Consider the following 115,343-nt stretch of genomic DNA (forward strand, 5'->3'; position numbering starts at 1 on the left):
GAATAAATTCAATAAAGGTATCTTTTAATTTATCAAAGCTACCACCATAGGTATCCATGTGATCCGCATCGACATTGGTAATAATAGCTGCCATTGGCTGTAAAAACAAAAATGAAGCGTCAGATTCATCTGCTTCAGCCACAATATAACGGCTCGCACCCAATGCGGCATTTACACCTGTACGGTTTAGTAAACCACCAATCACATAGGTTGGATCAAGATTTTCTTCTGCCAACATGGTGGTCAGCAAACTGGTCGTCGTGGTTTTACCATGCGTTCCTGCAACCGCAATCCCATGACGATAACGCATTAACTCACCCAGCATTTCTGCACGACGCACCACTGGAATACGTTTTTCAAGTGCTGCTTTAACTTCAGGGTTTTCATGGTCAATTGCAGTGGATACCACCAAGACATTGGCATCTTGCACATTTTCAGCCGCATGCCCAATATAGACCTGAATGCCTTTTGCTTCTAAATGCGCTGTAGTTTTAGACGCTTTAATGTCTGAACCAGAAACACAGTAACCTTGGTTTTTTAAAACTTCAGCGATACCACACATCCCTGCACCACCAATTCCCACAAAATGAATGTGTTTGATACGGCGCATTTCAGGCACTTTGATAAGTTTGTTGACTTGATCTACTGGGGTTGTCGATGACATACGATGCTCTAACTATAATGCTTGGATTAAATCCACCACATGTTGTGTGGCTTCTGGTTGTGCGTGTTGACGCGCTTTGGTTGCCATTTCAGAGAGCAACTGGCGATTCATCAGCGGAGTCAATAATTGCTGTAAACTTTCAGGAGTCATTGTGCTTTGTGGGCAGATTTTTGCTGCACCAATGCCCTCAAGAAAACGGGCATTTGCAGTTTGGTGATCATCTACCGCACTTGGCAGTGGAATAAAGACTGCGGCAACGCCTGCAGTTGCCACTTCGGTCACCGTCAGCGCTCCTGCCCGACAAATAATGAGATCGGCATCGCTATAAGCTTTTGCCATATCTTCAATAAACGGAACCACTTGCACTTGTAACTGCTGCGGCGCATTGGCATAACGAGTTTGCGTTTCAGCAAGTTGTTTTTGCCCACACTGATGAATAATACACAGTTCAACATTGAGTTGTTTAAATGCTTCTGGCAATTTTTCATTCAGTGCTTGTGCACCAAGTGAACCACCGACCACCAAAATATTCAGTGGTTGATGCGCCTGTTCACGGGTTTCGTAACGCCATTTCGGTGTTAATGTATCGGTAATTTCTTTACGTACAGGGTTGCCTGTCGTCACAACTTTGTTGGATGCAGGAAACGTATTTGGAAATGCCTGACAAATTTTACTTGCCACACGTGCCAATTGTACATTGGTAAAGCCTGCAACGGCATTTTGTTCATGAATCAGCACAGGAATACCCAGTGCACGCGCAGCCAAACCACCTGGACCTGCAACATAACCACCGAAACCTGCAACCACATCGACCTGTTGCTGTTTCATAAAGCGCATAGCAGCTAAAGTTGCGCCCAAAATTTTAAATGGTGCAACCAGTTTACGAAGTAAACCATTACCACGCACACCCTGAATATCAATCTGATAAATCGGAATGTTTTGGTTTTTTAACAAACGGTTTTCCATGCCTGTTGGGGTTGCTAGCCAAGAGACACGATGACCTTGTTGTTGTAATAATTTTGCCACGGCTAATGCAGGGAAAACATGTCCACCCGTACCCGCAGCCATCATCATGACATGTTTAGGTTTTTGTAATTGAGAATTGGTCACGGTCAAATACTTCAGCTGTGCAAGTTACATAAATTTCTTGGCTTATTTTAATCATAAAGTCTTATTGGCGTGAATGATTTTCACGTCATTTAAACAAATATTGATTAATTAAAGTGATACTGATCTTGTTATCTTACATTCTTGCCAAATCTTCCTTAAGCTGATTGTTCAAATCGCTACAACTTTTAGTATTTTTGCTCCCACAATAAGCATACAAATCAAGTCAATCGACACACGATTCTTCAGTAGACCGTTTTATTAAAATCATGGGAAATCAATATATTTGAATTATATTCAATATTTTATTAATGCTAATATTAAAAACTGATGAGCGTATACCTGATACGCTCATGTTATCGGATTTTGAATATTTTTACTGAAAACAGCTCACAGGGGTAAATTAACGTCCCTGCTCTAACACATCAAATAACGTGTCAGCAATCGAAGTACCAAACTGAGCATCGATTTCACGGATACAGGTTGGACTGGTGACATTAATTTCAGTGACATAATTACCAATCACATCGAGCCCCACAAACACCAAACCTTTTTCGCGCAAGAATGGACCGACTTTTTCAGCAATTTTCTGATCATTTTCACTTAATGGTCGAGCCTGCCCTAAACCTCCCGCGGCCAAGTTGCCACGCACTTCACCATTTTGTGGAATCCGTGCCAAACAGTAAGGAATCGGTTCACCATTAACCATCAGAATACGCTTATCCCCTTCTACAATTTCAGGAATATAGCGCTGTGCCATAATTGGCTGCTGACCATTTTGGGTTAGAAGTTCTAAGGTTGAGCCAATGTTGACCCCATCTTGAAATAAACGAAAAATGCCCATACCACCCATCCCATCGAGTGGTTTGACAATCACGTCGCCATGTTCAGTAATAAACTCACGCATCAAACTTTCTTGTGATGTAACCAGAGTTGGAACTTGAAGCTCAGGGAACTGGGTTGCAAATAGTTTTTCATTGCAGTCACGCAATGACTGTGGTTTGTTGATAATCCACGCACCTTCGCGTTCTGCCTGCTCCAGAATATAAGTGGTATAGACAAAATTCATGTCAAACGGTGGATCTTTACGCATCAGAATCACATCATAATCCGCCAGTGATTGTTTTTGTTTTTCACCCAGTTCGTAATAGTGCTGATAATCTTCAAAAACTTTCAGTGGTGCAATCAAGCCGAAGGCTTTACCCTGATCAATATATAAATCTTGTTGTAAAACATACCCCAAGTCATGTCCACGGCGACTTGCAGCCCATAGCATTGCCATGGTGGAATCTTTTTTCAGATTGACATTTTCAATGGGATCCATCACAACCAATACACGCATGATTTTTTACTCTAGCTATTTTTTGATGAGAAAAAGTATAGCGGAGATTGTGGCGGTCTTTTTCTGAATTTCAGTAAAGCCTCATATATTATTTGCAAGAAAATAAAGGATGAACTCATGCAACAGGCGATTATTGGTTTTCATTTAGATGAAGAGCAGCACTGGGTTGCAGATTTGGCCTGTGGGCATACGCAGCATGTACGGCATACGCCACCTTGGCAAAACCGCCCTTGGGTCATGACTGAACAAGGTCGCAAAGAAAAAATCGGGGTGATGCTGGAGTGTAAAAAGTGTGATGTGGAAAATTTCGAATAAGTAATTTTATTGGCAAAAGATAAGAGATTTACTTCATAAAACGCCAATTTGTTTCAGAATCGGCATTTTTATGGTTTTTGGATTTTTTAAAATTAATCAAACTATTGATTTATATTATATTAATTAATGAATTTTGCATAACGAACATTATGTTAAATAAGAAAATAGATTGGTGAGATATTCTTTAAATTTTTATGTGAAATAAGATACTTGAACAGTGCCAAAAAAGACATGGATGTTTTATCCATGTCTTTGTTACTCATTTTTATAGTATAAGTTTAATCGTTAGGCCCACTAGAGCAGAACCGATGATGACTCGGAGCACACTCTGATTAAATTTAAATAATGCAGCTACAGCCAAAATTGCAATGATGGCAGAGATATAATCAAAATTTCCTTCAACCCCCCCCTGACCAAAGCACGTGATAACATAAAAAAAGTGCCAAGTTTAAAATCACCCCTACCACGGCAGCGGTAATGGCTGTTAAAGGTGCTGTGAACTTAATCTGATTGTGTGTGGACTCTATAACAGGTGCTCCTGCTAAGATAAAGAAAAATGAGAAAATAAAAGTGAACCATGTGACGATAATTGCACCTAATGCACCAGCAATAAATTGATGTTCAGCACCCAACAGTGAGTGGTTATAAGCAGCCAAAAAACCGACAAAAGCCACCACAATGATCAATGGGCCGGGAGTACTTTCACCTAGAGCTAAACCATCGATCATTTGAGTTGGGGTGAGCCAGTGATAAAAACCTACAGCGCCCTGATATACATAAGGTAGAACCGCGTAGGCACCACCAAATGTGAGTAGTGCAGCTTTAGTAAAGAACCATGCTAGTTGAGTATAAGAGTGGCTCCATCCAAAAATCATTGTTAAAGAGACCAGTGGAATTGCCCATAAAAGTGCTGAAATTACCGCTATTTTGATCAGATGATGCCATTTAAAAATAGCATGTTCAGGTGTAGGGGTATCATCATCAATAATTGCACGTCCATAAGATTTTTGAGTAACCTTATGTGCATTTACCGTAAACAAATCAGGATATTTTTTACTGACCAGATAACCTGATATTGCTGCACATAAAACAATGAAGGGGAAAGGAATATTAAAAATAAATATCGCGAGGAAAGCGACAACTGCAATCGCCCATAGAAATTTATTCTTTAATGAACGACTGCCAATACGATAAGTTGCATGAAATACAATTGCCGCAACCGCTGGCTTAATCCCGTAAAACAACCCCGCAATGATCGGAACGTTGCCATATTTCACATAGACCCAAGACAGTCCAATCAGGATAAAAAGAGAAGGTAGAACAAAGCAAATTCCTGCAATTATGCCACCTTTGGTTTTATGCATTAACCAGCCAATATAAGTTGCAAGCTGTTGAGCTTCTGGGCCAGGTAAGAGCATGCAAAAATTCAAGGCTGCATAAAACGCTTCTCCGAAATCCATTTTTTTTCTTCAACTAGCTCCTGATGCATAACAGCGATTTGCCCAGCAGGACCACCAAAACTAATAAACCCAAGCTTTAACCAAAATTTAAATGCTTGCCAAAAGCTGATAGATTGAATTTCTGTTTCATCTACTAAGGACGATCTATTATTCATGTTAGATTCCTTTGAAAGTCAGCATATAAACCATCAAAAATATGATTTGAAAGATAAAGTAATTGATCATCATTTGTGATCGTGCTTCTGAGACCTTGTAAAATCTTTTCAATTCCTAGTGCTTCGGCAGGCTCATCTCCCCCAACATCTAAAAAATGAACAATTTCAGCAATTTTATTTAAAGCAGGATCCTGTAATTCAAAGCTATGCATTAATACTTCAAAGGTAACTAGATTATTGATATGGGTAAATTGGGCATGATCAAAATCAAAACCTAAGGCATCATTGGGGCAATCATTGGGATGCTCTAACCAAATAAATTTTGCCTGATGGTCTACAAATTTTTGAATGATCCATGCTGATGCCAAACGGTCAACCCAAGGACGCTTTCTGGTTGCCCAAATTTTATTTTGAAAATCCTGTTTGAATAGAACGTTTAATTGCTGTTCAAAATTATTAGGTTCATCATATTCACCTAATCGAGCAATCGCATGTTCTAATCGAGTAAGTTCATTTAATGTTTTGCTTTGATGAGTATTGGGGAAAAAATCTATTTCTATCAGTGAATTGAGGGTTTTTCTTAATTTTCGAATCTGTTTGAGATATTCCTTTTTTTTGTTTTCCTCGAGTGTATTTTGTATTTGTAAAATTTCGGCTCTTAGTTCTTCATACTCTCCTTTCCTATCAAAAAGTTGAGCAAGGTTTAAAGTTGTAGGAGCTTCAGTCTGAAAGATATAGGCTTGACCATGTTCATTAAGATGATCATTAACAATAGAGTCGAATTTTTCAGAATGTATTACTGGTAATAGGTAGACTCCATCCCTCAAAGTTGCTGCACCATTTGACTTTAAAGAACGCCAAATTCTCATTCTTGCAGTTGTACTTTGACTGGGTAGAGATGAAATAAGCAATGATAATTTCATGTTATAAACTCAACATATTTTGTTTAATTTATAACAATTTTTTAAAATTTAAAATGATTTTTATTGAATAATAGTAGGTGTAAAAGTCATAAAGATTTTCTACTCAATATTGATTTTTTATAAATAAATTAGGATTAGTAATATTAGTTCTTCTAAAATTAACGTAAACAGCTTATACGAAATTCTTAAAATTTCTTATTAGGCATCAATACCTTAATCAAAGCCGATCCAGGGTTCAGCACACTGCAATGGATTTTTCACGTTTCACGACTATTATTTAATCAATGTTTTATCGTTTTAATTAAATCTACTCAACAATTTACTTAAATGATCAATAAAAAAGGAAGCCCATGCTTCCTTTTTTCAACCAGTTAAAAATCAGATACCATATTTCTCACGATACGCCTGCATATTGGCTAAGGCTTCTTTCTCACCTTTGGCATCTAGATAATCCATCAAATCTTTCATGGTAATCAATGCATGTACAGGAATCTCAAGTTCTTTTTGTACTTCTTGGATTGCAGACAATTCACCTTGACCACGTTCTTGACGATCTAGCGCAACCAACACGCCAGCAATACTTGCACCTGCATTTTTCAAAACAGTCACCACTTCGCGAATCGCCGTGCCTGCGGTAATTACATCATCAATAATCCAGACTTTTTTACCTTCAACAGCAGCACCCACCAAAACACCACCTTCGCCATGATCTTTAGCTTCTTTACGGTTAAAACCCCAAGGCACGCTTTTGCCATGAATTTGTGATAATGCCACAGCCGTTGCAGCAACAAATGGAATACCTTTATATGCAGGCCCAAAAATAACTTCAACATTGTCACACTGAATTAGTTGATCCGCATAACCTTGTGCAAGTAATGATAATGCTTCACCATCGTTGAGTAAGCCTGCATTAAAAAAATAAGGGCTAACACGACCCGATTTTAAAGTAAACTCACCAAACTTCAGCACACCTCGTGATAAGGCAAGGTCAATAAAAGCCTGTGGGTTAAATTGAGATGGCGTTGTCATGAGGGCTCCAAATTTAGATATTAAGGTAAGACTTGAGCATGATACCAAAGGATCACTATCCAAGTGAGGCAAAAATTCTACGCGTAGTCTCGATTAACGTAAATGGGCTACGTTCTTCTGTGACCAAAGGTCTGCTGGACTGGCTAGAACAGTCCGATGCTGATGTGGTCTGCATTCAGGAAAGCCGCATTACTCACGCACAATGGACGGACAAATTTAAACCAGAAGGCTGGCATACGCATCTCTTTCCAGCAGAACGTGCAGGCTATGCAGGCACTGCAATCTACAGTCGTCTCCCTTTTCTCTCGGTTCGAGATGGTTTGGGCTTTGAACTGGCAGATTCGCAAGGGCGTTTTATTTGTGCCGAATTTGATTTAGGGCTAGAGCAACCTGTACATATTGCATCGTTGTACTTACCTTCGGGTTCTTCAGGTGAAGACGCTCAAATACGTAAAGATCTGTTTTTAGATGAATACAAAAAAATCCTGAAACAATGGCGCGATGAAAATAAATCCATCATTGTCTGTGGCGACTACAACATCGTACATAAGCGCATTGATATTAAAAACTGGTCAGGCAATCAAAAAGCTTCTGGCTGCCTCCCTCATGAGCGCGCATGGCTTGACCATATTTATGATGAACTGGGTTATGTCGATACCTTTCGTGTGGTGCGTCCCGAAGCTGAACTGTATTCTTGGTGGTCAAATCGAGGGCAAGCCCGTGCGAAAAATGTCGGTTGGCGAATCGACTATCAAGCCTGTTCACCCGACTGGAAAACGCGAACAATAAACGCATGGGTCTACAAAGATCAATGGTTTAGTGACCACGCACCTGTTATTATTGATTATCAACTTTAGTAGTTTTGTGAACACATGTTCACAAAACTACTAAAAATAACTTACATTCATTGTCGCCTGAAATGCTTTTTTCTGACATCACTTTGTAGCAATATAGCCGCACGGCACAGGGACATGTCAGGATGACAGCAAAAGGACAGGACGCCGTAGGATGAAGTAAAAATAAACTAAGTTACTTAGCTTATTTTTCAAGGATGTGACATCGGACGTTGTAAATGAGACCCGCATAATCAGGATGATCTAATGCGGGTTTTCTCTATTTGGAATACCAGTTTTTCCATCAAGATAAGCATAGCCGAAAACAAATTTTTTGGTTAAGCTCATTTGTCATATTGATAGATGAGTAATGAATATGCTGAAAATTTATGGCATTAAGAACTGTAATTCCATGAAGAAAGCCTTCGATTTGCTGAGCGAATTAGGTTTAAGCTACGAGTTTCATGACTATAAAAAGCAAAGTATTGACACAACAACTGTCAAACAATGGCTAGATGCCTGTGGGCAAGACCTGATCTTAAATAAAAAAGGTACCACATGGCGTAAGCTCAGTGAAACTGAGCAACAGCAAGCCCTTGCGAACGAAGAAAATCTGATTCAGGCACTGATCACACATACCAGTTTAATTAAACGCCCTGTACTGCAAACTGCTCAAGGTTTCGTTGTCGGCTTTGATGAAGCAGCGTATCGCAACTTAGTCTAAAAATAAAAAAGCCTAGAACAGTCTAGGCTTTGCTTTTATCACAATACATATTAGTGAACACGATTCCAAGTCTGATTACGTCCAAGCGCAGAAAAACCCAAATACCCACGAATTTTAAGCTGCTTGCCTCCGTTAATTAACTGACCTTTTAGGCTATAAGTTTTGCCATTTTTCGGATCAAGGATTGAACCATTATCGTACTGATTACCGCCCACATTTTTCAGACCACGTACAATAGTCACACCATGTAATGGTTTATTTTTGTAGGGACCTTCGCAGTTGGTACAGCTATTCTCTTCCCCAGGAGTCAGTACTTTTTGAATACTTGCAGACAATGTACCGTTTTTTTGCTCGGTAAAGACAACGATCGCTTTAGGCTTTTTGGTTTCATCATCAATTGTTTGCCAAACTGTTCCATTGAGCTGATCTGCTGCATGTGCAGCCATCGCGGCACCAAATAGTCCAAACGCAAGTAACATTTTTTTCATTATTTCTTCCCTAATCATCTGTTGTAGTATTGCCAATCTTCAGTATTCAAAATACATTGCCAATTTGCAATTTCTCAGTGTGACCGTTTAGTGTTGCCTTGTAACAATATTTACAAGATCATCCTATATTGTGCTGTTCTCTTGCAAGAGAAAATGTCAAGCAAGACCACATCAGATCAAAAGCCTGATAGACCTTAGCCTTCAAAATAAAGCATCAGGAATTATATAACGTCGCTTTTTATCGCATCCCCAGCTCAGCGCAAGCAATAAATGGGTTATTTGCACGCCAATCACTGCCTTTTTTGCGTAAGTTGCTGCAAACGCTGAAGCAGTCCAACCATTTTAAATTCACCTGTTAAACGCAAACCGCGTAGTTCCCGATGTTGGGTATCTAAAAACAAATAAGTTGGTGGGCCCAAAATATCCCATTGACTCAATAACGCCTGATGCGAAGCATCATACTGACTCAAATCCAGCTTGATCAGATAAAATGGCGCAAGTGCCTGTTGTACCTGCGATTGTGGCAAAATCTGATGCTCAATAGGCTGACATGCCACACACCAGTTAGCATAGACATCGACCACAATGGCTTGCCCTTGAGGTGCTTGTGCTAGCAAGGTCTGAAATTCGGCTGCCGTCTTGGCAACATTCCATTGCACCTGAGTAGAGGTTCCAACGGTATTTTGACCTTGCCACCACTGGTATTGCTGGTAAGCATATGCAGGTACTAAACTCAGCAGTAAAACTGCATATAGCCATTTTAAACCACGCACATGCTTGATTACGCCATAGAGCAAATAAACAACAAAACTCATTAGCAGCAATACATTCAGGAGTTGCCATGCACTGCTATTCAAGACAGGACGAATAAAATACAGTGCCAACCCCAACATAATAAATGCAAAGACCACTTTAACCTGCATCATCCATAACCCAGCTTTGGGCAAAGCTCTGGAACCCAGTGAACTGACCAGCAACATTGGCACACCCATGCCCATGCCTAGACTAAACAGCAAAATTGCACCATGCCATGGGCTTTGAGTCTGAGAAATAAACAATAACGCTCCTGCAAGAGGAGCTGTCATACACGGTCCCACCAGCAAGGCAGAAATCATTCCCATCACTGCCGCACCAAGCAGAGAGCCACCTTTTTGCATAGACTGTGCTTGATCTAAACGGTGTGTCCATGTCTGAGGTAACTTGATTTCAAATAGACCAAACAGGTTCAGGGCAAATAGCACAAATAGCACACTAAATGCCATTAAAATGCTCGGCTGCTGTAACCAGCGCTGGAAACTCAAACCAAATGAAGATGCCACCACGCCTAAAACTGCATAAACCGATGCCATGCTACAAACAAAGACCAAAGCAATACTCCACGCCTTTAAGCCCTTATGCTCCCGAATTAACAGCGAAGTCAAAATTGGAATCATGGGTAAAGAACATGGGGTAAAAGCAAGTAAAATTCCTAAGCCTAAAAACAACAGTAATCCATAAGCAAAAGAATGCTGACTGAGGCGCTGTGACCAGACTTCATCATCGGCGGTTAAAACAGTGGCGGGCTGGGGAGTATTTTTCGTCGTTACCGCGGCGGCTGTGGTATTTAAAGGATTGGAATCTAGCGATGTGGATTGCTGCTGTGAAAGTTCAAGCAAACCAGACTGCGGACGTACCTGATCCTGCATACTGATCAAGCCATCAGCATCGGTACGAATTGTGATTTTTTGTGGTGGATAACACAAACGGTCTTTGGCACACCCCTGCCACGTCACTTGATAGCTCTGATTCGGCTGTGTTGGAATGCTAAAAGCCACCTGGTCAAAATACACCAGGCTTTGCCCAAAATTATCATCATGCTGAGACACGGCTTGCGGGAATTTAACTGTTAGTTGCTGCTGCCCTTGCTGTACCGTAAATTTTTGTTGATACAAATAATAATGTGGCTGGATTTTCCAAGACAGTTGCGCCTGATGATCGGAGAGAGATTCCGCGGAAAATTGAAATGCCTGTTCAACAGGCAACAATTCATCAGCATGACTGAATACAGGAAAACATACAATCAATAATAGGCAATATTGTAGGGCTAACCACAATATTGCTGTTTTTTTGACATGCAACAGCATGGGCAGATCTGCTCATTGAATTTAGAACAGGTAGGATACGCCAAAACCACCACTATAGTCAGGTACATCACCACCCAAACCTACACCAATACTGGCATCGAATTGTGTGCGATTGTTAAGTTTGTAAACTAAGCCTGTTGCCAGTGAAGTCTGCTCACGCTGGCTTTCTTGCTTACGATAGACAAATTGGGAAAAACCTAACCATTTATTAGCGATCGTATACTTTAAAGTCGGAATAGCCGTCCATGACCAGCGACCATCCTGCATTTCATAGAACATGGTAATACTGGTGTTCAGCAATTCATTTTGCTGATAAGCCACTGTTGATCCCAAAGTATAGGTATCTTGATTTTCTCTAAAACCCCGATTACCTGTCGCAAAGGAGACTTTACCCAAGACGGCCATAGTCATTTGATCATCTTGTAAATCAATGGCTTTTTTCACCCCGACAGATACATCTCCCAGACCATTATCATTGATTTTTTGACCTGCATGGCGGATTTGTGTCCACGCAGGACCTTCCCAACCCAACTGCAATTCCATGCTGTCAGTCAGACCTGTACGAAACAGCATATCCGTCTGAATTGTTGTAGTTTTCTCATAACCGTCAGCCGTGCCCTGCTTGGTATAAAACACACTCGGCAAGCTTTGTTCCCATGCCAGTTGTCCGACTGGGGTAATACTTGTACCAAAGCCAGAACCTGGACGGTCAAAAGAAAAATCGGTCGCTAGACTATGCATGCTCACTGTTGAAGCCAGTGCGAATGCCGTGGTTTGCCATAGTTTCATAGATATTCTCAAGGATTAAGCGTTAGTTAATTCTTTTGTCATTTTTGCACCATGCTCACGAAGCAATTGCAAAGTTTGCTTTTGCTCTGGCAAAGTCAGTGCCCAATCAATTTCATCATAATCACATTCAAAAAATAACTGGCTAATTGATGATAACACGGTTAAATCTTCATCATCTAACGTATTTGGGTTGACTTTTTCATCCAGCAAACGCTGCACTGCAGGAACACATGCTGCGCTGGCGGCATCCCAAAGCGGTCCATAAAATTCTTCCGCATCCCACAAATGCACATTCGCTTTGGCTTGAATCAAAGCATCTAGAATTTCAAGATGTGGCTGTAGTAGCTGCTGTTTTTGTTGTTCTGACAAAGGTTCTCCTTCCTCACAAGCATCACACAGCGTTTCCCACCACTGGAACAAGCCATCGCAGACCACGGTAACTGGCAAGCCTTTTTCAGGATCCATAAAGTTAGGATCAAGCCCTTGAGATAACAGGTCTTGTACTTTAGCAGGGTCAAGTTGTTCAATGGCATCAATCAAGGCATGTTGTGATGTCGTTAGCATGATGGGTTCTCAATGGCAATGTGCTCAAGCCAGTTTAACAAGAAATCTAATATCAAAGACAATAAAAAAAGCTCCCGAAGGAGCTTTTCTAGAAAAAGCAGCTACTTAAGCTTCATCTTCTTCTTCAATTTCAAGAGGTTTAGCACGAGGATTATCTTTTTTCTCGATCACATGCTCTAGACTGCGTTTTAGACGTTCGATTGCCCCATGAACTGCAGCATCTACATTACCTGCTTTATGTGATACAGCAATCGGTTTCAATCCTGCTAGACGTGCTTCAATCATGCAACGTAGGTCGTCATCTCCGCCTTTGTCTCCATTTTCATCACTCAAATGTACTGAAAAGTGAGTAATACGTTCACTGTGACGTTGAAATTCATTCGTAAGTTCTGCACGTATATAGCCAATTAGACGTTCACTATTTTGGATATTTTTATCTGTACGGATTTCAATATTCATAATTCATCCTCTCTTATTTCATCGATCTGCGCTGTGCAAAACAAAACAACCATCCATGTAAATGCACCTAAAACCTAGTCATACACGATGGTAAAAACACTTAAATTTATAAGCTTTCACTCTTACTAAACAGAAGATGTTGTCACCATTTTTGCATATTGTTTCGGTGTCCTTATGCTTTAAATATCAGGCTATACTCGAAAATATGCAAGCATATTTTGCAAAAAACGATCAAAAGGAAACCAACCGTGACAACTTCTTACTTGCGTGGTCAGGCACTCATCGATTGTATTCGCTCTACCCCCTATTCTCGTGACCTGATTGGCTATCATGGGTCTCCCCCTCACGCTCACTGGCCACATCAAGCCAAAATTGCGGTGCAATTCGTGCTGAATTATGAGGAGGGATCGGAAAATCATATTGAGCATGGTGATGCAGGCTCAGAGCAATTTTTATCAGACATTATTGGCGCGGCAAGTTTTCCTGCCAAACACATGTCGATGGACTCCATGTACGAATATGGTTCACGCGCAGGTTTCTGGCGTATCCATGAAGAGTTTCAACGGCGTCATTTACCCATGACCATTTTTGGTGTCGGTATGGCTCTCATTCGTAACCCATATGTGGTCGAGGCTATCAAGTCGGCGGGCTACGATGTCGCTTCACATGGGCAACGCTGGATTCCTTATCAAGACATGCCGATTGAAACTGAACGGCAATATATGGATCAGGCGATCAGCGTACTTGAAACCCTTTTGGGTAACACCCCTATTGGCTGGTACACAGGGCGCGATAGCCCGAACACACGCCAGCTTCTAGCTGAATTTCCAAAAATTCAATATGATAGCGATCATTATGGTGATGACCTCCCGTTTTGGACAACCCTGACCAACACAGCAGGTGAAAGCCGCCTGCATCTCATTATTCCTTATAGCTTAGAATCCAATGATATGAAATTTTGTTCGCCAGGTGGTTTCAACAGCGGCGAGCAGTTTTATCAGTATTTAAAAGATGCCTTTGATGTGCTGTATGCTGAAGGCGATACTGCACCGAAAATGTTATCCATTGGGATGCACTGTCGTATTTTAGGTAAACCTGGGCGCTTTAAGGCATTACAACGCTTTTTGGATTATATTCAGTCACATGAACGGGTATGGATTTGTCGCCGTCAGGATATTACCGAGCATTGGTATCAACATCATTATCCCAACCTAAGTTCGAGATAAAATACGTAGAAATTATAGAACATATGAAAACGTCAACTGCATGTTTCAGATCAGAGTTATATTTTCAATATATTGAGTAAAAACTTTCACAAAATTCAGGTTAGCCAAGTAAAAAAACCTGTTTGGCTCTTGCTTTTTAGACCACGATTGCACATGTTTAAATGATTAAAAGCAACAATAAACTGGACATTATTATGCAACTCTCAGAATTCAACCAACTATCCGAGACACAGGCGCAAGAATTTTTAAAACACTGTGTCCATATTTCCTCTTGGGTAAGAACACTTTCTGAACAACGCCCCTATCCAAGCAAGCACACCCTGATAAATACAGCCGAAATGCAAACTGAAACATGGACATGGTCAGATATTCAAGCGGCGTTAGATGCTCATCCACGGATTGGGGAACAGCAGGCCAAGCAAGCACTGTCAGCACAAGAGCAGGCTTTTTCACAAAAAGAACAGGCTCTCATTTATCAGGATGTCTCCACCACCGATGCCTTGTATGAAGCCAATCTGACCTATGAACAAAAATTTGGCTTTATCTTTTTAATTAAAGCGGTCGGACTGACTCATATGGATATTTTTGAAGCCTTGCAGCAGCGTTTACAAAATGACTTGGACACAGAGAAACAAGTCGTTCATGAGCAGCTTGCGGGGATTGCTCTGCATCGTCTAGAACTGGGAATTGAAAGTGATTAGTACCCATATTTTAGATACGCACTTAGGCAAACCTGCTGCGGCTGTAACCGTGAAGTTATTTGAGGCAGCCAACCATAAATTACTTGGGCAAGGGCAAACCGATGCCGATGGTCGCCTGAAAGATTTTGGCTTAACGGCCATCACTGCAGGCGAATATCAGCTTGAATATGAGATTGCACCGTACTTCGCCGCTAAACAGCTTAAGACCTTTTTCCCCAAAGTCTGTATCCAGTTTTATGTAGAAAAGCCACAAGAGCACTATCATGTGCCTTTACTGATTAGCCCATTTGCCTACTCTACCTATCGAGGGAGTTAAGCACGAAATTGCTGACGACAAGGTATAATTCTGCCAAGTTGCAGGATTATGCCAATCAGACCAAATGGTCAAAACTAATTCATTTTTTGCACTAAATCCAAGCAGGATGCCATGTAAAACCCTAGTTTTTGCCGTGAGTTTTTTCATGGCGTTTTATAGATCAATTATTAAAAAATACATCACATCTCTATATTTCCTCACGCTTTCTCGGCTTTTCTGCCGTTTTTCTCAACGATCTACTGCCAATTGCTCCAATCAATGACTACATCCAACCAAAATTTGTTTAAAATTGGTCAAATTTTTGCATCTTGCTTGTAAACCAGTTTATTTTCGTGGGGACGTCTACAATGAGCAACATTCGCCTTAAAAAAGCGCTTCTATTATGTGGTATCAGCAGCTTATGTTCTTCAGTTTTTGCATTGCCATTATCTAGCGATGACGCTTGTAAAGCGGCGAATGTCAGCGATTTTTCACACATGTTTAGTTGTGGTACGGTTGAAGGCAGTCTTCGTTTAGCGTCATACTCAACACACAATGCCTATTTTAGTAACAGCAGCCAAGACACCACCTCTGCGGGTGGCTATGTAAATTACAAAACCGCACGTTACAATGGCTTCCAGGCAGTTGTCGGGATTGAAGGTCAAAATCGTCTTTCACATGGCTCTCATGATATCTCAGAATTGTCTGATGGCACCTTTGGCATTGGTGAAGCTTACTTAAACTGGACACAAGACAAATTCTCAGTGACAGTGGGTAATCAAAAACTTGACCTACCATTTATGGGTGATTACTCGTTCTATCGTGTTCAACCGTTCTTATATCAGGGCGTTGACATGAAGTACGGTGATGCCGATAACTTCGTTCGTGCTACCTATATCAATAAATACAAAAGCTACGGTGACGACAACTTTGCACACCGTGACCGTTATAACGACGACCCATATTCACTTGCTCAAAAAACACGTCTTGATCACGTCACCAGCTTCGGTCTGGGTAAAAAATTCAACTTGGATGATAAATACTTAAAAACTCAGGCATGGGTCGAAAGTTATGAAGATTCATTCAATTTGTATTATGGCGAAGCCAATCTTGGTTTTAACAAAGTTAAATGGACGCCTGAAGTTAGCGTGCAAGCCGCTTATGCCAATGATATTGGTGATGCACAATTCGGTAAAGTTGACAGCACATCGCTCGGTGCTCAACTAAAATTTAAGCCAACCGACAAATTGACTTGGCGTATTGGCTATGACCATGTATTTAAGAAGAATAATGCTTGGGGATATGGCACATTACCAACACCGTATGCTCATAACACATCTTCTGATCCGTACTTTGCACAGCCATTCTTCACCAGTACTCAAGACTTAGGTCCAGGTAACTTTTACACTACTGAGCTTTCTTCGCCATTTGGTCAAAATGCCTTTGTCGGTAGCCGTGTGACTTATACCGATATTACCAGTACCAAAGCCAATAAAGACATGTATGAAGTAATGTTCTATGGTTTCTATAATTTCACAGGCTCTCTCAAAGGCTTGAGCCTGTCTGAATTTATCGGTTTCCAAAAACAACAAGGTGATGCTAACGCATTCTTGCAAAACCGTTTTGGAATCACTTACAACTTCTAAGTGTCTTGGTGTAACTACCTTTTCGGTGGTAGCACTACCTGATCAAGTTGTTAAAAAAGATGCCTCAAGGCATCTTTTTTTATGGTTTGCTTTTATTGTTTTAAATCAGGCTTAATCCAGTACATTTCCCACGATATTGTGAATAATCCCCTGCATAATGTGCGGCCCTTGTTCTTGACGCAGTTCGCTGTACCACGTTTGTGTGGTTGCTTCATCTTTCATGTGGATCACATCACAGCGCTTGCGAGCACGTAACACCATTTCCTTGGTACGTTCATTCCGTTTTTCTTGATAGCGTGACAAGGCATCTTCAACACCCAAAGTATTGATCTGTAAAGCACGCGCCAAATAAATCGCGTCTTCCATCGCCTGACAACCGCCTTGCCCAATATCAGGAGTGGTACTATGCGCGGCATCGCCCACCAGCACCACACGACCTTTATAAAACTGTAAAAAAGGTTCAATGTCGTGAATTTCCACCCGATTGGTTTTTTGTGGATCCAGTCGCTCTATTAGCGTTTGCACTTGTGGACACCAGTTTTTAAAATATTGTTTTAACTGGCTTTGATACTGGCTGCGGTCATTCTCCAGACCCACAGGTAATGGCACATCCAAAAAGAAATAAAAACGCTGATCCGCCACAGGCATTAAAGAAGCACGCTTCCCCTCACCGACATAAGTTGTCCACTGTTCGGCAGGCGCTAAATCTTCAGAGATGTCCACTAGCCCATTCCAGTTGACATAACCTGCATAACGGCGCTGTACCTGCTCGCCAAGTACGTAAGCACGCGTTAATGAGTGTGTTCCATCCGCGCCAATCAATAACTCGGTTTCAACCTCACTTCCATCGGCAAATTGAATCTTTACTCGCTGTTCTTGTTGTTCTAAAGCCAGCATGCGTGTGCCTAAATGAATGTCTTCGCGACCGAATTCATCCATCAGCATATTTTGTAAGTCAGCACGTGAGACAGGATATGGACGCTGCCCAACTTCCTGAATGAGCGGCTGCAAGCTGAACTGGGTCATGGTTTCCCCTGTCAAACCATCAACATAAGCCAAATTATTCATTTGCCCGCCCAGTTTGGCGATTTTTTCTGATAATCCCAGATAGTTCAGACATTTAACCCCATTTGACCATAACGAAATGGCTGCACCGACGGGAAGAATTTTTTCTGTTTGTTCATAGATGGTTACTTTATGTCCGAACTTTTTTAGTGCAATTCCTGTGGTCAATCCTCCCATACCCGCACCGATAATCACAATTTCCATCTATAGCTCCTTTATATTTATAGCATTTGTTTTATGTTTGATGCCAAAAGCGTGCCATACCCGATATTTTGCGCTGAAGTTGTTCAGTTACCGTAAAAACTGCCACATTTTTGCCAGTCTTCCCTAAATAGACAACGATGCTAGTATAAGTAAAGAACTTCATTTCACTGACTAATAAAATAACACCATACAGGAACCCTACATGGCAACCTTACTCGCCCCTGCTTTTGAACTTCCTACACATCTGACGCATTTAACCAACCTTGCCGATACACGTATTGGTGCCAAAATCATGGACTGTTCCGATGAGTTCTTTGCAGAAGCGAAACGTATGCTCAATGCGGATGCCCCGATTTTTGTCGAAGACAAGTTTGATGATCACGGCAAATGGATGGATGGTTGGGAAACTCGCCGTAAACGTCATGCAGGCTACGACTGGTGTATTGTCAAACTGGGGGTGGCGGGCAAGATTTATGGGTTAGATATCGACACCACGTTCTTTACAGGCAACTATCCTGCCTCGGCTGCACTGGAAGCCTGCTACGCAACCGATGATAATCTTGATCAAGCCGAATGGCATAATCTATTGCCAAACAGTATCTTAGGTTCAAGCCAGCACCACATCTTTGATATTTCCTCGGATCAGGTATTTAGTCATATTCGCCTGAACATTTTTCCAGATGGTGGCGTAGCGCGTTTACGTGTCTATGGTGAAGTGCAAATTCAGCTCAAAGACAGCAACCAAACTCTTGATTTATTGGCGCTGGAAAATGGCGGACGGGTGATTGCCTATAGCGATGCTCACTATGGTCATCCGCGCAATCTCATCAACCCAGGACGTGGCATCAACATGGGTGATGGCTGGGAAACCAAACGCCGCCGTGTCCCTGGGTTTGACTGGTGTGTGCTGGCTTTGGGACAAGCAGGAACGATTGAAAAAATCGAGATTGATACCGCGCACTTTAAAGGTAATTTCCCTGCTCAAGTGTCGATTCAGGCAGTGTATGTGCAAGATGCCACCGATCCGCAACTGATTCCGCAAAGCATGTTCTGGCCATTTTTACTGGAAGCACAAGACATGCAAATGGATCATGTGCATAGCTATATCAATGAGGTCTTGGCACACGAAAAAATCTCGCACATTCGCGTCAATATGATTCCAGATGGTGGCATTAGCCGCATTCGTTTATGGGGTAAAGTCACAGGATGAGCCAACTCAGCATTCAGCTTGAACTATTAACCATCGAAAACTTCGCCGAATTCGGTGAAGTAATCGGCTGTGCAGGGCATGATTTCTTTCATATTAATGAGGCACATACCGAACGCTATCATGCCTTGGTACACACTGAAACCGATGTAACAGGCAAGATCGGCATCAGTATTTTTCGTAATATCAAGACCACAACTTTGCCGTTGCAGATTGATATGCTGGAACGTCATCCAATCGGTTCGCAGGCATTTATTCCGATGCAGGGACAAAAATTCCTGATTGTGGTTGCACCGAATTTAAATGCCGAGCAGCCCCATCTACAGCGTATTCGCGCCTTTATATCAGATGGTACACAAGGGGTGAATTATCGTGCAGGGACATGGCATCACCCACTGCTGACCTTAGAAAGCCCAAGCGACTTTGCTGTGATTGATCGACTCGGTACAGGACACAACTGTGATGTGTTCGAGTTTGCTGAGCCTGTACTGATTCAAGAATAAAACTCTGAACAGGCTGTTTCGGCAGCCTGTTGCTAAATAACTGGAAAACATCAATTCTTTTGCTTTATGATCTTGAAATAACACAACATGACACTAGATCAAACATGGCAAAATTCTTAAATACCAGTGCAACCAATTTCTTCCTTGAAGAACTGATTAAAAATGCCAAAGAGCGTTTAATTCTGATTAGCCCTTATTTACGTTTGAATGATCGTATTAAAGAATTATTGGAAGATAAAAACCGTCTTAAAATCGACATTCGTATTGTCTACGGCAAAAGTGATTTACATCCCGACGAAATTAAATGGATGCAGCGCCTCGACTATATTCGGGTCAGCTTCTGCAAAAATCTGCATGCAAAATGCTATATGAATGAAAATACCTGCATTATCAGTAGCTTGAATTTATATGAATTTAGCCAGATCAATAATAACGAAATGGGGATTCTGATTGAGAAACAGCATGATGCAACTGTGTTTCAAGATGCTTATGAAGAAGCTCAACGGATTATTCGGATCAGCGAAGAAGTCCGTATTTCACTGGATGAAGTTTGTAATCAAACTCAAGAAGCAGAAGCCACAAATCAGGACAATGATGATGCACAGCAGAAACTAACGTCATCCAAACTGGCTGCAAAATACAAGTTAAAAACCCAAGATTTGCTGGATCGCTTTGTGGATAAAGGCTTCCTGATTTTAAATGATCGTGGCAAGCATCAACTGACTGAACAGGGAAAATCTGTAGGCGGTGAATTTAAAACAAACCAGTACGGTGGCTATTTCCTTTGGCAGACCGATATGCCGATTGAATAACATGTTTCTACATTTTCCCTACTTAGTCTTTGCAAAAGCATAAAACTTCTGCAATCTCGATTGGCTATAGTAGAAAACTTGTTTAGTGTTCCAACTTTTGTCCATACCATGATGAAAAAATTGATTTTACTGAGCCTAGCTACCACAACGGCATTTTTAGCAGCCTGTAGCAGTAACCCTTCGGAAAAACAACTGACGATGGCAAACCCTGCCAGTAAGTACTGCCTAGAACAAGGCGGTAAACTGCGCCATCTGAAAGATGCCTTTGGCAATGAATCGTCCAACTGCAAATTACCCAATGGACAAGAGCAAGACGAATGGGATTTGTACCGACAAACCCATTCATAAAAAAGAGGGCAACTGCCCTCTTTTTTATTCGCTCAATTAAACCACCAAATCGGCTAAATTACCTTTTTGCTCCAGCCAGTGCTTCCGATCTGCAGAGCGTTTTTTGGCAAGCAACTTGTCCAGCAAACTTGCCGTGAACTGCACATCATCCAGATCTAACTGCACCAAACGGCGAGTATTGGGATCCATCGTGGTTTCACGCAGCTGACCCGCATTCATTTCCCCCAAACCTTTAAAGCGGGTAATTTGCGGGTTCTTGGTTTTAATCTTGGCTAAGATGCTTTCCAGCTCATTATCATCCAGCGCATAAAATACATCTTTGCCCGCATCGACACGGAACAATGGCGGCATAGCAACAAACAAATGCCCTTCTTCCACTAAGGCAGGAAAGTGCTTCACAAACAAGGCGCACAGCAAAGTTGCAATATGTAAGCCGTCCGAGTCAGCATCGGCAAGAATACAAATTTTGCCATAACGCAGTTCCGATAAATCATCACTGCCAGGATCAACACCAATCGCAATGGCAATATCATGCACTTCTTGCGATGCCAAAACTTCATCGGAAGAGACTTCCCATGTGTTTAGAATTTTTCCACGAATCGGCATAATTGCTTGGAAGTTCTTGTCACGGGCTTGCTTGGCACTGCCCCCCGCAGAATCCCCTTCCACAATAAACAGTTCACTGTCTTCACGCGTCTGCCCAACACAGTCTGCCAGTTTCCCAGGCAGTGCTGGCCCTGCTACGATGCGTTTACGCTCTACTTTTTTGGCTGCTTTTAGACGTCGACCAGCTTTGGCGATTGCCATTTCCGCCAGTTGGGTGGCAGTTTCCGCATTTTGGTTAAACCACAGTGCAAAAGCATCTTTGGCAATATTTTGCACAATGCCCGAAGCTTCACGGCTCGACAGGCGCTCTTTGGTTTGTCCTGAAAATTGTGGTTCTTGCAGCTTGAGTGACAAAATATAGTTCACTCCGTCCCAGACATCTTCTGCTGAGAGTTTCATGTTACGTGGCAACAAATTGCGTAGTTCACAAAACTCGCGCAGCGCATCGGTCACGCCTGCACGTAAACCATTCACATGCGTACCGCCTTGCGCAGTCGGAATCAGGTTGACATAACTTTCCTGAATCTGCTCACCACCTTCGACATTCCAGCAAACTGCAAACTCACAACTGGCACGCTCAGCATCGCCGCGCGATACAAAGGCAGGTTGTGGCAAAATCTCGCGATCTTGCAGTTCATCCATCAAATAGTCGACCAGACCATTTTCAAACTGCCATTCGATTTTTTCGTTATTAATCTTGTCGATATAGCAAATTTTTAAGCCTGCCGCCAAAACGGCTTTGGCTTTCAGGTTATGTTTTAAGGCTTTTAAGGCAAATTTTGGGCTATCAAAATATTTACTGTCTGGCCAAAAGTGTACCAGTGTCCCTGTAGCACGTTTCGGGGCTTTACCTTCAAGCACTTCAAGCGGCGCAACAGGCTCGCCATGCTCAAATGCCATTTGGTATAAGTTACCCTGGCGCTGTACTTCAACCTCAACACGATTTGACAGTGCATTGACCACCGAAATACCAACCCCATGCAATCCCCCAGAAAACTGATAGTTGTCGGTACTGAATTTGCCACCTGCATGCAGTTTGGTCAGAATAATTTCAATACCACTTTGTCCGTATTCAGGGTGAATATCGACAGGCATTCCGCGCCCATTATCCTGAACGGATAAAGAACCATCCTCATAGACCATGACACTAATCTGGTTAGCATGCCCTGCCAAAGCCTCATCCACCGCATTGTCGATTACTTCTTGCGCAAGATGGTTTGGACGCGTGGTATCGGTATACATTCCCGGACGGCGACGTACAGGATCTAGACCAGATAAAACTTCAAGGGATTGAGCCGTATATTGTGACACGTGATTATTTTTCCTTTGTAATCGATAAGGCTAAAAAGGTCAGTAACATGGGAATTTTATCAGCAAAATTTTCCATGGCATGATTCCCCCCCATTTCGGTCATGATCATGCTGGGGGTTTGCGCCTGATTATAATAGCGTTGTGCTTCCCGATAATCCAAGACTTCATCACCTTGTTGCAATAACACCAACAATTTGCTGGCATCTTGAGCAATAGGCACATCCATCGCTGCCAGTTGCTGCAACTGAATGGTATCGAGTGTCCAGTCAGGCGTGACCTGTAGCGGAATCTGCCCATGACCAAACAACCGTATAAACAAGGCATAAGGATGTACTGCAGGGTTGATCAACACCGCAGGACAAGCATACTGCAATGCCAGATGAGTTGCGTAAAATCCTCCCAGACTGCTCCCCACCAGCACTACATTTTCAAGTGCCTGAATATAACCTGCAACCTGTGCCAGCGCTTCCAGTGGCGGCATGTTCAGATCAGGCAAGTGTACACTATAGCTTGGGCAATAGGCTTGGCAGTATCGTTTCAGTTGCTGCCCTTTGACCGAATAAGCATTACTGCGAAAACCATGTAAATAAATAATATTCATACAAATCACCCATCAATTTTGTATTAAATCTACGTCATTCAATGCATGACTCCCCTGTGATGATTTAAACTGGTCTTGTCAGACAAAAGTACGCTCAGCCTACGTAAAAATTGCGTATGGTAAGCGGAGCAAAACCATAAACTATTGCCGTAGTACCAGACAATACTTGGTTAGCACAGTTATAGAGAGATCAAAGACTATGCCAAGTTTAACGCCACTACATGAAACTTATTGTCGCTGGGACGATACGCCACCAAGTCAAGCAGACTTGCTGGAAGGTTTTGCGCAACTACTGACGACACCCAAACAAAACATCTATGGTTTAATGCATGACATTCAGACTGAGCTGTTGTCGAGTATTTTGGGTTTAAGCGAACAACATGTCCAACGTCTGCAACAGACATGTCTGATTAAACAGTTTAACCATACTGTTTACGATGTCATGCAACAATCAGGTCATCGTATTGTTGCACCTTCTTTACGAAAAATTCTGCAACATTACCCACAGCTTCGTCAAAAATCCCTTAGCCCTATCGCACAAGAAGTCCTCTCCGTACTCAACGGTATTGCAGGAGATTATTTCTTGCTCCAGCAAAACCCGCTAGCGCTGCCCATGGTGCTCTATGATCACTATGGTGCGATACAACGAGGCGATGTCGGTGGACGGGTGGTGATTTTTGTGCATGGTTTATGTACGAGTCACCGCTACTGGTCAAATCATCGTTATGAAGGTATTGGCGAACGCCTACTGGCACAGCGTGATTACAACACTATGTTGTATCTCAACTATAATACCGGACGGCGAATTTCTGCCAATGGTCGCAGTTTATCCAATTTGCTTGAAGACCTGATTGAGCGCAATCCACGAATTCAATCCATTGATTTAATTGGACATAGTATGGGCGGTTTGGTCTGCCGTAGCGCGCTATTTTATGGCAAGCAAGAGCAAAAACACTGGTTTCACCGCACCCAAAACTTGGTGTGTATTGGTTCACCACATCATGGCGCAGCATTGGAACGCTTTGGCTTTCGTTTACAAGAAAGTCTAGGGCGTTTTCCTCTGGTTAAAATTGCCCGCCGTGTCGTGAATCTGCGCAGTAATGGCATTTTAGATTTGCGCTACGGCAGCGTGCGCGATGATGACTGGGAACACATGCCTGCCCGTATCGGTTCCATGAATGACAGTCGCAAACCTGCACCACTCCCCTCACATATCAACACCTTTTTTATTGCAGGCACCATGGAGTTTAAAAAAATAAAAACCAAAACCATGGCTGTGATTGGCGATTATCTGGTGAGTGTAAAAAGTGCGCTAGGCGAACACCCAAATCCGCGCTTTAACCTAAATGTACCAGACTCGCACAAGGCCGTATTTTATGGCTTAAACCATTTTAACATTCAGTATCATTCGAGTGTTGCCGAGCAGATTACCCGCTGGCTATATCCAAATCCTGAGTTGCCTGAGCAAAACTTCTTGCATCGTCATGTGGTGGATTTGGGGATTTATGAACTCGATACCTTACTTGAAATGCAAAGTGAAGATTAGACTGAACGCACCTGACTTGGCGCATTTTTCTTTTGCGCCAGTGCAATCCCGCACAAAATCATCACACCACCCAATGTATGATACATCGTCCACTGTTCATGCAACCAGATCAACGCAATAATCGCAGTAAACACAGGCATCAGATTCATAAAAATACTGGTGCGATTCGGCCCTAAATGCTGCACGGCCAGCATCCATAAAATTGGGGCACATAGTGATGGAAAAATTCCTGCATACAGCACGCTCAAAGCATTTTGACTGTTCAAGGTATCCAATCCCAAATAAACAATAAACGGCAGATGAAACAGCAAAGCAAAGGCAATCTGGATATACACACTGACCATGAGTGGCAGATTTAAATGCCATTTCTTTAAAAATACACCATAAAATGCATAGAAAAATACGGCAACCACCATCAGCGCATCGCCAAAATGATGTCCTGTAGTCAGTAAGGCTGCAAAATTGCCTTGTCCAATCACATATAACAACCCAAAAAATGACAATGTACTGCCAATCAAGGCAAAGCGGTTGGGCGTATCTCGAAGCAGCAACATTGACACAAAAATAGTGAACACGGGAATAAAGGCATTAATAATGCCCATATTGGTCGCCGAGGTGTAATGCGATGCGGTATAGGCAATCCCCTGATACAGCACCATGCCAAATGCCCCCAAAACCGCCAGTTGACCAATATGCTGACGGATCTGTTGGCGTGCCTGCCACACCCGATGCAGCATAAATGGTGTGAGCAATACAAAAGCAATCAGCCAGCGGTAAAAGCTGATACTGACAGGTGAAATGAAGTCAGAAACATAACGGGTCACGACAATATTCAATGACCAGATCAGCACGGCTAATAAAGGCAAAGCCAATGCCCACCACGGTGTTTTCTGATGCTGTTGCATAGCATTCTCTTGATCATGGATTCAAAGGGATATTGTGACCATCGGCGGATTAAATTGAAATCCTGAAAATCCGACATGAATATGGTAAAGACGACACCTGAACCTAAAACAAATCCCAAACCCGCATGGCATGTTCAATCACTTTATGCAGTTGTTCCTGTGTTGCACCATCACGTGCTTGTAAGGTTAACCCCTGAATCACCGTAGTATAAAAATCAGTCATTTCTTCAATCGGTGTGGTTGGTGCCAAATCGCCATCAACTATGCCCTGCTGCAAACGCTGCAACAGTTTTTGTTTTTCTTTTAAACGTTTTTCCAGAACTTTTTGCTGTACATCATGCGTCTGTTCGGAGCAGTTGACTGCGGCAACAATCAGCATACAGCCCGCAGGCTTATTGGGCTGGAGTAAGCGTTGAATATGGTTATACAGATAAATTTCAAATGCGACTTTTGCTGTTTTCGCCTGCTCAAAAATCGGAATGATCGGACAGGCTTCATGCTCCAAATAATAGTCAATACAACGATAAAACAATGAAGCTTTATCCCCAAAACAGCTATATAAACTTGGTGCGGTAATTTGTAAAGCATGGGTTAAATCATTGATTGATGTTGCTTCATAACCATGTTCCCAAAACAGCAGCATGGCTTTTTCCAAAGCCTGTTGTTCATCAAAACACTTTGGGCGCCCACGCTTCTTTTTCATTGGCATATCTGCCTGTTGCACTGCCAAATCTGTTGTGGGTTTTGTCATACAGGGACAACCATTTTTATAGCAATCGCTAATAAATTAATTGACGAGCGCTTTTTATTCAACTATTTTATTTTATAGTGATCACTACATAATTAATTTTTACTTTAAAAACAGGATGCCTTTATGCCCACTTCCGTGGTCTCAGAACATCAATCTCCCTCAACTCAAGGCAGTTGGCTTGCCATTTTGACAGTTGCAATTGCTGCCTTTGTACTGGTCACCAGTGAATTTTTACCTGTAGGCGTACTCAATAATGTCGCCAGTGATTTACAGATTTCAACGGGTACAGCGGGTTTGGTCATTACTTTACCTGGCGTCATGGCAGCGCTGGCAGCACCGCTATTGCCTGTTTGGTTTAAGCGACTCGATCGACGTTATGTGCTCATTGTATTGACTGCGATTATGGTAATAGCCAACAGCATTACCGCATTTGCCAGCAATTTTCATATTTTGCTGCTCAGCCGTCTGATTTTAGGTATTGCGATTGGCGGATTCTGGGCAACGGCGATTGCCTTGAGTGGCAAACTTGCACCCGCCCAACTCCCGATTGCCAAAGCCACTGCCGTGGTCATGACAGGCGTGACTTTTGCAACCGTGCTAGGTGTACCGATTGGTACATGGCTCAGTGGTTTATATGGCTGGCGCAGTGCGTTTGCCATCAATGCAGGGATCGGTTTTTTGGTGCTAATTTTACAAATGCTGTGCTTGCCCAAACTGTTGCCCGAATCCGCGATTCGTTTTACTGACTTGCCCGCGCTGCTACGTGTCAGTAAGGCGCGTCGCGGGATTGTGATTATTCTATTAATCGGTCTGGCACATTTTTGTGCTTATAGCTATCTGGCACCATTTTTTAAACACATTGCAGGTTTTAACAGTGCGACGATTGGCAGCCTACTACTGCTATACGGCATTGCAGGGATTTTTGGCAATGCTTTTGCAGGCTATAGTGGCAACCTCAATATTCGCTATACCCTCGCCTTTGTAGGTTTGTGTTTTGCCATCGTATTTTTTAGTTTTCCTGTATTTGCCGTGCATCTGTCTGGCGCGTTGGTCTTGACCGCACTCTGGGGCTTTGCTTTTGGAGCATTTCCGACGACAGCCAATATCTGGATGTTCTTGCATGCAGGCGATGCGGTAGAAAAAGGTATGCCGTTATTTGTTGGCATGTTTCAGGTCATGATTGCCGTGGGTTCATTATTTGGCGGAATGGTGGTTGACCACTATAATGAAACTACGCTGATTTATAGTGTCCTGAGTTTCATTGTCTTGGCACTAATTGCCTTATTTACCCTCACTCGAGGCCTGAATAATCCTAAAATGACCTGCGAATCCTAAAATATTGCTATGAACAATGCATCAAATCTCATTCAACTCAATGACATGGTTGAAATCCATGAGTTTTTCTTCCAAGCGAATGACCAGATTTCGATGCATTGCTGTTTATGGGGTGACTTTAACTTTAGCCTCGATGGTATTTTGCAACTCCAGATTGGTGATGCGCTGTATTTAGCACCCCCGAATTACGGTTTGTGGCTTCCACCACAGACCGAGCATAGCTCTATTGCGATTGACCAACAGGTTACCCATTTTATTTGTATCCGAATTCATCCCTATTTAGCCAATAAGCTCAGCCCGCAAACTCAAACTTTGGTCACTCGACCTTTTTTTCATGCATTAGTAAAAGAAGCCTTACGAATTCAACATAGCCATCCACAGCAGTATCAGCATTTATTGCAAGTCATTTATGACCAGATCTGCATGGCAGACTGTTATGATCATTATCTGCCACAAACCAGTCATCCTGTATTGCAACCGATTCTGGCACAGTTAAGTGATTCAGCACATTTTCAGCACTCTATTCAGAAAATCCTTACTGAATTTCGTATGAGCGAACGGCATCTGTTACGTCTGAGTCAACAAGAACTTAAACTGCCCATTTCCGAATGGCGCAACCGCGCCAAGATTGTTCATGCTGTATCTTTACTGAAACAAGGGCTTGCGATTAAACAAATCGCCTACCTACTGGGGTTTCGGCATAGTTCTAGTTTTATTACGTTTTTTAAGCGTTATTTAGGCAAAACACCTGTGGAAATGCGCCTTGAACATTAGTCACGCAAATCTACTTGTCTTTCATAAAAAATCATTTTAAAACATAACTCTACTTTTTAAGGATATGATGATGAGCCAGTCAATTTTGGATATTCCTGTAAACACTATTACAGGTGAAGAAACTACGCTTGCAACCTACCAAGGCAAGGTACTTTTAGTGGTCAATGTCGCTTCAAAATGCGGCTTAACCCCACAATATGAAGGTCTGGAAAAACTGTATCAGGCAAAAAAAGCTAAAGGTTTAGAAATTTTAGGTTTCCCAGCCAACAACTTTTTGGCACAAGAGCCAGGCAGCAACGAAGAAATTCAAAAATTCTGTTCCCTGAACTACCATGTCGACTTTCCACTGTTTGCCAAAATTTCAGTTGCAGGTGAAGATAAGCATCCATTGTATCAAGCACTAATTTCGGCACAGCCTGAGCGTATTGGCGAAGGCCCTTGGTGGAAAGATTTGGTCGACTACGGCTTAACACCAAACCCAAAACCTGAAATTTTATGGAACTTTGAAAAATTCCTAATTGGCAAAAATGGTGACGTTATCGCACGTTTCGCTCCAGACATTACTGCGGATGACCCACGTATTGTCAGTGCTATTGAAGCTGAACTTGCCAAATAAGCATTCGGATGGAGTAAACTCTTCACGGGTTTACTCTACTTTTTACTGATTTATGTTTTCATAAATACTAAGCAATTTATCTAAGTTTACATTTCGCAGGCAAGTTTTCATGGTCTGTTCATGGTTTTAAAACTGTTCCAACAAAATCTTCATTCGCGCCTACCACAAATCTGTTTAAATAAAATGGTCGAAACAACAGCAATAACAAGTGGAGAATTTTATGAAACGTTTAGTTCAAGGAATCATTTTATCTTTATCTGCAACCTTAGCTGCAGGGTCAGTGTTTGCTCATCCAGATGACCCTCACTATGTCAAACAAACCGTTACAACAACTGAATGGCGAGTTGGTCATGCTGTACCGCCAGAGCATTTCAGACGTGCACATGCTGTAGATTACCGTCACTATAAAAGATTACATCACCCTGCACGCCATCAACAATGGTATCAAGTGAACCCACATAAATACGTTTTGGTAAACACTGACAACCATCGCGTGATTAAAGTGGTTCATCGTTAATTTCAGGCACAAAAAAGAGGGCATCTGCCCTCTTTTTATTGCTTCTGATTTATAAAGCTAAATCAATCACAATACGCCCATCAATCTTGCCATGTTCCATCCGCTCAAAAATATCATTAATATTTTCAAGTGGTTCAACGCTAATATGTGCTTTGACCTTGCCGCGTGCTGCAATATCTAGCGCCTCTTTTAAGTCCAAACGCGTTCCCACAATCGAACCGCGCACGGTAATTCCCTCCAGTACCATATCAAAAATCGACAGATCAAATTTACCTGGTGGCAGACCGTTCAAGACCATTGTGCCACCACGACGCACAATCGAAACTGCCTGTTCAAAGGCTTTTGGAGAAACTGCCGTTACCAGCACACCATGACACCCCTCCCCTGAAGCTTTTAGAACTTCCTCTTTGACATTCACTTTCAGGGCATTAATCCCCACATCTGCACCCAGTTCTTTTGCCAATGCAAGTTTTGAATCATCTACATCAATCGCAATAACATTGAAGCCCATGGTTTTGGCATATTGAATCGCAACATGCCCCAAGCCACCAATCCCTGAAATGGCAACCCAGTCTCCTGTTTTGGCTTCGGTCATTTTCAAACCTTTGTACACGGTCACACCTGCACACAAAATTGGCGCAATTTCAAACAGATCGACACCTTCAGGAATCACGCCGACATAATCACCATCGGCAAGGCAGTATTCTGCAAAACTGCCATTTACCGAATAACCTGAATTTTGCTGTTTCTTACACAAGGTTTCCCAACCTGCATAACAATGATCACAATGCCCACAAGCCGAATACAGCCACGGAATTCCTACTTTATCACCCACTTTCAAATGAGTAATGCCTTCCCCGACTTCCACAACCTCTCCTACACCTTCATGCCCAGGAATAAACGGAACCGTCGGTTTGATCGGCCAGTCGCCATGCATAGCATGCAGATCAGTATGGCAAACACCCGTCGCAATAACTTTGACCAAGACTTTACCTGCGCTCACTTTCGGAATCGCGACCTCTTGAATTTCTAAGGGTTGATTAAATGCTGTCACCACAGCGGCTTTCATTGTGCTTCCCATGTTATTCTCCTTATTATTTCTATTGATGAAAATGACTATTATGAGCTAAATTTAAGAATCATTCTCATCTATAAAATAAAATGACATAGGTAGGTACTTGGTAGGTTTTATGTAATGTAAAATTGTGTTTTTTAGAATTGATCTAAACAACGAAAGTCCTTTTTAAATAGTCAGTTAGAAGATCATTGATAATAATCATGGCTCTGATCTCCTCATACCTAACATGTAAATCATATATGCAACTTATTCTTTTTATTGGTATTCAGGCTGCTGGAAAGTCTACATTTTATCAACAATATTTTTATCATACGCATTTGCGCATTAATCTGGACATGCTCAAAACCCGTCATCGGGAAAATATCATTTTTGAAGCTTGTCTTGCCTCAAAAACCAAATGTGTGGTTGATAACACCAACGTCAGCATCGAAGATCGTGCCCGTTATATTCAACGCGCACAGCAGGCAGGGTTTCAGATTTTGGCTTATTACTTTGAAACAGCACTGAGTCACGCCTTAGAACGCAATGCCCAGCGACAAGGCAAAGCCAGAATACCCGACCAAGGCGTACATGCTACACATCGACGTTTACAAATCCCACAGCTTAGTGAAGGATTTGATGAAATTTATAAGGTGAAAATCAGCACACAAGGGCAATTTTCCATTCAATTGATAGCTGATCAATCGCAAGTTTAATCGGGCTTTTGTGCTTCGCGCCATTGTTTAAATGCAGCAAACATCGCTGCCGCTTCTGCGGCTGTCGCTTCATGCTGTTGCATAAAAGAAAAATCACCCCGAAAAACTGCTGCAATAACCTGCTTAGCTAACTCAACAATACTGTCACGCCCCTGCCGTTGATAAGCTTCGATCTGCTGTGCAGTTAAATGCAGATCCCAATTATAAGTTACAGCGCTATTATCCACGCTCACGCTCAAATACAGTTGTTGTTGGTCTTGGTATAATTCCCAAAAATGCGGTTCTATTTCAATGAGTTTCATAAAGTTCTACCTGACAGCGCTCATTTCTTTTATAACATAAAAAAGAGCAGATACAGGCACGACCTTGGCATAGCATCGGATGAATCGAAATGAGTATTTAAAGCATGACCAACAGAGCATTAGCATGCAATTTAACGAATGAAATACGCATGACACTACAATAAAACTGTCCATGCTTTACTTAAATTTCCATAAAAAAAGCCACTCTTTCGAGTGGCTTTTTCAATCTCAAACCGTCTCTTATTGAGCGCGGTTTTTGATTTTACGGATAGTTTCAAGCTGAGCCGCAGTTTCTGCAAGTGCAGCCAATGCAGCAGCCGAGTCCAAATCACTTTTTTGGTTGGCAAGCAATTGTTCAGCGTTTTTACGCGCTTCCATAATTGCAGCTTCATCCAAGTTGTCAGCACGGATTGCAGTATCTGCAAGAACCGTAATGACATGCGGTTGAACTTCTAACACACCACCTGATACATAGACAATTTCTTCTGTACCATTTTCCAACTGAACACGAATCGGTCCTGGTTGAAGCAAAGTTACAAGTGGAGCATGACCAGGCATAATACCCAATTCACCACCTGCACCTTTCGCGATAAGCATAGTCACAGCGCCAGAGTAAATAGACTCTTTAACACTTACGACATCACATTGCATAGTCGCCATGAGATGATCTCCTTAAATTAGAGTTTCTCGGCTTTCGCAATCACTTCGTCAATACCACCAACCATATAGAACGCTTGTTCTGGAATGTGGTCGTATTCACCAGCTAGAAGACCTTTAAAGCCACGAATTGTTTCTTTAAGCGGTACAAGTTTACCAGGAGCACCAGTAAACACTTCAGCTACGTGGAACGGTTGAGAGAAGAAACGTTGGATTTTACGCGCACGGTAAACAACCAATTTATCTTCTTCAGCCAATTCGTCCATACCCAAAATCGCGATGATGTCTTTAAGCTCTTTATAACGTTGCAATACGTTCTGTACAGAACGTGCAATTTCATAATGCTCAGCACCAACAACCAATGGGTCTAGCTGACGAGAAGTTGAGTCTAGTGGATCGATCGCTGGGTAAATACCAGAAGATGCAATGTCACGGCTCAATACTACAGTTGCGTCTAAGTGAGCAAATGTTGTTGCAGGCGATGGATCTGTTAAGTCATCGGCAGGTACATAAACTGCTTGGATCGAAGTGATCGAACCAGATTTAGTCGATGTAATACGCTCTTGAAGAACACCCATTTCTTCTGCAAGTGTAGGTTGGTAACCTACCGCAGATGGCATACGACCTAGAAGTGCAGACACTTCGGTACCAGCCAATGTGTAACGGTAAATGTTGTCAACGAACAACAATACGTCACGGCCTTTACCGTTTTCATCTTTCTCGTCACGGAAGTATTCAGCCATGGTCAAACCAGTCAACGCTACGCGTAAACGGTTACCTGGTGGCTCGTTCATCTGACCGTAGACCATCGCTACTTTATCAAGAACGTTAGAATCTTTCATTTCGTGATAGAAGTCATTCCCTTCACGAGTACGCTCACCAACACCAGCAAACACAGACAAACCTGAGTGAGCTTTCGCGATGTTGTTGATCAATTCCATCATGTTTACGGTTTTACCAACACCCGCACCACCGAACAGACCAACTTTACCACCTTTAGCGAACGGGCAAAGTAAGTCAATGACTTTAATACCAGTTTCTAAAAGGTCAGTAGAAGCTGCTTGTTCAGCATAAGAAGGAGCTTGACGATGAATCGGCAAACGCGCTTCTGTTGCAACTGGACCAGCTTCATCAATTGGGCGACCAAGAACGTCCATGATACGGCCAAGAGTGGCAGTACCTACTGGTACAGAGATTGGTGCACCAGAGTTAATTACGTTAAGGCCACGTTTAAGACCTTCGGTAGAACCCATTGCGATGGTACGAACTACGCCATCACCAAGTTGTTGCTGAACTTCCAAAGTAGTTTCAGTACCGTCAACTTGGAGAGCGTCATAGATCTTAGGAACGCTATTACGTTCAAACTCGACGTCGATAACCGCGCCGATGATCTGAATGATACGACCGCTACTCATTGCTGTCTCCTCAATTCAAACTAATAATGTTAAACGGCAGCGGCACCACCAACGATCTCAGAAATTTCCTGAGTAATCGCGGCTTGACGCAGCTTGTTATAAATAAGTTGTAGGCTCTTGATAAGGTCACCCGCATTGTCGGTTGCAGCTTTCATTGCGACCATACGTGCAGATTGCTCACAAGCAATGTTTTCAATCACGCCTTGATAAACCATAGACTCGATATAGCGAACCAATAAACCATTTAACAGCTCTTCAGCTTCTGGTTCATAAATATAGTCCCAACCGTATTGACGGTTCAGGCTCTCGTCCGTATCAGCCGCAGCCAAAGGAACAAGTTGTTCAACTTTTTGATTTTGAGTCATGGCATTGACAAAGCCGTTGGATACGAGATAAATACGATCTAATTCGCCTTTATCAAACGCATCTAACATCACTTGTACAGAACCAGATAACTGCTCAAGACTTGGCGCATCGCCTACGTTCGTAGTTGCACCAAGCACTTTACCGCCGTAGTTTTTAAAAAACGAAACCGCTTTTTGACCAATTAAAGCAAATTGAACTTCAATTGACTGCTCTTGTTGTTGTTGTACGTGTTTAACAACTTTTTTGAACAAGTTAATGTTCAAACCACCTGCCAAACCACGATCTGAAGACACAATGATATAGCCAACGCGTTTTACTGGACGTTCAACCATATAACGGTGTTTATATTCAGGATTCGCTTGTACCAAATGAGCAATTACACGGTGCATATTTTCGGCATACGGACGGCCTTGAGCCATGCGCTCTTGCGCACGACGCATCTTAGAAGCTGCTACCATTTGCATCGCGCGAGTAATCTTTTGCGTGCTCTTGATACTAGCTACTTTGGCGCGAATTTCTTTTAAATTTGCCATACGCTTAACCTAGTATTCGAAAGCTCTTTCGAGCTTCCGAAGGTTGATCCGTGAACCAAACCTAACTAAGACTGAACTTAGTAAGTTTGAGTCGCTTTAAAGCTTTCAATACCTGCTTTGATTGCAGCTTCGATGTCTTTGTTATAATCACCAGTTTCATCGATTTTTTGCATTAACGCAGCATTTTCTGAACGGAAGTAAGCAATAAGCGCAGCATCAAATGCAACGATTTTCTTCACTTCAACATCAGCCATATAGCCTTCGTTAGATGCATAAATTGAAACAGCTTGGTCAGCGATTGAGTAAGGAGCATATTGTTTTTGCTTCATTAACTCAGTTACACGTTGACCATGTTCAAGTTGCTTACGAGTTGCTTCGTCAAGATCAGAAGCGAACTGAGCAAATGCTGCCAATTCACGGTATTGCGCCAAAGCAGTACGGATACCACCAGACAATTTTTTGATGATCTTAGTTTGAGCAGAACCACCAACACGCGATACAGAAATACCCGCGTTCACCGCAGGACGAATACCTGCGTTGAATAATGAAGTTTCTAAGAAGATCTGACCATCTGTAATCGAAATTACGTTGGTTGGTACGAATGCAGATACGTCACCGGCTTGAGTTTCAATAATCGGCAATGCAGTTAATGAACCAGTTTGGCCTTTAACTTCACCGTTAGTGAATTTCTCAACGTAGTCAGCAGATACACGTGAAGCACGTTCAAGAAGACGTGAGTGTAAATAGAATACGTCACCAGGATATGCTTCACGACCTGGTGGGCGACGTAAAAGCAATGAAATTTGACGATACGCAACAGCTTGTTTAGACAAGTCATCATAAATGATCAACGCATCTTCACCGCGGTCACGGAAATATTCGCCCATTGTACAACCAGAATATGGAGCCAAATACAACATTGCTGCTGGATCGGCTGCCGCAGCTGCGACAACAGTGGTGTACGCCATAGCACCAGTTTCTTCAAGCTTGCGTACAACGTTAGCGATAGTCGATTGTTTTTGACCAATTGCTACGTATACACACTTAATGCCAGAATTTTTCTGAGCGATGATCGCATCGATCGCCATTGCTGTTTTACCAGTTTGACGGTCACCAATGATCAACTCACGTTGACCACGACCCACAGGGATCATTGTATCTACTGATTTATAACCAGTTTGTACAGGTTGATCCACTGATTGACGCCAAATTACACCTGGTGCTACTTTTTCAACAGCATCAGTTAATTTTGCATCAATTGGGCCTTTACCATCAATTGGGTTACCCAAAGCATCTACGACACGACCTAAAAGTTCTGGACCAACCGGAACTTCTAATACACGGCCTGTACAACGAGCTTTTTGACCTTCTTGAAGGCTTAAGTAGTTACCTAAAACAACGACGCCCACTGAATCCTGTTCTAGGTTCAGTGCCATACCAAATAAGCCGCCGTCGAATTCGATCATTTCACCGTACATTGCATCAGCAAGGCCGTGAATACGCACAATACCGTCGGATACCATAACAATGGTACCTTCGTTTTTAGCGGTCGCGCTGGTGTCCAGATCGCCGATACGCTGTTTAATGAGCGCACTGATCTCGGATGGATTCAGTTGTTGCATTGCGCTATACCTCAATCTTTAATTAGTTCAGTCTTCTATGCAATTAAGCAAGAAGACGTGTCCGCATTTTTTCAAGCTTGTTAAGCGCAGAATCATCTATCACTTGGTCGCCTGCACGAATAACCACACCCGCAATTAACGCAGGGTTAACTTCTACAGTTACATCTACTGCAGCTTCAAAGCGTTTTTCTAACGCATGAGCAAGTAATTGTTCTTGTACAGAAGTCAATGGGAATGCTGATTCAATCACAACATCCACAGTATTGTTATTCTGTGATTTGAGTTGTTCGTATTCTGCAGCAATTTCAGGAAGCAAAGCCAAACGGCTGTTTTCAGCCAGCAATGTCAGAAAGTTTGACACTGCCGCTGTTTGGTCTTCACCTAAAATTTTTGCAAAAAGACTAACCTGCTCAGCAGGTGTAAGCTCAGGGCGATTTAAGTAAGCTGAAAATGCTTCATCTTGCACCGCAGCACTGAGCAAGTTTAATGCATTTGACCAATTGTCAGTTGCACTTTGCTCAGAAGCGTAAGCAAATGCTGCTTTAGCGTATGGGCGTGCTAACGTCAAGAATTCAGCCATAATCTGCCTCTCTTAAAGTTTAGCAGCCAGCTGAGTCAGCATGGCATTGTGAGCTTCTGCGTCAACTTGCTGGTTCAGGATTTTTTCTGCACCAGTAACTGCAAGAGCAGCAACTTGTTGACGTAATTCTTCGCGCGCAGAATTGATTTCTGTATCAACAGCTTCTTTTGCCTGTTGACGAATACGCTCACCTTCAGCAGATGCTTGAATACGCGCTTCTTCGACCAATTGTGCTGCACGACGGTTCGCTTGTTCGATCAATTGAGCCGCTTGTGCTTTTGCTGCGTCTAACTCTTGCTTTACTTGTGCTTGCGCATCAGCAAGGTCAGCTTTCGCTTTTTCTGCAGCATTTAAGCCATCAGCGATTTTACGCTGACGCTCACTAATCGCATTGATTAGTGGTGGCCATACAAATTTCATGCAGAATGCGACAAACATCGCAAATGCAATTGCTTGACCAATCAATGTGAGGTTGATATTCATTGCTATTCCTCAATAGTTTAATTTAGGAATTAAGCTGATTAACCTACAAATGGATTAGCGAAGATGAAGAACAAGCCAATACCAACACCGATCATAGGCACAGCATCAAGAAGACCCGCGATTAAGAACATACGAGTTTGAAGTTGTGGAGCCAATTCTGGTTGACGAGCAACAGCTTCCAAGAAGCGACCGCCTAAAAGACCAAAACCAATTGCAGTACCCAAAGCACCAAAAGCGATCAAAATAGCAGCAGCAATTGCAACTAAACCTGGAACGATAGACATGAAAAATTCCTCAGAGGTTAGGTTTATACCAATTAAATTAAAAAATTTTATGCCTAACCACCCATTGGATAGTTAGGCGTTACCATTAATGTTTTTCGCTTGCCATGCTCAAGTAAACGATTGTTAGCATCATAAAGATAAATGCTTGCAATGTAATTACAAGAATGTGGAAGATAGCCCAAGGCACAGCCAACGCCCATTGGATCCAGAACGGTAATAATGCGATAAGGATAAAGATTAATTCACCCGCATACATGTTACCGAATAGTCGTAGAGCCAATGAAACTGGTCGTGCAAGGAAGGTTACTAATTCCAAGATTAAGTTAACAGGAATTAGACACGCTTTTGCAATTGGATTACTTGGGTTAAATGGGTTAAGCGCCAATTCGCCAACAAAACCACCAATGCCTTTCTCACGAATGCTATAGAACAAGATCAGCACAAATACAGACAATGACATACCTAGGGTAATATTCGGGTCTGTAGAAGGAACGATCTTGAAGTAAACGTGATGAGGGTCCATGCCAAATACGCTTGCACCAATGTGTTGAGCCAAATATGGAATCCAGTCAACAGGAATCAAGTCCATTAAGTTCATGAGGAAAATCCACACGAAAATGGTCAGTGAAAGTGGTGCGATTAAACGAGATTTACCATGGAAGGTATCGCGAACGCTTGAGTCAACAAACTCGATCACCATTTCAATTGCTGCTTGGAATTTTGTAGGCACACCAGAATTGGCAGCTTTCGCAACACACCAAAAAAGCAAACAGAAAATCAGACCTAAGCCGATTGACCAACCCATTGAGTCCAAGTGAATAGCAGAAAAACCCATTTCATGAGCTTCTTTCGCATTCTCAGCCAATTTCCATGTACCGTCCGGCATTTTGCCATAGGCCAAATTGGTCAAGTGATGCTTAATATACTCTGTCGAAGTAAGGGCATGTTCTTCAGCAGCCATAAATCACACCTGGTCAATGTCAATTAATAAAAAGAGAGATGAATATCGCACGCTGCTAGATATCTCATCTTGCTCTATATATTCAATTTTTTATGCGCCTATACTCGTTTTTGTTGACGTGATACCCACCAAGGAGCAACCCACGACATGGCTTGAACGAGAATAAAACCACAAAACAATGCCACCGATGACAACGGCTTAACATTGCTTAAAATCAAAATCAGTCCAACGATCACAATAGCAAACTTGCCCATCATGCCTCGATACATATTTGAAAGCACTTGCTTTGAAGCACGCGCTCCCGCAACCCGAAAAGATTGCCAGGCAAAGTAACAATGTGCCAGCCAACAAACCAGTCCGCCCAAGGCGACGCTTTTGGCTACCACGATGTCTTTAAGCACCCAAGCAATCAAAGTTGCAACAGGTATCGTCAATGCTTGCAAGAAGACCAAAGCTTTCGCCAATCGTCGGTCAATCATGCGACTTGGTCGGCTCATTATTATCCACTCACAGCATAAAAGCTTGACAAGTTAAGCTGATGATCGTTTTTAATCGGAGGCATTATAGAGTCCCCCCCCTAAACATGCAATCTTTTCCCGACTTAAGACGTATGATTTTCAAATAATCTATATATTTTTAATTTCCTATTAAGATTCTCTTAATTTGATTATTTTCGTATGTTTCTTGCGCAATTTTGAATATTTTTTGCTAAATCCGTCCAACCCTGAATAAAGTCATTTTCTGCACTCATACTTTCGTCTACTGCCTGAAAACGCACAGGCTGCAAAATTTGATATTGGCTATTTGCCTGCCCTTCTGCCAACAAGCACATTTGTGGATACGGACGATGATCATTGAGATACTTAATTTGAGTGACCGTAGCAGGAATGTGCGGGTCGGTACTTAAAGCACCCGCAAGATGTAAATTGAGTGCATGTTCCAGATACTGATAAGCATCATGATATGACCAATAGTCAACCGTATTTTTATAACTACCAGCTTGCTTACTTTTCACCAATAGCTGCCGAGCAAAGGTTTTTGCATTCGCCCAATATTGAGCTTTATGTTCAGGGTGCTGCTTAGAACGTAATGCCGCAATAAAAAAACCAATTCGAACTGCATTATTTGGATCTAACCAAACATGAGTATCAACGGTATTTACAATCGGTTTTCCCTGCACATCTCGCACTGGCAAAGTCGCTAAAATCCTAGAATTGAGCAACGAAATTGCTCGGGGATTCTGTCCCAGTAGCTTCTCTAATGGCGCTTCATGTGCTTTGCCCAACCAGATCACCAATTCTGCATCTTGAACCGCTTTTCGATTGGCGGGTGTCAGTTGTACATCATGCCCAGATTGATTGCCCAATAATAGAGTTGGCGTTTCAACACCTTTGGTCACTTCTTTAGCGATTAAGTATAAAGGGTGAATGGATACCACCAAGCCCTGTGCCCATAAACTGCCACTCATGCACAGCAAGACACACACTGCAAAAAAACGCGCCATCATGTTCAAACGATCTCTATATATCATCACTTGGGATTTAATGTTACACTATAACACTAAAATTAATGATATTGTTATAAAAGAGTTAACTTATCTGTTTTGGTGCACCATAGGTGAGATATTTATGAGTTCATGTTCGCATTCACATGCCAATAGCTTACACGAGGTACATGATCACGGCGATATTCAAGCTCGCCTAGAGCAGGCAGAAGCGCTGTGCCTAACTTCTGGTGCACGCCTTACACCTTTGCGTCGAGAAGTTTTGCATTTAATTTTGAATGCATCAGGACCGATTGGTGCATATGATATTCTGGCAAAAATAAAAAATACATCAGATAAACCTGCTGCGCCACCAACCGTTTACCGCAGTTTGGACTTTTTACTGGATAAAGGCTTAATTCATCGTCTAAGTTCAATTAATGCCTTTATTCCTTGCTGTCACCCTCGTGAAGGTCATCAGGCAGCATTTTTAATCTGTGTAAGCTGTAAAGCGGTTAAAGAAGCTTCTGCCGATGCCTTGATGGCACATCTCAATGCATTAGCACATTCGGATGAATTTAATATTCATCACACCATTATTGAAATTTCAGGAAAATGCCAACAGTGCACACAACGTCACTAACGCCTGCGCTCATTTCATTACAGAAAATTTATGTCCGAATTGATGAACGCGAGATTCTTAAACAGGTCGACTTTGAGTTACATCCCAATGAAATTGTGACACTGATTGGCCCAAATGGCGCTGGAAAATCTACGCTCATTAAAGTCCTTTTAGGCATTGTCAAACCTACGTCTGGTAAAATTCTAAAAGATCGCAGTTTAAAATTTGCTTATGTTCCGCAGAAGTTTAACCCCTCTCACAGTTTGCCGTTACGTGTCCGAGATTTATTGGCGTTAGAGGCGTGTGATACGATAATCAAACAACAGATTATTGCGGAAACTGGCATTGAAAAACTTCAAGATGCCAAAGTACAGCAACTTTCTGGTGGTGAACGCCAGCGAGTACTTTTGGCGCGGGCATTACTGCGCAAACCACAAGTTTTGGTGCTTGATGAACCGATGCAAGGGCTGGATATTCAGTCTGAAGCCGAGCTATACGAATATGTACGTAGTTTGCCTGAGCGTTATGGCTGTGCGGTACTCATGGTTTCGCATGACCTGCAATGGGTGATGCAAGGAACGCATCGAGTGGTTTGCCTGAACAAACATATCTGCTGTAGCGGGTCTCCAGAAAATGTCCAGCAACATCCTGAGTACCAAGCTATTTTTGGCACACAGCGAGCGTTTTACCAGCATCATCACGATCATTGTGCACATGGCGACAGCCCAACTGCAAGCTGCGAACATGACACTCGCCCTCACATTCACCCAGAACCGGAAGCTTAGCGCATGATGGAATGGTTTCAACTTTTGCTCCCAGCATGGGTTATGGGTGCTTTACTGATCATTTTAACTGCACCATTGGGCTGCCTTATGCTTTGGCGCCGTATGTCATTTTTTGCAGATACCATGTCCCATGGCACGTTACTCGGCGTAGCGGTTGCAGGGGTTTTACAGTTGCCTATGTGGGTCGGCGTCGCAAGCTTAGCGATTTTACTGGTCTGTATTTTATGGATTTTGCATGATCGGCGTTTGCCCAACGACGCACTACTGGCGCTGTGTGCAGCCACCCTGCTCTGTTCAGGTCTGATACTGATTCAGAACCTTCCTGCTCTACGTCCTGAATTACTCAGTTACTTATTTGGGGATTTACTCACCATTAGTTGGTCAGACCTTCCTATTTTTGCAGTCATTATTATCGTTTCTATCAGTATTTTATGGAAATTTTGGTCAGCACAAATTCAGATTGCAATTGACCCAGATATTGCAATTAGTGAAGGTGTAAATGCCAAATTGCAGCGTTTTATCTTCATGCTGCTTTTGGCATTATTTACCGTATTGGCACTACGCGCAGTCGGTTCACTGTTGATGGGTGCTCTCTTGGTGATTCCAGCATTAGCAGCACGTCTCTTGGCAGACTCTCCTAAACAAATGGTGTTGTATGCTTTTATCATTGGTCAAATTGCTTTGGGTATTGGCTTATGGGCCAGTGCCTTACTCAACATTGCCAGTGGTTTAAGTATTGTACTGACCATGTCGAGTATTTTCTTTACGTTATTTTGCTGGCAAAAAATTCGTAGCACTTTATAAAAACGGATTTTCAACTTCCTGCTCGGGTTGATGTGCAATCTTCTCGGGCAAGTTTTCCTGTTGTTCTAACACTTCAACTACCTGATTAATCAAGCTTTGCAGCGCTTTTGCAGCTGCAAGCCCCTGCTGATCTTTGGTAATTTGCAGATTGCCATACAGATTGATGCAATCTAGCTGATTTTCTAAAGTTAAGTCATAAATTGCAGAGGATGACTGGTCTTCAGCAAATGGTTTAAACATAATTCAGCTCCCTGAAACGGGGTTAAGATTTAAACAACTTTAATAAAAATTCCAACACACTATCAAGCAATGCTTTCAATAACTTTTTTATAAAGTTATCTTTCTCTTGATTCACAGTTTTTTCAATATCTTGCGTTGCTTGTTGCACAGCATTGCCAAAAGATTGCTGTAATGAACGAATGTCCGATGATGCTGATGGCGTAGCACATTGACTATTTTGATCCGTTCCAATCTGCGCAGGAACACGACCTGCCTGAACATCACTGGTGGTGAGTGGCAAATCGTAAATTTTGCGTTTAGTTTCTACTGAAAGCTGTGGAAATAAATTTAAGCCTGTTTGCTGTTCAATCTGACAAACACTGACAACTTGCACCTGTTGAGAGTTATTATTTGGAGCATAGTAAGCACCGATCACGCCTGTCTTGGGCATATATACCGCTTTAAACACAACACTCGGAACAATCACTTTGCCCTTCCCTATGGTTTTTAGGCGTTGACCTGTAAAGATCGGCCCAGTCACCAGATAGGCATCCTGTTTTTGTTTTTTTACCAAGCTACGAGTGGCTTCTTCAAGCTTCCGCCAGACTTCCTGATTATTTTTTGGGGCTTGTGGCACCATATTGGCTAAAGAAAAGCTGTCATGTTGTGAAGCTTTGTCTGGCATGTCCGCATTCGGAGACATATGTCCGCGGTCATAACCTGAAGCACGATAATCTGCCAGCGTGGAACGAAACTGCTCTGGAATTTGTTCTTCTTCATGAAACTGGTCTTCACGTTTAATTTTCTGACTTAAACGTTCCGCGGTGAGATGCTCAGCACTCCATAAAGGTGTTTTAGATACGCCAGAATAAACCAGACCAAAACCATTAAAACATAAAGGAAAAGTATTTTTATTTAAACTTTGCTTAACCAGCGCTGGTGGAGTCTGCTGATAAAATTGAGATAAGCATGAGTCTTGCGCAAAAACAGTGCCTGTTGTGGCAGTTGCGCATAACAAAACTAGTCCTTGAATACTATAGTTAAGTTTCTGAGTCATATTGGTTATCCCTTGAGCAGTAAAAACAGCTTAACAAGCTCATTTTAGAAAGTATATGTGGTTTCTTTCAAATGGCTAATCCTTGTACTCATCGGATTTTCTCTCACTCTTTACGTAACAGTTTGTTGTGGTTATGCCACACTTATACCCTTAATTTATTGATATTCCGTATACTTAGTTGCGGGTAATCCCAATCTATGGGATTGTTAATTCAGATTAAAACTCACACAATTTTTAGTATTGGAGTTCAGGTATGCGTAATATTTTCGTTAGCGTTGGGTTATTCATGGGAATGTTCACAGCAACTGCTGCGTTTGCGGAACCTGCTGTACAACCAGGTGAGACTCTAGAAAGCCTGTCTCAGGTTAAAATCAATACAACTGTAAATGGTCAACCAGGATCGTTAACAGACTTAATGAGCAGTGGTAAATATACACCTGTTCCCACGCCGCAACCAGCAGATCACAGCCATAGCCCTGTAGCGACACCTGATACACCAGCACCTATGCCAGCCCCATAAGTGAGTTAAACAATTAAAAAAACCAAGGCTTGAACCTTGGTTTTTTATTGTTAAATTTCGATTTGACCACCCAACTCAACGACACGGTTGGTTGGAATTTGATAAAAATCACTGACTGGACTGGTATTACGCTGCATAGAAATAAACAGCTTTTCTCGCCAAGGAGACATACCATCTCCAACTTTATGTACCACACGATCTCGCGAAATAAAGAAGCTAATCTGCATGAGGTCGTACTCAAAGTCGAGTTCTTCATAGGCTTGTTTCAAATCACGTGGTACATTTGGCTCGTCTTTAAAACCATAGAAAACTTGAATACGGTAAAAATGCTCAGTTAGAGTTTCAACTAAAATTCGTTCTTTTTGTGCAACATATGGGACATCCTGAACAATTACAGTGATCAGAATGTTACGTTCATGCAGTACTTTATTGTGCTTAATATTATGCAGCATGGCATGCGGCACAACATTTGGCGTTCCAGTCAGGAATACGGCATCGCCTTGTACCCAATGCACAGTATCTGAACCAATACTTTTAACAAATAAATCAATCGGCAAAGTGTCGTGTTCAAGTTTGGCAAACATCAATTCACGACCGCGCTTCCAAGTCATCAAGATGCCAAAGGCAATGCCACCAATCAATAACGGCACCCAACCACCTGATACAATTTTCAGCGAAGTTGCAGCGACCAGCACTATATCCAAAGCCAAAAATGGTGTGATCAGCAACAGTATTTTCGGTGCACTCCATTTCCATGCATAAAAAATAAATACACCAATCAATAAGGTATCGCACAGCATGGTCAGGGTCACTGCCAAGCCATAAGCACTTGCCAAATTAGAACTGGTTTTAAAAATCAGAATCAGAATAATGATTGCTGCAAGTAACAACCAGTTCAGAAAAGGCACATAAATTTGCCCTTCTTCTGATTCAGAAGTGTGCTTAATACCAAACCGTGGTAAATACCCCAGTTGCACAGCCTGGCGCGCCAAAGAAAACACACCTGAAATCACGGCTTGTGAAGCAATGACAGCTGCGATCGCTGCCAAGATAATCGTTGGGTATAACGCCCACGAAGGAACAAGCAAGAAAAATGGGTTCTCAATTGCACTTGGATTACGCAGCAATAATGCCCCTTGACCTGCATAGTTCAACACCAAACAGGGTAAAACTACACCAAACCATGCGAAGCGAATTGGCGTACGGCCAAAGTGCCCCATATCTGCATATAAGGCTTCGCCACCCGTAACCGTCAATACCACTGCACCCATAACAAAAAAAGACATCACGGGGTTGGTAAAAATGAATTCAACTGCCCAATGTGGACTAAACATTCCCAAGACAAGTGGTGTTTTGGCAATACTCATGATCCCAAAAATACCAATCGCCAGAAACCAAATCAGAGTGAGTGGTCCAAAAAGTTTACCAACAAATGCCGTACCGTGTTTTTGTACTAAAAACAGGATCACCACAATCACAATTGCAATTGGCATAATATAGGGGTCAAAAACATCGGTTGCGATGGATAAACCCTCTACTGCCGAAAGCACTGAAATGGCGGGGGTAATAATTCCATCACCAAAAAATAGGGATGCTCCAACAAAACCAATTGCAATGAGATAGATTTTTTTATTGTCAGCAATTTTTGCTTTACGTAGGTTCAAAGCAAGCAATGCCATAATGCCGCCTTCACCATTGTTGTCGACGCGCATGACGATCGCTACATATTTAATGCTAATAATCAGCGTTAAACACCAAAAAATGATCGACAAAATACCTAAGACATTTGCAGGATTAATGCCAAGTCCATGTGCCTCATGAAAAGATTCTTTTAGGGCATAGAGTGGGCTGGTACCAATATCACCAAAGACGACTCCAAGCGCTGCGAGAGCCATCGCAGGCAATCTTGCCTTTTGGGTCATAGTTTGCATTGCATAATTAAACCAAGATGATTTTTGATGCAATCTTAGCATTTAAATAAAATTTTTTCTGTAAAGCGGTGATTAAATCTTGGCAGCCTGCTTTTTTTTAGTTACTATCGCACGCCTTGGTGAGGTGTCCGAGTGGCTTAAGGAGCACGCCTGGAAAGTGTGTATACGTTTGCGCGTATCGAGGGTTCGAATCCCTCTCTCACCGCCAGATTTTATTCCTGCAATGTCCTGTAGGGTCTCAAAAGGCTTAAATCTAAAGGGTTTAAGCCTTTTTTCATGTTTCGTAGAATCCTGCCGCATCCAAAGCAATCCCCCATAAATAGGGGGACAATTGGGGGACAAATTAGTTATACTATTTTTCGTCCCCCAATTTGTACGGATTCAGCTCAAAATGCTTACAGATGCTCAAGTCAGAAAAATAAAACCACTTGAAAAGAAAAAGCGTTATTCCGATGAAAAAGGGTTATACCTAGAGGTTACACCTGCTGGTGGAAGGTTCTGGCGCTTAAAGTATCGATTTAATGGTCGAGAAAGTACTTTAACAATTGGAAGCTACCCCGAAATTTCACTCGCTCAGGCTCGCCGTACTCGCGATGAAGCTCGAATTCAGCTATATAAGAATATTGATCCAAACGCGGTAAAAAATGAACGCTTACAACAAACAGATGAAAGTATTCTTTTCAAATCACTCGCTATGGAATGGATGGAAGATCGTAAAGCTGTCATTAAAGAAACGACTTATTTACGAGATTTATCTGTATTTGAAAAAGACCTATTCCCTGCTTTGGGCGAAATGCCTATTGATCAAATCAAAGGTAAGGACATACTTACCTGTGCCAAAAAAATTGAAGAACGTGGCGCACAAGAAATGGCAAAACGCTCAATTCCTTTAGCAGGTCGAATTTTTCGTTTCGCTATCCGTAAGGGCATTATTGAAAATGATCCAACACCTCACCTTCAAGAAGCTTTAAAACCTCGAAAAGTAAAGCATATGGCTCGTTTGGATATTTCAGAATTTCCTCCATTTCTTGAACGCATGGATCGCTATCATGGCAATCCAATGATTAAAACAGCAATTCAATTAATGACATTAACTTTTGTACGAACCGCTGAACTTAGAATGATGGAATGGGACGAAATCGATTTTGAAACTAAATTATGGCGTATTCCTGCTGAAAAAATGAAAATGGCTCAACCCCATATTGTTCCATTATCAAAACAAGCAATTGAATTGATTGAAGGATTACGACCTCTGACTGGCAACAAGCAGTATGTTTTTTATAATCACAGTACAGCAAAACCGATGAGCAGCAATGCGCTACTCTGTGTCATTCGTACAATGGGCTATAATGGTAAAATGACTGGTCATGGGTTCCGTGGGCTTGCCTCAACCACACTTCATGAACAAGGCTATATGCATGATGCGATTGAAATTCAGTTAGCACACCGCGTTGGGAATGCCGTATCTCAAGCTTATAACCATGCTCAACACTTAGAATATCGCATCAAAATGATGCAAGACTGGTCTGATTTTATTGATAGCTTGAGAAATAAAATTGTACTATTTCCTAAACTTAAAGCAATTTAGTTTTTATTTAAGTTCACAAAATGTTTTCTTGAGCATTACCAAAAATTACGTAATATTTTAAAAAAGTTTAACTTATATAAAAATGAATTATTTAACACATGTATTTATATAAGCATAGTTTTTTGCTTATCTTTTATTCATGCAATTATCTTGCAGTTTTATATATAACCAAAAATAAATGAATTATCGTATGATGATGCTCTTAGATAAACTTTCAGTAAACAATGTTTGTTTTTAATGATGGAATGATATGTCAAGCTCAGAAAATAATCTCGAAGATGCGCTGATTGAAAAGCTGCTCGAGTTAAAATACACCCATAAAAACATTAATGACATAGATTCACTGAATTCAAATTTTCGAAATAAATTCAATGAATTAAATCAAGTACAACTTACTGATAATGAATTTCAACGCCTATTAGAAGAAAATATTAGTACCGATGTATTTGCATGTGCACATCGGTTACGTGAACAACATGTTTTTGATCGGGAAGATGGTACTCCTTTATATTACACATTAGTCAATACCAAAGACTGGTGTAAAAATGACTTTGAGGTCATTCGACAATTTCGTCTAAATACAAAAAACAGCCACCATCGTTACGATGTAATTATTCTAATTAATGGTTTACCTTTGGTTCAGATCGAGCTAAAAACTCTCGATATTTCCCCACGCCGAGCTATGCAACAAATCATTGATTATAAAAATGATATTGGCAATGGTTACACCAATACGCTCTTTGCATTTATGCAGTTATTTATCGTTACAAATCAAAGAGAAACCATGTATTTCAGTAACAACCAGCCTCAACATTTTAACTTTAATGCTGATGAGCAGTTTTTACCTATCTACCATTGGGCTGATGATGATAATAAAAAAGTAAATAATTTACATAAGTTTGCTGATAAATTTTTAAATAAATGCAAACTAGGTAAGATGATCAGTCGCTACATGGTTCTCGTTGCAACAGAACAGAAAATACTGATTATGAGACCGTATCAGATTTATGCAGTCGAAGCGATTATTGAAAGTATTAAGCAGAACCGTGGGAATGGCTATATCTGGCATACCACAGGTAGTGGAAAAACGCTAACTTCTTTTAAAGCATCTACCCTACTTAAAGATAATCCTGATATTGAAAAATGCCTATTTGTGGTTGACCGTAAAGATTTAGATCGTCAAACCCGTGAAGAATTCAATAAATTCCAAGATGGTTGTGTTGAGGAAAATACCAATACAGTATCTTTAGTACGTCGATTACTCTCTACAAACCATAGTAATAAAGTCATTGTTACTACGATTCAGAAACTAGCATTAGCTTTAAGTGACTCACCAGCAAGTGACAAATCGAAAACAAATAAAAATACACGTTCAAAATATCCGAGCTTCAAGGAACAACTTAAGCCTCTGCAAGATAAACGTATTGCAATTATTTTTGATGAATGCCATCGATCACAGTTCGGTGAAAACCATCAAGCTATTAAAAACTTTTTCCCGAACTCCCAACTTTTTGGTTTTACTGGAACGCCTATTTTTAAAGATAATGCGACTGTACAACGTATAGATGGGCAAGAAGCAAGTTATGCTGAAACAAAAGACATTTTTCAGCAAAGATTACACGCCTATACCATTACACATGCCATTGAAGATCAAAATGTCTTAAAGTTTAATATTGAATATTTCCGAGCAACTCAGGTCGATCAAGATAAACCTATTACAGCTCGTGTAGGTGATCCAACGACACAAGCAAAAATTGTTGATGCAATTTTAAATAAACATCATCATGCAACTCATGAGCGTAAATTTAATGCAATTTTCGCTACAAGTTCAATTAATGATGCGATTAGTTACTATCATTTATTTAAAGCAAAGCAAGCTGAGTTATTAGAAAGTAATTCAGACTATCCAATACTCAGTATTGCATGTGTATTTTCTCCGCCTGCTGACGGTGATGCCGATGTCAAACAACTATCGGAAGACCTACCAAATGAGCAAGCAGATAACAAAGAAAAACCCAATGAGAAAAAACAGGCTTTAACAGCCATCATCAGTGACTACAACACGCAGTTTGGCACAAATCATAGTTTGGCTCAGTTTGATAACTATTATCAGGATGTTCAACAACGTATCAAAGATCAAAAGTATCCAAACAGTAATGCTATGCCTCAATCAAAAAAAATCGACATTACGATTGTGGTCGATATGCTTTTAACTGGATTCGATTCAAAATATTTGAATACCCTATATGTTGATAAAAATCTTAAATATCATGGTTTAATTCAGGCTTTTTCACGTACTAATCGAGTCTTAAATGATTCAAAACCGTATGGAACTATAATTGATTTTCGTGGCTTAGAATCCGCAGTGAATGAGGCGGTGAAATTATTTTCAGATCTCAATGAAGATGATGATGCTAAAGAAATATGGTTGGTTGAGTCTGCATCACAAGTTATTGCAAAATTAGCTGTAGCAAAACAACATTTAGATAATTTTATGCAATCTAAAGGTTTAGCTCCTCTACCTGAAGAAGTTATTAATCTTCAAGGTGATACAGCAAAAGCTGAGTTTATCAATAAATTTAAAGAAATACAGAGACTGCAAACTCAATTAAGCCAATATACAGATTTAAGTGAGCAACAAGCAGAATCTATTCAAGCGATTATGCCTAAGGATGAGTTACGTAGTTTCCAATCAGTTTATTTGGAAACTGCCAAGCATTTTAAAGCACAGCAAGAAAAGCCCGATAATCAACAAAATGATGAAATCCAACAAGTTGATTTTGAGTTTGTCTTATTTAACTCTGCAATGATTGATTATGACTACATTATGAAACTGATCAGTGATTACAGTCATGCAACCCCTGAACAGCAGAACATGACACGTGAAGAACTGATTAATCTTATTCGAAGTGATGCCAAATTTGTTGATGATGCAGATGACATTGCCGACTATGTTTATAGTTTAAAAATGGGGAAAGGTTTAAACGAAGCTGACATCAAACAGGGTTATGAAAAGTTTAAACTTGAAAAAATTGATCATGAAATTGATGAAATCGCTGAAAAATATGGTTTAGAAATTGAGGCATTAAAATTGTTTGTAGATGCTACACTTGCACGCATGATTTTAGATAATGATTTGTTGCATGAGCTACTTTCTCCACTAGAATTAGGCTGGAAAGAGCGTAGTAAGACTCGTAAAGCCTTAATTCAAGATTTAACAGAACCGATGCAAAAACGTGCCAATGGGCGTGAAATATCTGGATGGGACGCACATGTCAAATAATCAAATAATTGAAAGTGATGAAGTAAAAAATGTGCCGAAATTACGTTTTACTGAATTTGACAATGATGAAGAATGGGAAATAAAACCATTTAACTCGTTGTATGAGTTTAAAACTACCAACACTTTTTCAAGAGATTTTTTAAACTATGAAACAGGTAGTGTCAAAAATATACACTATGGGGATATTCATACTAAATTTTCAACGTTATTCAATTTAGAAAAAGAGAACGTCCCTTTTGTTAATCAAAGTGTCAATTTAAAAAGAATTTCTGATGAGAATTACTGTAAAGAAGGAGACCTAGTTTTTGCAGATGCCTCGGAAGATTTAAAAGATGTTGGAAAACATATTGAAATCATTAATCTGAACAATGAAAAAGTTTTATCTGGTACTCATACCTTATTAGCTCGAAAAATTAAGCACGAGATAATTACTGGTTTTGCAGGTTTTTTATTTAACTCCACAAGCATTCGAGAACAAATTCAAAAAGAAGCTCAAGGAACTAAAGTATTGGGTATTTCTGGCACTAGATTAGCAAATATCCAAATTTACTTTCCCAAATCAAAAGCCGAACAACAGAAAATCGCAGCCTGCTTATCATCACTAGATGAATTGATACAAAATGAATCAAGTAAACTTGAAGCCTATAAGCAACATAAAAATGGCTTATTACAACAACTCTTTCCAAAAAATGGAGAGAGTTTACCAACATTAAGATTTAATGAGTTTAATAAGGATTGGGAAAGCATAGAGCTATCAAAAATAGCCCAGCCTGTTAAGAAAAAAAATACTGACCAAGATAAAATATTGATCTTATCACTATCTAATCAATATGGTTTAGTTTCACAAGTAGATTATTTCCAGAAAAAAATAGCTGGAGATAATACGGATAAATATATTGTTTTACAAAAAAATGATTTTGTATATAACGATAGAATTACTAAGAGTTCAACCTACGGGACTATTAAACGACTTTCTCTTTATAATGAAGGAATTGTCTCGCCTATCTATAAATGTTTCCGCTTTGAGAAAAACCAAAATCCTATTTTTTGGGAATACTTTTTCGAATCTAAAAGTCATGAGAATGAAATTAGACAAATTATAAATGAAGGCGCTAGAGCTGGTCGTTATAACATTTCGACTGATAGTTTCTTATCTATCAATGTAATGCTTCCATCACACTTAGAACAAGAAAAAATTGCTTCATGTTTAACACATTTAGATGAAGTGATTTCCAATCAAAATAATTATATTGAGTACCTTAAAGAACACAAAAAAGGCTTAATGCAACAGCTATTTCCTGTGCTTGAGGACGTTTCTGCATGAGTTCGACTAGAAATATTAGAAAATTTACAACATTAAGCAGATTAGTTACCTGTTTAAGAGATGACTTAAATGGTGGGGCAAATAACTTTTTACTCATTTATGCCTATAACGGTACGGGTAAAACTCGCTTATCCATGGAGTTTAAACAAAAAGGTAAAACTCAACGTCGAGGAGATAATACAACCACAAGTCGTGACACTCTGTATTTTAATGCTTTTACTGAAGATTTATTCCGCTGGGATAATGATTTGGCTAGCGATACAAGTCGTAAATTACATCTAAACAGCGATTCAAGATTTTTTTCAGGTTTTCAAGAGCTTGCATTAGAAGAAAAAATTTATACACATTTGGAAAAATATGCAGATTTTGACTTTCGTATAGATTATCAAAATTGGGCAGTATCATTTTCCAGAGTTGAAACAGTCAGACTTAGAGGACAAACAGAACCGACAACTCGAACAATCGATGACATTAAAGTCTCTCGAGGTGAAGAAAATTTATTTATTTGGTGCACATTCTTAGCAATCTGTGAACTAGCCATTGATCAACAGGAAGCATATAACTGGGTAAAATATATTTATATTGATGATCCTATTTCCTCACTCGATGAAAACAATGTAATTGCTTTAGCGAGTGACCTCGCAAAAATACTCCGTACTTGTGAAGACAAAATTAAAGTCGTGATTTCAACACATCATGGTTTATTTTTTAACATCATGAATAATGAACTTAAAAAACATGATCATAAATGCTATTTTTTATATAAAAACAAACATACCAACGAGTATCAATTACAGAGTACAGGCGATACACCATTTTTTTATCATGTCGCAATGCTCAAAGAGTTAAAAGATGCTTCAGATGCAAATCCTTGCAGACTCTATACATACCATTTCAATATTTTGCGTAGCATTATGGAAAAAACAGCTTCTTTCTTTGGCTTTGAAGATTTCTCAAGCTGCGTTAATGGTATTGAAAACGAAGCTCTTTTTTCTCGCGCACTAAATTTACTCAGCCATGGTAAGTATTCAGCGTATGAACCTCAAGTAATGGGTTTAGATAACCAACAGTTATTTAAAAATATTTTAGATGCGTTTTTACAACGCTATCCATTTCAGTTACCAAATATTGGTGAAGTTATTCAACCAACTACTTCTACATCTCCTCAAACAGATATACCACAGGAAATTCAAACATGACCGAACAGGAACAGCAAAAACTTGGCGCCTTGCTTTGGGATATTGCGAACCAACTTCGTGGTTCAATGAATGCCGATGATTTTCGGGATTACATGTTATCTTTTCTATTTTTACGCTATTTGTCATCAAATTATGAAGAATCCGTAGCAAAAGAACTTGGTTCAGATTATCCAAAACCAATCAAGAATGATAATGGAACAATTAAGCAAACTGCTTTAAGCATTTGGTACGTGGACAATCCTAATGATATCGACGACTTTGAAAATGCGATGAGAAGTCTAATCCATTATGTGATTAAACCTGAATTTCTCTGGAGCAATATTGCTGAACTTGCTCGTACACAACATAACGATTTACTTAAAACACTAAACTCTGGTTTTAAATATATTGAGGAACAATCTTTCGCCCGTAATTTTAATGGTTTGTTTTCTGAAATTAACCTCAATTCAGAAAAACTGGGCAAAGAATATAAAAATCGTAATGACAAGCTCTGCTCAATTATTAGTAGTATTGAAGAAAAACTCATAGGTTTTTCAACCAATAATGATACTTTGGGTGACGCTTATGAATATCTCATTGCACAATTTGCTTCAGGTTCAGGCAAAAAAGCTGGTGAGTTTTATACACCACAGCCGATATCAACGATCTTATCTCGTATAGTGACACTAGATAGCCAAGACCCAAGCACAGGTTATAAGAAAACATTAGAACGAATTATGGACTTTGCATGTGGTTCAGGTTCATTATTGCTCAATGTACGCCAGCAAGCAAAAGAGCATGGCGGTAAGATTGGTAAAATTTACGGTCAAGAAAAAAATATCACAACCTACAACTTAGCGCGCATGAACATGTTGTTGCATGGTGTAAAGGATACTGAATTTGAAATTTTTCATGGTGATACTTTAACCAATGAATGGGACATATTAAGCGAACTAAACCCATCTAAAAAAATTACTTTTAACGCAATTGTGGCAAATCCCCCATTCAGCTTAAAGTGGAATACAACTGAAGCTCTTGCAAAAGACTTTCGCTTTAAAGATTATGGCTTAGCTCCAAAATCTGCTGCTGATTTTGCATTTTTGCTTCATGGGTTTCACTTTTTGGCAGAAGATGGTGTAATGGCAATTATTTTGCCGCATGGTGTGTTATTCCGTGGCGGTGCCGAAAAGCAAATTCGACAAAAATTGCTCGATGATGGGCATATTGATACTGTAATTGGGCTACCAGCCAATCTATTTTTTTCTACTGGTATTCCTGTATGTATCCTAGTTTTAAAGCGTTGTAAAAAATTTGATGATGTTTTATTCATCAATGCTGCTGATTACTTCGAACCAAGCAAAAAACAAAATCGCCTGCGTGATGAAGATATTCAGAAAATTGTCGATACTTATCAATATCGTAAAGAAGAAGAGCGTTACGCTAGACGTGTGAGCTTAGATGAAATTAGGAATAAGAATGATTACAATCTAAACATTTCTAGATATATCAGTACTTCAGAACCAGAAGAGCAAATTGATCTACAGATGACAAATCAAGAATTACTGTTACTTGCTAAGCAAATCAAACAGTCTAAAGATGAGCATAATACATTTTTAAGAGAACTTGGATTACCTGAACTTCCTTAAATCTACTTTCTTTGGTGACTTAATATATGGCGTCTACTAAAAAGTGATTTAGACGCCATACTTGATATTATCCATTCAAATCACAGGACAAACAGACTTCTGTATATGCTGCACAAAATCACCTCCTGAATTAACTTTAGTTTTCAATTCAGATTGCATACACTCAGCTTCAGCTACTTCATCCGTATAAAACTCCTCTACAACCTGCATCCCATCGTCGCCTTCATCCCGATCAAACACGGCATTGGCATAGCCTTGCCGCGCTACCTGATCTAGCAACTCCTGTTGGAAGCCACAGGCTTGGGCTTCCTGTTGTAGCTGTTTAGCAGCAATGATGGCTTGCTGTAAGCTGATGCCTTCTCTGAGTGTTAGATCAACATAGTAGATCGGTGTACCATAGCTTTGGCTGGTGCTTTTGCCTCGGAGGATCAACTGTAACGGTAAGCAGGACAGCAAACCATTCACCGCAGCATGGTAATAACGCAGCCGTGCGGTTAAGGTGCGAATGCTGTTAAAGCCTGAGGTTCGCAGCACAAAGCTACCGAGTTCATCCTGCTCATCCAGATTGACGTATAAACGCGCATACGGCTTGCACTGCCCACCTTGTGCCAGTGGACACAGATCAGGCGATGGACAGGGATGCTGTTCAACCCCATTGCCTGTTCGACGCTGACAAGTTTCACCATCGCCAATACACACAGGTCGTCCTGTCTGACGGTCAAACAGGGTGTATTCAGCCCGTAGATTAAGATCAGGGTCATCAAATAGCATTCGTACTGGAATGCTTCGAAGTTTCTGATTCGGGACTTTAGCTCTAAGCTGCTCATCTAAAGGATGTTTCACCCAGCCCTCTTTACTGTGAATCTGACTGGTAATGGTAAATTGATCATCTTTTTCAGGCAGGCGCTTGCCATTCTTTTCGACTACCTTGCCGATGCTGATCCGACCGAGCACTGGTGGGGTAATAATTAAACCTTTGATCATATTGATATCCTCTTTATTTAAGTGAATGTGAATGCAATAAAAAATCCCATGGGATAAGCATGGGATTCATTGAGATTGTGGAATATGGGAGTAGTTTGTAAACAGGTCGGTTCAATCGTGATAAATCTGGAAACGTCGATTTCCCTGCTTGTTCTGCGGAAACTGCTGTAGATATTCAGGATGTTGTTTCAGTAAGGCTTTGCTATCCAGACTGATGGAGTCCTTAGAACGCTTCCACGTCACAGAACCACTTTGAAACACTGCGCGTTCCGCATCCTGCATCTTGGCTTGCAGTTGATGCTTGAGTAGATCAAATTGCTCCTGATGCTTCTCGATGTGCTGACGGGTTTGAATCAGTTGCTCAAACTGTTGATTAGCCTCAGTATCTTCAGATAAATCCGTGGTACTCAGGGGTACATGTTCTGGATAAAGTAATTGCAGCGCTTTGGCAGCCGAAGCGCTAGCATCCACGGAAGGTGGAATATCCTGCTCGACACAATCCCAGAATTGACGCTCGGCTTGAATGATGTGACGAATCACTGATTCACTACGGGTGACTTTAAAAATCTTGGTTTCATGCCCACACAGCAACACACAAACATGTGCTGCCTGTTTGCCTGTCACCGCCAGTTGATGCTGTACCTGACATAAAACGTAGAGTGGAACCCCATCACGCCACAGTTTTGCCCCATGTTCGCCTGCGGTTTTACATTCCAGAATCTGTACTTCAGGAGTACCGACCACGGCATAATCCAAATTGGCAAGCATAAAATGCTTATCTGGATCAGGATGCTGCAATACCGCATTCACGCGTCTGACTTTATGTTGGGTATGCAGGCTATAGTATTCCGCTACCAGTGGCTCTAGCTGTTTGCCCCAGTACAAAGGTGCATGTCCTTGATGTTCATCTTCGAGGTTTTGTTGAATCCGTCCAGTTTTAATCATCCATAGTTCTAGCATTGACATGTAAGGATTCAGCCCACAGGCGGCAGCACAGTCGCTGCTGCCAATGCCTTGCCGACGCACTTCTAGCCATTCAGCTTGGCTAAGCTTTTTGGTATCCACAAAGCGTTTGGCAGTAAACAGTTTCGGACGTTGCTTATTTAGGGTGGCTTGAGTTGATGCAGATGGATTTAAAATTGCTGTATTCATAAGAATTTCCTGTCATTGTTAAATTTTGGGCATAAAAAAAGCCGTGTCCGAAGACACAGCTTTGAATGCAATTTCATGTATAAAAGAGGTTAAAGATCAGGGTTAAAGTACTTGTACGCTAACTTGAGCGGTCACTTGTACGGTGGGCAGCGATCAAGCTTAAGCAATCAAACGTAAGGCTTGTTCTAATCCCCGTTGTTTGAGTGCTGCCCCTGCACCGAACCATGCTGAATCCAGACGATGATCCTGACTCATGGCACGACGCTCATGGTCGGCAAATTCGGTGATACTGCACAGCAAGCCATAGGCGCTGTCTTTGGCTGAGCTGAGTTCAGCACCCCGTCCCTGACCGTTAAACATGCTCATGACTTTGGACATGGCTCGTCCATTCGGTTCGGTTTTCGTCTCGGCTTTGCCTGTTGGGTGACTTTGCGCTTGAGTTGCCACATTACGATAGAACTGAATAATGCTGTCATCCTGATCAGCAATGCTCAGACTGGTGTTGTTAAACACCGCATCAAAATAGGCTGCGGCTTCAGCTTGGCTGACTTTCCGTTGGCTAAGCTGTTTCATTTCATACATGTGTTCATCCCATGCACGGACTGAAATGCCCAGTTGTTGCTTGACCTTCTCGGCATCGAACTTGGTACTATGTGGGACTTTGACTACGCCTGCACTACTGCTTTGTCCTTTCAGGGCAATCGCCAAGGTGTTGTTACACACCACGCGAATGGAAGTAAATTGCGCGGTGGTAGCTAAGGTGCCATCACACGCGGTTGCCAGCAAGATATAGCCATTGCTGACATCCTTACCTTTCAGCGCTGAGGTTTGTCCCGTTTTTGCCAAAGCCCAGAACTTTTTACCGCCTTTGAGTACCCCTGCGGTTTCCAATTCAAAGCCTGCCTGTTCGGTTAAGTCACGATAGAACTCTAGAATCTCTAAAGGCTGAACTTCCTGATAACGCTGACTCACGACGGATAAGGGTGCATGAGTATCCGAACGATATAAGACGCGTTGTTCCTCGAATGGCAAGATCAGACTCTGCCCACGTTGATTCTGTGCCATATAGCTGACATTGGAAGATTCAATCCGCCAGTCCATGCCCGCTTGTTGTGCCCAGACTTCAATCGGCTGATTGGGTGTGAGTGGATTGCCTAAACCATGCCAAGGGGTTGCACCAACATACGCCATATTTTCAATCAGATGTGCCATAAAATAATTCCTATAAAAAGTGTGTTTTCATCCAAGTGAATGGATGAACCGTAAAGGGTTCAATACTAAAAAGATGAATTGCGAATACTTGGACTGAAATCGCGATCACAGTCGTTGCAGTAGTAATGTTGAATCGAAATCGGTGATGTACTTCTTTGTACATCATCTTCAGTCATCAACATCCAGACGCCACCAATCAGTACACCGACCAATGCTCCTGCAATCGGAGGAAGGTTCAGGCTTTTGGAAATGCTGACGCCTAAAGCTGCCAGTGCCATCGGAGACATGGCTGAGTTGCTGTTTGAATTGGATAATGGGTTAGTTGGGAAATAATGTGGGGATTGCAGCAGTACCGTATCGCGGGACTGACAATAAGGGCATGACAAACTCATCTGAATTTTTCCTATAGTTAAATGAGCTGAATAAAAAAAGCCTGCTTTGGGGGAAAGCAGGCAAAACCTAAATTCGGGTATTGGATATGGCTGATGTGAAATCAGCTATATCTCTCATTCAGATGATATGTATCTGTAATTTTTTAGAATGTGCTGTTTCTAAGCACTATGACGATAAATTTTAATGGCTTGATACTGGGATGAATTGACCTGTTTTTTATCAACGATTATCATGCAAGGGCTGACCTACATTGTCAGTCGGTTTTAGCAGACCGCAGATCCAGCACGGTATATAAAATCCTTTTTATATGTCGTGGAACCCTCGTGTCCCCTTCTCGTTGAGGTAGGACGGGAGGGGGACGCCTCGTGCGTGCTGGTTCCTTGGATCCCAGTCTGCTAACCCCTTCTCGTTCTGCCACCATTATTTAGCAGTAATTTGGTAGAGCTTCTTATAATTCCAAGGAGTCAATCATGACGCAATTTACTGTGCTTTCTTCTCTTGCACCACCGCTGCAACCTTTTATTCCTATTCCATCATTGTGTTCTCACACTGTGCATTAATTGATTTTAAGGCATGGATCAACCACTGAGTTGCTGATTCAGGGGGAGCTTTGTGCTGGAACAACATCATGAAATTGATTGCACAGCTCATCTTAATTGTCATCGTTGTGGTGGCTTTAGGACCGGGCTTTATTCTACTGCTCGGTGCATTATGGCTACTGATTTATCTCGCAGGCTGGCATAAATAAAACCATCCACATGATTTGAAAACAATAGATAACAATGAATTGGAATACCTATGAAATATCAATCTTGCTTTGTGGTGATTGCCTTTGCACTCACCAGCACCTTACTGCTGGGCTGCGAAAGTAAAGTCAAACGAGACTTTAAAGCAGGCTGTCAGGCAGGTGGTTTAGATCGTTCAACCTGCTCCTGCATTTATGACAAAGTTGAAGAACATTACTCGCCTGAATTTATGGAAAAAATGAGTGATGTCACCGTTCGAGAAACCATGCAACCGCCTGAAGGCTTCAATGTGGTGATGGCAAATGCCATACAGCAATGTCAGAAATAAGTAGAGGAAAGTATTATGAAAAATTATTTAATCATCGGGTATATTGTCATTGCTTTCATTTGCTCGGTCTATTTCAAGAATTGCAGTAGTACCGCACATTTAAGCTATGCCTACAATCTGGGTAAAGCCGTTGTTTGGCCAGTCACTATTTTTAGAAAATAAATAAGAGAACACTTCCATGAAAAAATTTATCCTCACATGCAGCCTCAGTCTGCTTTGTGGTTCAGTCTTTGCCCAGCCGAATTCCGCCAGCGTCATCGTCAAAAAGATCGAAGGCTTTAGCGAATCAGGTGATGCGTTTAGCTTTAAAACCACATCAGGTAAACGCTATCAAGTCTATAATGCAGGTGGAGCAAGTCCGATTCATGGCGAAGAATTGATTTCTAGCTCAGCGAAAACCAAGAAAACCATTTGCTTACGCCTTGATGTAGATAAAACTGAACCTCGTCTGGTTCAGTCTGTTCGTCAAGGGAAATGTAAATAGCCCACTTTTATAACTCGACGGCACAACAATAATATCTACTGACATGGATGCAAGGTAAAACTCCATCCATGTCAGCATAAAAATCGATCAGAGAAATTCAGCCATGAAGCTGATTCAACCATATTTTTATCCAGTTCATTTCTATTCAGTTTAACGACATGTAGCCCACATCAGGAAAAGCCTCAAGCAGCCGACACAATCGTAGCACCAAGTCCGAGTGCATCTGAGCAACAAGCGCAAGCCATGAGTACAGATACCGATACGAAATTTACGGATGATATTGATCAAGGTGATACCAATACTGAAACAGTTCAAACTGTTCAGGATCAATTTGAAGTTCATATTCGTCATGAACCTTCGCAAAGTACCATGACAGGCTATGTTGGTAAGTTGGATATTATTTCACTCAATAATGACCTCACCACATTAACAGGGGTTCTCATCAATCGGAGAAACAGTCGAACCAAAGGTTTTTATGATTTTAAGAATATGCGCTATGGTTCTGTAACACAGGTCTATTTAGGTTGTGCTGCTGAGTATGTTCGCGAGGTGACCATCAGTACAAATAGTGGCTTGTACTATACCCATAATTTTTAGGCATTCAAAACACCAAATTCTGATGTGTTTGTTAACTTAAAATTTGACGTTATGCTGGGCAAAGCTGCTGACCTATTCGAATCAGCAGTGTGGTCAATTTGATGCTAAAAACCGCAATTTTGCTAGCTTGGGCTAGTGCAAAGATTAGTCCTTATCTTAGAAAAATAATGTTTTTTGGCGTTTAGCTTATTTTTCTAAATTTTTCAGTAAATCTTTATACTGTAAGCTAATCGTTGAATTTAAGATCATAAATTCAACGCATTTTGTTCGTTCAGAATTTCCACTTACTGGCGTATAAGCCGAACATAACAATACCTTTGTTTCTTTTTCACTATCACGTTTAAGTATTTTGTCTGTTACGCTAAATTTAATATCTAGATCATATCTACTACGATCATTCATTTTTTTTAATCGCTCACATATTTCTTGTAAGAATGCTAGGGGTTTCATATCCGTTTTTTCTTGATTAACCAGCAAATCAACTTCAGCAAATAGAGTTGCTTTAGTAGGTCTTTTATCTGGATCTACACTTTCCAGCTTAGCTAATTTCTTTTTAAGAAGCTCTTGATGCTTTCTTTGTTTGTTTTCTTTATTTATCTCATACAACCACAATGCAATCAAATCCGTTTGTACTGAAGCCTTTTTATCATAATGATGCTCCACATTAGATATCATATCTAATGATTGTAAAATTTTATTGATCTCTTGTAATTCCTCAATCTTGATTGCCTTTTGCATATCATCCACATTTGCAACATCATGATAAAACCAAACACGATATGCAATGTATTGCAGGAAAAATGTTGTCATGCTATCAGCAATATTTTCAGTTGGTTCATAAATTCTTAGGTTATAGCTTAAATAATCGTACCTTAACGATCCTTTTTGCACTTCATTGTATTCAACAAATGAAGTTGTGAATTTTGGTGAGAAAAAACGTAAATAGCGATTTAGTGGCTTAAACATTTTTGCGACATCAAGTGGGTTACTTAATTCTGTTTGATATTCGCCATCAGCACTGTATTGATATTTTTGAATGAGCAGTTGAAAATAAATGTAGTCATAAACCAGTTGATCAATAGGCAAATCAATCAATAAATCCGAAATATAATATTCACGTTTAGTATCAGCAAGGAAGTTTTCGATCTTAAGATGCTTACTAATGCAACTTACATTTTCTAAAAACTGAGGCTCCCTATAATTAATAATATTCACGACTTGCTCGAACGTAAGTGCGTGAGCTTTTAAAATATCCTCAGATATGCCTAGGGTTCCTGTTTCATAATAGTTAAAAGCATGGTCTATAAAACGATTGTTTTCAAACAACGACTGTATCAATATTTTCTTACGATCTAACTCTAAATTATGACATGTATAAAACTCAACGAGATCATTGACAAAATTATTATGCATCCTGTCCCTTAACGCTTTCATATTAGCTATGAGTTCAGGATACCTTTTATCAAATTTTTGAATGGTAATTGACTGTACAACCAAGTTTCGGAACACTTGATGAATAATTTCTGAGGGGAAATGTATATTTTTTGAACTCATATTAAGAAATCGAATTACAGAATGGACTTAATTCGAATTACGTTAACACAAAATGCCCTTGAAATCGGAGGGTTTTCCCATGCAAAACAATCAATCAGCAATTCAAATTCTACGGCTTAAAGAAGTTGTTCATACCACTGGTATTTCGCGCTCATCGCTCTATGAAAAGCTCAACCCTAAGTCAAGGCGATACGATCCATCATTCCCAACACCCATAAAAATTGGAGCTTCCGCAGTAGGGTGGTTTCAACACGAACTTAATGATTGGCTTTTATCAAAAAAAGCATAAACCTTAAGTGCTTATCTTTTCAGTCACGTAGAAGCAGAAATTTATCGACATTACCGATGGGGCTTGATCTCAAGTCCCCTTGTTAACCACTGTTGTCTCTGATTTTAGTACGTGTATTCTATATGATTGATATATCTATATATTTATACATAATATAAATAATAGATTCTATATAATTTTGATTGATAAGAACAATTAAACTTATATAAATAAATTATTGATTTTAATATATTAATTATCATTTTTAGATTCTTCACATACTATAGATCAGATGGCAGAAATCCGTATTTTATTACCGATTGGAGCTATATCTATGAGCACCATAGAAATTGATCTTACACCTAATCTAAAAGATATAAGTAGATTTGAATTAATCGACGCCTCCCTCCCTTCAGAAGAGTTAGAGCAATCAGTTGAAGTTGAAAATGAAGAATCATTATCAGCACCTTATGATGAAGTCAGTACAGGCATTGAGCTAGAACATGCTTACTCAGATGATGCAGATAACAGTGCTGAAGTACGAAACTTACTGACAACCAATCTGCTCTGTAAACAGCAGCTAGACCCGCAAATTGTTGCTTGTTTATATGCAATTCTCATATGTAATCAAATTAAGAAACATCATGCGACTTACCTCTATGGCTGGATTAAGTCAAAACAAAATCAATTAGTTCCAGATCATTGGGAATTGATTTATCCCGAGTTACTGGAATTGATACGAAGCTTTTTACTTGCTAATAAGCAATTGAAATCGCCAATGCATTTGAAGTGTGAAGAATATGATTTAGTAGCATTCTCTTTTAATCATGTGCTTCCAAATGATCAGAATTGTTTATTCGATTTAATTAAGTACCCGAATGATCAGCTCAACGTAATAAATGCAAATAGAATACCGACAGGTCATAAAAATTCTGTAGCAATAATCGCTAACTCTCTTGTTAAAGAGATTTTTAAAGGCTTAAAAGATGAAAAATTTGTACAACGTGTAAATGATCGTCGAAAGATGGCAAGAAAGCGTAAAAAAAACGTACTGAGATACATCGATAAACTACGTAAAAAATACTCGCGCTTAGTTGGTGTGCGTATTGATCTATATTTACCTATGGACAAAAAGCACTTTACGCCTAAAGAAACTGTAAAGCATTTCCATATAATTTTACAGAAACTTCGTCGGAGTAAAACTCTGCATTTAAAAGGTTACGTGACGAAATTGGAATATGGCATAGATCAGGCTTTACATTTCCACTGCTTTTTCTTTTTTTGTGGTAGTGAGCATCGTGAAGACATTAGCTTAGGTCGAATGATTGGTGAAATGTGGGATAAGCAAATTGATGGTAAGCATAGCTATTTTAACTGTAATTCCAGCAAGAATCGTAAGAAGTACAAATACGATGCTTTAGGTGTAATCAACCGTGATGATCAGACTAAGTACGACAACATTGCGAAAGTTATTCACTACTTTGCTAAGTTTGAGCAGTACGTCTTACATAGCAGCTTAGAACGCGTCAAAACATTAAATACAGGCGTTTCACCTCATCTACGTAACAAAATGGGTCGCCCAAACCTGACCAAACATTATTGATCTATTTAACCCTATTATAGAGATTTTCAATATGAACCAAGTATTTGTACCCAACGCACAGCCTTTATTTTTTAACTACGCACAAACACAATCGAATATTTATCCGAATGGAAATGAGAGCGTCCCTCCATATGTTGGAATGATTCGACCTATTTTCGGAGATACTACATTTAGTCAAATCGCACTCAGACTGATAAATTTCACTAAGCAGTTAGAACAGGCTAAAATTAAAGTCTATCCTAAACCAACAGCAGCATGCCCATGCCCTGCTATGAATCCACTATTTATTTGGGCCCTACGGCAAGCACCGCTATTTGCTCATTTCATTGATCTATTCGAAGGTTTTGAACCCCATCCTCACTTAAAAGCCTTTCATCAATTTTCACTACAAAATATTGGTGTAGCGACCTCATCACAGCCTGTTCCAATCTATATGGTTGAAAATAACTTTGATTTTTTTCGTGGTCAGTTATACGCCGCTAAAGCAAAGCTCCAAGCGAATAAATATGAAGCACAAGTGCAAAAACTTCGCAATGAACAAAAGACAGTTTTCAGACGTGTCATGCAAACCCAAGAACAAGCCAATTGTATTTTCTTAGAGCTACCATTAATTGCTCAAACTAACCCTCCACATTATATGACGCAGGAAGATGCGGAAAAAGATTCAGTAAAAGTACTGAAAAAATACTTTAAGTGGCTACATGCTTCAAAACAGCTCGCAGGTAAACTTTATGATATTCAGTGGCGCATCGTTAAAGGGCTTGATCATCATCTAACAGCACAAACATTCATTTACATACTTGGCGATGAAATAAATTATTTACCTCTATTGCAAGAACAATGGGAATTAGTTTGCTTGGATTATCAGCTACAAGGAATTTTTCCAGAGCCAAAATACACCCATTGCTATGATGGACAAGGTACGGTTCAAAAGGCATGGTTACAACTGATTGAACGCGTACATGAACCACTTGGTTTTTATCGTTATAAAGGCAATGGCATTACTTATGTGTGGAAAGAATACACAGGCAATGTCTAGGGTTGGGTTCTACATATAGTAAAAGGCTCTGATCAGAGCCTTTTACTATTAATGCTGTTTTAGAATTAAACTCGTATTTTCTTAATGGGGGATAATTGGGGGATTAATTTAAAATAAATATTTTTTATTAATTTATTATCAATTATTTATACAAAAAATATGATTCCCTCTCTCGCCAAAATTCATTTCAGTACCATCCACTGGAATAAAAAAGGCTTAAATTTTTTAAAATTTAAGCCTTTTTTGTTAATCTAGGTAAGCAATATAATCAGGTTGCTGACTCTAAACGATAATAATGATATTCCACATCTTTCTCTTTATAGACGGCATAGCTGTTTTGGCGAAAATCCGAGATCCACTCTGAACCTGTATAGCCTGCTATATGTCCGTAAGTATGGTTACTGGTCGCATCAATAATATAAATATCGCCTTTCTTTGGTTTATTAAACGCAGGTTTAATTTGCTTATAACCATTTTTCTCTAAAGTACGCCCCCAGTTTGCTGCTGCAATTGGGTGGTTCGATACATTCGCCCCTGCAGTTTGCAAAGCAATACGTACATTACGCGCACATTTTTCCGAACTTCGTCTTGCTGAAATGCTTTCAAGTTTATTAGAAAACTTGGACAGATTAATACTTTGCGCCGTTAAATCTACGTTATGAGCAATATGATGCTTTGTCATTTTAACATGATGTACTTTACGCTGCGGCTGAACATGCTGTGGTTTTTTAGCGGCGCCATGTGCATGTCGAACGTGAACCTGAACAGAATGTGCATGGGTGTCATGCGCGTGAACCGCATGGTGAGCATGGATCATGACAAAAACCTATTTTTTCCATCAAAACTTCAACAGCGTGCCATTGTAGAAGGAAATGTTTTCAGATGTGCTACAGGGTTGTAACAAATTTTAGACAGCTCTACATTTCACACAGCACTTATTGCATAAGTTGAGTGGCTATATTTTTGATTTAAAAACGATATAACGTATCAATTAAGATTTTAAACACCTATTTTTAACTGACTACTTTTTAATCAAAAAATTACCCATAAGGTCTAATTCAAGCTGTTTTTAGATATACTTTATGAAAAAGTATAATATTCATTTTTTAACCACAATATATACCGTTTATCACAAATTACGCCTATTTTATTGATAAAAATGTTTTTAACCTAATCAGCAATAACGGCATGTCAATATGCTAAAAACTAAAAAGGATGATGAGTTGTTATGAAAATATGGCTTAAAAAATATGATCGGATTTTTTTGAGTGCTGGCGTGCTTAAAGTGAGCTTGTTATTGGCAATTGTGCTCTCAGGTGGACACATGCGTCCAGACTTATAAATCGAAAAAGCTGAATCCCTTTAGAGATTCAGCTTTTTTTGTGCTTAAGCCGTAACAGGACTTGAGGTTACGCGTTGTTTAATCACCGTATAACTAATGCCTGTCACAAAACTACCAATCGCAATCGCCAGCAGGTATTGCAAAGGATGGTTAATGGCATTTGGAATGACCAAGGCAATAATTCCGCCATGTGGTGTCACCAATTGGCATTTAAACATGGCAACCAGTGCGCCTGTTACTGCGCCCCCTGCAATGGTACATGGAATCACACGAATCGGGTCTTTGGCTGCAAAAGGGATTGCCCCTTCCGAAATAAAACACAAACCCAAGACAACCGCAGCTTTACCTGCATCTTGCTCAGCTTTCGCAAATTTATTTTTTGCCAAAAAGGTCGCTATCGCCATACCCAAAGGTGGCACCATGCCTGCGGCCATGGTAATTGCCATCGGCTCGTAGGTTTGCGAAGTCAACAACCCCACCGTAAATGCATATGCGGCTTTATTGATCGGCCCACCCAAATCGATACACATCATGCTACCCAAGACCACGCCCATAATCATGGCATTGGTTGTTCCCATATTCGCTAGAAATATTTTTAATAATTCAAAGAGATGAGCAACAGGTTGTCCAACGACATAAATCATGATCAGACCCACTGCCAGACTAGCAAGTAAAGGAATAATCAGAATGGGTTTTAAGGCTTCTAGGCTCGATGGCAGTTTGACTTTTTTGGCAAGAAATAGCGCAATATAACCTGCTAAAAAACCTGCGACCAAACCACCCAAGAAACCAGCTTGCAGTTGTGCTGCCAGTAAACCACCGATCAAACCTGGGGTTAAACCAGGGCGATCGGCAATCGAATAAGCAATATAACCAGCAAGCATCGGAACCATCAGGGTAAATGCAGCCCCCCCAATTTGTTTCAGCGATGCGGCAAAACTGCCATCGATAGGATTTAGACCAAAAATAAACGAAATCGCAATGATCAGACCACCCGCAACCACCATGGGCAACATGTAGGACACGCCTGTCAGCAAATGTTTATAGATCCCAACTTTTTCTTTTTTCTCGGCAGATTCACTCGCGCCTGCCTGTTGTTTACCTGACTCTAGAACTTTGGCTTCCTGAATTGCACTGGCAAAGGCTTTATCAGTCTGCTTCAATGCAAAGCCTGTACCACAACGATACACGCGCTTGCCGACAAAGCGATCGGTATTAACTTCAATATCGGTGGCTAAAATCACGATATCCGCATCAGCAATCGCCTCAGGCGACAAAATATTTTTCGCTCCAACCGAACCTTGAGTTTCGACATGAATCTCATAGCCCAGTTTATCAGCGCCATGTTGTAAAGCTTCAGCCGCCATAAAAGTATGGGCAACACCTGTTGGGCAAGCCGTAATCGCCACAAATTTGCGTGCTTCTGTCGAAGTTTGTGTCGGTTGTTGTGACCATTGTGCTGGTGTTTTGGCTGAATCTAGCGCTTGTTGTAAGGCTTGCGCCGTATTCTGTTGTGCTTGTTCCAAAGACAATAAAGCGACTTTCTGTGCTGCAATACTGTGTAATGCAGGGAGTTTATCACCCAGTACAACCAATAAATCTGTGGAAATGCTGAGTGCTGACTCAAAATTTTCTACAACTTGGACTTGATACCCTGTTTGACCTGCAACCTGTGCGAGTTTTTTTGCCAAAATCAACGCATTGATCGACTGTTCAGGGCTATGCGGAACAAATAAAATCTGGTGAATTTCTGACATCATATTAACTCAATGAATTGATGACGATTTGTTGCTTCAAATCTTCAATAACAGATAAATCTGGTACATGAAAACCAATCTGGGTCACGGCATGGCTGGCAATCGCAGTTGCTGTTTTTAGCGTTTCTTTAGGGCTATTGTTACTCAACAAGCCATGAATCATACCCGCAACCAGTGAATCGCCTGCACCTACAGTGCTTTTGACTTGAACGCTTGGCGCTTGGGCATGCAGTGGGTGTGTTGGATGCAGCCAGTTCACACCTTGCTCTCCCATTGACACAATAATATGCTGAATCTGCATATGACCCAGTGATTGAAACAATTGCTGCTGTTCAGCAAAACTGTTTGCCGGCAAATGATAAGTTTCTGTTAACTCATCACTGTTGGGCTTGATCAGCCACGGGTTGGCTGCAATTGCAGCACGCAATGCAGAACCGCTGGTATCTACTGCGACTTTTTTACCCTCTCGATTGAGAAACTCAATTAAGGCGCGTAGTTCGCTTGGCTCAAAACCTTGTGGCAAACTGCCAGCAATCACCACCATATCAATATCGGCAATCATGGCTTGGATTTTTTCGCGCAACTGCTGCTTAGCGTTGGCATCAATATAAAGACCCTGACCATTAATATCAGTCATGCGACCCGAAGCTTCCGCAATTTTAATATTTTGGCGAGTTTCACCCTGAATATAAACAAACTGGTTTTCAAAGTATTCTTTGGCAAAATGCGCATCAAAAATCTGACGATTCGCCTCACCTAAAAAACCTGTCACCACCACATCATGTCCCAAATCTTTGAGTACTTGTGCGACATTTAAGCCTTTACCCGCAGCATGGGTTTGCACAGCATGATGGCGGTTGACTTCACCCACATGCAGCACGTCAAGTTGCAACGTAACATCAATTGCGGGGTTGAGCGTCACTGTTAAAATTTTTGCCATAGAACTTACTCAACTAAATCACGAACTGCGGTTGCACTGTCACACAACAATGCACGTTGTGCCAATTGCTGACAATCAGCAAAATTTAACTGGCGTATCTGTGCTTTGACTAAAGGAATACGCGTGCTCGACATACTCAGCTCATCTACCCCAAGTCCCATTAAGACAGGAACAGCTTTCGGATCACCTGCCAATTCACCACAAATGCCGACCCATTTGCCATGCCGATGCGCTGCGCGTACGGTCTGATCAATCAACAATAAAATACTTGGGTGCAAACCATCTGCCTCGGCAGACAACACAGGATGACCACGGTCAATCGCCATGGTGTACTGGGTCAGGTCATTGGTTCCAATACTGAAAAAATCAACTTCCTGCGCCAAAATTGGTGAAAGTAATGCTGCTGCAGGGACTTCAACCATGATGCCCACTTCTAAATGTTCACATGGATGCTGTACACGCACTTCATCCAAAATGGCTTTGGCTTCGCGCCATTCTTCTACACGCCCAATCATTGGGAACATAATCCGTAATGGACGGTTATCCGCCGCTTTGAGCAATGCCACCAATTGCTGACGTAGCAATTCAGGTTGACGCAAGGTTAGACGAATACCACGTAAACCCAAGAACGGGTTTTCTTCAGGTTCCATCGGCAAATATGGCAGTGGTTTGTCACCACCAACATCGAGCGTACGCACCACCAGTGGACGACCTGCCAAGGCATCAAACACCACGCGGTAATCCGCTTCTTGAACTGCTTCATTTGGCGCACTGTTATGTGACATAAACACCAATTCTGTTCGCAATAAGCCAATCGCTTCCGCGCCTTGCTCAACTGCTTGGGCAGTGGCGTGGACTTTACCAATATTCGCCGCAATCTCGACCGAATGCTGATCTAGGGTAATCGCAGGTTCCAGACAATGTTGCTCCGCTTGCTCACGCAGTTGACGCTGACGCTCCCGCTCAGTAATCGCCTGTTCAATGCGCTGTGCTTCGGGTTTCACCACAAATTCACCCGTATCGCCATTGATCAACACCACACTATGATTTGCAATATTGAGTACAGCCGCGCCTGCCCCAACCACCGCAGGAATGCCTAGCGCACGTGCCACAATTGCACTATGTGCGCTGGCACCACCCACAGCAGTTAAAATGCCCGCAACACGGTCTTTATTTAAGCGCGCCACATCACTTGGCCCAACGTCGTGCATCACCAGAATATAGGGTTCTTGTGGTTCGGTAATTTCTGGTGCACCACACAACACTGCCAATACACGCTCACCAATATCGCGTAAGTCAGCCGCGCGTTCTGCCAACAAACGATCATTTAAAGATTCTTGGGCTTTGGCAGCCGCTTCAATATGCTCATGCCATGCGGCTGCAGCAGATAAGTTCTGCTTCATTCCTCGTTGTACACTCTGGATCAGATCTGGGTCATCCAGCATTTCCAGATGTGCCATAAAAATCTGTTTAATCGCATCAATCGAACTTTGGGCAATAAACTGGCGAATACTGTTTTTGACCTGATGAATTGCGATATCGAACTTTTCTGTTTCGACTTTAACGCTCGAACCAAAACGCTCATATTGGAACTGGCGTGGCTTGACCACATGTGCAGGGCCAAATGCCAGACCTGATGATGCAGCAATACCATGACTCTGATCTGGGACAGTCAGCGTTGATACAACTGGATTTGTAGGTTCAGGCGCAACGATTGTGTCAGCCTCGTCTTGAATGGGTTCAACCTCTTCACCCAAACCTTGTTTCACTGCGGCAATCACTGCACTTAAACCAGCGACGGCATCGGTTTCAGGTTCTGCAATAAAGGTCAGGGTTTGCCCACGTTTACACCCCAGTGACAACAGCTTGGTTAAGCTCTTGGCAGATACAAATTGCCCACCATCAACAGACACCTGTATCTCACCTTGAAATGCTTTACAGGTGTTGACTAACTGTGTGGCAGGCCGAGCATGCAAACCGTGCGCATTTGCCAGAATCACGCGCTGTGATGCCCAGTCAGGAATCACATCTGCACCAATCAACTGGGCCAGATGTTGCGCATCTTGCTGTTGGCTCAGCGCTTGTAACTGCTCAGGATCAAAGAAAATATCCATGAGTCGGTTAAACTGTGACATGTCCAGCTGCGGATTGCTGGCAATACATAACAATGTACCCAGTTTTTGATCTTGATACTGAATCGGCTGCTCAGCTTTAATGATACTCACCGCAGGGCTGAGTACATGCTGATTGGCGCTGATTGACCAGATATCTTCACCCAGATGAATCATGTTTTTGGGTTGTAACTGGCTTAAAAAGCCACATTCCACCATTTTTTGTTGTTTCAACAATTGGCTAGCTTGCCAGAGAAAATCATCAATATCAGTAACAACGGCTTGTGTTGCAATCAGATTTTCATGCAAATTCAGAGAAGGTGGCTGTGCTTGTAATAATTCAATAATTTGCTGAGCAGATTGAGCATTTTGCACACGCTCAGAGACATCATCGAGCAATGCTCGGGTCAGAATTTGTAAAACTTGTAAATGTTCATCTGACTTTGCAGCAATCACTACTGCTAAATAAATCTTGTTTTTACCATCCCAGACCACACCTTCAGGGAAGTGAGCCAAACGTACACCTGTTTCTAAAATGTACTGGCGTGACTGTGGTGTCCCATGAGGAATCGCAATTCCCTGTCCCAAATAAGTTGCACTTTGCTGTTCACGCCCAATCAGACCTTGAATATATTCAGGTTGAACCAGTTGATCTTCAACCAAAATATCCACTAGACATTGCAACGCCTGAGCCTTATCGACAGCATGCTGATTCATCCGAACATGTTGTGTATCTAGCGCTAACATAAGAATTCCTTGAAAAACGTCATAAGTCGAGTTGAGGCGGTGCCTTTCTAGAAAAAAAAGAAAGGCGGATTCTACTCGGGTTTGCACTGAAAATCAGTTTTTTGATCATCATAACTTGGGTTTTTTGTGGCGCAAAATCATAGCTTTTAAATATTAATTGAGAATTAAGCTATCGCGCCTAAAGATTAGACAAATCGGAAACTTACAAATAGCATAATCATCGCGTATTTATTCAGCAAACCAATGGGTGTCATGGGCTTAGTACAGCAGTATCATGCCTAAAAAGCTTTTATAATACCTGTTGTATATTTGCATCAGAGATGGATATGACCCCTGCCTGTAAGTTGCTTCAATCGAAAAAAATTTCATTTAGCCTGCATGAATATGAACATGATGCCAATGCCAAAAGTTTCGGACTAGAAGCCGCAGAAAAACTCAATCTGGCTGTACATGAAGTCTTTAAAACCTTATTGGTCACAGATGATAAAAACCATTATGTTGCGGTGCTTCCTGTCAACCATCAGTTAAACCTGAAAAAAGTCGCAACTGCGCTGGGCTGTAAAAAGCTACACATGGCAGACCCGAAAGATGCCGAACGCCTAACTGGTTATCTGGTCGGTGGCATTAGCCCATTAGGACAAAAAAAACGCCTGAAAACCGTGATTGATGCCAGCGCAGAAACTTTGGCAAAAATCTATGTCAGTGGTGGAAAACGCGGACTGGATGTCGGTTTATCACCGCAAGATTTGGCTCAGTTACTCGGTGCTCACTTTGCCGATATCGTTGATGTATAAAAACTGATGTATCAAATAAAAAAAGACCTCACACGGAGGTCTTTTTTATGCAAATCGGCAGATTAAATGAACTGCAAGAACAGCCAGTAAAGCGATGCAGAAAGTACCATCGCACATGGCAAGGTCAACACCCATGCCATCAAAATGCTTTTCACGGTTGCCCACTGCAACCCTGATTTATTCGCGGTCATGGTGCCCGCTACTGCACTGTTTAAGACATGAGTGGTACTGACAGGTAAACCAAATTTATCTGCGGCAATAATCGTTCCCATCGCGACAAGTTCAGCCGACATACCCTGACCATAAGTTAAATGTGTCTTTCCGATACACTCACCAACAGTCACTACAATACGCTTCCAGCCGACCATGGTTCCCAGCCCCAAAGCCAACGCAACCGCGACTTTGACCCAAGTTGGAATATACTGAGTGGCTTTGTCGAGGTTCTGGCGATAATCGTCTATAGTCGCTTTTTGTGCAGGTGACAACTGTGTTAAATGATTGCCTTTATCCAGCTCTTTTAAGCTCGCATTGCTGAGATACATGTCATTACGTAAGTTGACGGTAGCTTTCTCAGGCACGTTTGCCATGCTGCCGTAACTGGCAACTGCTTCACCCAAATGATTCGACAAGCTTGCCACAGCAGGCATGACCTGTGGACTGTATTGATGTGTTTGAATAAATTTCGTCAATACATCGCGTGCCTGTAGTTCAGGCATGGCAGGTTGATTGGTAACTAAAATATGCGACGTTTTTTCTGACAAAGCTGCAAAAGACTGCACCTGCGCAGGATCCATAGTTTTATTTAAAGAATAAGCCAATGGCACAATCCCGATCAAAATCAGCATGATCAAGCCCATGCCTTTTTGACCATCATTTGAACCGTGAGCAAAGCTCACCCCTGTACAGGTACAAATCAACAAGATACGTACCAAAAATGAAGGTGGCTTATTACCTTCTGGGGCAGTAAATAATTCTTTTTGACGCTTTTTCATGACCAGTTTTAGCAACAGGAAGGCTACAGCAGCTAAACCAAAACCAATCAGTGGCGAGAAAAACAAGGCTTTGGCAACTTTTAGAACCTGCCCCATATCCACACCGCTAACGCCATCGGTTGCCGAGTGCAGCAACTGGTTCATGATGCCCACACCAATAATTGAACCAATCATGGTATGTGAACTTGATGCTGGAATACCAAAAAACCATGTCCCTAAATTCCAGAGAATCGCCGCCAGCAGCAAGGCAAACACCATCGCAAACCCTGCGCCACTATCGACATGTAAGATCAGCTCAACAGGTAATAACGCAATAATTCCGTAAGCCACCGCGCCACTGGCAGTCAAAACACCCAAAAAGTTAAAAAAGCCCGACCACATCACTGCAACAGGGGCAGGCATGGCATTGGTATAAATTACGGTGGCGACAGCATTGGCTGTGTCATGAAAACCATTGACGAACTCAAATCCCAAGGCAATCACTAACGCCATTCCCAGCATGATGAAAGAAAACACGCTCAGTGGTGGAACTTGTGACAAATCAAAAGTCAGTTGCACGCCAATATAAGTTAAAGATGCCAATACCACTAAGGCAAAGACATATTTAAACCACTGCGGCGCAGGAAGATGAATATTTTTAGAAGAAGAATTTATTGTGTTTTGGGCAATTGCTGGCGCTGGATGCGCTTCAGTAACAATCGATGCCTGATGATTCATGTGATCGGTGACATATCATAAAATTGTGCAAATTTTGCGACCAATTTATGATAATTATATGACATTTTAAATTCGTGTTCCTTAATCTATGATTGACACTTTTACAGCGTCAAAAATGACTGACCTAAAATATAAATCAGCCGAGCCCAATCAGCATTTATCAAAAACTGGATACACAAAAATGTTATCTATAACTGCTCGAGCCAAACCAATATTTTAAGATGCTGTTTATGCAATATTTTTGATAAAAGATGAGCCTGAGTAATAATGTTCATCCAACTCAGGTTAAACCTGAAACCACCTAAACCTTCTCAATGATCAAGACTTCAAAAACAAGGTTCCAATATGCCCCTCTAAAGAGGGTATAACTGTCAATCCCAAACGCATTTCTCTATAAACGAATAAAATAAACCAAAAAAAATTTGCTTAATCACTGTGTCAAGAGTGACTGGATTTCCATTTTGTCTAAAAAATAAATAAAATTAAGTAAATACCAGTTTACCTAAAAAAAATTTAATCAGGTTTCATTATGCTCGATAGCAAACAATGTCAAGCGTTTCTCGCTGTTGCGGAAACTGGCAGCTTTGAATACGCCAGTTTACAGTTACATTTAACCGCTTCCGCAGTGTCACTTCGTGTACAGGCACTCGAGCGGCAGCTTGGGCAAATGTTATTGATTCGCGGACGACCTTGCAAAACCACACCTGCAGGTGAGCAATTGTTGCAACATTTGCAGCGTCAGCGCTTTATGGAACAGAATTTTCTACAAAACCTACAGGGCAAACAGGCAAATTCTGAGTTTATTAAAGTGATTATTGCCAGCAATGCCGATTCACTCGCGACCTGGTTACTTCCCAGCCTACAAAATATTGTTATTCAACAACAAATTTCCCTCGAAATTCGCATAGATGATCAATCCCTAACCCATGCACTTCTCGAAGCTGGACAAGCTCACGCCTGTATTTCAGCAGAAGCTCAACCTTTACGGGGTTGTCTAGTCAAAGCCTTGGGCTATATGCGTTACAAAATGGTGGCAACCCCTGATTTTATTGCTCGCTGGTTTAAGCACGGCGTTACTCGCCAAAGCCTGATACAAGCGCCTGCGGTTATTTTCAACCAGAAAGATCACATGCATCAAAATGTACTACTGAAACTGCACGGTTTGACTGCAAACAGTTATCCCTATCATTTCATTCCATCGTCCGAAGCCTTTGTACACGCCATTCATCGTGGTTTAGGTTATGGTCTTGTACCTGACTTACAGCTCGGTGCAGCATTAGAACTTGTTGAATTGGTTGAAATTTTACCTGAAGCACAAACCGATATTTTGCTGTACTGGCATCATTGGCAACAACAATCCACGCCATTACAACAGCTCACCCTGCAGATTTGCCAGAACAGCCAGCATTTTTTGTATCCAGTTTAATGTGTTAGTCAACGTGAACTTTATACCGTCTTGTACGCTGTGCAACAAAACATCTCAATACATTCATTTTTACCGCGTTATCCTATTGTATTGTACGCGCGAGTCATAAGGAGAGATCTATGAACAAAGTAAAAGTGATCTTGGGAAGCTTAGCGATTATTTCAATGTTGAGCTTGTCAGGTTGTTGTCTATTTGATCCTTTCTGGTGGGGTGATGGTCCTCATCATGGAGGTGGGCACTATGAGCGAGGCGGTTATGGCGAAGGTCACGGCGGTGGTCGTGGTGAAGGTCGTGGCGGTTGGTAAACCCTACTAATCTGTCTGTAGTCGCTACTGGGTATGCACCACAGCTAACCCAATAGCGACTCATTTTAAGCAACAGCAAATTCACTGTATTGATTTCTTAATATTTCTTAAAAAAATTTTTAGTATTTTTATAATTAATCACTTTAAAATATTTTAGAATAAAAAACGACCAGTCAAATCATAAAAATAAGATATTGAAATATAAAAACTTAATTAAAAAATAAATTTAATCTATTTTAAATAAAACCATATTTTTTTATGTCTTTAGTGCCAATTTTCACAGAAAGTCAGCACATTGGCTCTTTCTCTATATCCAAAAATGGCTCTCGTTTCTTTGCCCTCCAAACGACAAATTAAAGTTATTGGAAGTATGCATACACGACTGCTGCTCTTTATGTTGTTGTAACAAAAGCCGATTCGAGTTGAGTTCGACACACTATCGAGCAGCATTTTTGCAGGACATTTGCACATCAAGCTGCATTTAAAAATGCAAAATCCCAAGTCATGAATTAAGGAAAATCGTATGGCAACACATCAGGCTGTTTATGTGCATACCGCTCAAAGCAGTCGCCATTTTAGTGGTCTCAGTCTTCATGACCCAAAGATCATTTTTTTCAATAAAAGGGGAAATTGGCATCAGCCATGTATCAGGCGGATCCAATATGGCTGTCAGGGCTACATTTCTTAGCGTATTCAGCACACCTAAAAGCAATCCTTTTCGTCTTACTTGCAGAGTAGCTCGGCTTGTCCTTGCTGCGGAAGGCGCACGCTTTTTTTCAGGCATTGCGCGCTCAATTAGATTCATTTTTTCTTTTTTGTGAAGGTTTTTTATGACGCAAACCCATGAGAGCAACTCCTCCTCTCACGATTTAAAACACGGACTTAAGTCACGTCATCTTACAATGATCTCGATTGCAGGTGTGATTGGAGGGTCATTATTTATAGGTTCAGGAAGTGTCATTTATTCTGCTGGTCCAGCCGCAATTGTAGCTTATGGATTGGGTGGATTACTGATTCTGTTTATTATGCGTATGTTGGGTGAGATGGCTGTGCTCAACCCAGATAGTGGTTCATTTTCCACCTATGCTGACCGTGCAATTGGGCGCTGGGCTGGCTTTACCATTGGCTGGTTGTATTGGTGCTCTTGGGCATTACTCATGGGTTGGGAAGCTTATGTTGCGGGTAAAATTTTAAATAGCTGGTTTCCGCTGATTCCAATCTGGATCTATATGCTTGCGGTAATCACTGCATTAGTCTTGGTGAACCTGCAAAACGTGAAGAATTACGGCGAATTTGAGTTCTGGTTTGCTCTAATCAAAGTGATCGCGATTATCATTTTCTTGGTGATTGGTAGTTTAGCCATTTTACATCTCTGGCCATGGGCTGCACCGTCGGCTCAGGGCTTTGCCAACCTCACGTCTCAAGGCTTTATGCCAAATGGTTTTTCATCAATTATCACGGCTTTACTTGGGGTGATGTTTGCCTATATCGGTGCGGAAATTGTCACGGTTGCTGCGGCTGAATCAGATAACCCTGCACGAGAAATTCGAAAAGCATCCAACTCGATTGTTTGGCGAATCATGCTGTTTTATGTCGGTTCCATGTTCATTACTGTGTGCTTGATTCCACACAACAATCCACTTTTAAAAGATGCAACTTGGGGAACATACAGTGTGACTTTAACGGCGCTGGGTGTGCCTGAAGCACGTCACATTGTCAACTTTGTGGTACTCACTTCGGTCTGTAGCTGCTTTAACTCGGCACTCTACACCTGTTCACGCATGTTGTTCTCTCTGTCTAAACGTGGTGATGCACCAAAAAGCTTTGGTTCAATCAACACAAAAGGCAGCCCTTGGATGGGTGTCTTAGTCTCTTGTAGCTTTGCCGTGTTTGCTGCCATTTTGACAGCCACAGGCAGTATGGACGTCTATGATATTTTCATGTTGGCAACGGGTACAGCCGCACTTTATGTGTACCTGACCATTGCATGTTCACAACTTCGTTTACGCAAGAAACTTGAAGCAGAAGGTCAAAAAATTGACTTTAAAATGTGGCTCTTTCCTAGCTTAACCTATGTGGTGATTTTTACCATTATCGGTGCAATTATTATGATGCTGATTGAAGGCACTTACTTCAAAGAAGTTATCTATACCTCAGGTTTAGCACTGTTTATTGTCATTCTTGGTTTATGTGCCCAGAAGTTTAACTGGGGCAAAGAACAACAATCCGAACTAAATCAAGAAAAAATACCAGGTTAAATCCATCACTGCCGCTACTGAAAAACCCACCCTGTGTGGGTTTTTTATTGAGCCAATTCGGCGAACTTTTTTAAATATTATTTTCTCTGATTCATCAGCGTTGCAACTCAGCCTCCCTATTACGCTCAGCATTGCAATCAAAAGAAATATCTCAAGTATGCACCCTATCCTGCATCAGCTTTAAATAAGCGCACCATCAGGCAAATGAACGCTCTTGTCATACGCTATATTTTTACAACGACTGTTTTAATATTCCCCATATCTTGGCTAAATTGAGGGATACAAATTGCTTATTTTTTTATATTCCTAAAAATCCGAAGCCATAGTTTTCACAAAAACTACTTTACGTGATAGGTAAATGTCATATTTTTGCAAAAAAAGTTTCGTATTTTGAAATGTGGTTTTATTCGATTTTTACAGATAATTAAACGCACAATATAGCGTGATTATTTTTGTATATTCGCATGAAAAATATAAGAATAAAAAAAACCATTTGATAAAAATATGCGATAAATATCACATTTTATTTAAGATAAGCCACTCATTTTTCAATTAAATTACACAATTGGCTCTTTCTGCATGTCAAGAAATGGCTCTCGTTTATTGGTTGGCGACCCATCAAATTAAAGTTACTGGAAGTATGCATACACAAATGGTGTTGTTTACCAGATTGCTTGTTTCTCTATGCAATCTGGCGGCAACTCAACAAATTTGTAGGGCATTTGTATTTCATCATGCAATGCACTAAGTCATGAATTAAGGAAAATCATATGGCAACACATCAAGCTGTTTATGTGCCTGCCACCACAAGTGGTCGCCATCACATAGCTCTTCAAAGTCATTATCAGACAGCTTCTTTTTCACATTTTGGGGGCATTGGTCTTGTTGCCAATGCAGTTGCAATGCCTCTCTTAGGCAAAGCGCATTTACGCTCTCCTTTTTCCTTGCAGAGTAGTTAGGTTCGTCCTTGCTGCGTATCCACAGTGCCTTCGGGCAAATGTGAGTTCGATATAAATCCATTTTTTCTTTTTTGAAGGTTTTTTATGACGCAAGCAAATCAAGCCTCTCTCTCTCAAGGCTTAAAAAATCGCCACGTCACCATGCTGTCTATTGCTGGTGCTATTGGCGCAGGTTTATTTGTTGGTTCGGGGCATGCCATCGCTTCAGCAGGTCCTGCTGCTATTTTAGCTTATTTCATCGCAGGAACGCTGGTGGTTCTGGTCATGCGTATGCTGGGTGAAATGGCTGTTTCACAGCCCGACAGTGGTTCATTTTCAACCTATGCCGATCGTTCGATTGGTAAATGGGCTGGATTTACTATTGGCTGGTTGTACTGGTGGTTCTGGGTATTGGTCATTCCATTTGAAGCCAATGCTGCTGCTGCCATTATTAACTCTTGGATTCCAGGCGCACCAGTTTGGTTGCTCGCCTTTCTTATTACCGCCGCACTGACTGTAACCAACTTATTTAGCGTAAAAAATTACGGTGAATTCGAGTTCTGGTTTGCATTAATCAAAGTAGTGTCGATTATCGCATTCATTATTTTTGGTTGTGCTGCTGTGTTTGGTTTCTCTCCAAATCCAGAAGTCAGCGGGGTTAAACACCTATGGGATCATGGTGGTTTTATGCCAAATGGTTGGGGGCCAGTCTTGGCTGCGTTACTAACCACCATGTTCTCATTTATGGGTTCTGAAATTGTCACAATCGCAGCAAGCGAGTCGAAAGACCCTGAACATCAAATTACCAAAGCAACCAACTCGGTGATTTGGCGTATCGCACTGTTCTATATTGTGTCAATCTTCATTGTTATTGCGCTTGTGCCTTGGAATGACCCGCGCTTGCCAGATATGGGTTCATACCAAACAGTATTGTCTACATTGCATGTACCACACGCAAAACTACTGGTCGATATTGTGGTATTAACTTCTGTAGCAAGCTGCCTAAACTCAGCACTCTATACCGCTTCACGTATGGTGTATTCTTTAGGCATGCGTGGTGATGCACCTGCTTTCACCAAAAAAGTAAACAAACAACATACGCCTGTATATGCAGTTTTCCTGTCTACAGCGGTTGCGTTTATCTGTACCTTTGCCAACTATGCTGCACCAAAAGCCGTCTTTAACTTCTTACTCGACAGCTCTGGGGCAATCGCCTTGCTGGTTTATTTGGTCATTGCATTCTCACAATTGGCGATGCGTAAAAAATTGGTGGCTGAGGGTAAACAATTAACCATGAAGATGTGGTGCTTCCCATATCTGACTTGGGCAGTAATTGTTTTCATCATCGCAGCACTCGTGATCATGGCATTTGATCCAGGCCATACTCATGAAATTACTTCAACTGCGATTCTCAGTGTGTTCGTGGTGATCTCAGGTTTGATTGTGACCAAGCGCCGCAATGAAAAAGCACCTTCAGCTATAGCTGAAAGCGAATAATCAAATTGAATACAGGCATAAACATATGCCTGTATTTACAGGTTGGTGGTGCGGAAAAAGTAAATTTGGTCAGGTTATTTCAGATTACTGTGCTTGGCATGAGCATGGTAATACTACTCTCCCAAATCCCTGACTTTGCGAGTTCTCACACAGTTTACTTTTTTCGATAACATCAAGTTGGTCTAGCGACCAAGGGGAAACAAGGAGATTTGGCGATCTCCTTGTTTTTTTTATTGGTAGATTTAATTCAGTGTTGGCACACCCGCTTCACGTAAGCACTGCAATAACACGCCAAATGCCATCACCATGTCTTTTTCATCGACACAGGCAAACCCCATCAACAAACCACGCTGCGCACGCGCATGCGACTGCATATAGTATTGTGACAATGGACGTACCTTCACTCCACGCTCTAGTGCCTTGGTGGCAATCGCGACATCATCACAGTAGGTTGGCAGTTTCATCACCAAATGTAATCCCGACGCTTCATCGTATTCATGCAGAAAGTCTTTACCCAAATACCGATAAATCAAATCGATCAGGAAAGAACGGCGCTTACCGTAGAGTAACCGCATACGGCGGATATGCGCTTCATAATGCCCTTCGCGAATAAACTCCGCCAATGCCTTTTGCACCAGCAAATGCCCACCCCGATACAGTTCAGCCGCGACTATGCGTAGTGGTGAGAACAATGGCTTTGGCACAACCAAATAACCAATGCGCAGCGCTGGATAAATGGTTTTACTAAAAGTTCCCATATAAATCACAGGCGCTTCAGGTTCTAAACCTTGTAAAGATGGATATGGCTGCCCTGAAAAACGGAACTCACTGTCGTAGTCATCTTCAATAATCCAGCTACCATGCTGACGTGCGATGTTCAGTAATTGTTTACGGCGTGCCAGACTCAAATGTGAACCGAGCGGGTATTGATGTGATGGGGTGACAACAATCAGTTTGGGAGCTTGTTTGGGGTTATCTTCTGGAATAATCCCCTCGATATCGACAGGCATTGGGCGCAAATGCAGCCCGTTAATACGCAAAGTATTGCGCATGCCCCAATAGGCAGGATCTTCAATCCAGACATGGTCACCAATATCACTCAGCGCCCGTGACACCAAATCTATTCCTTGGTGAATGCCTTCGGTAATAATAATCTGATCGACATCACACTGCACTGAACGCGCTACACGCAAATAGTCGGCCAAGGCACTACGCAACTCAACGCAGCCACCCGCATTGCTATAAATCAAACGATTAATATCAGGTTCACGGCTTAGACGCGCCTGAATTCGACTAAAAATATGATGAGGAAATTCAGTAACATCTGGCACTCCAGGCACAAAAGCCCCCCACTGGTGCGGAGATGCAGCAGCATACCCCATCAGACTTGCTCCACGGTTAGACATAGTATAATCGCGCCGTGGTGGTTGCAAATTTGGCTGTGCTTTCTTTTTCTGGCTATTTAAAAATGCTTCAGGCAGTTTCTCGGCAACCCATGTGCCATGTCCTGTACGTGCTTCGACATAGCCTTCAGCTTGAAGCTGTTCATAAGCCGTTAGTACGGTATTTCGTGACACATGAATTTCGCCCGCCAGATCACGCGATGCAGGTAATCGAGTCTTCGGCTGCAATACCCCTTCCATAATGGCACTACGCAAACAACGAAATAACCGTTGATGTAGCGTGCCCTCGGCGTCTTGTTGTAATCGTTGCAACAAATGATCTCCAAGCAGGCTACGCAATTGGCTCTCTCCTTCTGTATTAAAGTGGCTCTCGTTAGTTGCCGCCTAAAGCGCGAAATTATAGCGATACACAGTGATTGTAAACCATCATGATCCATCATGATGCTATACATACGTAAAAGCTGTAACCGATGACAAAAATGAGGGATTAACATGAGCGATAAACATACTGCACTGAACGAGCGCAAGCAACAAGCAACACCACGTGGCGTAGGTGTAATGTGTCAGTGGTATGCAGAAAAAGCTGAAAATGCAACACTTTGGGATGCTGAAGGTAACCAATTTATCGACTTCGCTGGTGGTATCGCGGTATTGAATACAGGTCACCGCCACCCGAAAGTGATTGCAGCCGTGACTGAGCAATTGACTAAATTCACGCACACTGCTTACCAAGTTGTTCCTTATGAAAGTTATGTGGCTTTGGCTGAACGTATTAACGAACGTGCTCCGATTGAAGGCGCTGCAAAAACAACATTCTTCTCTACAGGCGCTGAAGCTGTAGAAAATGCAGTAAAAATTGCACGTGCTTACACAGGTCGTCACGGCATCATTACTTTTGGTAACGGTTTCCACGGTCGTTCTTTCATGACCATGGCGATGACAGGTAAAACTGCACCTTACAAACGTGACTTCGGTGTTATGCCTGCTGGCGTATTCCACGCACGTTACCCAGTTCCTGCTAAAGGCGTATCTGTCGAAGACGCCCTTGAAAGCATCGAAAATATTTTCAGTGAAGATGTTGCAGCACATGACGTTGCAGCAATCGTTCTTGAACCAGTTCAAGGTGAAGGCGGTTTCAACGTTGTTCCTGCTGAATTCTTAAAACGCCTTCGCGCACTTTGCGACAAACACGGTATCTTGTTGGTTGCTGACGAAGTTCAATCTGGTTTCGCTCGTACTGGTAAATTATTTGCCATGAACTACTTTGAAACTAAAGCAGACTTGATCACTATGGCGAAAAGCTTAGGTGGCGGCTTCCCAATCTCAGGTGTTGTAGGTCGTGCCGAAGTTATGGACGCGCCAAACCCTGGTGGTTTAGGTGGTACTTATGCAGGTAGCCCAATTGCAGTTGCTGCAGCGCATGCCGTGATCGACGTGATCGAAGGTGAAAACCTATGTGAACGTGCGAACGAATTGGGTGCTGAATTGGTTACAACATTAGAAAGCATCAAACAAGCTACTGGCAATGTAGTGACTCATATTCGTGCATTAGGTTCTATGGTTGCTGTTGAACTTGAAACTGCTGAACAAGCAAAAACTGTACAACAACATGCAATGGACAACGGTCTATTGATCTTGACTTGTGGTAAATATGGTAACGTGATCCGTTTCTTGTATCCATTAACCATTCCTGTTGAACAATTCCGTCAAGGTCTAGACATCTTGAAACAAGGTTTTGCAACTTTAAATACAACAACGAATTCTGCGGAGCACTCTGCATGATCCAAACCAACTTGCAGTATTTGCTAAAACACCCAGATATTGCGTTTGAAGCACCTGCTTCAGACGACTATATCGAAGTGAATGACGCTGCTACAGGTGAAACGCTGGCGTGGGTAAAAACCTACGACAGCGCAGCTGTTGAAGCAGCCATTTTACGTTCGGAAAAAGCGCAGGCAGCTTGGAAAAAACAAACTGTGACTGCTCGTGCAGACGTATTGTGGGCATGGTACAACCTCATGCTGACTCACAAAGAAGATTTGGCACAAATCTTAACGGCTGAACAAGGAAAACCATTGGCGGAAGCACGTGGTGAGATTGCTTATGCAGCCTCTTTCATTCGTTGGTTTGCTGAACAGGCACGTCGTATTGACGGTGAAGTTTTACCATCAGTGCAACCACAACAACGCTTACTTGTGATTAAACAAGGCATTGGTGTGACTGCGGCGATTACCCCTTGGAACTTCCCAGCGGCAATGATCACCCGTAAAGCAGCACCAGCGATTGCAGCGGGTTGTTCTATGTTGGTTAAACCAGCAGAACAAACCCCGTTAACTGCTTATGCGCTTGAAGTACTTGCACTACAAGCAGGCTTGCCTGTTGATGTTCTCATTAACATCAGCGGTGATGCTGCAGAAGTCGGCAAAACTTTATGTGACAGCGACATCGTACGTAAACTCAGCTTCACAGGTTCAACCCAAGTGGGTCGTATCTTGATGCAGCAATGCGCACCAACCATCAAGAAACTTTCTCTTGAATTGGGTGGTAACGCACCTGTGCTGATTTTTGATGATGCGAACCTGGATCAATCGGTTCAGGGCATCATGGCAAGTAAATACCGTAACAGCGGCCAAACTTGTGTCTGCGCAAACCGTATCTATGTTCAGGACGGCATTTATGATGCATTGGCTGAACGTTTGGTTGAAACTGTAGCGAAACAGTTGAAAGTTGGTGACGGTCGCCATGAAGGTTCAACTCAAGGGCCGTTGATTGATGAAAAAGCTGTCGCTAAAGTTCAATCACACATTGATGATGCCGTAGCGAAAGGTGCGCAAATCCGTATTGGTGGTAAGCGTTCTGAGCTGGGTGCAACATTCTTTGAACCAACCGTGTTGACTGGCGTGACGCAAGACATGAAAGTTGCCAAAGAAGAAACGTTTGGTCCGCTTGCTCCATTGTTCCGCTTCAAAACTGAAGACGAAGCTGTGGCAATGGCGAACGATACTGAGTTTGGCTTGGCAGCTTACTTGTTCACTCAAAACACAGCACGTCAATGGCGTGTCGGTGAAGCACTCGAATACGGTATGGTCGGCATCAACACGGGTGCGATCTCCAATGAAATTGCTCCGTTTGGCGGTGTAAAACAATCAGGTCTTGGACGTGAAGGTTCGAAGTTCGGCATTGAAGAGTATCTCGAAATGAAATACTTGTGTGTTGATCTTTCTGAATAATCATTCAGACAACCCATTAAAAAAACCAGTCTCGCCCATTCGATGACTGGTTTTTTTATACCTGCTGTTTATCTTGATTTTATGATTAGATTTCTTTCATCAATCCTTTTTATTTCTCCCTATGATAAAAAAATAAAGAAGGTGTAGACAATGATGAAAGAAATCTATTGATCTTGGCGTTGTTTACGTTGTGCCACCATTGCCCAATAACTGGCGAGCGCAGGCCCTGAAATATTGTGCCACAAACTAAAAATGGCACTTGGCAATGCGGTTAATGGCGATGCAGCAAAATGCACGGCTGCCAGAGCAACTCCTAACCCTGAGTTTTGCATGCCCACCTCTATCGCCACCGCTTTACTGTCAAAATAAGACAATCCCAAAATACGGCTTGCCCAAAAACCCAATAAAAAACCAAAACCATTATGTAGTGCCACAATCAGCAAGACCAGCAAACCCGACTGCAACAATGCCGTTTTACTGGCTGCAATAATCGCCGCTACAATCAGCACAATCGCCACCACAGAAATCAAAAGCATGATTTCAATATAAGTATTAATTTTGTTTTTCAAAAACATACGCATCACTAAGCCCAAGGCAATTGGACACAGCACCACCTGTAAAATCGACAGCAGCATGGAACTAGCATGAATCTCAATCCATTGACTGGCAAGCAGATAGAAAATCGCAGGAGTTAAAATGGGTGCAAGTAAAGTCGATACTGAAGTACACGCGACCGACAACGCCGTATTGCCTTTTGCCATAAAAGTAATCACGTTAGAGGCTGTTCCCCCTGGGCAACAGCCCACTAAAATCACGCCGATCGCCAGTTCGGGCGGTAACTGGAACAGCTTGCACAGCAAATAGGCCAGACTTGGCATCACCACAAAATGTGCTGCTACACCGATCAGAACCGCTTTGGGGTTGTGCACCACACTTTTAAACTCACCCACCGTCATGGTCATCCCCATACCAAACATGATCACACCAAGCATGAGTGGAATATAATGGGTTAGCCAAACAAATCCTTGTGGCAGATACAATGCAATCCCTGCAAATAGCACCACCCACAGCGCAAAACTTTTCTGGACAAACTGAATCATCGATAAAAATAATTTCATGAAATCACACGTCAAATGAGGCTTACAGCAGCATCTCAAAAATGAAAAACCTGAGTTCGATATAAAATGCATAGAAATTATAGAATATATTGAAACATCAGTGGCATGTTTAAGGTCAGAACTAATTTTGCAAGATATTGTTTTTAAATACATTAAAAAAAACAATAACATCCGAATGAGTTTGCAACTGAAAAATGCTTTTGCCCTTATGCAGCGATGCTGCTCATCGCGAAAACCATGCGAAACAGCATTTCCCAAGTCGAACCTGAACGAGATTGAAATATATTTCAATCGACGTGCAAGACGTAGTGATTTAATCCTGAAATACGAGCTAAACCTACAAGGCTAATTCATCATGATTCATTTATTTTCAATATCTTGTGTAAAACTTTTCGCCAAATTCAGCTTAACTAAAAATAAATGTCTATTTCTGAGCAGCCAGTATCAATACTAAAAAAATCATACATTTGCACATTTACAGATTCAATCGCATATAAAAACATTCCCATTCTAGCCAAAGGTATGGCACAAGAAACTGCTGGAACCCAATACTCAACAACAACTATCTATATTTGAAAGGTCACTCCCTTTAAATACCATTTCAAACACAGATAAGAATTTTGCCGACTTCTTAGTCGCGAAATACCCTTAGAGCTGGCTAGACTGTAAACGAATCACACCCAACGCTTGCATCGCCTCCCACGCCTGTTGTAAAGAGCCATTTAAGTCGATTGGCGCAGTCGCATCTTCAATCACATAGGTCTGAAAGCCCAATTTCACTGCATCCATTGCAGTCCATGTCACGCAAAAATCAGTCGCAATTCCAACGACATATACTGTCGAAATTCCAACTTCTCTTAAATAGCCTGCCAAACCTGTTGTGGTGGTTTGATCTGCCTCTAAAAATGCCGAATAACTGTCAATCTCGGCATGCCATCCTTTACGAATAATGAGTTGTGCGTGAGGAATGCTGAGTAGAGGGTGTAGTTCAGCATCGTGTGTACCTTGCACGCAATGACTTGGCCAAAGCACTTGTGTGCCATAACCGAGCTGAATGGTCTCAAAAGCTTGTTTGCCCGCATGATTTTCAGCAAAAGAAATATGGTCGGCAGGATGCCAATCTTGAGTGAGCACCACATGCTGAAATTTTTGAGCCAATTGATTAATTAATGGAATAATCTGGTCGCTGTCGGCCACCGCCAAGTGGCCGCCTGGAGTAAAACCATTTTGAATATCAACCACGATCAGGGCGCTCTGCTCCAGATGCATTTTTATTCTCCTATCAATTCACTAATTGCTGATATCAGTCAAAAATTTATAAAACAAAACCTGAATGACGTGGTTTAAGCCAATATTTTTTTCAATTTATCAACTCAAAGTATTTATATACACGCTGTTTAAAAAATGCCTTAAAAGTTTTGACTGCTTTAACGAAAGTATATTGTTCTTCATACCATGTTCAGTCATAATTTGAGTAAGCAACATTCAACGTTACCACTAGATTACGTTGACTTTACCGCTTAAATTCAAAATACAGTAACCATCCTTTTTAAAACTGTACGGATGGTCAAATAGGATATTTTTTCAAAATGACTCAGCAAGCTCAGAATATTCAAGGCTCAATTGTCGCACTAGTCACCCCTATGTTTGAAGATGGCAGCGTAGATTGGAAGAGCCTTGAAAAGCTCGTTGAGTGGCACGTTGAACAAGGTACTAATGCAATTGTTGCAGTCGGCACAACAGGTGAGCCTTCTACCCTGAGTATGTCTGAACACACACAAGTGATTAAAGAAATCATTCGTGTGGTGAACAAACGTATTCCTGTGATTGCTGGTACTGGTGCAAACTCAACCCATGAAGCGATCGAACTCACCCAAGAAGCTCAAACCCTTGGTGCAGATGCTGCGCTTTTAGTCACACCTTATTATAACAAGCCGACTCAAGAAGGTTTATACCAGCATTTTAAAGCCATCGCTGAAACTGTTGATTTACCGATTATTGTGTATAACGTCCCTGGACGTACAGGCGTTGACATGCTCAATGAAACCGTGCTTCGCCTTGCCGATATTCCTAATATCATTGCAGTAAAAGATGCGACTGGTAACACTGCACGAGGCAAGGAATTGATCGATGCATTGAAGGGTCGAATGTCAGTTTTTTCTGGTGATGATGCCACTGCTGCTGAACTGATTCGTCTTGGCGCGCAAGGTAATATTTCTGTGACTGCCAATGTTGTTCCAAAATTGATGAGCGAATTATGTGCTGCGGCATTACAAGGCAACCAAGAAATTGCTGAACAAATTAATAATAAGATTGCAAATTTAAACAATATTTTGTTTTGCGAATCGAACCCAATTCCTGTGAAATGGGCATTGCATGAAATGGGGAAAATTGGTTCAGGCATTCGTCTGCCACTAACACCACTTGCAGAGCAATATCGCACACCATTGCGTGACGCGCTAAAAGACGTAGGTATTATTTAAAGAGCACAACATTATGCAGTTACGTTTAGGTTTAACCCTTGCACTTTCAGTTTTAAGTTTGGCTGGTTGTAGCACCTTGAGTAATAAGCTCAGTATTAACAACGGTTCTTTAAACTACAAAAAGTCGACCGCCGACATTGAGCCATTAAAATATCCTGAAGGTTCAACAGCTCGACCTGCAACGCCACTGTATCCTGCACCGATTATTGACCCACTTGCATTGCAACACGCACCTGATTTTGAAAACCAAAAAGGTAATCGTTTTGCAATGCCTCGTCCAGGTGAAGTCGTTCCAAACCGCACTTTGGCTGAAGCCAATAATAATTATCCGAAACCTGTGGTTTTAGTTGACGGAAACCAAAATCCGTTACTGAAAGTTACTGGTAAATCTGATACAATTTGGCAGTACACGCTTGCAACACTAAGCAGTCTAAATTACAGCGTGATTAGCCAAAGTCAAACACGGTATGAAGCGACAATTAAAGTCGATGATCACACCTATGTCTTAAAGCTCTCCGCTGTTGGTAAAACCAATACCCTCGTTTTATTTAATCCTGATAACAGTTTTGCTGATCAGGCTAAAGCGAAAGCATTGTTAGACCAGATTTCTCAAAATTGGCCAGCCTAGTACCCTAGGTATATTTTTGAAAACAGGTTCATCCCATGTTAAAACAAACCTTGCTCTATACAGGTAAAGCAAAATCTGTTTATGAAACAGATAGTCCAGACCACTTGATTTTAGTCTTTCGTGACGATGCTTCGGCGTTCAACGGCGAAAAAATCGCACAACTAGATCGTAAAGGCAAGGTGAACAACCGTTTTAACGCCTTTATTATGGAAAAACTGGCTGCTGCTGGTATTGAAACCCATTTTGAGAAATTGCTTACACCAACAGAAGTGTTAGTGAAAAAGCTAAAAATGATTCCTGTAGAGTGTGTCATTCGTAACTATGCAGCAGGTTCTTTATGCCGTCGTTTGGGTATTGAAGAAGGTAAAGAATTGAACCCGCCTACGTTTGAATTGTTCTTCAAAGATGACGCTCTTGGCGATCCAATGGTGAACGAATCTCAAGCGATTGCTTTAGGTTGGGCAACTGCTGAACAGCTTGAAAACATGAAAGAACTCACTTACAAAGTGAATGATGTTCTGAAAGATTTGTTCGACAAAGGCAATATGCTACTAGTTGACTTCAAACTTGAGTTTGGCGTATTCCATGACCGTATCGTATTGGGTGATGAATTCTCTCCAGACGGTTGCCGTTTGTGGGACAAAGAAACCAAGAAAAAACTCGACAAAGACCGTTTCCGTCAAGGTTTAGGTGGTGTTGTTGAAGCTTATGAAGAAGTTGCAGCACGCTTAGGCATTAACTTAGAAGATATCTAAGTTTAAACTGCTAAAAAACCGAGTCTTATGACTCGGTTTTTTATTATTCAAGATAAGTATAATTTTTAATTTTCATCGCCCTATAACGTTTACATCACAATATTTTTTAAATCATTCATCTATAAAACAATGAAAAATTATTTTTTAAAATCCATCTGCCTAGGTCTCATCCCTTTCATTTGCCTGACAGGCTGTCAAACCGTTTCCAAAGCCACACACAAAGTCGGGAGCATGGTTGGACTCAGTAAAGATGAAGGTCCTCAAGCCAACCAAAAAGGCATAGTCGATATCAGTGACATTCATATCAACCCGTTAGAGCAATTGACTGAAAATTTACCCGCCGAGCAATGGTCTTATATTGAAAATAAAAAACAGGGCATTTATAGCCTAAAAAATAAGTCCAAAACAGGAGATATACTGTCACTCAAACTGAACTGCAATGTCGCAAGTCAAAAGCCGACCTTCTCGATTGAAAACACTGACGGGCAAGTGCTACTCAAAGCCTATGATCAACAGGCAGGACAAATCCAGTTTCTGCTCGACAATAAAAACTATGGCAATATTTTTGAATTAGGTCAGGCAAAACAACTGGCTGCGTTTAAAAACCAAGTCACACATGCCAAAGTCATTAAAATTTATAATCGGGGCAAACTTTACAGTTTTAGCAACAACAAAGCCGAACTACTCAGTAAGTCCGTTTCCTGTAAAGCCAGCTAATTTAAAAATAATCTGTATCTACTGTCACGCAACTTGGCAGTAGATACAATCGACTTCTATCACAAGTCCCTTGTATGCTCTCTATCTGAGAATAATGAAAGAAGCCTCATCAATTCTATTTTTATTGCTGTTGTTGTTCCTGCTGCCAGCGGCGCTGTTGCAACCGCTCACCTTCGACTTCACGTTTATTACGCGCCGATTCGTATAGTTTTGTTCCTTTTAACTCAGGTGGCAAATATTCTTGCAATACAAAATTTTCAGTATAATCATGTGGATAAAGATAATCAACACCATAACCTTGCTGTTTCATCAGCTTGGTTGGCGCATTGCGTAAATGCAAAGGTACAGATAAATTTGCGGTTTTATCTGCCAGATCCATTGCACGGTTAATGGCTAAATAAGTGCTGTTACTTTTGGCACTGGTCGCCAAGTACACAGCACATTGTCCCAAAATAATGCGGGCTTCAGGCATACCGATCACCTGTACTGAGCGAAAACATTCCCCTGCCAGTAACAGCGCATTTGGATTTGAGTTACCAATATCTTCCGAAGCAGCAATTAGCATGCGCCGCGCAATAAACAGTGGATCTTCACCACCTTTGAGCATACGTGCCATCCAGTACAAAGCTGCGTCTGGGTCACTGCCCCGAATTGATTTAATAAATGCCGACACCAAATCATAATGCTGCTCGCCTGACTTGTCATAACGCACGATATTTTGCTGGGCAACCCGTACCACCAAGGCATTATCCACATGATTGTCTTGCTCTGGTTCAAAGGTACTGGCAATTAAATCCAGTAAGTTAAGCGCCTTACGTGCATCTCCAGCAGCAAACTGAATCAAGGCGTCGAACTCGTCAATATAAATCTGACGTTCTTGTAAAAAGCGATCTTGTTGTAAGGCTTTGCTTAATAAACTCTCAATGGCCTCATTGGACAGCGCATTTAAGCTATAGACCTGACAACGCGACAGCAAAGCACTATTGACTTCAAATGACGGGTTTTCTGTGGTCGCCCCAATTAAGGTAATTTTTCCTTTTTCCACCGCACCGAGTAAGGCATCTTGCTGAGATTTATTAAAACGATGAATTTCATCAATAAATACTACAGGTGTGAGTAAATCACCACTTTCTGCAATCACCTCTCGCAGTTCTTTTACCCCTGTATTCAAGGCGGATAAACTGACAAAAGGGCGGTCCACTGCCTGAGCCAACAGTAAGGCAATCGTGGTTTTACCAACGCCAGGAGGCCCCCAAAAAATAATTGAAGGCAAATGCCCTTGATCAATCATTTGCCGTAATGGCGCACCTTCACCCAATAAATGCTCTTGCCCAATAATTTCAGACAGATCACGTGGACGTAGGCGTTCGGGTAATGGAATTTGGCTCTCTGACATATGGTTTTAGTTCATTGGTTGGCTTTGCTATAGTCTACAAGATTGAAATACCCATTCAATAGCGTTGTTCTGTGATTACATCTGCTGAATCAATTCATATAAATCCGCTTGTGCATCTTCATCGCCCTGCTCTGCGGCTTTACCGAGCCATTTCATGGCTTGTTTTTTATCCATCACCACACCTTTACCATCGCGATATAAACAGCCCAGATTGTACTGTGCGGTAGGGTTGTCCAGTTTTGCCGATTTCAAATAATAATCAAAAGCTTTTTTAAAGTTTTGCGCGACGCCACGCCCATTAAAATACATCACGCCAATATTGTTTAGAGCTTGGGCATGATTGAGCTGAGCTGCTTGACTGTACCATGCAAAGGCTTTGGTATAGTTTGCGGGATGTCGCTCATATTCATAAGTATAACCGAGGTTATACATGGCATCGGCTGAGCCATGTGCAGCCGCTTTGCTATAATAGGCAAAGGCTTTTTGTGGGTCTTGTTCCAGACCTTCACCTTGGTCATACATCACACCTAAGCTATATTCAGCATCCGCATTGCCTTGCTGGGCAGCTTTTTCATACCAAAAACGTGCCTGATCAAAATCCTGTGCAGTGTCATCGCTGCCATAATAGTACGTGTCACCGATTTTATATTGTGCTTCGGCATTACCTTTTTGAGCGATTGCCAGAACCTGTATATCACTCATGTCATCAAAATGATTGGCGGCAAATGTAGCTGTGGTAATCACACTCGCCAACAAACAAACTACCAGTAAGTTACTAATTTTTTTCATGAATCATCCAATTCTAAAATAATACTATGCTTTGTTTTTAAGTTGTTTTAAGTCAGTTTTTTATTCGGCAATCAAAAAACCTGCATCGTTTAAGTTTACTGCAATTTCAACAAAGCTGCATTTTCACCATCTTCAAGTACCCATAAATCTCCCTGCGGCGTTTGTAATAAACCTCGTATGCGCTGCCCCATCTCAATTCGTTCTAGTTCTTTAATCGGCTGATGCTGAATATCCACCACAATAATCGACTCGGATGACAAACCACCAATCAGTGCCTTGCCTGTCCATTGGGGAACACGTTTACCCTGATAAATAATCAGGCTTGAAGGAGAAATTGCAGGTGTCCAGCTCAGAACAGGTGCTTGAAATCCTGGTCGGGTATCGTGGTGTGGAATCTTTAGACCTGAATCTGAATAACGATCATCATTGGACACCAAAGGATAACCATAATTGCGCCCTCTATAAATCTGATTCAATTCATCACCACCGTCAAGGCCCTTTTCCACTTCCCAAAGCTGCCCTTTGGTATCAAAAGCAATGCCTAAAGGGTTCCGATGTCCCCATGACCAAAGCTGAGCAGCAACGCCACCTTGAGCATAGAGTGGATTATCCATCGGTGTCGTGCCATCGGCATTGAGCCGTATCATTTTGCCCAAATGGCTATGCAAGTTTTGTGCTGGATTAACCTGCTGGCGTTCCCCTGAGCTGATCCAGAGTTTGCCATCACGGTCAAATAACAAGCGATAGGCAAAATGCTTATCGCCTTTTACTTTAGGCTGTTGTGTCCAGATTCTTTGACGGTTGAGCAGTCTTGGCTGTCCAGCATGTGTGAGATCCAGCTTGGCACGGTCAACGGCTGCACCTGTCGTGTTCTGCCCAGAGGCTTCTACATAGCTAAAATACACCCAGTGATTTTGATTAAAATCAGGATGCAAGACGATATCACCAAGACCACCCTGCCCCGCATACACCACTGGTGGCACACCTGCCACAGACCATGCCTGACGACTCACAGGATCGAACAACTTCATCGTTCCAGCCTGCTCAGTAATCAGCAACCGCCCATCAGGTAATGCGACAAGTGCCCATGGCAAATTAAAACTTCCTACTTTTTGAAAGTGCAACAGTGTAAATTTTGAGCTTCGCTGGTTCATAAACTGATCAAAAGATTGCTCGATCTGTTTAAAAAAATCTGAATAACTACAGGCAGTTAAACCTGAAACTGACATTAATATCAAAAGAAGATGCTGAAATCTTCGCATACATACATCCATCCGTAACATTCATGCATCCTGAAAGACAGGAGTTTATAGTTTTTTACCTTTTATTCAGCATCCAGCTGATGTAAAGTTTTTACAATATTACAATCCTGAATACAGGCTTGAGAATTACAACTCTGGCGTAACTGCTGTAATTGCTGGCTAAATTTTTGCAATTGCTGAATTTTACTCTGAATATGCCCCAAATGGGTTTCAACGAGAGTGTCAACTACAGCACAGTTGTCTTGTGGATGCAGCATCAGCGTATTCATTTCTTGAATTTCATTTAGTGACATTCCCAATTCGCGGCAATGCCGAATAAAAATTAACTGTTGCAATGCCTGATCATCATAATAGCGATAATTATTATTCGCACGCTTTGGCGGCGTGATGAGCTGTTTTTTCTCATAAAAACGGATGGTATCCGCAGAAATTCTGGATTTTTTAGCCAGTTCACCAATCGAAAAAAACATATGCACCTCACTTGACCTTAGAGTAACTCTAAGCTTTTAAATCCGTGTATGCAAATTAAAACAGGATTTTCAAATGGCAGGTTGTCAATGTGAACACCACACATCAAATCATAGCGTTTCAAAAAAATTTCGTAATGCGCTGTGGATTGCCTTATTTCTCAATTTAAGTTTGTTTATTATTGAAGTGATTGCGGGGGCACATGCAGGCTCGGCTGCGCTTTGGGCAGACTCTCTTGACTTTGCTGGCGATGCTTTCAACTATGCCATTTCGATTATGGCACTGGGGCTCAGTTTGTATTGGCGTGCCAGTATCGCCCTGATTAAAGGCTATACCATGCTGTGTTTTGCGATTTTGATCTTGGCCAAAGTGATTTGGGCATATTGGACAGGCGTGCAACCCGAAGCCATGACGATGGGGGTTATTGGTGTTATTGCCCTGATTGCCAATGTCATCAGTGCCCTTGTGCTCTATACCTTCCGTGATGGAGATGCCAACATGACCTCGGTCTGGTTATGCAGCCGCAATGACGCGATTGGCAATATTGCGGTGATTTTGGCAGCGGTTGGCGTCTTTGGCACACAAAGTGCCATTCCCGACCTGATTGTGGCTGCGGTTATGGCGAGCCTAGGCTTTAGCTCAGGTTATCACGTGGTTCAAAAATCACGCGCTGAGCGTCAAGCCAATAAAACAGGACATTTAGCGTAACGCACCAATATAATGATGTGGCACTTCTTCTTTTTGCGCTGGGCTTGGTAGATCATCAATAATAGGTGTCATTGTGCTCACTGGAGCAACAAACTTCACACTTGCAATATGGGTAGGTGCTGTACCATTTGACAGCACTGCGTCCAGACGAGCCCCTAAACGGTGCAACTCCGCATCACCTGTGGTTAAGGCAAGCTTGACCACTTCCTGAGCGTACTCCTGATTATGTTCCAGATAGACCACATCAATCACCCGCCCCGCCACACGTCTTAAACGAACATATAACTGTGTGGCGAGGTCAAAGATCTCTTTTTCAACTTTTTTATCTTTGCTCAACATCGTCTTCATACTTTTCTCCACAGTTGTGGTTCAAGTCCAGCTTGAACCAATTTTTTATACAACACATCAAGGTACATGCTCGCCGTGTTGTGCTAAATCCAAACCAATTTGTTCCTGTTCTGCATCGACTCGCAGACCAATCACTTTATTAATCACAAATAGAATCACTACCGAGACGATAGCGCTGTAAAGGAAGGTCGTCACTGCACCTATCACTTGTATCAATAGGCTCGCATCCAAACCCGAAATATGTTTTTGTGCAAACACACCTGTCAGGATTGCGCCAACAATGCCACCTACACCATGAATCCCGAAAACATCCAATGAATCATCAGCTTTGAGTAGAATTTTGAGCTGAGTTGCCCCCCAGTAACAGCACACGCCTGCAATCAAGCCAATCAGCAAACCGCCTGTCATATCAACAAAACCGGATGCGGGGGTAATCGCAACCAAACCTGCAACCGCACCCGAACATGCGCCAAGCAGCGTAACTTTACGGCGGCTGATATATTCCACCAGTAACCACGTCAATGCTGCCGCTGCCAGCTGGGTTACCAGCATTGCCATGCCCGCCCGTCCATCGGCTGCACCTGCTGAACCAGCGTTAAAACCAAACCAGCCCACCCACAGCAACGCTGCACCAATAAAGGTATAAATCAGGTTATTGGGGAAAAATGGTTCTTTGCCATAACCGTTGCGCTGACCGAGCATATAAGCACAAGCCAGACCTGCAGCACCTGCATTAATATGCACAACTGTACCGCCTGCAAAGTCCAGTGCGCCTTTGGCTGCCAACCAGCCCGTTGGTTCCCAAACCCAGTGGGCAACAGGGACATACACCAGTAAAATCCAGAAAAACATGAACCAGAACATGGCTGAAAAACGCATACGCTCAGCAAATGCACCAGTAATTAAAGCAGGCGTAATAATGGCAAAAGTCATCTGAAACATAATCCAGACGGTTTCAGGAATACTGGAAGCCATATGGCTCACGGAAATTTTGCCATCAATGGCATCGAACACCACACCTTGCAGCATGACACGGTCAAAACCACCAATAAATGCATTATTGGGTGTAAAAGCTAGGCTGTACCCGACTACAACCCACAGCACACTTGCCAAACATACAATCACTAAACTTTGTAAGGCGGTGGCAATTAAATTCTTTTTACGCACCATTCCTGAATAAAACAAAGCAATCCCTGGAATGGTCATCAGTAAAACCAGCGCGGTAGAGGTCAGCATCCACGCGGTGTTTCCGGTATTGATTTGCTCTAGATTGGTGATATAAGGTGCAGTTGCTGCACATGCCATACCCGAACTGGCAAAAAAACCAACTAAGATGAGTACAAGATTGTTGATATAGCTATTTTTATACATTCTCCCCCCATGACACGATTGCTTAAAATAATTGAAATTTCACCCATTTTTTATGTGTAAAAATGAAGCAAAATTTAAGCCAAAAATGAAAGGAGTTATGTTTTATTTTTATATTATTGTTTTTAAATAATTTTTATCTTACCCAACGCACGATATATTCATCAATATCATCCTCACTCACAGATTCTTCTGAAATACAGCGTCCTGCCACCGATTTTTTGGCTTTAATCACGCTTTGCCGTGAGCCTGTATTTAAATAATGCCATGAGGGTAAGTTTTTGCCTTCATAAATACGTCGGTAGGCACAGCTTGATGGCAACCACTGAATTTTTTGTAAGCTGTCTAAAGTTAATTGAATACAATCAGTAACATGCTGCTGACGCTGACTGTAATCTGAGCATTGCCCCGTTGCACAGTTGAGTAACTTACAGGCCACTTTTGTATAAGCCACTTCGCGTGTGTCTTCGTCTTCAAGTTTGAGTAAACAGCACAAGCCACAGCCATCGCACAAAGCTTCCCATTCTTCGCTTGAGAGTTGATCTAATGGATATTTTTTCCAGAATTGTGGACGCAGCGCCATGAATTTCTCAGTCTAAAAACAACAAGGTCGGCATTATAACATGCCCAACTCCAGCTTAATTTTTACAAACCGCACTTACATAGCATGATGAAAGAGCTGCATAAAGTGCACATTTTATGCACAAAGCAAAAACAGTCGTGCCAATTTACAGTGCTAAACTGAACCTCAAAATAAAAAATTCAGGAGAATCATCATGTTTCGTTGGGCGATTATTTTTGCAGTGATTGCACTAATTGCTAGCTTACTCGGATTCGGTGGTGTCGCTGGTCTATCACAACAATTTGCAGTGATCTTGCTGGTCGTTGCCTTGATTTTGGCCGTGATTGGTTTTTTTTCAAGAGGCCATTAACAGACTCTCAAACAAGAAGAGAAGCTTACGCTTCTCTTCTTTAGTATTTCCAGGTTTGCAACCGATTTAACCAAACGCTCAGTTGCTGGTAACCTGCTGGGAAAAAACGCTGTAGCAAATCTAAAACCTTGGCATCAGTACCAATCAGAACTCGCCGCTGGTTTCGGCGAATGGCTTTAAGAATTTTTTGGGCAGCCTTTTCAGGTGGAGTCCGCAGCAGCTTCTCAAAGTCCTGCTGTGTACCATCCGTTTCAATCCCCAAACTTTGTAAACTTTGATTAGAACGTGCCGATTTGGCAATATTGGTTCGCACGCCTCCAGGATGTACACATAAGGCACTCACCCCACAGCGCTGAATATCCAGTTCCTGACGCAATGACTCGGTAAAACCACGTACTGCAAACTTACTGGCATTGTATGCTGACTGGGTCGGCTGAGCGGCAATTCCAAAAATACTGGAAATATTGACAATATGACCATCTTGGGTTTGCTTAATATAAGGTAAGAACTCTTTGGTTCCATACACCACGCCCCAAAAGTTGATATTGGTAATCCAAGTCAGATCTTCATAACTTGCACCTTCAACTGTCGATGCCAGTGCCACCCCTGCATTATTAAAAATCAGGTTAACCTGACCATGTTCACGTACAGTTTGTTCCGCCCAATATTGCACCTGCTCACGCTCAGCAACATTAACCAAATGTGTTGAGATGCGTACGCTATAAGCCTGAAGTAAGCTTTGCGTTTGTGCTAAACCCTGCAAATCAATATCACTCAAGGATAAATGGCAGCCTTGCTGTGCTAAAAGCAACGCCAATTGTTGCCCTATACCTGAGCCTGCTCCTGAAATTGCTGCTACTTTTCCTTGAAAACTTTTCATTACCATCTCGATCTTGCATCTTGACCATTATATGCGTCATCATTCAGTCATATGACGATCAAGATTTTGTCACAAATATTTTTTAAAATTGCAGATACCTAAATCTACTGCAATGATACTGTCATAATTAGTCTTTGTAATACTGGACTATAAACAAATAAAGCAGTGATAGGATTTGACCTTGTGAAAGAGGATTATATTTTAATCGTCGATGACGAATTACCCATTCGCGAGATGATTCATACTTCGCTCGATATGGCAGGTTTCCAATGTTTGCAAGCCGAAGATGCCAAACAAGCCCACCAAATGATTGTTGATCAACGTCCTTCGCTTATTTTACTCGATTGGATGCTTCCTGGTGGAATTAGTGGCGTTGATTTGTGCCGCCGCCTAAAACGCGATGAGAACCTTTCGGAAATTCCTGTGATTATGCTCACTGCACGTGGCGAAGAAGATCATAAAGTTCAAGGTCTTGACGCAGGTGCCGATGACTATATGACCAAACCGTTCTCAACGCGCGAACTGGTATCACGGATTAAAGCCGTCTTACGTCGTTCCAATGCTTTGAGTGGAGAAAAATCCATTGATGCCAATGGTTTAATTCTTGATCCTGTGAGTCAGCGTGTCAGCTTTGCCGACAATATTTTAGATATGGGCCCAACCGAATACCGTCTGTTGGCATTTTTCATGACCCACCCAGAACGTGCCTATACTCGCGCACAATTGCTTGATCAGGTTTGGGGTGGCAATGTTTATATTGAAGACCGAACAATTGACGTTCATATCCGCCGCCTACGCAAAGTACTTGAACCCTTCGGAGTGGATCGTTTCGTACAAACCGTACGAGGTACAGGCTACCGTTTTTCAACGCGTGCCGATGCTTTAAGTTAGTCAGATCATCTTTATGTATGAACCTTACCCAACCCCAGAAATTAGCCTTGAACATAAGCGTTATCGTTATAGCAGCTTGTGGGAGTATGCCAAACAAGATCTACGGATCTTGTTGTTTTTCATAACAATCGCTAGTTTAATTGGTTTGGGAATAGGTCATTTTTGGATTTGTATTGCAATTGCGTTTGCTGTGTTTATGGTCATGCAATTACGTGCACTGTATTTGGTCAACGACTGGATCGCCAATCGACCTTATGATGTACCGCCAAACCTGAACGGCATTTGGGGCGCATTGCTGTTCAATATTTATCGGTCACAACGTCAAGAACGTGTGGTTCAAGCCGAAATGGTCGGGTTGATTGACCGTGCCCAGTCTTCACTGGTCGCACTCGCTGAAGCGGTGATTCTGACCGATGAACTCCATCAAATTGAATGGTGGAACCCTGCGGCAGAAAGGTTGCTTGGCGTTCAGGAACTTGACCGCGGACGCAATATTTTGGGTATTTTGCGCCAGCCTGCTTTTGTTGAATATTTTAATAATATGGAACAACAGCCTGACGGCATTAAACTGAAATCTTCGATTCACGAAGATCGTTATGTGCAAATCAAACTCACCCGCTTTGGTCTAGAAAGCCGCCTTGTCGTGGCATATGATGTAACGCGAGTTCATAATCTCGAACAGATGCGTAAAGACTTTGTCGATAATATCTCGCATGAATTACGTACCCCTCTCACGGTGCTCAGCGGCTATCTGGAAACCTTTACTGATCAAGATGATTTCAATCCACGCTGGAAACGCCCTTTTGAACAAATGCAGTCACAAACTCGACGCATGAATGCTCTAGTTAATGACCTGCTACTATTATCGCGTTTGGAAAATGACAAACAACTGGCAAAAAACCAGATTGTCGATATGCCTAGCCTGATGAACCAGTTATTTGACGATGCCCAAGCCTATAATTCCGAATACGGACATATTTTAAATCTCGACATTGACAGTCACTGTGACTTGCTTGGCTCGGATATGGAGCTTGCCAGTGCTTTTGGCAATCTGATTACCAATGCCATTAAATACACACCCAAAGGCGGAGTGATTACCATTGGCTGGCATGATGATCAGGAACATGGTTACTTTACCGTGCAGGACAATGGTATTGGGATTGACCCAAAACATTTACCACGCCTGACCGAACGTTTTTACCGTGTAGATAGCGCACGTAGCCGCCAAACAGGGGGAACAGGTCTAGGGCTGGCGATTGTCAAACATGTACTCATGCAACATGGGGCACACTTAGAAGTTGAATCACAAATCAATCAAGGTTCATGCTTCAAAGCCGTTTTCCCCAAAGAGCGCCTCTGTCAAGCAGAAGCCTAAAGCCCTACACTTAGCGTATGAAAAAAATTTATATCATACTGGGCAGCCTATGCGCTGCGTTGATTGTCTTTCTGATCGTGAAAGCACAGCAACCCGATACCGATGAAATTGCTCGGTATCAAGCCATCTTGTGTTTTGTGATTCGGCAACCCGATGCACCACATAATGTTCAGCAGCTTCGTGAAAAAATGCGACAAGTCCAGCAAGGCAGTATTCCTGACTATGCATTCAAACAGCCTCATTTTCGCGAAACCTTAGCCAATCAGTGGATTGAAGCCTATTTCAGTTTATCAACTGCTCAGCAAGTGCAGGCACGGCTATCCTACGAACAGTGTACTGCGGTATTTAACAAACACCCTCAATCAAAAAATGCAACCTGAAGGTTGCATTTTTCATTGAATCGGTCTGTGAATTAAAGCACTTGCCCTAAACGCTCGCCCATGACCACAACAGATTCCGCTTTGAATTTTGCATCCCAAGCCATCGTGTTTGGTTCAAACAACACAATTGCCGTTGAACCCAAATAAAAACGCCCCAGCTCGTCGCCTTTTTGCAGTTCAAGCTGATGTTGCTGCAAGTCTAGACGACCATTTGGTTTGACTTTACCTGTGGCAACCGTTTCGATCCCCGCCACAATCATGGCGCCAACCAGCACGACTGCCATACGACCAATCTCGGTATCAAACAAACAAACCATACGCTCATTACGCGCAAACAGGTTCGGAACATTTTCTGCCGTGACTTGATTGACCGAAAATAATTCGCCTGGCACATATAGCGTTTCAGTCAATGTCCCTGAAAATGGCATATGTACCCGATGGTAGTCACGTGGTGACAGATAAACCGTTGCAAATTGTCCCTGTTTAAATGGCGCAGCCAGTTTAGGATCACCCACCAACTGTTCAACAGAAAAGCTCTGTCCTTTCGCCTGAAATACATCACCATCGGTAATTTGACCAATTTGTGAAATTGCACCATCGGCTGGGCTGACAATACTACGACTGTCAGCGTCAATCTGACGCACACCCTGCTTTAAAGCACGAGTAAAGAATTCATTAAACGACTTATATTGCAACGGATTATTTTGTTCGGCAACCGTCAAATCAATCTGATATTTGCTTTTAAATGCCTGAATAACAATATTTTTAACAATCGGGTTTTCACTGGCAGCAACTTTACCCACCACACGACTCAGCTGATGCTGCGGTACAATACGTTGGGCTTGTAAAAAAAGTTGTTTCTTCAGTTGTGATGTGAGGCTCAAAACGGCTTCTCTCCCGTAACAATTGGACTCTCGGGGCGATTTCCCCACTCACTCCATGCACCATCGTATGCGCGAATATTCCAATTGAGCAAACGACCTAAAATATAAGCCAGACCTGAACGATGATGCGACTGGCAGTACACTACCACAGGCTGCTTAAAGTCTATCCCCAATTGTTGCAAACTTTGTTGTATGTGTTCTAAAGGGCGTAATTTTAAATGATTTTCACGATTAAGGGCAGTACTCCATTCGTAATGAATCGCATGGGGAATATGCCCACCCCGTCGCGCTGCCAACCGTAGCCCTGTATATTCATCCTCAGTACGGCAATCCCAAAGTTGGATGGCATTCTTTTTAACCAATTCCAGCAATTCAGGATATTCAATCCGTACTTTAGCAGCTTGTTCAAGATTCACGGGAATCAGTTGATCGGTCACAGCCACATCTTGCACATCAACCGAAGTAGGTAAGCCTGCCCCCAGCCAAGCGTGAATACCGCCGTTGAGTAAGCTGGTTTGGGTAAAGCCCAAGCAATGCAGATTCCACAAGAAACGTCCTGCCCATGCCCCACCTTCATCATCATACGCCACCACATGATGTTGCGGTGAAAGCTGCAAGTATTCAACCAGTTGTTGTAAGCCCGCTACATCGGGCAGCATGCCTGATGCCAGCTCTTGCTGACGCACCAGCTGCTGGGGTTTAACATGCACTGCATGAGGAATATGCAACTGTTCGTACACCGACAGGCGGCTCAAATCGACAATCCTTAGATTTGGATTGCCTAAATGCGGCACAAGATCTTCGGCATCGATTAATAATGGAAAATTTAATTCAGAAGTGGCTGTCATTTTTTATTGGGCTCAAGACGTACTGAAACTCGATCATGCTTGATCATAACATAGGCTTTTCATGCCGATTTATGATTTTTTACGCAAGCATTGTGCCAAAGATTCACAAGGCACAAACTAAAAACCGACTCTTATGAGTCGGTTTCGATTCAATTTAAACAGCTTCAACCTGAAACACCTGCCGTAAATAGGCAAGGAAAGTATCATTATCAGTCATGGTTTTACCTGGGCTGTCCGAGATTTTTGCCACAGACTGTCCATTACATTCCACCAGTTTTAGCACAATATTGAGAGGTTTCAAGCCCATATCATTGGTCAGATTGGTACCGATTCCGAAACTGACTTTGAAACGGTCTTTAAAGTACTGATGCAAATTCCACGCACGCTCTAAATCCAAGCCATCACTAAAAGTTAACATTTTGGTTTTACTGTCAATTTTAAGCTTTTGGTAATGTGCGTAAGCTTTATCACCCCAGACATACGGGTCACCACTATCATGACGCAAACCATCAAACAGCTTGGCAAAGTACAGATCAAAATCACGCAGGAAAGCATCCATCCCGACCACATCGGTCAGGGCGATGCCTAAATCACCACGATATTCCTGTACCCATGCTTCAAGGGCAGCTTTCTGGAAATTGCGCAAACGCACATCTAGTGCCTGAAATGCCTGTAAAAATTCATGTGCCATGGTTCCGATTGGGGTAATACCCAAGTCCTTTGCCAACATGACATTACTGGTTCCGCGAAACACGTTCGGCGCAGTACGGTGAAATTCTTCCACAATATGCTTGTGCCACGTCAAACTATAACGACGACGCGTACCAAAATCAGACACCAAAAATGGATTTTCATCTGCCTGTTGCTGCTGTTCGTATTGTTTTAATAACTGCAGTTTGGCTTGTAAACGGCGTTCACCTTCAGCAAGGGCTTCTGCAGAATGGATACGACTGAAATATAGCTCATTGACAATCGACAGCACAAAAATTTCAAACATCAGGGCTTGTACCATCGGCCCTTCAATATGAATATCGAGACGCCCCTGATCATCAATGCTTGCATGAATAAAACGGCGTTTGAGCTGGAATAATTCTAAATAATCAACAAAGTCACTTTTGATAAAACGTAAATTGCGTAAATACTGCAATTCATCATCCTGAAAACGCAGCTCACACAAGTAATCCAGTTGCTGGTTCAGGTCATCCAGAATATCCGTCAATGGATACACAGTATCTTCAAGATTACGGCAGCGGAATTGGTACACACTATGAGTTTGTGGAAACTTGTGTAACACCACTTGCAGCATGGTAAATTTATATAAATCCGTATCAAGCAAGGATCGTATGATTGGTTCCATATCGGTTAGATCTTTTTTTAGCTCAAGGCATTAAACCATACTTTTATAGGCAACTCAGTGAGTGTTTTAGCAAATAATGATAAAAACCGCCCAAAATTAGTGGTTTTTTGCTGAATTTATAATCACTACATCTTTATGAAAAAGATTTTAAAGCCCATCTGAAATGTTTATAGTCTGTACTTTTATGAGTAAGTCTTAAATATGCGTGCACTATTACAACGCGTAAAATCTGCCAAAGTTGTTGTAGATGAACAAATTACGGGTGAAATTCAACACGGCCTTTTGGTTTTTTTGGGTCTGGCACAACAAGATGATCTTGCCATAGGCAAAAAACTGATCGACAAAATCCTGAAATACCGCATTTTTGATGATGAACAAGGCAAAATGGGCTGGAATGTCGCTCAAGCTCAAGGTGGAATTTTACTGGTTTCGCAATTTACCCTGATGGCACAAACCCAAAAAGGTTTACGTCCCGACTTTGCCCCTGCTATGCCACCTGCTGCGGCAAAAGCATTGTACGAGCAACTGGTCGACTACACCAAAACCCAATATCCACAAGTAGAAACGGGCATTTTTGCTGCCGATATGCAAGTCCATTTGGTCAATGATGGTCCTGTCACGTTTAACCTTGAAGTGGTTTAAATAAAAAAAGCTCTCAAACCTGAGAGCTTTTTTATGGTCTAAAATTTACTTGCCTGTTTTTTGGCGAATAAACTGACGAACCTGTTTAACTTTGGCTTGTACTGGTTTTGGCAATTTCGGTGGCAATAAACGTGCAACCTTGTTAAACCAGACCAACAAGCTAAAATCACCTTCCATTTTAATAGTACCGTTTTGCATACCGGTCATAAATGCTGAAGGTTCACCTTTGATTAAGGTTTTTACAGCTTGGTTGCTATCAGCAAACTGTAAGGTAAAATCAGCAGGTTGAGGCGCGCCTACAACGGTATCAACCTTGCCATTATTGACCAGAATCTGACGGACAAAACCTGCATCGGTTGCAATCTGGATGCGAATTTGGCGATCATGCGATAATTCAATAAATTTCGGCGAGGTTTTCGCAAGCTGTTTCATTCGTAAAACCATGCTGACCACCAACAAATCCAGTGGGTCTGTACTTACATTCAGCAAAGGTAACTTTACGACAGGAATAGCAGAAAGATTCATGTGCATTTAGCCTATTGTCATTTTATTCATCTTTAAAGCATCCTATCATAACTTGCCAAATGAATAACTAAGCTTTGTATAACAATTTTTAAGAAAAAAAAGTGCATTTTTCAATGCACCCGAGTTGAGTAACTGATGATTTAAACAGCTTTATTGTTCTTCTTCATAAACGGGGGTGTGCTCAATCAACTGGCGATTGGCTAGGGCTTTTTGCGCGACATGATCTGCTCTTAATAGCAGCACGGTAATTCCCATCATGACAAGGCTAAGTGCTGTTAAATAACTATAAGTCATTGGCAAATGAAAGGCAGATTGCACACCTAAGCGGATCGCCTCAACAACGCCCCAAAACGCCATACCTGCAAACATAAACCCGAGCCAATGCCGAAAAGGTGAAAAGAAAACAGCGATAAGCGCAATGGCAATTAAGCCGATCCCCACCATAGTGGCAACATTTGCTGTTAACATAAAACCTCCGTCTATCACATTTTGTGACTGCAACACTGATCAATTTAAGCATGTTCTGGTTAAGCGCTTACGTATTCTTCAGACTACTGTGCACATGCTCATAATGGCATTATGCAAAGTTTTTTCAGAAAAAAAAGGGAGTTTTTTCAGCAAAGCGACACACTTTGTCGCCAAATACCAATGTCATTACAAAACGAGTTTTTATGAAAATTCGGTGAGTAGAGGAAATATATAGGATTGCGTGTCATTACAATGCACGTCAGACCTTTTTATGGCAAAAATAATTTTTTTTATAAAAATTTTTAATCTCTCAAAAAACGTAAATTCATTGAAATAAATATTTAATTCATATGAAAAAAGCACAATTTATAAATTGTGCTTTTTTATTTAAAAACAAAAACTTACTAAGCAGGATGCATGTCTTTATCATGTACACCCAGCAAGTACAAAACACCATCTAAACCAATGCTTGAAATTGCGTGATTAGCATTTTGGCGTACCAGTGGCTTCGCTCTAAATGCAACACCTAAACCTGCGATTGAAAGCATTGGCAAGTCATTGGCACCATCGCCCACTGCAATCGCTTGTTCAAGTGAAATGCCCATTTCATCGGCTAAGCGGCGAAGCAGTTCAGCTTTACGCGCACCATCGACAATCGTACCTTTGACTTCACCTGTCACAAAGCCATCTTGCACATCTAAAATATTGGCATGGACTTCATCAATCCCCAGCTTTTTCTGTAAATATTCAGCAAAATACTGGAAACCGCCCGATAAGATGGCTGTTCTATATCCCAAAAGCTTAAGCGTTGAGATCAGGCGTTCTGCACCTTCGGTAATGGTCAAACGCTCTGCAATTTTTGGCAACACTGAAGCATCTAAACCTTTGAGCAAGGCAACGCGGGCACGGAAACTTTGTTGAAAATCCAGTTCGCCCTGCATAGCACGTTCTGTAATTTCTGCCACTTGTGCCCCAATCCCAGCTTCACGCGCCAACTCATCAATCACTTCTTGCTCAATGAGGGTTGAGTCCATATCGAAACAGACCAAACGGCGATTTCGACGGTAAACATTATCTTCTTGTACCGCAATATCAATATTCAGTTCAGTTGATAGGTGTAGGCATGCTGCACGCATCCCTTGCGCATCGAACATTTTGCCTTTTAAACCGAACTGTACGCAGGCGCGACGATGCTCTGTATTTGGAGTATCGAGTACCAAACGCTCGGATAAACGGGTCACTGTTTCAATATTAAATCCCTGACCCGATACAATTTGCGTGACCGCTTGCAAATCTGCCGCAGTCAGTTCAGGTGCGAATGCCGTCACAATATAACGGGTTGCTCCACCTTCACTGACCCATTGATTATATTCTGCGTTAGAGATTGGTTTAAATCGCACAGTTAAGCCAATATCATGTGCTAAAATTAGAATCTCTTTCATTGCCAAAGCTGTTGCGGTCTGATCTTCAGATGCAATCACGATGCCGAGGGTCAGCTGATTATGAATCACGGCCTGACCCACATCTAAAATTTGCAATGAATGAGAGGACAAAACTTGCATCAATCGAGTGAACTGATTGGGTTGGTCGGGTCCTAAAAATGAAATAAGAATGATTTCTTGCATGGATTGACTCAGTTTGAGCTACAACTATGGTTAGAATCATAATCGAAAATGAATCGAATTGCCTTGGAAGTTTACCTTGAATGCACCTAGACAAGGGCTATTTGCTAGCCTACTGATTGTAAGTTTTGCATTGCAGACCTTTTTACTGGTCATTGCAACCACGCATCAACTCAAAGAAAATCGTGCTAGCCAAGGTCAATTGCTGACCACACAACTGGTTACGGACAGCTTGCATGAATTAGATCCAGCAAATCGCGTATCTTTAGCACTTCTAGTCGATCGCTATAAAACCAATCCAAGTATTGCCTCTATTCGCATTCTCGATGCCTCTAATCAGGTTCTGGCAACCAACGGTTTATACAAAACCCGAGAAGGTGAAGTCTTTAGCCGTGATGCGCTGCAAAATGAAAAGAAAGTCGGCAGTGTCGAAGTCACCCTCATCAAACCAAGCATTGGCGAAATTCTGCGTAGTGAATGGCTGGCTATTTTGGCCTCTTTATTACTGCATTTTGTGTTATGGATTGCTTATCGTGCCATTGCCCGCCCAAGCCGTAGTGAGTATCTGGCGCGCATTAACAAGGAAATGCACCTCAAGCATGAAATTCAGGCGCTCACTCAAGCACTTGAACAGGAAAAGCACAATAGTGCCGTGGTGATTGCACAGGCACAGCAGCAACCTAAAAAACAGGCGATTCCGAACCGACTGCTCAATACTGATAAAAATGATGTGAATCCAAACCCACATGCTTTGGCACTGAATATTCAGTTCTATGACCCAAAACAACTCTTAATTACTGTCAGTCAGTCGGTTTCTGTGCCTTACTTTAATTTGTGTCAGTTGTTTTTGAAGAAAAGTATTGATTTATGTGTCCAGCATTATCATCTTTCTCAAGCAGACATTAATGTACAACAAAGCTTCCAAGCTGATGGTGCGACCATTACCATTGATGCCGAACGTCCAAAGGCTGTCGAATGTCTGCTCATGGTTGGCATGGTCTTTCAGTTACTCTCGGACGTACTGTATAAACGCTACCGTGAAGAAAAACGCTTTGTACTGCAAACTCGCTGCGCGATTGCCAACGCAGTTGAAGACATGCAACTCAATGCAGCACAAGCAGCAGCTCGCCTGACACACAACTTAACAGCCAAAGAAAGCGCGCTGTATTTGCAAGAACAATATCTGAAACTGATCAGTGAACATTTTCAGCTCGTGGCTTTACCTAACCCAAGTAATGTACTGACTCGTCATGCTTTTATGATCAACGGCATGAACAGTGAATGTGCTGAACTGGCGCAAACATTACGTACCGAGATCTTAAAAAGTAAAAAATCACGTTCTGAAACTACTTAAATCACTGTCTAATTTTCAACCTCGCCTGAATGGCGAGGTTTTTTTATCATGATTTTGCCTTGACATCATCAGCTTTAGCAGCATTATAGAAATACACATCAGAAAAGCTGCTGTGGATCTTGAGGGAAACATAGGCAATACTGCCTAAAAATTGCTAATATAAACAATTGCGATAATCTATTGCATTGTAAATTCAGGGTTAAGGTAGGACAGGATGGCACTCAATACTGTTGAAGAGCTTGTCGAAGATATTCGTGCTGGCAAAATGGTCATCCTTATGGATGATGAAGATCGTGAAAATGAAGGCGACCTCATCATGGCAGCAACCCATGTGCGTGCCGAAGACATCAATTTCATGATTACCCATGCCCGTGGTCTCGTTTGTCTGACCTTGAGCAAAGATCGCTGTCAACAACTGAATCTACCTCTCATGGTCGATCACAATGGCGCACAGCATGGCACCAACTTTACCTTATCTATAGAAGCGGCTGATGGGATTACCACAGGCATTTCTGCGGCAGAGCGTGCGCATACCATTCGTACTGCGGTAGCGGCAGCAGCCAAACCAGCAGATATTGTACAACCTGGGCACATTTTCCCGCTCATGGCACAACCTGGTGGTGTTCTACACCGAGCAGGACATACCGAAGCAGGCTCGGATCTCTCACGTTTGGCAGGTTTAGAACCTGCATCTGTGATCTGTGAGATCATTAAAGAAGACGGCACTATGGCACGTCGTCCAGATTTAGAAATATTTGCTGAAAAACATGGCTTAAAAATTGGTACAATTGCCGACTTAATTCATTACCGTATGACCAATGAACAAACGGTCGAGCGTTTAAGCCAACAAAGCATTGAAACTGAATATGGCACATTGCAACTGTATCGTTATCAGGAGCAAGGTAGTCCAGACATTCATTTGGCTTTGGTGAAAGGTGAACCGAAACAAGGGGTCACCACCGTTCGTGTTCATGGTTTCAACCCAACGCGTGATTTATTAAAATTGAAAAAACAATCGGGCGAATCTGCATGGACAATTGACCATGCACTACAAGCGATTGCCAACAGTGAACGTGGCGTTTTGGTTTGGATTGGTCAAAAAAGCTTGCCTGACTTAGGCTCAGCTTTAGATGCATTAACTGCACCAACACCAGTCAAGTCCAACTCGGCATTGTCACATCAATATCAGACTATTGGGGTCGGTGCGCAAATTTTACGCGACCTAGGAGTAGAAAAAATGAAGCTCCTCAGTTCGCCATTACGCTTCAATGCCCTTTCTGGTTTTAACTTAGAAGTGGTGGAATATATTTCTGCCAATCAATCTTTTGGAAAATAATCGAGGTTGCTATGGCGATTCGCCGTATAGAAGGTTTATTACATCTCGCGAGCGAAGGCCGTTACGCGATTTTGGTTGCTCGTTTCAATAGCTTTGTGGTTGAACATCTGCTTGAAGGCGCGATCGACACATTAAAACGTCATGGCGTTGCAGAAGAAAATATCACCGTTATTCATGCACCAGGTGCATGGGAACTGCCTGTTGTTGCGAAAAAGCTGGCGAATTCTGCACAGTTTGATGCGATTATTGCATTAGGTGCAGTCATTCGTGGTAGCACGCCACACTTTGACTTTGTTGCGGGTGAATGTGCCAAAGGTCTAGGTGTTGTTGGTTTAGAATCAAGTTTGCCTGTCATTAATGGCGTTTTAACGACCGACAGCATTGAACAAGCCATTGAACGCTCAGGCACCAAAGCGGGCAACAAAGGCAGTGAAGCTGCTTTGACGGCTATTGAAATGGTGAATTTGTTAAAGGCAATTTAATTCATGTCACAAACTTTACAAGCAATTTATGCAGCAAAACGCAAAGCACGTCGTTTTGCTGTACAAGGCGTCTATGAATGGCAAATGAGCCATAACCCTGTTCATGAAATTGAAGCGCGTACCCGTGCTGAAAATGCCATGCACAAGGTTGACTTAAACTACTACCACGAATTATTAACCCAAATCGTGGCAGAGCATGAAACTCTGGATGAATTGCTCATTCCTGTACTTGACCGTGAAATTGATGCGCTTGACGGTGTCGAGCTCGCGACTTTACGTCTTGGTGCATACGAGTTACGCCATCATGCTGAAATTCCTTATCGTGTGGTACTTGATGAAGCTATTGAACTGGCTAAACACTTCGGTGGGGCAGACAGCCACAAATACATCAACGGTGTATTAGATCGTTTAGCACATGTGCTACGCGAAGCTGAAAAACAACAAGGTTAATTGTTGTCAAACGCTATGGCCGAATTCTCGATTATTGATCGCTATTTCAAAACTGCTGCATCTGCACAGGTCGACTTAGGTATTGGAGATGATTCGGCTATCGTTTCCCCACCCGTGGGGCAACAACTGGTCATCTGTACCGATACCCTCATCGCAGGGCGGCATTTCCCTCTTTCTACATCTGCACATGCCATCGGCTGGAAAAGCGTTGCAGTTAACCTTTCCGATCTGGCAGCCATGGGTGCAACTCCTCACAGTATCTTACTGGCGCTGAGCCTGTCTCAGGTCGACGACACTTGGTTACAGGATTTTAGCCAAGGCTTATTTGACTGCTGTGCCCCTTACCATGTCCACCTGATTGGTGGCGATACCACTCAAAGCCCGCATCTGACCATCAGTGTCACGGCTCTCGGCTGGATTCCAACCGCTCAGGGGATTACGCGTTCTGGTGCACAAGTGGGTGACTATGTGGTGGTCAGTGGACAAGTGGGCGATGCGGCATTTGCCCTACAGCATCTTGGGCATCCATTGCAACAACGCTTGGACTACCCTTCCCCACGCTGTGAACTTGGACAAAGTTTACGTGGTCTCGCATCGAGTATGATTGATGTTTCAGATGGTCTGGCTCAGGATTTAGGGCATATTCTTAAAGCCTCACATGTCGGCGCAACTTTATGGCTTGACCAACTGCCTATCGACCCTGCTTTACAAGTATTACCTTTTGCCCAGCAATGGCAATATGCACTTGCAGGTGGCGATGACTATGAGCTCTGCTTTACCATTTCTAAAGACAACTATAAGCGCCTGTGCCAACTTAACCCAGTAACGCCATTTACGATTATTGGCTGTATTCAGGCAGATTTAAGTTTAAAATTTGAATATCAGGGCGAGCCCCAATTCTTACAGCTAAGCGGATATCAACACTTTGCATAAACCACCTATTAAATTCCAAGAAATGTCTTGGTTTGATCGTTGCGTCGTGTTTTGTGGCGTAGGCTTGGGCTCAGGTCTTGCACCCAAAGCGCCTGGCACATTCGGTTCAGCCTTTGCCTTATTATTTATTCCCATTTGGCTATTTCTGGGCTTTTATGCTTCAGTACTTGCCATTATTATTATGTCCTTAGTCGGGATCTGGATTTGTGGGCATACCGCCAAAGTTATTGGCGTCCATGATGACGGGCGAATTGTTTGGGATGAATTTGCAGGGCAATCCATTACTTTATTGCCTTTAATCTTTTTTAATGTAATGCATATACAATGGGCACTGATTGGCTTTGGGTTATTCCGTCTGTTTGATATCTGGAAACCTTGGCCGATTCGTGTTGCTGACCAAAAGGTTGCAGGTGGCTTCGGTATCATGCTCGATGACATTATTGCAGGGCTTTGGGCTGCATTATGTATTACCATATATTTATTACTTTCAGGTGCTTAACGCCATTTAAGTAGGTTATTATGTCAACTACCGTGATTATTCTTGCAGCAGGTAAAGGCACGCGCATGCGCTCCAAGTTGCCAAAAGTGCTTCAACCACTCGCAGGACAACCTTTACTCGGTCATGTGATTCACACTGCTAAACAACTCCATGCTCAAAATATTATTACGATTTATGGGCATGGCGGTGATTTAGTAAAAAATTCATTCCAGCATGAACATATTCAATGGGTTGAGCAAGCCGAGCAACTTGGTACAGGTCATGCTGTTCAAGTCACTTTACCTGTATTAGCACAAGACGGTATTTCCCTCATTTTATACGGCGATGTCCCTCTAGTGCGTCAGCAGACTCTTGAGCAACTGCTTGCGGCTTCTAGTGAAACAGGCATTGGCATGATTACCCTCACGGTAGACAATCCAACAGGTTACGGGCGGATTGTACGTGACAATGGTAAAATTCAAGCCATTGTTGAACATAAAGATGCCTCGGATGAGCAACGTCAGATTCAAGAAATTAACACCGGTATTTACTGTGTTAGCAATGCCAAACTGCATGAATGGCTGCCAAAACTTTCCAACAATAACGCACAAGGCGAATATTACCTGACCGACATTGTGGCAATGGCAGTGGCTGAAGGTTTAGAAATTGCATCGATTCAGCCTGAACAAGCCTTTGAAGTTGAAGGGGTAAATGACCGTATTCAACTGGCTGCTTTAGAACGTGAATTTCAAGCACAGCAAGCTTTAGAACTGATGCGTCAGGGCGTAACGCTAACTGATCCGAAGCGTTTCGATTTGCGTGGCAGCCTAAAAGTTGGACACGATGTTCGTATCGACATTAATGTCATTATTGAAGGTGACTGTGAACTGGGCGATGGCGTTGAAATTGGTGCAGGCTGTGTGCTGAAAAATACCAAAATTGCTGCAGGGACTAAAGTTCAGCCTTACAGCATTTTCGATGGCGCAATTGTGGGCGAAGATACACAAATTGGTCCATTTGCCCGTTTACGTCCAGGTGCAAAACTCGCCAATGAAGTCCACATCGGTAACTTTGTTGAAGTCAAAAATACAAGTATTGGTTTAGGCTCTAAAGCCAATCACTTTACCTATTTAGGCGATGCTGAAGTAGGTGCCGGTTCAAACATCGGCGCAGGTACAATTACCTGTAACTACGATGGCGCAAACAAACACAAAACCATGATTGGCGATGCCGTATTTATTGGTTCAAACAGCTCACTGGTCGCTCCTGTCAAAGTCGGCAGTGGTGCA

At 41.8% G+C, this 115,343-nt stretch carries 114 protein-coding genes, 1 tRNA gene and 2 pseudogenes (2 of these 117 running past the window's edge); 58 read left to right on the forward strand and 59 right to left on the reverse strand.

Annotated elements, in window-relative coordinates:
* From murC to gshB, 3 genes are all read right to left on the reverse strand, one after another.
* Positions 1-664: the beginning of a UDP-N-acetylmuramate--L-alanine ligase gene (murC, locus tag E0H77_RS05525; RefSeq protein ID WP_131375669.1), read on the reverse strand. Its footprint begins 785 nt before the window's first position; 664 of the gene's 1,449 nt are visible here — the first part of the coding sequence; the start codon lies at positions 662-664; its stop codon lies beyond the left edge, outside the window.
* Positions 665-676: 12 nt separating this feature from the next.
* Positions 677-1,774, reverse strand: coding sequence for an undecaprenyldiphospho-muramoylpentapeptide beta-N-acetylglucosaminyltransferase (gene murG / locus E0H77_RS05530; RefSeq protein WP_131375671.1), 1,098 nt, complete (start codon positions 1,772-1,774; stop codon positions 677-679).
* A gap of 400 nt (positions 1,775-2,174) precedes the next feature.
* A complete protein-coding gene (gene gshB, locus E0H77_RS05535; protein ID WP_131375673.1) occupies positions 2,175-3,113 on the reverse strand; it encodes a glutathione synthase in 939 nt (312 codons plus the stop codon).
* A gap of 117 nt (positions 3,114-3,230) precedes the next feature.
* Between gshB and E0H77_RS05540 the strand changes: the two genes are divergently transcribed.
* Positions 3,231-3,428, forward strand: coding sequence for a DUF3565 domain-containing protein (locus E0H77_RS05540; protein WP_131375675.1), 198 nt, complete (start codon positions 3,231-3,233; stop codon positions 3,426-3,428).
* Positions 3,429-3,693: 265 nt separating this feature from the next.
* On the opposite strand, the pseudogene chrA reads toward E0H77_RS05540, so the two are convergent.
* From chrA to pyrE, 3 genes and pseudogenes are all read right to left on the reverse strand, one after another.
* Positions 3,694-5,043, reverse strand: a pseudogene (gene chrA, locus E0H77_RS05545) (chromate efflux transporter).
* Complete coding sequence (locus E0H77_RS05550; protein ID WP_131375677.1) at positions 5,040-5,966, reverse strand: chromate resistance protein ChrB domain-containing protein; 927 nt, start codon at positions 5,964-5,966, stop codon at positions 5,040-5,042. Before E0H77_RS05550 ends, chrA begins: the two are co-directional and overlap by 4 nt.
* A gap of 378 nt (positions 5,967-6,344) precedes the next feature.
* Entirely contained in the window at positions 6,345-6,995 is a 651-nt protein-coding gene (gene pyrE, locus E0H77_RS05555; RefSeq protein WP_131375679.1) for an orotate phosphoribosyltransferase, read from the reverse strand.
* Positions 6,996-7,033: 38 nt separating this feature from the next.
* Between pyrE and E0H77_RS05560 the strand changes: the two genes are divergently transcribed.
* Both E0H77_RS05560 and E0H77_RS05565 read left to right on the forward strand, forming a co-directional pair.
* The gene (locus tag E0H77_RS05560; RefSeq protein WP_131375681.1) at positions 7,034-7,852 is read left to right on the forward strand and encodes an exodeoxyribonuclease III; all 819 of its coding nucleotides are present in this window, start codon (positions 7,034-7,036) and stop codon (positions 7,850-7,852) included.
* Positions 7,853-8,204: 352 nt separating this feature from the next.
* Positions 8,205-8,552 carry a Spx/MgsR family RNA polymerase-binding regulatory protein gene (locus E0H77_RS05565; protein ID WP_131375683.1) on the forward strand — a complete coding sequence of 116 codons (348 nt, stop codon included), beginning with the start codon at positions 8,205-8,207 and terminating at the stop codon, positions 8,550-8,552.
* Between the two features lie 50 nt (positions 8,553-8,602).
* On the opposite strand, the gene E0H77_RS05570 is transcribed toward E0H77_RS05565, so the two are convergent.
* The 5 genes from E0H77_RS05570 to E0H77_RS05590 all read right to left on the reverse strand — a co-directional run bounded on the left by E0H77_RS05570 (position 8,603) and on the right by E0H77_RS05590 (position 12,975).
* The gene (locus E0H77_RS05570) at positions 8,603-9,040 is read right to left on the reverse strand and encodes a DUF2147 domain-containing protein (RefSeq protein WP_045793212.1); all 438 of its coding nucleotides are present in this window, start codon (positions 9,038-9,040) and stop codon (positions 8,603-8,605) included.
* 290 nt (positions 9,041-9,330) lie between these two features.
* The gene (gene dsbD, locus E0H77_RS05575; RefSeq protein WP_131375685.1) at positions 9,331-11,163 is read right to left on the reverse strand and encodes a protein-disulfide reductase DsbD; all 1,833 of its coding nucleotides are present in this window, start codon (positions 11,161-11,163) and stop codon (positions 9,331-9,333) included.
* A gap of 21 nt (positions 11,164-11,184) precedes the next feature.
* Positions 11,185-11,952, reverse strand: coding sequence for a transporter (locus E0H77_RS05580; protein ID WP_131375687.1), 768 nt, complete (start codon positions 11,950-11,952; stop codon positions 11,185-11,187).
* Positions 11,953-11,967: 15 nt separating this feature from the next.
* Positions 11,968-12,516 carry an ankyrin repeat domain-containing protein gene (locus E0H77_RS05585; RefSeq protein WP_045793210.1) on the reverse strand — a complete coding sequence of 183 codons (549 nt, stop codon included), beginning with the start codon at positions 12,514-12,516 and terminating at the stop codon, positions 11,968-11,970.
* Positions 12,517-12,621: 105 nt separating this feature from the next.
* Positions 12,622-12,975, reverse strand: coding sequence for an HPF/RaiA family ribosome-associated protein (locus E0H77_RS05590; protein WP_131312438.1), 354 nt, complete (start codon positions 12,973-12,975; stop codon positions 12,622-12,624).
* A gap of 248 nt (positions 12,976-13,223) precedes the next feature.
* Between E0H77_RS05590 and puuE the strand changes: the two genes are divergently transcribed.
* The 4 genes from puuE to E0H77_RS05610 all read left to right on the forward strand — a co-directional run bounded on the left by puuE (position 13,224) and on the right by E0H77_RS05610 (position 16,843).
* A complete protein-coding gene (puuE, locus tag E0H77_RS05595; protein WP_131375689.1) occupies positions 13,224-14,201 on the forward strand; it encodes an allantoinase PuuE in 978 nt (325 codons plus the stop codon).
* A 194-nt stretch (positions 14,202-14,395) separates the two neighbouring features.
* Positions 14,396-14,902: a 2-oxo-4-hydroxy-4-carboxy-5-ureidoimidazoline decarboxylase gene (gene uraD, locus E0H77_RS05600; RefSeq protein WP_131375690.1), complete on the forward strand. Its 507-nt coding sequence runs from the start codon at positions 14,396-14,398 to the stop codon at positions 14,900-14,902.
* Positions 14,895-15,218, forward strand: a complete 324-nt coding sequence (gene uraH / locus E0H77_RS05605; RefSeq protein WP_131375691.1) for a hydroxyisourate hydrolase — start codon at positions 14,895-14,897, stop codon at positions 15,216-15,218. Before uraD ends, uraH begins: the two co-directional genes overlap by 8 nt.
* A gap of 347 nt (positions 15,219-15,565) precedes the next feature.
* The gene (locus tag E0H77_RS05610; RefSeq protein WP_131375692.1) at positions 15,566-16,843 is read left to right on the forward strand and encodes a hypothetical protein; all 1,278 of its coding nucleotides are present in this window, start codon (positions 15,566-15,568) and stop codon (positions 16,841-16,843) included.
* Between the two features lie 111 nt (positions 16,844-16,954).
* Here the strand turns inward: E0H77_RS05610 and hpxO are convergent, their stop codons facing one another.
* The gene (gene hpxO, locus E0H77_RS05615; protein WP_131375693.1) at positions 16,955-18,112 is read right to left on the reverse strand and encodes an FAD-dependent urate hydroxylase HpxO; all 1,158 of its coding nucleotides are present in this window, start codon (positions 18,110-18,112) and stop codon (positions 16,955-16,957) included.
* Between the two features lie 202 nt (positions 18,113-18,314).
* On the opposite strand from hpxO, the gene alc reads away from it, so the two are divergent.
* From alc to E0H77_RS05635, 4 genes are all read left to right on the forward strand, one after another.
* The gene (gene alc, locus E0H77_RS05620; protein ID WP_131375694.1) at positions 18,315-19,322 is read left to right on the forward strand and encodes an allantoicase; all 1,008 of its coding nucleotides are present in this window, start codon (positions 18,315-18,317) and stop codon (positions 19,320-19,322) included.
* Positions 19,319-19,822 (forward strand): ureidoglycolate lyase, encoded by a 504-nt coding sequence (locus E0H77_RS05625; RefSeq protein ID WP_131375695.1) that lies wholly within the window; start codon positions 19,319-19,321, stop codon positions 19,820-19,822. Before alc ends, E0H77_RS05625 begins: the two co-directional genes overlap by 4 nt.
* A 104-nt stretch (positions 19,823-19,926) precedes the next feature.
* Complete coding sequence (locus E0H77_RS05630) at positions 19,927-20,634, forward strand: phospholipase D family protein (protein ID WP_131375696.1); 708 nt, start codon at positions 19,927-19,929, stop codon at positions 20,632-20,634.
* A 60-nt stretch (positions 20,635-20,694) separates the two neighbouring features.
* Positions 20,695-20,982 carry a putative hemolysin gene (locus tag E0H77_RS05635; RefSeq protein WP_228258297.1) on the forward strand — a complete coding sequence of 96 codons (288 nt, stop codon included), beginning with the start codon at positions 20,695-20,697 and terminating at the stop codon, positions 20,980-20,982.
* Between the two features lie 36 nt (positions 20,983-21,018).
* Here E0H77_RS05635 and parE read toward each other — a convergent pair whose 3' ends face one another.
* Together parE and E0H77_RS05645 are read right to left on the reverse strand one after the other, a co-directional pair.
* Positions 21,019-22,899 carry a DNA topoisomerase IV subunit B gene (gene parE / locus E0H77_RS05640; RefSeq protein ID WP_131375697.1) on the reverse strand — a complete coding sequence of 627 codons (1,881 nt, stop codon included), beginning with the start codon at positions 22,897-22,899 and terminating at the stop codon, positions 21,019-21,021.
* A gap of 4 nt (positions 22,900-22,903) precedes the next feature.
* Positions 22,904-23,500, reverse strand: coding sequence for a YqiA/YcfP family alpha/beta fold hydrolase (locus E0H77_RS05645; protein ID WP_131375699.1), 597 nt, complete (start codon positions 23,498-23,500; stop codon positions 22,904-22,906).
* Positions 23,501-23,699: 199 nt separating this feature from the next.
* On the opposite strand from E0H77_RS05645, the gene E0H77_RS05650 reads away from it, so the two are divergent.
* Positions 23,700-25,046: an alpha/beta fold hydrolase gene (locus E0H77_RS05650; RefSeq protein ID WP_131375701.1), complete on the forward strand. Its 1,347-nt coding sequence runs from the start codon at positions 23,700-23,702 to the stop codon at positions 25,044-25,046.
* Here the strand turns inward: E0H77_RS05650 and E0H77_RS05655 are convergent.
* Both E0H77_RS05655 and E0H77_RS05660 read right to left on the reverse strand, forming a co-directional pair.
* Positions 25,043-25,951 (reverse strand): DMT family transporter, encoded by a 909-nt coding sequence (locus tag E0H77_RS05655; protein WP_131375703.1) that lies wholly within the window; start codon positions 25,949-25,951, stop codon positions 25,043-25,045. The two genes, E0H77_RS05650 and E0H77_RS05655, sit on opposite strands and share 4 nt — an antisense overlap.
* A gap of 103 nt (positions 25,952-26,054) precedes the next feature.
* Positions 26,055-26,702, reverse strand: a complete 648-nt coding sequence (locus E0H77_RS05660) for a TetR/AcrR family transcriptional regulator (protein ID WP_131375705.1) — start codon at positions 26,700-26,702, stop codon at positions 26,055-26,057.
* 123 nt (positions 26,703-26,825) lie between these two features.
* Here E0H77_RS05660 and E0H77_RS05665 point away from each other — a divergent pair, with 123 nt between their 5' ends.
* The 4 genes from E0H77_RS05665 (at position 26,826) to E0H77_RS05680 (ending at position 29,944) form a co-directional block, all read left to right on the forward strand.
* Entirely contained in the window at positions 26,826-28,037 is a 1,212-nt protein-coding gene (locus E0H77_RS05665) for an MFS transporter (protein ID WP_131375707.1), read from the forward strand.
* Between the two features lie 9 nt (positions 28,038-28,046).
* Positions 28,047-28,811 (forward strand): AraC family transcriptional regulator, encoded by a 765-nt coding sequence (locus E0H77_RS05670; RefSeq protein WP_131375709.1) that lies wholly within the window; start codon positions 28,047-28,049, stop codon positions 28,809-28,811.
* Positions 28,812-28,881: 70 nt separating this feature from the next.
* A complete protein-coding gene (locus E0H77_RS05675) occupies positions 28,882-29,427 on the forward strand; it encodes a glutathione peroxidase (RefSeq protein WP_131375711.1) in 546 nt (181 codons plus the stop codon).
* 220 nt (positions 29,428-29,647) lie between these two features.
* Positions 29,648-29,944: an RcnB family protein gene (locus E0H77_RS05680; protein ID WP_131375718.1), complete on the forward strand. Its 297-nt coding sequence runs from the start codon at positions 29,648-29,650 to the stop codon at positions 29,942-29,944.
* Between the two features lie 49 nt (positions 29,945-29,993).
* Here the strand turns inward: E0H77_RS05680 and adhP are convergent, their stop codons facing one another.
* Entirely contained in the window at positions 29,994-31,025 is a 1,032-nt protein-coding gene (gene adhP, locus E0H77_RS05685; RefSeq protein ID WP_131375720.1) for an alcohol dehydrogenase AdhP, read from the reverse strand.
* 236 nt (positions 31,026-31,261) lie between these two features.
* On the opposite strand from adhP, the gene E0H77_RS05690 reads away from it, so the two are divergent.
* Positions 31,262-31,717: an ATP-binding protein gene (locus E0H77_RS05690; RefSeq protein ID WP_131375722.1), complete on the forward strand. Its 456-nt coding sequence runs from the start codon at positions 31,262-31,264 to the stop codon at positions 31,715-31,717.
* On the opposite strand, the gene E0H77_RS05695 is transcribed toward E0H77_RS05690, so the two are convergent.
* From E0H77_RS05695 to E0H77_RS05745, 11 genes are all read right to left on the reverse strand, one after another.
* Positions 31,714-32,019 carry a hypothetical protein gene (locus E0H77_RS05695; RefSeq protein ID WP_131375724.1) on the reverse strand — a complete coding sequence of 102 codons (306 nt, stop codon included), beginning with the start codon at positions 32,017-32,019 and terminating at the stop codon, positions 31,714-31,716. The genes E0H77_RS05690 and E0H77_RS05695 overlap by 4 nt on opposite strands.
* A 240-nt stretch (positions 32,020-32,259) precedes the next feature.
* Positions 32,260-32,679, reverse strand: coding sequence for a F0F1 ATP synthase subunit epsilon (locus tag E0H77_RS05700; protein WP_004750042.1), 420 nt, complete (start codon positions 32,677-32,679; stop codon positions 32,260-32,262).
* Positions 32,680-32,696: 17 nt separating this feature from the next.
* The gene (atpD, locus tag E0H77_RS05705) at positions 32,697-34,091 is read right to left on the reverse strand and encodes a F0F1 ATP synthase subunit beta (protein WP_131312460.1); all 1,395 of its coding nucleotides are present in this window, start codon (positions 34,089-34,091) and stop codon (positions 32,697-32,699) included.
* Between the two features lie 29 nt (positions 34,092-34,120).
* Positions 34,121-34,990, reverse strand: coding sequence for a F0F1 ATP synthase subunit gamma (gene atpG, locus E0H77_RS05710; protein ID WP_004750045.1), 870 nt, complete (start codon positions 34,988-34,990; stop codon positions 34,121-34,123).
* A 77-nt stretch (positions 34,991-35,067) separates the two neighbouring features.
* Positions 35,068-36,612, reverse strand: coding sequence for a F0F1 ATP synthase subunit alpha (gene atpA / locus E0H77_RS05715; protein ID WP_131312461.1), 1,545 nt, complete (start codon positions 36,610-36,612; stop codon positions 35,068-35,070).
* A gap of 43 nt (positions 36,613-36,655) precedes the next feature.
* Positions 36,656-37,192 carry a F0F1 ATP synthase subunit delta gene (locus E0H77_RS05720; protein WP_004902729.1) on the reverse strand — a complete coding sequence of 179 codons (537 nt, stop codon included), beginning with the start codon at positions 37,190-37,192 and terminating at the stop codon, positions 36,656-36,658.
* A 12-nt stretch (positions 37,193-37,204) separates the two neighbouring features.
* Positions 37,205-37,675, reverse strand: coding sequence for a F0F1 ATP synthase subunit B (locus E0H77_RS05725; RefSeq protein WP_004750050.1), 471 nt, complete (start codon positions 37,673-37,675; stop codon positions 37,205-37,207).
* Positions 37,676-37,713: 38 nt separating this feature from the next.
* A complete protein-coding gene (gene atpE, locus E0H77_RS05730) occupies positions 37,714-37,959 on the reverse strand; it encodes a F0F1 ATP synthase subunit C (protein ID WP_004750052.1) in 246 nt (81 codons plus the stop codon).
* A gap of 85 nt (positions 37,960-38,044) precedes the next feature.
* On the reverse strand, positions 38,045-38,920 hold the full coding sequence (gene atpB, locus E0H77_RS05735; protein ID WP_131312462.1) for a F0F1 ATP synthase subunit A: 876 nt from the start codon (positions 38,918-38,920) through the stop codon (positions 38,045-38,047).
* A 98-nt stretch (positions 38,921-39,018) separates the two neighbouring features.
* On the reverse strand, positions 39,019-39,417 hold the full coding sequence (locus tag E0H77_RS05740) for an ATP synthase subunit I (protein WP_004750055.1): 399 nt from the start codon (positions 39,415-39,417) through the stop codon (positions 39,019-39,021).
* A 170-nt stretch (positions 39,418-39,587) separates the two neighbouring features.
* Positions 39,588-40,424, reverse strand: coding sequence for a metal ABC transporter solute-binding protein, Zn/Mn family (locus tag E0H77_RS05745; RefSeq protein ID WP_171478320.1), 837 nt, complete (start codon positions 40,422-40,424; stop codon positions 39,588-39,590).
* A gap of 124 nt (positions 40,425-40,548) precedes the next feature.
* Here E0H77_RS05745 and E0H77_RS05750 point away from each other — a divergent pair, with 124 nt between their 5' ends.
* Genes E0H77_RS05750 through znuB form a run of 3 tightly spaced genes read left to right on the forward strand, consistent with a single transcriptional unit; the run spans position 40,549 to position 42,614 of the window.
* Complete coding sequence (locus E0H77_RS05750; RefSeq protein ID WP_131312464.1) at positions 40,549-41,046, forward strand: transcriptional repressor; 498 nt, start codon at positions 40,549-40,551, stop codon at positions 41,044-41,046.
* Positions 41,019-41,810, forward strand: a complete 792-nt coding sequence (gene znuC / locus E0H77_RS05755; protein ID WP_131375728.1) for a zinc ABC transporter ATP-binding protein ZnuC — start codon at positions 41,019-41,021, stop codon at positions 41,808-41,810. Before E0H77_RS05750 ends, znuC begins: the two co-directional genes overlap by 28 nt.
* A gap of 3 nt (positions 41,811-41,813) precedes the next feature.
* Positions 41,814-42,614 carry a zinc ABC transporter permease subunit ZnuB gene (gene znuB, locus E0H77_RS05760; protein WP_131375730.1) on the forward strand — a complete coding sequence of 267 codons (801 nt, stop codon included), beginning with the start codon at positions 41,814-41,816 and terminating at the stop codon, positions 42,612-42,614.
* Here the strand turns inward: znuB and E0H77_RS05765 are convergent.
* Both E0H77_RS05765 and E0H77_RS05770 read right to left on the reverse strand, forming a co-directional pair.
* Positions 42,609-42,854 (reverse strand): hypothetical protein, encoded by a 246-nt coding sequence (locus E0H77_RS05765; RefSeq protein ID WP_131312467.1) that lies wholly within the window; start codon positions 42,852-42,854, stop codon positions 42,609-42,611. The two genes, znuB and E0H77_RS05765, sit on opposite strands and share 6 nt — an antisense overlap.
* Positions 42,855-42,876: 22 nt before the next feature.
* Entirely contained in the window at positions 42,877-43,890 is a 1,014-nt protein-coding gene (locus E0H77_RS05770; protein WP_131375732.1) for a DNA/RNA non-specific endonuclease, read from the reverse strand.
* Between the two features lie 253 nt (positions 43,891-44,143).
* On the opposite strand from E0H77_RS05770, the pseudogene E0H77_RS05775 reads away from it, so the two are divergent.
* Positions 44,144-44,318: pseudogene (locus E0H77_RS05775) on the forward strand (hypothetical protein); the annotation flags it as partial.
* A 142-nt stretch (positions 44,319-44,460) separates the two neighbouring features.
* On the opposite strand, the gene E0H77_RS05780 reads toward E0H77_RS05775, so the two are convergent.
* Positions 44,461-46,341: a potassium transporter Kup gene (locus E0H77_RS05780; RefSeq protein WP_131375736.1), complete on the reverse strand. Its 1,881-nt coding sequence runs from the start codon at positions 46,339-46,341 to the stop codon at positions 44,461-44,463.
* Positions 46,342-46,459: 118 nt separating this feature from the next.
* Here E0H77_RS05780 and E0H77_RS05785 point away from each other — a divergent pair.
* From E0H77_RS05785 to E0H77_RS05810, 6 genes are all read left to right on the forward strand, one after another.
* Positions 46,460-46,549 (forward strand) — tRNA-Ser (locus E0H77_RS05785).
* Between the two features lie 183 nt (positions 46,550-46,732).
* The gene (locus tag E0H77_RS05790) at positions 46,733-47,929 is read left to right on the forward strand and encodes a tyrosine-type recombinase/integrase (protein ID WP_131375738.1); all 1,197 of its coding nucleotides are present in this window, start codon (positions 46,733-46,735) and stop codon (positions 47,927-47,929) included.
* A 250-nt stretch (positions 47,930-48,179) separates the two neighbouring features.
* On the forward strand, positions 48,180-51,212 hold the full coding sequence (locus E0H77_RS05795; protein ID WP_131375740.1) for a type I restriction endonuclease subunit R: 3,033 nt from the start codon (positions 48,180-48,182) through the stop codon (positions 51,210-51,212).
* Positions 51,202-52,536 carry a restriction endonuclease subunit S gene (locus tag E0H77_RS05800; protein WP_131375742.1) on the forward strand — a complete coding sequence of 445 codons (1,335 nt, stop codon included), beginning with the start codon at positions 51,202-51,204 and terminating at the stop codon, positions 52,534-52,536. Before E0H77_RS05795 ends, E0H77_RS05800 begins: the two co-directional genes overlap by 11 nt.
* Positions 52,533-53,735 carry an AAA family ATPase gene (locus E0H77_RS05805; RefSeq protein WP_131375744.1) on the forward strand — a complete coding sequence of 401 codons (1,203 nt, stop codon included), beginning with the start codon at positions 52,533-52,535 and terminating at the stop codon, positions 53,733-53,735. Before E0H77_RS05800 ends, E0H77_RS05805 begins: the two co-directional genes overlap by 4 nt.
* On the forward strand, positions 53,732-55,360 hold the full coding sequence (locus E0H77_RS05810) for a type I restriction-modification system subunit M (RefSeq protein WP_131375746.1): 1,629 nt from the start codon (positions 53,732-53,734) through the stop codon (positions 55,358-55,360). The genes E0H77_RS05805 and E0H77_RS05810 overlap by 4 nt, the downstream gene beginning before the upstream one ends.
* Before the next feature lie 75 nt (positions 55,361-55,435).
* On the opposite strand, the gene E0H77_RS05815 is transcribed toward E0H77_RS05810, so the two are convergent.
* From E0H77_RS05815 to E0H77_RS05830, 4 genes are all read right to left on the reverse strand, one after another.
* Positions 55,436-56,344, reverse strand: coding sequence for a recombination directionality factor (locus E0H77_RS05815; RefSeq protein ID WP_131375748.1), 909 nt, complete (start codon positions 56,342-56,344; stop codon positions 55,436-55,438).
* 111 nt (positions 56,345-56,455) lie between these two features.
* The gene (locus E0H77_RS05820) at positions 56,456-57,496 is read right to left on the reverse strand and encodes a YqaJ viral recombinase family nuclease (protein ID WP_131375750.1); all 1,041 of its coding nucleotides are present in this window, start codon (positions 57,494-57,496) and stop codon (positions 56,456-56,458) included.
* 159 nt (positions 57,497-57,655) lie between these two features.
* Positions 57,656-58,708: a DUF932 domain-containing protein gene (locus E0H77_RS05825; protein ID WP_131375752.1), complete on the reverse strand. Its 1,053-nt coding sequence runs from the start codon at positions 58,706-58,708 to the stop codon at positions 57,656-57,658.
* Positions 58,709-58,773: 65 nt separating this feature from the next.
* Positions 58,774-59,100, reverse strand: coding sequence for a hypothetical protein (locus E0H77_RS05830; protein ID WP_131375754.1), 327 nt, complete (start codon positions 59,098-59,100; stop codon positions 58,774-58,776).
* A gap of 799 nt (positions 59,101-59,899) precedes the next feature.
* Between E0H77_RS05830 and E0H77_RS05835 the strand changes: the two genes are divergently transcribed.
* The 3 genes from E0H77_RS05835 to E0H77_RS05845 all read left to right on the forward strand — a co-directional run bounded on the left by E0H77_RS05835 (position 59,900) and on the right by E0H77_RS05845 (position 61,256).
* A complete protein-coding gene (locus E0H77_RS05835) occupies positions 59,900-60,175 on the forward strand; it encodes a hypothetical protein (RefSeq protein ID WP_131375756.1) in 276 nt (91 codons plus the stop codon).
* 178 nt (positions 60,176-60,353) lie between these two features.
* Entirely contained in the window at positions 60,354-60,659 is a 306-nt protein-coding gene (locus tag E0H77_RS05840) for a hypothetical protein (protein ID WP_131375758.1), read from the forward strand.
* A gap of 120 nt (positions 60,660-60,779) precedes the next feature.
* A complete protein-coding gene (locus E0H77_RS05845) occupies positions 60,780-61,256 on the forward strand; it encodes a hypothetical protein (RefSeq protein WP_131375760.1) in 477 nt (158 codons plus the stop codon).
* Between the two features lie 186 nt (positions 61,257-61,442).
* On the opposite strand, the gene E0H77_RS05850 is transcribed toward E0H77_RS05845, so the two are convergent.
* Entirely contained in the window at positions 61,443-62,810 is a 1,368-nt protein-coding gene (locus E0H77_RS05850) for a hypothetical protein (protein WP_228258299.1), read from the reverse strand.
* Positions 62,811-62,889: 79 nt separating this feature from the next.
* Here E0H77_RS05850 and E0H77_RS05855 point away from each other — a divergent pair, with 79 nt between their 5' ends.
* The 3 genes from E0H77_RS05855 (at position 62,890) to E0H77_RS05865 (ending at position 65,720) form a co-directional block, all read left to right on the forward strand.
* Positions 62,890-63,099, forward strand: coding sequence for a helix-turn-helix transcriptional regulator (locus tag E0H77_RS05855; RefSeq protein ID WP_131375762.1), 210 nt, complete (start codon positions 62,890-62,892; stop codon positions 63,097-63,099).
* A gap of 313 nt (positions 63,100-63,412) precedes the next feature.
* A complete protein-coding gene (locus E0H77_RS05860) occupies positions 63,413-64,681 on the forward strand; it encodes a YagK/YfjJ domain-containing protein (RefSeq protein ID WP_131375764.1) in 1,269 nt (422 codons plus the stop codon).
* Between the two features lie 31 nt (positions 64,682-64,712).
* Complete coding sequence (locus E0H77_RS05865; protein ID WP_131375766.1) at positions 64,713-65,720, forward strand: hypothetical protein; 1,008 nt, start codon at positions 64,713-64,715, stop codon at positions 65,718-65,720.
* 268 nt (positions 65,721-65,988) lie between these two features.
* Here the strand turns inward: E0H77_RS05865 and E0H77_RS05870 are convergent, their stop codons facing one another.
* From E0H77_RS05870 to ptsP, 4 genes are all read right to left on the reverse strand, one after another.
* Positions 65,989-66,537 carry a peptidoglycan amidohydrolase family protein gene (locus tag E0H77_RS05870; RefSeq protein WP_131375768.1) on the reverse strand — a complete coding sequence of 183 codons (549 nt, stop codon included), beginning with the start codon at positions 66,535-66,537 and terminating at the stop codon, positions 65,989-65,991.
* A 569-nt stretch (positions 66,538-67,106) separates the two neighbouring features.
* Positions 67,107-68,819, reverse strand: a complete 1,713-nt coding sequence (locus E0H77_RS05875) for a fructose-specific PTS transporter subunit EIIC (RefSeq protein WP_131375937.1) — start codon at positions 68,817-68,819, stop codon at positions 67,107-67,109.
* A 4-nt stretch (positions 68,820-68,823) separates the two neighbouring features.
* Positions 68,824-69,759: a 1-phosphofructokinase gene (gene pfkB, locus E0H77_RS05880; protein ID WP_131375770.1), complete on the reverse strand. Its 936-nt coding sequence runs from the start codon at positions 69,757-69,759 to the stop codon at positions 68,824-68,826.
* A gap of 5 nt (positions 69,760-69,764) precedes the next feature.
* Positions 69,765-72,617 (reverse strand): phosphoenolpyruvate--protein phosphotransferase, encoded by a 2,853-nt coding sequence (ptsP, locus tag E0H77_RS05885; protein WP_131375772.1) that lies wholly within the window; start codon positions 72,615-72,617, stop codon positions 69,765-69,767.
* A 326-nt stretch (positions 72,618-72,943) separates the two neighbouring features.
* Between ptsP and ybaK the strand changes: the two genes are divergently transcribed.
* On the forward strand, positions 72,944-73,411 hold the full coding sequence (gene ybaK / locus E0H77_RS05890; RefSeq protein WP_131313159.1) for a Cys-tRNA(Pro) deacylase: 468 nt from the start codon (positions 72,944-72,946) through the stop codon (positions 73,409-73,411).
* Positions 73,412-73,473: 62 nt separating this feature from the next.
* On the opposite strand, the gene E0H77_RS05895 is transcribed toward ybaK, so the two are convergent.
* A complete protein-coding gene (locus E0H77_RS05895; RefSeq protein WP_131375774.1) occupies positions 73,474-75,120 on the reverse strand; it encodes an inorganic phosphate transporter in 1,647 nt (548 codons plus the stop codon).
* Between the two features lie 529 nt (positions 75,121-75,649).
* Between E0H77_RS05895 and E0H77_RS05900 the strand changes: the two genes are divergently transcribed.
* The gene (locus E0H77_RS05900; protein ID WP_131375776.1) at positions 75,650-76,546 is read left to right on the forward strand and encodes a LysR family transcriptional regulator ArgP; all 897 of its coding nucleotides are present in this window, start codon (positions 75,650-75,652) and stop codon (positions 76,544-76,546) included.
* 119 nt (positions 76,547-76,665) lie between these two features.
* Positions 76,666-76,851, forward strand: coding sequence for a hypothetical protein (locus E0H77_RS05905; RefSeq protein WP_131375778.1), 186 nt, complete (start codon positions 76,666-76,668; stop codon positions 76,849-76,851).
* A 502-nt stretch (positions 76,852-77,353) separates the two neighbouring features.
* On the opposite strand, the gene E0H77_RS05910 is transcribed toward E0H77_RS05905, so the two are convergent.
* Complete coding sequence (locus tag E0H77_RS05910) at positions 77,354-77,635, reverse strand: hypothetical protein (protein WP_131375780.1); 282 nt, start codon at positions 77,633-77,635, stop codon at positions 77,354-77,356.
* A gap of 46 nt (positions 77,636-77,681) precedes the next feature.
* Here E0H77_RS05910 and E0H77_RS05915 point away from each other — a divergent pair, with 46 nt between their 5' ends.
* From E0H77_RS05915 to gabP, 3 genes are all read left to right on the forward strand, one after another.
* Entirely contained in the window at positions 77,682-79,109 is a 1,428-nt protein-coding gene (locus E0H77_RS05915; protein ID WP_131375782.1) for an amino acid permease, read from the forward strand.
* Between the two features lie 770 nt (positions 79,110-79,879).
* Positions 79,880-80,068 carry a hypothetical protein gene (locus E0H77_RS05920; RefSeq protein ID WP_131375784.1) on the forward strand — a complete coding sequence of 63 codons (189 nt, stop codon included), beginning with the start codon at positions 79,880-79,882 and terminating at the stop codon, positions 80,066-80,068.
* An 84-nt stretch (positions 80,069-80,152) separates the two neighbouring features.
* Entirely contained in the window at positions 80,153-81,544 is a 1,392-nt protein-coding gene (gabP, locus tag E0H77_RS05925; protein ID WP_131375786.1) for a GABA permease, read from the forward strand.
* Between the two features lie 242 nt (positions 81,545-81,786).
* Here gabP and pdxR read toward each other — a convergent pair whose 3' ends face one another.
* Positions 81,787-83,286 (reverse strand): MocR-like pyridoxine biosynthesis transcription factor PdxR, encoded by a 1,500-nt coding sequence (gene pdxR, locus E0H77_RS05930; RefSeq protein WP_131375788.1) that lies wholly within the window; start codon positions 83,284-83,286, stop codon positions 81,787-81,789.
* A gap of 153 nt (positions 83,287-83,439) precedes the next feature.
* On the opposite strand from pdxR, the gene gabT reads away from it, so the two are divergent.
* Both gabT and E0H77_RS05940 read left to right on the forward strand, forming a co-directional pair.
* Positions 83,440-84,729 carry a 4-aminobutyrate--2-oxoglutarate transaminase gene (gene gabT / locus E0H77_RS05935; protein WP_131375790.1) on the forward strand — a complete coding sequence of 430 codons (1,290 nt, stop codon included), beginning with the start codon at positions 83,440-83,442 and terminating at the stop codon, positions 84,727-84,729.
* Positions 84,726-86,177 carry an NAD-dependent succinate-semialdehyde dehydrogenase gene (locus E0H77_RS05940; protein ID WP_131375792.1) on the forward strand — a complete coding sequence of 484 codons (1,452 nt, stop codon included), beginning with the start codon at positions 84,726-84,728 and terminating at the stop codon, positions 86,175-86,177. The genes gabT and E0H77_RS05940 overlap by 4 nt, the downstream gene beginning before the upstream one ends.
* 164 nt (positions 86,178-86,341) lie before the next feature.
* On the opposite strand, the gene E0H77_RS05945 is transcribed toward E0H77_RS05940, so the two are convergent.
* Positions 86,342-87,295, reverse strand: a complete 954-nt coding sequence (locus tag E0H77_RS05945) for a bile acid:sodium symporter family protein (protein WP_131375794.1) — start codon at positions 87,293-87,295, stop codon at positions 86,342-86,344.
* Positions 87,296-87,943: 648 nt separating this feature from the next.
* Positions 87,944-88,564 (reverse strand): bifunctional nicotinamidase/pyrazinamidase, encoded by a 621-nt coding sequence (gene pncA / locus E0H77_RS05950; protein WP_131375796.1) that lies wholly within the window; start codon positions 88,562-88,564, stop codon positions 87,944-87,946.
* Positions 88,565-88,884: 320 nt separating this feature from the next.
* Here pncA and dapA point away from each other — a divergent pair, with 320 nt between their 5' ends.
* The 4 genes from dapA (at position 88,885) to E0H77_RS05970 (ending at position 91,878) form a co-directional block, all read left to right on the forward strand.
* Positions 88,885-89,778 carry a 4-hydroxy-tetrahydrodipicolinate synthase gene (dapA, locus tag E0H77_RS05955; RefSeq protein WP_131312512.1) on the forward strand — a complete coding sequence of 298 codons (894 nt, stop codon included), beginning with the start codon at positions 88,885-88,887 and terminating at the stop codon, positions 89,776-89,778.
* Between the two features lie 13 nt (positions 89,779-89,791).
* Positions 89,792-90,406, forward strand: coding sequence for a lipoprotein-34 precursor (NlpB) (locus E0H77_RS05960; RefSeq protein WP_131312513.1), 615 nt, complete (start codon positions 89,792-89,794; stop codon positions 90,404-90,406).
* Positions 90,407-90,441: 35 nt separating this feature from the next.
* On the forward strand, positions 90,442-91,161 hold the full coding sequence (gene purC, locus E0H77_RS05965) for a phosphoribosylaminoimidazolesuccinocarboxamide synthase (protein ID WP_131312514.1): 720 nt from the start codon (positions 90,442-90,444) through the stop codon (positions 91,159-91,161).
* Between the two features lie 231 nt (positions 91,162-91,392).
* Complete coding sequence (locus E0H77_RS05970; protein ID WP_131375798.1) at positions 91,393-91,878, forward strand: hypothetical protein; 486 nt, start codon at positions 91,393-91,395, stop codon at positions 91,876-91,878.
* 121 nt (positions 91,879-91,999) lie between these two features.
* On the opposite strand, the gene E0H77_RS05975 is transcribed toward E0H77_RS05970, so the two are convergent.
* The 4 genes from E0H77_RS05975 to E0H77_RS05990 all read right to left on the reverse strand — a co-directional run bounded on the left by E0H77_RS05975 (position 92,000) and on the right by E0H77_RS05990 (position 95,795).
* Positions 92,000-93,274 carry a replication-associated recombination protein A gene (locus E0H77_RS05975; RefSeq protein WP_131375800.1) on the reverse strand — a complete coding sequence of 425 codons (1,275 nt, stop codon included), beginning with the start codon at positions 93,272-93,274 and terminating at the stop codon, positions 92,000-92,002.
* A 75-nt stretch (positions 93,275-93,349) separates the two neighbouring features.
* On the reverse strand, positions 93,350-94,063 hold the full coding sequence (locus tag E0H77_RS05980; protein WP_131375802.1) for a tetratricopeptide repeat protein: 714 nt from the start codon (positions 94,061-94,063) through the stop codon (positions 93,350-93,352).
* A gap of 95 nt (positions 94,064-94,158) precedes the next feature.
* A complete protein-coding gene (locus tag E0H77_RS05985) occupies positions 94,159-95,325 on the reverse strand; it encodes a PQQ-dependent sugar dehydrogenase (RefSeq protein WP_131375804.1) in 1,167 nt (388 codons plus the stop codon).
* A gap of 62 nt (positions 95,326-95,387) precedes the next feature.
* Positions 95,388-95,795: a MerR family transcriptional regulator gene (locus E0H77_RS05990; protein ID WP_131312519.1), complete on the reverse strand. Its 408-nt coding sequence runs from the start codon at positions 95,793-95,795 to the stop codon at positions 95,388-95,390.
* A 73-nt stretch (positions 95,796-95,868) separates the two neighbouring features.
* On the opposite strand from E0H77_RS05990, the gene E0H77_RS05995 reads away from it, so the two are divergent.
* Positions 95,869-96,501, forward strand: a complete 633-nt coding sequence (locus E0H77_RS05995) for a cation efflux transmembrane domain-containing protein (protein ID WP_131375806.1) — start codon at positions 95,869-95,871, stop codon at positions 96,499-96,501.
* Here E0H77_RS05995 and E0H77_RS06000 read toward each other — a convergent pair.
* The 3 genes from E0H77_RS06000 to E0H77_RS06010 form a co-directional block, all read right to left on the reverse strand.
* On the reverse strand, positions 96,493-96,849 hold the full coding sequence (locus E0H77_RS06000) for a glycosyltransferase family protein (protein ID WP_131375808.1): 357 nt from the start codon (positions 96,847-96,849) through the stop codon (positions 96,493-96,495). The genes E0H77_RS05995 and E0H77_RS06000 overlap by 9 nt on opposite strands.
* A 57-nt stretch (positions 96,850-96,906) precedes the next feature.
* Positions 96,907-98,154: an ammonium transporter gene (locus E0H77_RS06005; RefSeq protein ID WP_323052936.1), complete on the reverse strand. Its 1,248-nt coding sequence runs from the start codon at positions 98,152-98,154 to the stop codon at positions 96,907-96,909.
* Between the two features lie 199 nt (positions 98,155-98,353).
* Entirely contained in the window at positions 98,354-98,800 is a 447-nt protein-coding gene (locus E0H77_RS06010; protein ID WP_131375812.1) for a YcgN family cysteine cluster protein, read from the reverse strand.
* Positions 98,801-98,993: 193 nt separating this feature from the next.
* On the opposite strand from E0H77_RS06010, the gene E0H77_RS06015 reads away from it, so the two are divergent.
* A complete protein-coding gene (locus tag E0H77_RS06015) occupies positions 98,994-99,149 on the forward strand; it encodes a DUF1328 domain-containing protein (RefSeq protein WP_004902798.1) in 156 nt (51 codons plus the stop codon).
* A 40-nt stretch (positions 99,150-99,189) separates the two neighbouring features.
* Here the strand turns inward: E0H77_RS06015 and E0H77_RS06020 are convergent, their stop codons facing one another.
* Positions 99,190-100,029 carry an SDR family NAD(P)-dependent oxidoreductase gene (locus tag E0H77_RS06020; RefSeq protein ID WP_131375814.1) on the reverse strand — a complete coding sequence of 280 codons (840 nt, stop codon included), beginning with the start codon at positions 100,027-100,029 and terminating at the stop codon, positions 99,190-99,192.
* Between the two features lie 183 nt (positions 100,030-100,212).
* On the opposite strand from E0H77_RS06020, the gene phoB reads away from it, so the two are divergent.
* From phoB to E0H77_RS06035, 3 genes are read left to right on the forward strand one after another with little or no spacing between them, the layout of a single operon-like run.
* The gene (gene phoB, locus E0H77_RS06025; protein WP_004750165.1) at positions 100,213-100,920 is read left to right on the forward strand and encodes a phosphate regulon transcriptional regulator PhoB; all 708 of its coding nucleotides are present in this window, start codon (positions 100,213-100,215) and stop codon (positions 100,918-100,920) included.
* A 13-nt stretch (positions 100,921-100,933) separates the two neighbouring features.
* Positions 100,934-102,295, forward strand: a complete 1,362-nt coding sequence (phoR, locus tag E0H77_RS06030) for a phosphate regulon sensor histidine kinase PhoR (protein ID WP_131375816.1) — start codon at positions 100,934-100,936, stop codon at positions 102,293-102,295.
* 17 nt (positions 102,296-102,312) lie between these two features.
* The gene (locus E0H77_RS06035; RefSeq protein ID WP_131375818.1) at positions 102,313-102,675 is read left to right on the forward strand and encodes a hypothetical protein; all 363 of its coding nucleotides are present in this window, start codon (positions 102,313-102,315) and stop codon (positions 102,673-102,675) included.
* Between the two features lie 32 nt (positions 102,676-102,707).
* Here E0H77_RS06035 and asd read toward each other — a convergent pair whose 3' ends face one another.
* From asd to pncB, 3 genes are all read right to left on the reverse strand, one after another.
* Positions 102,708-103,559, reverse strand: a complete 852-nt coding sequence (gene asd / locus E0H77_RS06040) for an archaetidylserine decarboxylase (protein WP_131375820.1) — start codon at positions 103,557-103,559, stop codon at positions 102,708-102,710.
* Positions 103,556-104,407: a sulfurtransferase gene (locus tag E0H77_RS06045; RefSeq protein WP_131375822.1), complete on the reverse strand. Its 852-nt coding sequence runs from the start codon at positions 104,405-104,407 to the stop codon at positions 103,556-103,558. The genes asd and E0H77_RS06045 overlap by 4 nt, the downstream gene beginning before the upstream one ends.
* Before the next feature lie 154 nt (positions 104,408-104,561).
* Positions 104,562-105,764 carry a nicotinate phosphoribosyltransferase gene (gene pncB, locus E0H77_RS06050; protein ID WP_131375824.1) on the reverse strand — a complete coding sequence of 401 codons (1,203 nt, stop codon included), beginning with the start codon at positions 105,762-105,764 and terminating at the stop codon, positions 104,562-104,564.
* Between the two features lie 201 nt (positions 105,765-105,965).
* Between pncB and dtd the strand changes: the two genes are divergently transcribed.
* Complete coding sequence (gene dtd / locus E0H77_RS06055) at positions 105,966-106,406, forward strand: D-aminoacyl-tRNA deacylase (RefSeq protein WP_131312531.1); 441 nt, start codon at positions 105,966-105,968, stop codon at positions 106,404-106,406.
* Between the two features lie 45 nt (positions 106,407-106,451).
* On the opposite strand, the gene E0H77_RS06060 is transcribed toward dtd, so the two are convergent.
* From E0H77_RS06060 to serB, 3 genes are all read right to left on the reverse strand, one after another.
* Positions 106,452-106,931, reverse strand: coding sequence for an SCP2 sterol-binding domain-containing protein (locus tag E0H77_RS06060; RefSeq protein WP_131375826.1), 480 nt, complete (start codon positions 106,929-106,931; stop codon positions 106,452-106,454).
* A gap of 150 nt (positions 106,932-107,081) precedes the next feature.
* Positions 107,082-107,399, reverse strand: a complete 318-nt coding sequence (gene aciT, locus E0H77_RS06065) for an AciT family ciprofloxacin tolerance protein (RefSeq protein WP_131375828.1) — start codon at positions 107,397-107,399, stop codon at positions 107,082-107,084.
* 404 nt (positions 107,400-107,803) lie between these two features.
* Positions 107,804-109,024: a phosphoserine phosphatase SerB gene (serB, locus tag E0H77_RS06070; protein ID WP_131375830.1), complete on the reverse strand. Its 1,221-nt coding sequence runs from the start codon at positions 109,022-109,024 to the stop codon at positions 107,804-107,806.
* A 76-nt stretch (positions 109,025-109,100) separates the two neighbouring features.
* Between serB and E0H77_RS06075 the strand changes: the two genes are divergently transcribed.
* The 7 genes from E0H77_RS06075 to glmU all read left to right on the forward strand — a co-directional run.
* Positions 109,101-110,375 (forward strand): hypothetical protein, encoded by a 1,275-nt coding sequence (locus E0H77_RS06075; RefSeq protein WP_131375832.1) that lies wholly within the window; start codon positions 109,101-109,103, stop codon positions 110,373-110,375.
* A 214-nt stretch (positions 110,376-110,589) separates the two neighbouring features.
* Complete coding sequence (gene ribBA / locus E0H77_RS06080) at positions 110,590-111,711, forward strand: bifunctional 3,4-dihydroxy-2-butanone-4-phosphate synthase/GTP cyclohydrolase II (RefSeq protein ID WP_131375834.1); 1,122 nt, start codon at positions 110,590-110,592, stop codon at positions 111,709-111,711.
* Positions 111,712-111,722: 11 nt separating this feature from the next.
* On the forward strand, positions 111,723-112,193 hold the full coding sequence (gene ribH / locus E0H77_RS06085) for a 6,7-dimethyl-8-ribityllumazine synthase (protein WP_004750191.1): 471 nt from the start codon (positions 111,723-111,725) through the stop codon (positions 112,191-112,193).
* A 3-nt stretch (positions 112,194-112,196) separates the two neighbouring features.
* Complete coding sequence (gene nusB / locus E0H77_RS06090) at positions 112,197-112,643, forward strand: transcription antitermination factor NusB (RefSeq protein ID WP_004750194.1); 447 nt, start codon at positions 112,197-112,199, stop codon at positions 112,641-112,643.
* A 15-nt stretch (positions 112,644-112,658) separates the two neighbouring features.
* Positions 112,659-113,576 (forward strand): thiamine-phosphate kinase, encoded by a 918-nt coding sequence (thiL, locus tag E0H77_RS06095; RefSeq protein ID WP_131375940.1) that lies wholly within the window; start codon positions 112,659-112,661, stop codon positions 113,574-113,576.
* 22 nt (positions 113,577-113,598) lie between these two features.
* Positions 113,599-114,075, forward strand: coding sequence for a phosphatidylglycerophosphatase A family protein (locus E0H77_RS06100; protein WP_004902825.1), 477 nt, complete (start codon positions 113,599-113,601; stop codon positions 114,073-114,075).
* A 20-nt stretch (positions 114,076-114,095) separates the two neighbouring features.
* Positions 114,096-115,343, forward strand: partial view of a bifunctional UDP-N-acetylglucosamine diphosphorylase/glucosamine-1-phosphate N-acetyltransferase GlmU gene (glmU, locus tag E0H77_RS06105; RefSeq protein ID WP_131375836.1) — the 5' portion only. Its footprint extends 117 nt past the window's final position; 1,248 of the gene's 1,365 nt are visible here — the first part of the coding sequence; it begins with the start codon at positions 114,096-114,098; its stop codon lies beyond the right edge, outside the window.

Origin of the sequence: Acinetobacter brisouioides, assembly GCF_004331075.1 — a bacterium.
GTDB lineage: Bacteria > Pseudomonadota > Gammaproteobacteria > Pseudomonadales > Moraxellaceae > Acinetobacter.

Coding starts and splice junctions, on each gene's coding strand:
- gshB (WP_131375673.1), bottom strand. CDS start 3,113: ATGCGTGTATTGGTTGTGATGGATCCCATTGAAAATGTCAATCTGAAA.
- E0H77_RS05540 (WP_131375675.1), top strand. CDS start 3,231: ATGCAACAGGCGATTATTGGTTTTCATTTAGATGAAGAGCAGCACTGG.
- E0H77_RS05550 (WP_131375677.1), bottom strand. CDS start 5,966: ATGAAATTATCATTGCTTATTTCATCTCTACCCAGTCAAAGTACAACT.
- pyrE (WP_131375679.1), bottom strand. CDS start 6,995: ATGACAACGCCATCTCAATTTAACCCACAGGCTTTTATTGACCTTGCC.
- E0H77_RS05560 (WP_131375681.1), top strand. CDS start 7,034: ATGATACCAAAGGATCACTATCCAAGTGAGGCAAAAATTCTACGCGTA.
- E0H77_RS05565 (WP_131375683.1), top strand. CDS start 8,205: ATGCTGAAAATTTATGGCATTAAGAACTGTAATTCCATGAAGAAAGCC.
- E0H77_RS05570 (WP_045793212.1), bottom strand. CDS start 9,040: ATGAAAAAAATGTTACTTGCGTTTGGACTATTTGGTGCCGCGATGGCT.
- dsbD (WP_131375685.1), bottom strand. CDS start 11,163: ATGCTGTTGCATGTCAAAAAAACAGCAATATTGTGGTTAGCCCTACAA.
- E0H77_RS05580 (WP_131375687.1), bottom strand. CDS start 11,952: ATGAAACTATGGCAAACCACGGCATTCGCACTGGCTTCAACAGTGAGC.
- E0H77_RS05585 (WP_045793210.1), bottom strand. CDS start 12,516: ATGCTAACGACATCACAACATGCCTTGATTGATGCCATTGAACAACTT.
- E0H77_RS05590 (WP_131312438.1), bottom strand. CDS start 12,975: ATGAATATTGAAATCCGTACAGATAAAAATATCCAAAATAGTGAACGT.
- uraD (WP_131375690.1), top strand. CDS start 14,396: ATGCAACTCTCAGAATTCAACCAACTATCCGAGACACAGGCGCAAGAA.
- E0H77_RS05610 (WP_131375692.1), top strand. CDS start 15,566: ATGAGCAACATTCGCCTTAAAAAAGCGCTTCTATTATGTGGTATCAGC.
- hpxO (WP_131375693.1), bottom strand. CDS start 18,112: ATGGAAATTGTGATTATCGGTGCGGGTATGGGAGGATTGACCACAGGA.
- alc (WP_131375694.1), top strand. CDS start 18,315: ATGGCAACCTTACTCGCCCCTGCTTTTGAACTTCCTACACATCTGACG.
- E0H77_RS05625 (WP_131375695.1), top strand. CDS start 19,319: ATGAGCCAACTCAGCATTCAGCTTGAACTATTAACCATCGAAAACTTC.
- E0H77_RS05630 (WP_131375696.1), top strand. CDS start 19,927: ATGGCAAAATTCTTAAATACCAGTGCAACCAATTTCTTCCTTGAAGAA.
- E0H77_RS05645 (WP_131375699.1), bottom strand. CDS start 23,500: ATGAATATTATTTATTTACATGGTTTTCGCAGTAATGCTTATTCGGTC.
- E0H77_RS05650 (WP_131375701.1), top strand. CDS start 23,700: ATGCCAAGTTTAACGCCACTACATGAAACTTATTGTCGCTGGGACGAT.
- E0H77_RS05655 (WP_131375703.1), bottom strand. CDS start 25,951: ATGCAACAGCATCAGAAAACACCGTGGTGGGCATTGGCTTTGCCTTTA.
- E0H77_RS05660 (WP_131375705.1), bottom strand. CDS start 26,702: ATGACAAAACCCACAACAGATTTGGCAGTGCAACAGGCAGATATGCCA.
- E0H77_RS05665 (WP_131375707.1), top strand. CDS start 26,826: ATGCCCACTTCCGTGGTCTCAGAACATCAATCTCCCTCAACTCAAGGC.
- E0H77_RS05670 (WP_131375709.1), top strand. CDS start 28,047: ATGAACAATGCATCAAATCTCATTCAACTCAATGACATGGTTGAAATC.
- E0H77_RS05675 (WP_131375711.1), top strand. CDS start 28,882: ATGAGCCAGTCAATTTTGGATATTCCTGTAAACACTATTACAGGTGAA.
- E0H77_RS05680 (WP_131375718.1), top strand. CDS start 29,648: ATGAAACGTTTAGTTCAAGGAATCATTTTATCTTTATCTGCAACCTTA.
- adhP (WP_131375720.1), bottom strand. CDS start 31,025: ATGGGAAGCACAATGAAAGCCGCTGTGGTGACAGCATTTAATCAACCC.
- E0H77_RS05690 (WP_131375722.1), top strand. CDS start 31,262: ATGCAACTTATTCTTTTTATTGGTATTCAGGCTGCTGGAAAGTCTACA.
- E0H77_RS05695 (WP_131375724.1), bottom strand. CDS start 32,019: ATGAAACTCATTGAAATAGAACCGCATTTTTGGGAATTATACCAAGAC.
- E0H77_RS05700 (WP_004750042.1), bottom strand. CDS start 32,679: ATGGCGACTATGCAATGTGATGTCGTAAGTGTTAAAGAGTCTATTTAC.
- atpD (WP_131312460.1), bottom strand. CDS start 34,091: ATGAGTAGCGGTCGTATCATTCAGATCATCGGCGCGGTTATCGACGTC.
- atpG (WP_004750045.1), bottom strand. CDS start 34,990: ATGGCAAATTTAAAAGAAATTCGCGCCAAAGTAGCTAGTATCAAGAGC.
- atpA (WP_131312461.1), bottom strand. CDS start 36,612: ATGCAACAACTGAATCCATCCGAGATCAGTGCGCTCATTAAACAGCGT.
- E0H77_RS05720 (WP_004902729.1), bottom strand. CDS start 37,192: ATGGCTGAATTCTTGACGTTAGCACGCCCATACGCTAAAGCAGCATTT.
- E0H77_RS05725 (WP_004750050.1), bottom strand. CDS start 37,675: ATGAATATCAACCTCACATTGATTGGTCAAGCAATTGCATTTGCGATG.
- atpE (WP_004750052.1), bottom strand. CDS start 37,959: ATGTCTATCGTTCCAGGTTTAGTTGCAATTGCTGCTGCTATTTTGATC.
- atpB (WP_131312462.1), bottom strand. CDS start 38,920: ATGGCTGCTGAAGAACATGCCCTTACTTCGACAGAGTATATTAAGCAT.
- E0H77_RS05740 (WP_004750055.1), bottom strand. CDS start 39,417: ATGAGCCGACCAAGTCGCATGATTGACCGACGATTGGCGAAAGCTTTG.
- E0H77_RS05745 (WP_171478320.1), bottom strand. CDS start 40,424: ATGGCGCGTTTTTTTGCAGTGTGTGTCTTGCTGTGCATGAGTGGCAGT.
- E0H77_RS05750 (WP_131312464.1), top strand. CDS start 40,549: ATGAGTTCATGTTCGCATTCACATGCCAATAGCTTACACGAGGTACAT.
- znuC (WP_131375728.1), top strand. CDS start 41,019: ATGCCAACAGTGCACACAACGTCACTAACGCCTGCGCTCATTTCATTA.
- znuB (WP_131375730.1), top strand. CDS start 41,814: ATGATGGAATGGTTTCAACTTTTGCTCCCAGCATGGGTTATGGGTGCT.
- E0H77_RS05765 (WP_131312467.1), bottom strand. CDS start 42,854: ATGTTTAAACCATTTGCTGAAGACCAGTCATCCTCTGCAATTTATGAC.
- E0H77_RS05770 (WP_131375732.1), bottom strand. CDS start 43,890: ATGACTCAGAAACTTAACTATAGTATTCAAGGACTAGTTTTGTTATGC.
- E0H77_RS05780 (WP_131375736.1), bottom strand. CDS start 46,341: ATGCAAACTATGACCCAAAAGGCAAGATTGCCTGCGATGGCTCTCGCA.
- E0H77_RS05790 (WP_131375738.1), top strand. CDS start 46,733: ATGCTTACAGATGCTCAAGTCAGAAAAATAAAACCACTTGAAAAGAAA.
- E0H77_RS05795 (WP_131375740.1), top strand. CDS start 48,180: ATGTCAAGCTCAGAAAATAATCTCGAAGATGCGCTGATTGAAAAGCTG.
- E0H77_RS05800 (WP_131375742.1), top strand. CDS start 51,202: ATGTCAAATAATCAAATAATTGAAAGTGATGAAGTAAAAAATGTGCCG.
- E0H77_RS05805 (WP_131375744.1), top strand. CDS start 52,533: ATGAGTTCGACTAGAAATATTAGAAAATTTACAACATTAAGCAGATTA.
- E0H77_RS05810 (WP_131375746.1), top strand. CDS start 53,732: ATGACCGAACAGGAACAGCAAAAACTTGGCGCCTTGCTTTGGGATATT.
- E0H77_RS05815 (WP_131375748.1), bottom strand. CDS start 56,344: ATGATCAAAGGTTTAATTATTACCCCACCAGTGCTCGGTCGGATCAGC.
- E0H77_RS05820 (WP_131375750.1), bottom strand. CDS start 57,496: ATGAATACAGCAATTTTAAATCCATCTGCATCAACTCAAGCCACCCTA.
- E0H77_RS05825 (WP_131375752.1), bottom strand. CDS start 58,708: ATGGCACATCTGATTGAAAATATGGCGTATGTTGGTGCAACCCCTTGG.
- E0H77_RS05830 (WP_131375754.1), bottom strand. CDS start 59,100: ATGAGTTTGTCATGCCCTTATTGTCAGTCCCGCGATACGGTACTGCTG.
- E0H77_RS05835 (WP_131375756.1), top strand. CDS start 59,900: ATGAAATATCAATCTTGCTTTGTGGTGATTGCCTTTGCACTCACCAGC.
- E0H77_RS05840 (WP_131375758.1), top strand. CDS start 60,354: ATGAAAAAATTTATCCTCACATGCAGCCTCAGTCTGCTTTGTGGTTCA.
- E0H77_RS05850 (WP_228258299.1), bottom strand. CDS start 62,810: ATGAGTTCAAAAAATATACATTTCCCCTCAGAAATTATTCATCAAGTG.
- E0H77_RS05855 (WP_131375762.1), top strand. CDS start 62,890: ATGCAAAACAATCAATCAGCAATTCAAATTCTACGGCTTAAAGAAGTT.
- E0H77_RS05860 (WP_131375764.1), top strand. CDS start 63,413: ATGAGCACCATAGAAATTGATCTTACACCTAATCTAAAAGATATAAGT.
- E0H77_RS05865 (WP_131375766.1), top strand. CDS start 64,713: ATGAACCAAGTATTTGTACCCAACGCACAGCCTTTATTTTTTAACTAC.
- E0H77_RS05870 (WP_131375768.1), bottom strand. CDS start 66,537: ATGATCCATGCTCACCATGCGGTTCACGCGCATGACACCCATGCACAT.
- E0H77_RS05875 (WP_131375937.1), bottom strand. CDS start 68,819: ATGTCAGAAATTCACCAGATTTTATTTGTTCCGCATAGCCCTGAACAG.
- pfkB (WP_131375770.1), bottom strand. CDS start 69,759: ATGGCAAAAATTTTAACAGTGACGCTCAACCCCGCAATTGATGTTACG.
- ptsP (WP_131375772.1), bottom strand. CDS start 72,617: ATGTTAGCGCTAGATACACAACATGTTCGGATGAATCAGCATGCTGTC.
- ybaK (WP_131313159.1), top strand. CDS start 72,944: ATGACCCCTGCCTGTAAGTTGCTTCAATCGAAAAAAATTTCATTTAGC.
- E0H77_RS05895 (WP_131375774.1), bottom strand. CDS start 75,120: ATGAATCATCAGGCATCGATTGTTACTGAAGCGCATCCAGCGCCAGCA.
- E0H77_RS05900 (WP_131375776.1), top strand. CDS start 75,650: ATGCTCGATAGCAAACAATGTCAAGCGTTTCTCGCTGTTGCGGAAACT.
- E0H77_RS05905 (WP_131375778.1), top strand. CDS start 76,666: ATGAACAAAGTAAAAGTGATCTTGGGAAGCTTAGCGATTATTTCAATG.
- E0H77_RS05910 (WP_131375780.1), bottom strand. CDS start 77,635: ATGCCTGAAAAAAAGCGTGCGCCTTCCGCAGCAAGGACAAGCCGAGCT.
- E0H77_RS05915 (WP_131375782.1), top strand. CDS start 77,682: ATGACGCAAACCCATGAGAGCAACTCCTCCTCTCACGATTTAAAACAC.
- E0H77_RS05920 (WP_131375784.1), top strand. CDS start 79,880: ATGGCAACACATCAAGCTGTTTATGTGCCTGCCACCACAAGTGGTCGC.
- gabP (WP_131375786.1), top strand. CDS start 80,153: ATGACGCAAGCAAATCAAGCCTCTCTCTCTCAAGGCTTAAAAAATCGC.
- gabT (WP_131375790.1), top strand. CDS start 83,440: ATGAGCGATAAACATACTGCACTGAACGAGCGCAAGCAACAAGCAACA.
- E0H77_RS05940 (WP_131375792.1), top strand. CDS start 84,726: ATGATCCAAACCAACTTGCAGTATTTGCTAAAACACCCAGATATTGCG.
- E0H77_RS05945 (WP_131375794.1), bottom strand. CDS start 87,295: ATGAAATTATTTTTATCGATGATTCAGTTTGTCCAGAAAAGTTTTGCG.
- pncA (WP_131375796.1), bottom strand. CDS start 88,564: ATGCATCTGGAGCAGAGCGCCCTGATCGTGGTTGATATTCAAAATGGT.
- dapA (WP_131312512.1), top strand. CDS start 88,885: ATGACTCAGCAAGCTCAGAATATTCAAGGCTCAATTGTCGCACTAGTC.
- E0H77_RS05960 (WP_131312513.1), top strand. CDS start 89,792: ATGCAGTTACGTTTAGGTTTAACCCTTGCACTTTCAGTTTTAAGTTTG.
- purC (WP_131312514.1), top strand. CDS start 90,442: ATGTTAAAACAAACCTTGCTCTATACAGGTAAAGCAAAATCTGTTTAT.
- E0H77_RS05970 (WP_131375798.1), top strand. CDS start 91,393: ATGGTTGGACTCAGTAAAGATGAAGGTCCTCAAGCCAACCAAAAAGGC.
- E0H77_RS05975 (WP_131375800.1), bottom strand. CDS start 93,274: ATGTCAGAGAGCCAAATTCCATTACCCGAACGCCTACGTCCACGTGAT.
- E0H77_RS05980 (WP_131375802.1), bottom strand. CDS start 94,063: ATGAAAAAAATTAGTAACTTACTGGTAGTTTGTTTGTTGGCGAGTGTG.
- E0H77_RS05985 (WP_131375804.1), bottom strand. CDS start 95,325: ATGCGAAGATTTCAGCATCTTCTTTTGATATTAATGTCAGTTTCAGGT.
- E0H77_RS05990 (WP_131312519.1), bottom strand. CDS start 95,795: ATGTTTTTTTCGATTGGTGAACTGGCTAAAAAATCCAGAATTTCTGCG.
- E0H77_RS05995 (WP_131375806.1), top strand. CDS start 95,869: ATGGCAGGTTGTCAATGTGAACACCACACATCAAATCATAGCGTTTCA.
- E0H77_RS06000 (WP_131375808.1), bottom strand. CDS start 96,849: ATGAAGACGATGTTGAGCAAAGATAAAAAAGTTGAAAAAGAGATCTTT.
- E0H77_RS06005 (WP_323052936.1), bottom strand. CDS start 98,154: ATGGCATGTGCAGCAACTGCACCTTATATCACCAATCTAGAGCAAATC.
- E0H77_RS06010 (WP_131375812.1), bottom strand. CDS start 98,800: ATGGCGCTGCGTCCACAATTCTGGAAAAAATATCCATTAGATCAACTC.
- E0H77_RS06015 (WP_004902798.1), top strand. CDS start 98,994: ATGTTTCGTTGGGCGATTATTTTTGCAGTGATTGCACTAATTGCTAGC.
- E0H77_RS06020 (WP_131375814.1), bottom strand. CDS start 100,029: ATGAAAAGTTTTCAAGGAAAAGTAGCAGCAATTTCAGGAGCAGGCTCA.
- phoR (WP_131375816.1), top strand. CDS start 100,934: ATGTATGAACCTTACCCAACCCCAGAAATTAGCCTTGAACATAAGCGT.
- E0H77_RS06035 (WP_131375818.1), top strand. CDS start 102,313: ATGAAAAAAATTTATATCATACTGGGCAGCCTATGCGCTGCGTTGATT.
- E0H77_RS06045 (WP_131375822.1), bottom strand. CDS start 104,407: ATGACAGCCACTTCTGAATTAAATTTTCCATTATTAATCGATGCCGAA.
- pncB (WP_131375824.1), bottom strand. CDS start 105,764: ATGGAACCAATCATACGATCCTTGCTTGATACGGATTTATATAAATTT.
- dtd (WP_131312531.1), top strand. CDS start 105,966: ATGCGTGCACTATTACAACGCGTAAAATCTGCCAAAGTTGTTGTAGAT.
- E0H77_RS06060 (WP_131375826.1), bottom strand. CDS start 106,931: ATGAATCTTTCTGCTATTCCTGTCGTAAAGTTACCTTTGCTGAATGTA.
- aciT (WP_131375828.1), bottom strand. CDS start 107,399: ATGTTAACAGCAAATGTTGCCACTATGGTGGGGATCGGCTTAATTGCC.
- serB (WP_131375830.1), bottom strand. CDS start 109,024: ATGCAAGAAATCATTCTTATTTCATTTTTAGGACCCGACCAACCCAAT.
- ribBA (WP_131375834.1), top strand. CDS start 110,590: ATGGCACTCAATACTGTTGAAGAGCTTGTCGAAGATATTCGTGCTGGC.
- ribH (WP_004750191.1), top strand. CDS start 111,723: ATGGCGATTCGCCGTATAGAAGGTTTATTACATCTCGCGAGCGAAGGC.
- nusB (WP_004750194.1), top strand. CDS start 112,197: ATGTCACAAACTTTACAAGCAATTTATGCAGCAAAACGCAAAGCACGT.
- thiL (WP_131375940.1), top strand. CDS start 112,659: ATGGCCGAATTCTCGATTATTGATCGCTATTTCAAAACTGCTGCATCT.
- E0H77_RS06100 (WP_004902825.1), top strand. CDS start 113,599: ATGTCTTGGTTTGATCGTTGCGTCGTGTTTTGTGGCGTAGGCTTGGGC.